The organism is Micromonospora sp. DT63, assembly GCF_049841615.1.
GTDB lineage: Bacteria > Actinomycetota > Actinomycetes > Mycobacteriales > Micromonosporaceae > Micromonospora.
The window spans coordinates 355,427-438,262 of sequence record NZ_JBNCKQ010000002.1 but is presented as its reverse complement, the minus strand read 5'-3'; the positions used below and the strand labels follow the sequence as shown (position 1 = coordinate 438,262).

The following is an 82,836-nucleotide window of genomic DNA, read 5'->3' as shown; positions in this document are numbered from 1 at the left end:
GGACCGGCACCTCCGGCACCGGCGTAAGCTGGCCCGTCGTGAGTCTCACCATCGGCATCGTCGGCCTGCCCAACGTCGGCAAGAGCACGCTTTTCAACGCGTTGACCAAGAACGACGTGCTGGCGGCGAACTACCCGTTCGCCACCATCGAGCCCAACGTCGGCGTGGTCGGGCTCCCCGACGAGCGGCTGGGCAAGCTGGCCGAGATTTTCTCCTCGCAGAAGGTCCTGCCGGCCCCGGTGTCGTTCGTCGACATCGCCGGCCTGGTCCGTGGGGCGTCGAAGGGGCAGGGCCGGGGCAACGCCTTCCTGGCCAACATCCGGGACGCCTCGGCGATCTGCCAGGTCGTCCGGGCCTTCTCCGACCCGAACGTGGTGCACGTCGACGGCAAGGTCTCCCCGGCCGACGACATCGAGACGATCAACACCGAGCTGATCCTCGCCGACCTGCAGACCCTGGACAAGGCGCTGCCCCGGTTGGAGAAGGAGGCCAAGCTCCGCAAGGACCGCCTCGCCGCGGTCGCCGCCGCGAAGGCCGCGATCGAGGTGCTCGACGGCGGCACCACGCTCTACTCCGGGGCCGCCGCGGCCAAGATCGAGCTGGAGCACCTGCGCGAGCTGCACCTGCTCACCACCAAGCCCTTCCTGTACGTCTTCAACGTCGACGAGGCCGAGCTGGCCAACGAGACGTTCCTCGACGAACTGCGCGCCCTGGTCGCGCCCGCCGAGGCCGTCTTCATGGACGCCAAGATCGAATCTGAGCTGGTGGACCTGCCCGAGGAGGAGGCCCGCGAGCTGCTGGAGTCGATCGGGCAGAACGAGCCCGGCCTCAACCAGCTCGTCCGCGTCGGCTTCCGTACGCTCGGGCTCCAGACGTACCTCACGGCCGGCCCCAAGGAAGCGCGCGCCTGGACCGTCCCGGTCGGCGCCACCGCGCCGGAGGCCGCGGGTGTCATCCACTCGGACTTCCAGCGCGGCTTCATCAAGGCCGAGGTGGTCTCCTACAACGACCTGGTCGAGCACGGATCGATGGCGGCGGCCAAGGCGGCGGGCAAGGTCCGCATCGAGGGCAAGGAGTACGTCATGCAGGACGGCGACGTGGTGGAGTTCCGCTTCAACGTGTGATTCCGATCCAACGTCTCCGGCATGAGACTTACTCGTCCGCGTCGAAGTCGGGTAGGGGTGCGTACTGACGGACCCCTCCGTCACGGATCATCCATAACCGGAACGCACCTTGCTCCTGGTCCTGGACGAGGAGCTGGACGAGTTGGGGAACGCGCCAGCCGGTAGCACCGAACCGGCGGACGACAGACGCGACGTCGGCCTTGTTCAACACGCCGGCCCACAGCATCGCCTCGGGATACTTCACGCCGCCCCATGCCTCCGGGTTGTCGTGCAGGGGGCGAAGAGAACCGACGCCCTTGACCTCGGGTTGCCCTTGCCGTGAAGCCAGGGTCTGGAGCCATCGATCGAACTCGTCCACCAGTGCGCTGTCCTCGGTGATGTCTACCGACAGCAGGATGTTCGTGACCCAGCTCATGAGGCCATCCTTCACCAAGCGCGCGAGAGCTCGGCCCCGCCGTTTGTCGGGCCGTTGTCCACAGCGGGCCTGATCGACTCGGATTCCTGGAAACCGGGGTATCCGGACGGCCGGGACACCCCGACATCCTGAAATTGGGGGAGGATGTGGGTCCGGCGTGGACAGGCAGAGGGACGGTGTTCGGTGGGAGAGCGGACGTTGCTCAGTTCGTCGTTCGGGTCGGCGGCGTCCGCGTACGCCGAGCACCGCCCGGATTACGCGCAGGCCGCGGTGCGGTGGGCGCTTGAGTTCGCGCCCGGCCCGCGAGTGCTCGACCTCGGCGCCGGCACCGGCAAGCTGGCCCACACGCTGGTGGCCGTTGGCGCGGACGTCGTCGCTGTCGAACCCGACCCGGCGATGCTCGCCGAGCTGCGCCGTGTGATGCCTGCCGCTCGTGCCCTGCCGGGTAGCGCCGAGGCGATCCCGTTGCCGGACGCGTCGGTCGACGCCGTGCTGGCCGGCAACGCCCTGCACTGGTTCGACATGGCCGTCGCGGGGCCGGAGATCGCCCGGGTCCTCGCACCCGGAGGCGTGCTGGCGGGCCTGTGGAACATCATGGACGACCGGATCGACTGGGTCGCCGAGCTCGAAGGGGTCAGCGGGAGTGCGGCGATCGGCCCGCGCGACACGCTCACCAGTTGGCGCGCGGCGACCGCTGCCATGCTCGTTCCGAGCACCGGCCTGGCCTCCCGGTTCGATTCGTCGGAGCAGGCCGAGTTTCCGCACGGGCAGCGCCGTACCGCCGATTCCCTCGTCGCGACACTCGGGACCCGGGCCGGAATGCTGGTCATGCCGGAACCGGACCGGGAGGCCACGCTCGGCCGGATCCGCGACTTCCTCGGGAGCAGGCCGGAGACCGCCGAGGGCGAGTTCGACCTGCCGATGCTGACCGGCGTGCTGCGCGCCCGCCGGCGCTGACGGGCTCAGTCGGCCACCGAGACTCCGCCGTCGCCGGCCCCGAGCCGCCCGGCGCGCTACTGCTCGGCCCAGACGCCCAACTCGTTGCCGCTGGGGTCGGTGAAGTGGAACCGGCGGCCTCCGGGGAACTCGTACGGTCCGTTGACCACCTGACCCCCGGCCTCCTTCACCGCCTGCACGGACCGGTCCAGGTCACCTGAGTAGAGCAGCACCAGCGGGCCGCCCGTCCGCACCTCCTCGTCCAGGCGGAGGCCACCCACCTCCGGTGCGGAGTCACCGTGCGGGCTGCGGATGCCCGCGTACCCCGGCCCGTAGTCGGTGAACTGCCAGCCGAACGCGTCGGCGTAGAACCGCTTGGCCTCGGCGAGGTCGGTCACGGTGAACTCGATGTAGTCGATGGTGTGGTGCCGCTGCGGCGCTGACTCAGACATGCACCGCATTGTGTGCCTCGGGTACGACGGGATCGTGAGGCGCAACAAAAGGTTGCACGACGGTGGGCGGTCGTCGTATGGTGACGCAACCAAAGGTTGCAGGTAGTTGAGGCGAAGGAGTCTGAAGTGGTGGACATTCTGCATCAGGTCGGCGTGGTCGCCCCGCTCGGCGACGTCTACCAAGCGGTGGCGACTCCCGAGGGCGTCGCGGGCTGGTGGTCGATCGACACGACCGGAAAGGACGAGGTCGGCGGGCAGTTGGCCGTCCGGTTCGGTGCCGACGGCGGGTTCGATCTGGAGATCATCGAGCTGGACCCGGCCGGACGGGTGCGGTGGCGGGTCACCGGTGGCCCCGACGAGTGGATCGGCACCGAGGTGAACTGGCGCTTCAACCAGCGTGGGAGGTACACGATCGTTGATTTCACGCACACGGGTTGGCGCGAGCCGACCGAACTCATGCACGAGTGCAGTACCAAGTGGGCGATCTTCCTGATGAGTCTCAAGGAGCTGGTGGAGACGGGGCGCGGCCGGCCGGCGCCGGACGACGTCCAGATCGGCGACGGGCACTGACCTCAGTGGCGCCCGAACCCGTCCCATCCCGCCGTGCCAGGCTGAACCCGGCAGCCACCAGGCCGAGGACGACGATCGCCACGGCGCAGAGCAGCAGCGTCGGACGTGCGCCGACGGCGCCGACCAGCGGGCCGCCGAGCATCGTGCCGAGCGGCACCGCGAGCACGAGGACGGCGCCGTTCGCGGCGAGCACCGCGGGCAGCTGCTCGGTGGACGCGCTGCGCTGGAACAACGCCATCGACGTGGACATGTACGGCGCCCAGATCAGGCCCGCCAGGGCGAACGCCGGCAGGGACAGGCCGATGGGCATGCCCAGGCCGAGGGGCAGCATGGCGACGCCGAACCCGATGACGATGCCGATGGTGGTGGCCCGTAGCGGCCAGTGGCGAAGGTGCCCGGCCACCACGCCGCCGACGAGGCCACCGGCGCCGAAGGCGGTGTAGTACGCACCGAGCAGCGTCGCGGACGCGTGCAGGTCGTCGGTGACGTGCAGCGGCATGGCGACGTACACCGGGCCGAAGAGGAAGAAGAACGCGACGCTCAGCACCAGCAGGCCCAGCAGCGCCGGCTGACGGCGGATGACCGCGAGGCCGGCGGTACGTGAGGCGCCGCGCTCGTACGAATGGATCGTCCCGGTGGCGGGAAGGGCGAGGCGATAGGTGAGCGCCAGCACGGCGAACGTCGCGGCGTCGACGGCGATGACCCACACCGGGCCCGCCCAGCCGATCAGGATGCCCGCCAGCGGAGGACCGACGATGGTGGCGAACCCGGAGATGGTGGTGAGCACCGCGTTGGCGGGCAGGTGGTGGCGCTGGGGCAGCAGCTCGGCGATCAGCGTGAACCGTCCGGCGGAGCCCCACGAGTGCAGTAGCGCGGACGCGGCGAGCAGGACGACGTACAGCCCGATGGTGAGCATGCCGGCGAGGTGGGCGATCGGGATCGCCGCGAGCGCGGCGGCCCGCAGGATCGCGTCCCAACCGGCGAGCTGAGCGCCGCTGCGCCCGCGCAGCAACCGACCGAAGATGACCGTCCCGGCCGCGCTGGGCAGGGTGTACGCGGCCACCGCGACCGCGATCCACGGGCCGTGCTGGCCCTGCGGCGCGAGCTGGATGGCAAGCCAGGTCACCGCGACCAGCGCCATGCCGTCGCCGAGAGCGGACACGGCCAGGCCGGGCAGGATCCGTCTGAGCAGTGGGTGACTCACCACCGGCCGGTAGGGCGAGGCGCGCAGGAGGCGGGCGGGCTGTGGTGGCATGGTGCCAGCTGACCCTGTGGTGGCCGCGCAGACCAGAGGGGACTGCTGCCAGCAGAATCCGCTTGAAGCGGAACGTGGCCGGATCTCAGCCAGACTTCCGGTCTGGGCTGTCGCCGTCGCGGGAGGCCCGGAAGGACGAGCCGACGGCCGCCACGATCGAACCCACCGAGGCGAGCGACACCGCCCAGGCGCCGGCGGTGTCGGCGCCGCCGTCCCCGGTCACCTTCAGGATGATGCCGGTGGCCATCAGGACGACCGACAGGGCCAGGACTGCCTGGATGGCCCGTCTGCTCATGGCGGCGTCTCCCTTTCCGCGGGCGGAGATCGACTCCGGCTCCTTGACGTCGGGGGATCAAGGGCCTCGATGCCCTGGATTCCCGGAACCGGAGTCGACCAACCGCCGTTACTCCGTCCGGTAGACGGAGATGTGTGACGGGCTGTCGGCCTGGAACGGCCGCCGGTGCCAGTCGGCGTACCGCTCGGTGAGCCGGAGCCCGGCCTGCCGCGCCATCTCGTCGATCTGGTGCGGCCAGGCGTAGCGCATGGCGAACGGCCTCAGGTGCACACCGTCACCGTCGAAGGTGATCGTCTGCCGGATGAACCGCTGCGCCGGCCGGTCGTACCGGTGCAGTCGGATCGTCGCGGAGTCCTCGGTCACCTCGCGGACCTGCACCTGCTCGTCGGCGTCGAAGCTGCGCGGGTCGGGTACGAACGTCTCGATGACGAACGCGCCGCCCGGCGACAGCACCCGGGCGACGTTGCGGAAACAGTCCGCCTGCCGCTCGGCGTCCACCAGGTTGAACAGGGTGTTGAAGACCAGGTACGCAAGGCGGAACGGGCCCTGCACTGCCACGTCGGCCATGTCGCCGACGACCGCGGGGATCTGGTCGCCGCCGGGCTTGGCCCGCATCTGCGCCAGCATCTCCGCGGACCCCTCGATGCCGTGCACGGTGAGGCCACGCTCGGCCAGTGGCAGCGCGACGCGGCCGGTGCCGATCGCCAGTTCGAGGACCGGTCCGCCATCGGCCAGCTCGGCCAGGAAGTCCACAGCCGGCATCGGGTCGGGGTTACCGGGGCCGTCGTAGTCGGCGGCCCACAGCCGGCCGAAGAGGCCGGGATCGTCGAAGACCGACATCAGCGGCCTCCGGGGTCGGTGTCAGTGGCGCGCGACGGCGCCGAGGTCAGGGGAGCAGTTCTGCTCACGAAGTCTCGATTCCTCGGATCGGATGAGGTCGGGTCGGAGGGACTTCGTCGAGTGGGGCATGTCGGCTGCTCCTTTCGCGCGGCGGTGGACCGAGGACACCAGAGACGCCACGGGCCCGGCAAGGCAATTACGCCGGCCGGGCCCGTGGCGGGACTTCGGGTCAGGAGATGTGGTGCAGGATCACGTTGTGTACGTGGTGGCTCTTCTGCGCACCACGGAACTCGACCTCGTAGGTGTGCGTGCCGACGTGGATGGCGATCGCTCCGGTGGAGAAGAACGAGCCGCCCCAGGACTTGTTGCTGACCACACTCACGCTGGTGATCTTCGAGTACGGGATGCTGGTGATCGCGAACCGCTTCCCGACGAAGGAACGGTCCTGGATGATCACCCGGCGGTCGGTCAGCCCGATGAACCCGGTGCCGGTGCCGACGGCGTCGTAGACGGCGATGATCTGCTCGCCGTCGAGGAGGCCGCTCTCGATCTGCTGGACCTGCTCTTTGCGGTCGTACGCGATGTTCGCCATGCGTTCCAGGCTAGAAAACCGGTGCCAACCCGCCGGCCCGGGCGATGACCACGAACTCACCGTCGCCGTGGCCGACGGGCTCGTAGACAGCGACCAGGCGGGGATGCTGGAACTCGCCGTGCCTCACGACGCGTTCGCGTCGGTAGCGGCGCGCACGAACTCGCGTACCCGGGTGGTGGTGTTGCTGGGCAGCCAGACCGGCCCGCGTTCGATCGGTGGCGCGTCGTGGATGGGCACGTACGCCACGTCGGGGCGTGGGTAGTAGCGCAGCGTGTGCTCACCCACCGGCAGTACGCCCCGGCCCAGCGCTACCAACGACAGCATCTCCGAGAAAGTGTTCCCGATCGGGCCCTTCGGAACCGGGCGGCCGGTCGGGGTGCGCTCCGGGGTGCGGTCCCGCTTGAACTCCGCCGAGGTCACCGCCGGGTACTGCACCACCGGGTGATCGGCGAGCACCTCCAGCGACACCGAGCCCTCCCGGCTGAGCGGGTGACCCGCCGCCACCGCCAGCGCCCGGCCCTCGGAGAGCAGCGCCGGGCCGGTGGCCATCCCGTCGAACGGGAACGAGGCGATCAACACGTCGGTCGAGCCGTCGAGCAGCCCGGACCGGGTGTTGGACAGTTGCGCCTCGTGCATCTCCACCCGGCAGTCGGGATGCCGTTCGCCGAACAGGGCCACGGCCCGTAGCAGCACGGGAGCGGTCCACTCGCCGAGGAACGCCACCCGGAGTGTCCCGGTGACGCCCTGGCCGGCGTCGACAGCCCGCCGGACGGCCTCGTCCATGCCGGCGACCAGGGGGGCCAGTTCGTCGGCGAGTTGCCGGCCGATCGGAGTGAGTCGGACGACCCGACTGGTGCGGGCGAACAGCGGCGCACCGATCCGACGCTCCAGCTTCTTGATCACGTGGCTCACCCGCCCGGTGCTGACCGTCAGCCGCTCGGCGGTCCGGCCGAAGTGCAGTTCCTCGGCGAGCGTCAGGAACGTCTCGACCTCGTACCGCTCCAGCACGTCGCTCCCACCGTTGACCTGTGGGCAACGATCGTAGCGGCATCGGGTCTTGGTCGGCGTCCGCCGTGCGGGGATCGTGAACGCGGCAGGGAACACCTGACAGAAGGGCTGCGACATGAGCATCGAGGACTACCTGGCCGGCCTGGCCGACCCACTGCGCGAGACAGGGGAGAAACTGACGCCGATCATCACGGCGGCCCTGCCCGGTGCGACAGGCGGGATCTGGCACGGCCACCCGGTCTGGGGGTTGGGCGCCCGGGTCGGCCAGCGGCCGGTCTGCCTGCTCAAGGCGTACGGGTCGTACGTCGCGTTCGGGCTGTGGCGCGGGCAGGAGATCGCCGACCCGGCTGGGCGGCTGGTTCCCGGTGCGGGGACGATGGCGGCGGTGAAACTGCGCGCTGTGGCCGACATCGACCCGGCCCTGTTCACCGACTGGCTGCGCGCGGCAGCCGAGCTGGAAAAGAGGTGAGCGCGGTGCGGGTGACCGGCTTCGACCACCTGGTGCTGACCGTCGCCGACGTGGAACGGGCACTGGGCTTCTACTGCGGTCAACTCGGCCTGGCGCCGGTACGGGTCGACGAGTGGCGCGTGGGCACCGCGCCGTTCCCGTCCGTGCGGGTCAGCCGCGACAGCATCATCGACCTCGTCCAGGGCGGCCGGCACGGCACCAACGTCGACCACTTCTGCCTGGTGGTGGCACCGCTGGACTGGGCTCGGGTGGTCGAATCGGGTGCCTTCACGGTGCTGACCGGGCCGGTCGACCGGTTCGGTGCACGCGGCTCGGCGACCTCGATCTACGTCAGCGACCCGGACGGCAACGTGGTGGAGTTGCGCTGGTATCCGCAGGACGTGGAGGTGGCCGCCCAGTCGGGCGTCAGGACTCGGTGACCGCCCGGTAGGCGTCCTCGATGCGGGCGGCCAGCAGGACCTCGCCCTCGGTCAGCGGCTCGTCGTTGCCGTGCCCGACCCGGATCTGGGTGCTGTCGGACCGGCGGCTGATCTCGGGACGCAGGTGCAGAGCGTCGGCGACGACCTTGACCCGTTCAGTCAGCGCCGCGTGTTGGGTATCGTCGATCACGAGCGTCCGCCGGATCTGTTCACCCTCCCGCGTCCAACCGGTTAGCAAGGTCAACGCGTCGGACAGGTAGTCGTGCTTGGCTCGGCTGTTGAACAGCACGCGCATCACCGCACCCCCCAAGCGCCGTTGCCGGCTTGTGGCCAAATCGTCGCCATCCCGTGTCTTGTCGGTGCCTTCTAGTCTGTCGTCGCTCGGTAAAGGTGTCCACGCCCACACTTCCGTGTTCTATTGGCCTAGCGGACGGCGTCGGTACCCAAACCGCCGATTGATCTGGCACCCTGGACGCCCGTGCAGACCGAACGGGCTAATGGCGGCGGGCAGGCCGAACGACGGGACCCGAAGGTGATCGTGGGAGCGGCGATCATCCGGGACGGACGGGTGCTCGCCTGTGCGCGTTCCGCCCCACCAGAGGTGGCCGGAATGTGGGAGTTCCCCGGCGGGAAGGTCGAGCCCGGCGAGGCCGAGACCGACGCGTTGATCCGGGAATGCGCCGAGGAGCTGGCCGTACGCGTGGAGATCGGCGACCGGGTCGGCCGCGACGTCCGGATGGCCCACGGCCGCTCGGTGCTCAAGGTGTACGCGGCCAGCCTCCTGCACGACGACGAGCCGCAGGCGCTGGAGCACCAGGCGCTGCGCTGGCTGGCCGCCGACGAGCTGGACGAGGTCACCTGGCTCCCCGCCGACGCACCGATAGTCGCCGCCCTGCGCCCCCGCCTCCTCACTCGTTGATCATGAAGTTATTGCGGCGACACGCCGGTCGCCCAGGGCAATAACTTCATGATCAACGGGGTCAGCCGGGGTGGGGGAATGGGACGGGGGCCCCGGCAATTGCCGGGGCCCCCGTTCGGGTGGTCTTGCTCAGTGCTTGTCGTCCTGATCCGGGTGCGCGAAGTTGAGGTGCTCCGGAGGCAGCGGGAAGCTCACGTCGTCGCCGAACGGCGACGGCGCGGCGGCCCGGTCGAAGGTGAGCTCGGTCAGCGGCAGCCGACCCCGGTCGTCGACCGCCGGAGCGGTCGGGTGGGGCACCTCCCGGTCCCAGTTGACGCCGGCCTGCGCCTGCGCCTCGGCCCGCTGGTCGTGCGAGCCACCCGCGTGCGAGTGCAACCCGCCCCGGGTCGCACCCGACGACGTCGCCGAGCCCTGACGGGCGGTGGTCACGCTGGTCTGGGGCGTCTCGCCCCGACGGAAGATCTTGCTACCAAGCCACACAAGGGGATCGTACCTGCGGTCGACGACGCGTTCCTTCATGGGGATGATCCCGTTGTCGGTGATCTTGATGTGCTCGGGGCAGACCTCGGTGCAGCACTTGGTGATGTTGCAGAAACCGAGGCCCTGTTCGGCCTGCGCGTACTCCTTGCGGTCGGTCCGGGCGTCCAGCGGGTGCATGTCCAGCTCGGCCGCCCGGATGAAGTACCGCGGGCCGGAGAACGCCTGCTTGTTCTCCTCGTGGTCGCGGATCACGTGGCAGACGTTCTGGCACAGGAAGCACTCGATGCACTTGCGGAACTCCTGCGAGCGCTCGACGTCGACCTGCTGCATCCGGTAGTCGCCCGGGGCGACGTCCGCCGGAGGGGCGAACGCCGGGGTCTCCCGCGCCTTCTCGTAGTTGAACGAGACGTCGGTGACCAGGTCCCGGATGACGGGGAAGGTCCGCAGCGGCGTGACCGTGACGGTCTCCTCGTCGCCGAAGGTCGACATCCGGGTCATGCAGCCCAGTCGCGGCTTGCCGTTGATCTCCATCGAGCAGGAGCCGCACTTGCCGGCCTTGCAGTTCCACCGGCAGGCCAAATCGGGCGCGTCGGTGGCCTGCAGGCGGTGGATGACGTCGAGGACGACCTCGCCCTCGTTCACCTCGACCATGTAATCCTGCAGGTCGCCGCCGGTCTCGTCGCCCCGCCAGATCCGGAACTGACGCTTCGCGCTCATCGGTTGTCCGCCTCTCCAGCGTCGGCGACGGAAGCGTCGAAGTCGGCGAGCTCCTCGTCGGTGAGGTACTTGGCCAGCTCGGCCCGGTCGAAGAGGCCGATCAGCTCCGCCCGCATCTTCGGCAGCGGCTTGCGGGTCAGCCGTACGCTGTCGCCGTCCAGCGAGCAGACCAGGTTGACCTGCCGCCACTTCGGCTCCATCGCCGGATAGTCCTCCCGGGTATGCCCGCCGCGCGACTCCTGCCGCTCCAGCGCCGCCTTCGCGGTGCACTCCGAGACCACCAGCATGTTGCGCAGGTCCAGGGCCAGGTGCCACCCCGGGTTGTAGCGCCGGCCGCCGGCGGCGCTCACCTTGGCGACCCGCTCGCGCAGCTCGGCCAGTCGCACCAGCGCGTCGGCCAGCTCGCCCTCGCGCCGGATGATGCCGACCAGATCCCCCATGACCGCCTGGAGGTCCTGCTGGAGGGTGTACGGGCTCTCGCCGGTGTCCCGTTGCAGCGGCGCCAGGGCGGTCTCCACGGCCGCCTCGACCGCGTCCACGGCCACCTTCGGCCGGGCGGACAGCCCGTCGGCGTAGCTGGCCGCGTGCCCGCCCGCCCGCTTGCCGAACACCAGCAGGTCGGACAGGGAGTTGCCGCCGAGGCGGTTGGAGCCGTGCATGCCGCCGGAGACCTCACCGGCGGCGAACAGACCGCGTACGTGGCCGAAGGCGGCACCCGAGTCCGGGTCCACCTCCACGCCACCCATCACGTAGTGGCAGGTCGGCCCAACCTCCATCGGCTCGGCCGTGATGTCGACGTCGGCCAGCTCCTTGAACTGGTGGTACATCGAGGGCAGCCGGCGGCGGATCTCGTCGGCCGAGCGCCGGCTCGCGATGTCCAGGAAGACACCGCCCGCGGGGGAGCCCCGGCCGGCCTTGACCTCGCTGTTGATCGCGCGGGCCACCTCGTCGCGGGGCAGCAGCTCCGGCGGGCGGCGGTTGTTGTCCGGGTCGGTGTACCAGCGGTCCGCCTCCTCCTCGGTCTCCGCGTACTGCTTGCGGAAGACGTCGGGGACGTAGTCGAACATGAACCGCTTGCCCTCGGAGTTCTTCAGGACCCCACCGTCACCACGCACCGACTCGGTGACCAGGATGCCCTTCACCGAGGGCGGCCAGACCATGCCGGTCGGGTGGAACTGGAGGAACTCCATGTTGATCAGGGTCGCCCCGGCGCGCAGCGCCAACGCGTGCCCGTCCCCGGTGTACTCCCACGAGTTCGAGGTGACCTTGTAGGAGCGTCCGACACCGCCGGTGGCCAGCACCACGGCCGGCGCCTCGAAGAGGATGAACTCGCCGGACTCGCGGTAGTAGCCGAAGGCGCCCGCGACCCGGTCGCCGTCGAGCAGCAGCTCGGTGATTGTCGTCTCGGAGAACACCCGGATCCGGGCGTCGTACGAGCCGAACTCGCGCTTGTCCTCCTGCTGGAGCGAGACGATCTTCTGCTGGAGGGTGCGGATCAGCTCCAGGCCCGTCCGGTCACCCACGTGCGCCAGTCGGGGGTACTCGTGCCCGCCGAAGTTGCGCTGGGAGATCTTGCCGTCCTTGGTGCGGTCGAAGAGCGCGCCGTACGTCTCCAGCTCCCAGATCCGCTGCGGCGACTCCTTCGCGTGCAGCTCGGCCATCCGGAAGTTGTTGAGGAACTTGCCGCCGCGCATGGTGTCGCGGAAGTGCACCTGCCAGCTGTCCCGGCTGTTCACGTTGCCCATCGCGGCGGCGGCGCCGCCCTCGGCCATCACCGTGTGCGCCTTGCCGAACAGCGACTTCGAGATGATCGCTGTCTTCTTGCCGGCGAGCCGGGCCTCGATGGCCGCGCGCAGACCGGCGCCGCCGGCCCCGATGACGACGACGTCGTAGTGGTGTCGTTCGATGCGAGTGGTAGTGGTCATGTCAGGGGCCCTTTAGTTGATGAACCGCAGGTCGTTGAACCAGCCGGCCGCGAGCGCCATCACGTAGAAGTCGGTAAGCGCGAGGGTGCCGAGGGTGATCCAGGCGAGCTGCATGTGCCGGACGTTCAACGCCGAGACGAAGGTCCAGGCCCGGTAGCGCACCGGGTGCTTGGAGAAGTGCTTGAGCCGCCCGCCGATGATGTGCCGGCAGGAGTGGCAGGAGATGGTGTACGCCCAGAGCATCACCACGTTGAGCAGCAGGACGAGGTTGCCCAGGCCGAAGCCGAAACCCTTCGGCGAATGGAAGGCGAGGATCGCGTCCCACGTGTTGATCAGCGAGATGATCGCGGCGGCGTAGAAGAAGTAGCGGTGCAGGTTCTGGCCGAGCAGCGGGAAGCGGGTCTCACCGCCGTACTCCTTGTGCCCGTCCGGGACGGCGCAGGCCGGCGGCGACAGCCAGAACGACCGGTAGTACGCCTTGCGATAGTAGTAGCAGGTGAGCCGGAACAGCAGCAGGAACGGCAGGGTCAGCGCCGCGTCCGGGATGATCCACCAGCCGGGCAGGAACCGGCCGAAGTGCGAGGCTTGCTCGACGCACCGGTCCGTCACGCACGGGGAGTAGAACGGGGTCAGGTAGTGGAACTGGTCCACCCAGTACCACTTGTGCATGAAGACCCGGACCGTCGCGTACGCCACCCAGGCGCTGAGACCGATCACGGTGATCAGCGGGGCGAACCACCAGCGGTCGGTACGCAACGTCTTCGCCGCGATGGCGGCGCGCGCCCGCGCTCCCCGCGGCCTCGTTGCCGTTGAAGTCATTCGAGTCGTCTCCTCGACGGGCCCGTACGGGCGGGCTGGTCTCTCTCCGGTCGGCACGCGGACCGGCGAACCCGCACCCGCTGCCACGTCATGCGCACACCAACGACCACGCCGGATCGACCGACGCAGCTAAGTGACACACGTTACGCCGATCTCTGCGGGCCGTCCGCGCAAGGGAGTGTCCCGTGTGTCTGGCCTGCGGAAAAGCCCTCAGTGCGCGGGTTGTGCGGCGCGTCGTCGGGAACGTCAGCCGGAGGCGCCGCCGGTGAAGTGCCAGGACGCGAGCCGCACCGACGGCGCCGCCCACCAGGCGCCGTCCACCCGGTCCGGTTGACGCACCGCCCGCGAGCCCAGCCCGAGCACCGCGCCCGGCCCCAGCGCCCGGGGGTACGACTCGGTGAACCGCAGGTCGCGGACCGCCCGGACGACAGTGCCGTCCTCGATCAGCCAGACCCCGTTGCGGGTCAACCCGGTGACGACGAGGCTCTTCGGGTCGAGCACCCGCGTGTACCACAGATCGGTGACCAGCAGCCCGCGTCGCACCCCGGCGACCAGGGCCGCGGTGTCCGTGTCCACCACCGCGCCGGCCGCCGCGCCAGTGGTGCTCCGGCCCACCGCGCTGGCCGGGCCCGCCGCCACGGGAGAGAGCCGCAGGTTGCGGGCCATCGGACCCCAGGTGGCGCCGCCGGCGATCGCGTGCCCGGTGGACTGCGCGCCCGCCTCGGCGGCGGTCCTGCGGTCGTGCGCGACCGCCCGCGTGGTGCCCGCCTCGACCAGGGTCACCGCCCGCCGGCCGGTGCCCTCGGCATCGAACGGCAGACCCGACGCGCCGAGCGGGTCGTCCACCAGGGTCACCTGCCGGTCGAACTGGGCCGCGCCCGGCTCGGCGAAGGACTGCCGCTCCGCGTACCGCTTGCCGTTGAAGCCGAACCAGGAGAGGTTCTGCAGCAGGTCCGCCACGGCGGCCGGCTCGAACACCACCTCGTAGCGCCCCGGCGGCAGCTCGACCGGATCGGCCGCCGCCTGCGCCTTCGCGGCGGCGTGCGCGCCCAGCTCCGCACCGTCGAGGTCGGACAGCCGGTCGACGCAGCGTCGGGCCACCCCGTCCGCGCCGTCGCGCCGGGCAATGCCGTCCATCGCCGCCTCCGCCGAGCGACCGTACGCGGTGTGCCCTTCCGAGTTGGCGTACGCCGACGAGCGGTGCGCGGTGCGGCAGTAGCCCGCCGTGGTGAGGCCACCGGCGGCGGCCACGAACGCGCCGACCCGGTCGGCCCGCTGGTCCGGCTCGGCGTGGGCGGTGGCCTCGTCGACGGGCGGGGCGTCCGGCGCGGGCGTCGGCGGGGTCAGCCCCGGCCAGCCCGGGTCGGGCGGGCAGAGCCGCGCCGCCGCCAGGGTGCGCTCCACCAGCGCACCCAACCCGTCGGTGGTGACCACGCTGCCGCTGCCGGCGGCGGTGCGCCCGTCGACGTGCACCCGCAGCCGGACCCCGACGGTGGACTCGGCGACGTTCTGATGGATGGCCGAGTTGGCGAACCGGGTCAGCGCCAGATCCGCCCGGGTCACCACGGCCTCGGCCTGTGCGGCCGGCCCGCCGAGGCGCCGAACCAGCTCGATGACCTGCCCGGCCAGCTCCAGCTCACTCCTCGCGCTCACGCTGAACCGCCTTCTGTTCGCGACTGCGGGGCTCGCAAAACCGGCTCACTCCTCGCGCTCACGCTGACACCCCCACGCGGACGTTGCGGAAGCGGGCCGGCGCGGCCGGATGGCCGGTGTGGCCGATCTGGCCCGGTTGGCCCTTGCCGCAGTTGGGCGTCCCCCACGGCACCGTCTCGCCGGAGAGCATGTCCATCGAGCGCCAGAACAGCGGGCCGATCCCGGTGTACGTGGGATTGCGCAGCATCCGCCCTCGGCGACCCTTCTTGATCTCCCAGCCGACCTCGCAGCCGAACTGGAAGTTGAGTCGCTTGTCGTCGATCGACCAGGACCGGTTGAGGTCCATCAGCACGCCGTCGTCGGTCGCCGCGATGATCTCCTCCAGGGTGTGCGGGCCCGGTTCCAGGCCGACGTTGGTCATCCGCACCATCGGCAGTCGGGCCCACCCGTCGGCGCGGACGCTGCCGCCGTAGTCGAGGCCGGCCACTGCGGCCGAGTCCCGGCCGGCGAGCACTCCCACCCAGCGACCGTCGCGCACCGCGTCCCGCTTGACCGCGGGGGAACCCTCGTCGTCGAAGCCGAAACTGCCCAGCGCGCCGGGGATCGTCGGGTCGATGGTGATGTTCATCAGCTCGGAGCCGTAGCGCAGCGAGCCGAGCTGGGCCAGGTCCAGCCAGGACGTGCCGGCGAACGCGGCCTCCCAGCCGAGGATCCGGTCCAGTTCGATGGCGTGCCCGACCGACTCGTGGATCTGCAGGGCCAACTGCTCGCCGCCGAGGATCAGATCCGTCTCGCCGGCCGGGCACTGCGGCGCGGTGAGCAGCGCCCGGGACTCCTCGGCGATCTGCGCGGCGTGCGCGGCCAGGTCGAGCGACTCGACCAGCTCCCAGCCTGTGGTGCCGTACTGCCCCCGGTAGCTGGGCCAGGAGCGCCGCTGCGTCTCGCCGTCACCGATCGAGGTGGCCGAGATGCCGCCGCCGCACTCACGGATCCGTTGGTCGATCCGGTGGCCCTCGCTGGAGACGAACCACTTCGCGGTGTCCCAGATCTGGTAGAGCCCCTCGGCCAGGTCGGCTCCGTGCTCGGCCATCGTGCGGGTCGCGGCGACCAGCAGGTCGCCCTTGTCCGACAGGGGCACCCCGAGCGGGTCGATCCGGCAGTCCGAGGCCCAGCTCGCCGCGACCGCCTCGACCGCGACCAGGTCGACCGGCGGGCCCGGCACCCGCGCGCTCGCCATCGCGGTCCGGGCCGCGCGCCGGCCGGCGTCGCGGGCGGCGGCGTCCGACAGATCGGGTACGGCGTGAAAGCCCCAGCTCGCGCCGACCAACGCCCGGACGCCCAGCCCGATGCTCTCGTCCTGGGTCAGTTCCTCCACGTCGCCGTTGCGCGCGGTCATCGACTCGTAGCGGCGGTGCATCACCCGCGCGTCGGCGTACCGCGCTCCCGCGTCGAGGGCGGCCTGGACGGCGGCGGTGGCCGCGTCGAACTCGGTCATGGACCGACCCTAGGCCAGTCGACCGACACCCGTCAGGGGAGCAGATCCTCCGGCCGGATGGTGGCCTTCACCGGCTCGGTGAGCATCAACAGGTCGCCCGGTCGGGTTACGGACTGCTCGGTGTAGTGACCGCCCCGCCGCCGGTACAGGTGCATGGTGCCGCTGTCCTGCTCGACCAGCAGATACCACTCGATGCCGGCGGCTGCGTAGTAGTGCATCTTGAGCACCTTGTCAGTCGACGCGTTGCTCGGCGAGATGATCTCGCAGACCAGCCGCACGTCCCCCGCCTCGACATTGAGTTCGTCGAAGTCGATCGGGCCGGTGATGACAAGATCGGGGATCGGAATCCGGCCAGGCCGGAGGCGGACGTTCACAGCTTCCAGGACGTGCAGGCCGGCTTCGCGAACCGGGACTCGTAGCACCGCGCGTAGCTCGCCGGAGATGTTCTGGTGTCGGGGGGTGGGGGCTGGGGTCACGTGGAGGCTCCCGTCGAAGAGTTCGACGCGTTGCTGCGTCTCGCCGAGGGCGAGGTATTCCTCTTCGCTCCACGGGCCTTCGTGGTTGAACACCGCCGCGGTCATCGTCACCTCCACCTCGTGTCACGGGCATCCTCTACCGAAAGCTCGGCCAATGATCGCACCTGACGTGCGCTGAAAACCATGAATGCCCGAGGTGAGGGCTGTTCAGGGCCGATGCGGACTCGTTACGCTCGGGCCCGCTGACACGTGCCGACTTTGTAGCTTATTTTCACCCTCGGGACTTTGTTGTAAGTTCTCTTCGTCACTGAGGGAGGTGGCCGTGGACAGCTCGGAACCGTCGCCGTCCGGGGACCCGGACGACCGTCCCGCCGTGCCGGCGCAGCGCTCCGACCAGGACGCCTACCTGCGGGTGAGTGACCTGCGGGTCCGGTTCGACACCTCCGACGGCGTGGTGCGCGCGGTCGACGGGGTGTCGTTCGCCGTCGAGCGGGGCCGCACTCTCGGCATCGTCGGCGAGTCCGGCTCCGGCAAGAGCGTCACGTCGCTGGCCATCCTCGGCCTGCACGACCCCAAGCGGGCCACGATCACCGGCGAGATCTCCGTCGGCGGCCGGCAGCTGGTCGGCCTGTCCGACGAGGAGGTACGCCGGCTGCGCGGCCGGGACATGGCGATGATCTTCCAGGATCCGCTGTCCGCGCTGCACCCGTACTACAGCGTCGGCCGGCAGATCGCCGAGGCGTACCGGGTGCACCACCCGAAGGCCAACCGCCGCGAGGCCCGCCAGCGCGCGGTGGACATGCTGGACCGGGTCGGCATCCCGCAGGCGGCCCGCCGCTTCGAGGCGTACCCGCACGAGTTCTCCGGCGGGATGCGCCAACGGGCGATGATCGCGATGTCCCTGGTCAACGACCCCGCGCTGCTGATCGCCGACGAGCCGACCACCGCGCTGGACGTCACCGTGCAGGCGCAGATCCTGGACCTGCTCGCCGACCTCCAGGCCGAGTTCCACTCCGCGATCATCCTGATCACCCACGACCTCGGCGTCGTCGGCCAGGTCGCCGACGAGGTGCTGGTGATGTACGGCGGACGCGCCGTCGAGCACGGCAGCGTCGAGCAGGTGCTCCGCTCGCCGCAGCATCCGTACACCTGGGGGTTGCTCTCCAGCGTGCCGTCGCTGCACGGCGACGCGGACGCGGACCTGGTGCCCATTCCCGGCAACCCGCCCAGCCTGATCAACCTGCCGACCGGCTGCGCCTTCCACCCGCGCTGCCGCTACGACGACCGCGCCGGCGACCGGTCCCGCACCCAGGTGCCCGAGCTGCGCGCGGCCGGGGCGGACGGCCACCTGGTGGCCTGCCACCTGAGCGCCGAGGAACGGGCCGCGATCTACGCCGAGAACGTGGCATCAGTGGGGGTGGCCCGATGACCGACGAACCACTGCTGCGCGTGCGCGGGCTGACCAAGCACTTCCCGGTCCGTCAGGGGCTGCGCGGCACCGGCCTGGTGCGTGCGGTCGACGGTCTCGACTTCGACGTGCGCCCCGGCGAGACGCTCGGCCTGGTGGGGGAGTCCGGCTGCGGCAAGACGACCACCGGCCGGATGCTGGTGCGGCTGCTGGAGCCGACCGCCGGCAGCATCGAGTTCGAGGGGCGGGACATCACCCACGCCGGGCGACGGGAGCTGCGCCCGCTGCGCCAGGAACTCCAGATCATCTTCCAGGACCCGTACGCGTCGCTGAACCCCCGCCACACCGTGGGCCGGATCGTGGCGATGCCGTTGCAGGTCAACGGGATCAAGCCGCCGGGCGGGATCAAGGCGCGGGTGCAGGAGCTGCTGGATCTGGTCGGGCTGAACCCGGAGCACTACAACAGGTATCCGCACGAGTTCTCCGGCGGCCAGCGCCAGCGCATCGGCATCGCCCGCGCGCTGGCCCTGCGGCCCAAGCTGATCGTCGCCGACGAGCCGGTGTCCGCCCTGGACGTCTCGATCCAGGCGCAGGTCGTCAACCTGCTGCGCGACCTGCAACGGGAGCTGGGCCTGGCGTTCGTGTTCATCGCGCACGACCTCGCCGTGGTCCGGCACTTCTGCCAGCGGGTGGCGGTCATGTACCTGGGGCGGATCGTCGAGCTCGGCGACCGGGCGGACATCTACGAGCGCCCGCAGCATCCGTACACCCGGGCTCTGCTCTCGGCCATCCCGGACGTCACGCAGCTCGGCCCGGCGGGCCGGATCCGGCTGACCGGCGACGTGCCCACCCCGCTGGACCCGCCGTCGGGCTGCCGGTTCCGCACCCGGTGCTGGAAGGCGCAGGACATCTGCGCCACCGAGGCGCCGGCGCTGGTGCCGCGCGACGGCGGCCGGCAGGCCACCGCGTGTCACTTCCCCGAAGGGGAAGCGGCCAGCCCGAGCCCGGAAGGGGACGTGGCCAGCCCGAGCCCGGAGGGTGCGGCGGCCGGAGGGGCGACTGACGCGATCATCGAGGAGGTGTCGTCGTGAGCCTTTCCCCGGTGGAGGGTGTGGCGCTGGCCGAGATCGAGTCCAGCGCGGACGCGGGCGGGCCCGGGATCAAGGGTGTTGTCGGGCGTTCACCCGGTCAGCTCGCCTGGCTGCGGCTACGCCGCGACCGGACGGCGGTGGTCAGCGGCGTACTCCTGGTGTTCTTCATGGTGTTGGGGTTGGCTGCCCCGCTGGTCGAGATGGTGTACGGGATCGGGCCGCGCGAGCAGTTCCAGAACCTGCTGGACGGCTTCGGCATGCCGCTGGGTTACGTCGGCGGTGTCACCGGGGACCACTGGTTCGGGCTGGAGCCCGGGTTGGGCCGGGACATCTTCATCCGGTTGATCTACGGGCTGCGGACGTCGCTGTTCATCGCGTTCGCCGCGGCGCTGATCACCGCCACGATCGGCATCGTGCTCGGTGCGCTCGCGGGTTACCTGGGCGGCTGGCTCGACGCGGTGATCAACTGGATCACCGACCTGACCCTCGCCATGCCGTTCCTGATCATCGCGCTGGCGCTCACCCCCACCATCACGCTGCGCTTCTACGGCGAGCGGGGGCAGGTGTCGTCCGCCTTCGGGGTGGGTGTGCTGATCGCCGTGTTCGCCATCTTCGGCTGGACCAGCACGGCCCGGCTGGTACGCGGGCAGGTGATCGCGCTGCGCGAGCGGGAGTTCGTGGAGGCGGCCAAGGCCAGCGGCGCCGGGTTGGGGCACATCATCTTCCGGCAGCTCCTGCCGAACATCTGGGCGCCGATCCTGGTCTCGTTCTCCCTCGCGGTGCCGCAGTTCATCACCAGTGAGGCCGCGCTGTCGTTCATCGGCGTCGGGCTCAGCGACGAGACGCCGAGCTTCGGCCGGATGATCTACGACAGTCTGGACTTCCTCCAGACCGACCCGGCGTACGTGTTCTTCCCGGGCATCACGATCTTCGCGCTGGTGTTCGCCTTCAACCTCTTCGGCGACGCGTTGAGGGACGCGCTCGACCCGAAGTCGTCCCGGTAGGGGTGGACTCATGTCACGGTTTCTGATCAAGCGGCTGCTCTCCGCGACGCTGACTCTGTTCGCGGTGAGCGTGCTGACCTTCCTGATGTTCTTCGCCCTGCCGCGTGACCCCGTGACCGGCATGTGCCCGAAGAACTGCAACCCGGAGCGGCTCGAGCGCGTCCGCGACGACCTGGGCCTCAACGACCCGCTGATCAGCCAGTACGCCGGTTACATGAAGGGCATCGTCACCGGTCGTGACCTGGGCAGCGCCCAGGGCGGCCGGTGCGACGCCCCCTGCCTGGGCTGGTCGTACGTCTCCAACGAGGCGGTCTCGGACACCATCGCCCGGGTGCTGCCGGTGACGCTGAGCATCGTGATCCCCGCGGCGATCCTCTGGCTGCTGCTCGGGGTGGGGCTGGGCATGATCTCGGCGCTGCGCCGGGGCACCTGGCTGGACCGCCTGGCCATCGGCTTCTCACTGACCGGCGCGTCGTTGCAGCTCTACTTCGTGGGCGCGGTGCTGCTGCTGGTGTTCGTCTACAACCTGCGGCTGCTGCCGGTGCCCAGCTACACCTCCCTGTTCGACAATCCGGCGAAGTGGGCCAGTGGGCTGGTGCTCGCCTGGGTGGCGCTGGCCTTCCTCTTCTCGGCCATCTACGCCCGGTTGTCGCGGGCGCAGATGCTGGAGACGCTGTCGGAGGACTTCGTCCGGACCGCACGGGCCAAGGGCCTGGCCAAACCCACCGTGTACGGGCGGCACGCGCTGCGCGCGGCGATCACCCCGGTGGTGACCATCGCCGGCCTGGACGTGGGCGGGGCGCTGGGCGGCACGGTGATCACCGAGACGACGTTCGGCATCCAGGGGCTGGGGCGTACGGCAGTGGACGCGGTGCGCTCCGGCGACCTGCCCACCATCATGGCCACCGTGCTGATCGCGGCCGTCTTCGTGGTGCTGGCGAACGTCCTGGTGGACCTGCTCTACGCGGCCATCGACCCCCGGGTCCGGCTGCGCTGACGTGTTGGACGGTCACCGCACGGCTGGTGGCGAAATTTATCGACAACTGTTACACAACTCGTAGGTTTTCTTCCTTACGATCCTCGGGACGTCGGCGGTTCTCGCCCCGGCGAAACCGCACGGCACATGGGTGAAGGGGGTACTTCATGAGACCACGCGTGGTGGCTGCCGCAGGCGGCGCGATCGCTCTGGTGGTGGCATTGGGTGCGTGCTCGAAGAACACGGGCGAGGGCACCACCGTGGACACCGAACGGCAGCAGACCGGGGTCATCGCGACCGACCCGAAGGACTCGCAGGGCCCGGCTGCGGAGGTGAGCGGCGCCGCGAAGGGCGGCACCTTCACCATCATCCGGGAGTCGCCGATCTCCCACCTGGACCCGCAGCGGACGTACTCGTTCGCCGGTCTGATGACCAACCCGCTCTTCGCCCGCTACCTGACCACCTGGAAGGACGACGGCAAGGGCGGCCTCGTCCTCGTCGGTGACCTGGCCGAGACGCCGGGCAAGAACGTCAACAACGACTGCAAGGTCTGGGAATTCACCGTCAAGGACGGGGTGAAGTTCGAGGACGGCCGGCCGATCACCGCCAAGGAGATCGCGTACGGCATCGCCCGCTCCTTCGACCCGGACCTGTCCGGCGGCCCCACCTACATCCAGGAGTGGCTGGCCGACACCCCGCAGTTCGACACCAAGTGGGACTTCAAGAAGAACAAGACGTCGCTGCCGCCGGGCCTGAGCACGCCGGACGCCAAGACTCTGCGCTTCGAGTTCTCCAAGCCCCGCTGTGACCTGCCGTTCGCGGTCTCGCTGCCGACCACCGCGCCGCTGCCGGCGGACAAGGACACCGGCGTCGACCTGGACAAGCAGCCGTTCTCGTCCGGCCCGTACAAGGTCGCCAAGAACCAGGTCGGCGTGCAGATCACCCTCGACCGCAACCCCAACTGGGACCCGAAGACCGACCCGGTCCGGCACCAGTACCCGGACCAGTTCGTGTGGACCTTCGGCCCGACCGCGGACGCCGCCAACAACCGGGTGATCGCCGACAACGGCGCCGACCAGAGCGCGCTCGCCTTCAACACCGTGCCCGCCTCGCTGGTCGCCAAGGTGGCCGGGGACGCCGCGCTCAAGTCGCGCACCATCCTCTCCCCGACGCCGAGCGCCAACCAGCTCGTCATCAACAACCAGCGGGTCACCGACCTGACGGTGCGTCAGGCGCTCAACTACGCCATCGACCGCGAGGGCCTCATCAAGGCCATGGGCGGGCAGACCGTCGCCGCGCCGATGACCACGCTGATGCCGTCGGCCACCATCGGCTACAAGGCGTACGACGCGTACCCGGCGGGCGCCAACGGCAACGTCGACAAGGCCAAGGAACTGCTCGGCGGCAAGACGCCCGAGCTGGTCCTCGGTGTCGCCGACAACTCGACCGAGCAGCAGCAGGGCGCGCAGCTCAAGGCCAACCTGGAGCGCGCCGGCTTCAAGATCACGCTGCGGAACATCTCGGACGACGCCAAGCTCGACGAGATCAAGAAGAAGGACAACCCCTGGGACCTGTACATCGGTAACTGGGCGGCGGACTGGCCCAGCGGGGCGTCGATCCTGCCGGTGCTCTACGACGGCCGCACCATCAAGGCCGAGGGCAACAGCAACCAGTCCTACTTCAACGACCCGGCGGTCAACGCCGAGATGGACCGCATCTCGGCCATGCCGGCCGCCGAGCAGGGCCCGGAGTGGGCCAAGCTGGACGAGCGGATCATGAAGGAGCACGCGCCGGTGGTGCCGCTCTTCGTCGACGTGGCCTACAACGTGCACGGGTCCAAAACCGGCGGGGTCTTCATCTCCAGCGTCTTCGGCTACCCGTCGTTCGTCAACGCGTACGTCAAGCCGTAGGCATCTCGCAGGCAGGCAGGGCCCCCTTCCGACAGCGTCGTCGGGAGGGGGTCCTCGCCGTTTCGCCGGCAGGTGGTCTTTGCCGCGCGATGATGGCCATGTGAAGCCCAGCTACCCCGATGACGGCGATGTCGATCGGAACGCCGTACCCGGCCTGCGGCCGGTACCTACGGACGACGCGACGTCGGTCACGGTTGACGTCGACGGGGAGACGTTCGTTCTCCGCCCGAACGAGTGCGACGGCACCGACTACACGTGGCTCAGCGGGCCGAGGCCCGGCTACGGATTCGGTGTCGGTCCGACTCGCGGCCTGTCGCTCGACGAGCACCGGAAAAACATCCGTGACTACCTGGCCATGGTCGATCCTACGACCGGGCGCGTCGAGGACGACTGAGATGAAGCCCTAGCCGCAGATCTTGGACAGTTTCCGTTACGTCCTAACGGAAACTGTCCAAGATTGCGAGTCTCGATTAGCGAGAAGCGGCCGCCAGGGCGGGTGACGACCGAATGGCCTGTCGCCTGCCGGACGAGGCCGCCGAGCTGGGCGACGGGCACGACCACTATCGGACGGCGTTCGGGCCGGCGGCTGTCGAGGTGGCGCGGTCGCCGCCGCGGTGGAGTTGGGCGACGGGCCGGAAGCGGCCACTCGGCACGAGAAGGCGATCGCGAGGGATGGGTGGCGTTGGCTGCCGGTCGAGCACCGCGGCGCGCACCTGATCGACGCGGCGCGCGCGTACCTCCAAATGGACGACCCAGCCCACGCGGCCCGGGTCCTGGTAGGGGCCGAGCGCATCGCCCCCCGCCGAGATCAGCTACCGGCCAGCCGTCCGGCACGTGGTCGCCCAGGTAGCCCGCGATCCGGCGCCGACAGTGGCGGATCGGTGCGGCGGGCCGGCAGTTCCACGAAGATGGGCACATGGCGGAGAGCTACCCAGATGACGGCATCGGCGACCGGGACACCCCCGCGCAGGCCGTTCCCGGCCTGCGTCCCGAGACCGAAGGCACCGCCGACGCCGCATCGCGCACGCTCGACGTCGATGGCGAGACGTTCGCTCTTCGCCCGAACGACTGCGATGGCACCGACTACACGTGGCTCAGCGGGCCGAACCCCGGCTACGGCTTCGGCATGAGTCCCACCGCCGGCCTGTCGGTCGAGGAGCACCGGGAGAACATTCGCGACTTCCTGGCCATGGTCGACCCCACGACCGGCCGCGTCGAGGACGACTGACACGACCGCGACGCCGCCGGCTGCCGGCTCGCGCTGCGTCCGAGGGTCACGGGGATCGCCGAGGCGCTCTCCCGACGGAAGCGGGTGATGATGACTCCAACGCTGTTTCTGACGGTGGGCCTGCCGTGCACCGGGAAGACCACAGCTGCCCGGCGTATGGAGGTCGAGTGCAGGGCCCTTCGCCTGACGAAGGACGAGTGGGTGAAGGCGCTCTACGGTCCCGAGAATCCGCCAGCGGCTCAGGACGTGATCGAGGGACGGCTCATCGAGATCGGGCTGCGCGCTCTCGAACTCGGCAACAATGTGGTGATCGACTACGGTCTGTGGAGTCGCGACGAGCGCTCCGCCCTACGGCAGGCCGCTGCGGACCTGGGCGCGACGGTGCAGATGCGCTACTTCGAACTCGCCCCTGCCGAGCAGCGCAGACGAATCGATGAGCGCCAGGCTGAAGCGCCACACACGACATGGCCCATGTCCGACGAGGAACTCGCCGAGTGGACTGCCAGCATCGACATCCCCACGCCAGGTGAGCTGGACGGCAGCGAACCCATTGACGACCCGCCGGCTGGATTCGCGACCTGGAACGAGTGGCGCACACATCGCTGGCCACCGTCGGTCTCCCTGCGGGCCTGATACCGCAGCGACCACACCGCCGCCTACGAAGCCACCGCGACCCACTCGGTACCGGCCCGGTGGGTAGCCTGACACCACCGCGCCCCTGTCCCGGTCGGTCTCGCAAAGAACACTGGGGTTCCGTGGCCAAGGGCTACTGGGTCAGTGCCTACCGCACCATTCCCGACCCGGAGAAGCTGGCTGCCTACAACAAGCTGGCCGCTTCAGCGGTCGCGGCCGGGGGCGGGCGGACCCTTGCCCGCGGTGGTCGGGTCGTCGCACATGACGCCGGAATCGCCGAGCGCACCATCCTGGTCGAGTTCGACAGCTTCGAACAGGCCGTCGCGGCACACGAGAGTGAGGCCTACCAGGAGGCGCTGGCCGCCCTCTCCGACGGCGTGGAGCGCGACTTCCGCATCATCGAAGGCATCGACTGACCGGGTCGACCGCGCCGATTCCTGCGCCGCGAAGAGCGGCGACCGGCCGGCGGCACGAGCCGTAGGTGCGGATCAGCCAGTGGCCGCCTCCGGGCCGACGGAGCGCGGCAGCACCACCGCCTGGGCGGCGATGACGCGTTCGCCGTCGAAGGTCAGCGCCGGCGAGCCGTGCAGCCGATAGCCCTGATCGAGGAGCGCGCTGACGCGGGCGCAGAATTCGGCGTCATCTCGTCCGGTGATGAGGCGGTAGCCGAGTGGCTTCGTGAGGTCCGACATCGTCGCATTGTCCCTGCCCGGCGGCCGAAGCCGCGCCTCGGCTGGTTTTGTGGGCGCTGCGGCTACTGCGCCTCGGCCGCTCGGCCGTTGACCCCGTCACATCGATCTGTTTGGCTGCCTTCGCGATGACCTTGAAAGCCCCTCGCAAACGGGAGATAGTCATGTCATTCGGTGCCGCCATCAAATCGGTCTTCAGTCAGTACGTCGGTTTCACGGGTCGGGCCCGCCGGTCTGAGTACTGGTGGTTCGCTCTGTTCTCCATCCTCGTCGGTATTGTCGCGGCCATTCTGGACAGCGCTCTCGGATTGACCTTCGTGGACGGTTCGACGAGCGGTGTCATCGGTCTTATCGCCTCCCTGGTGCTGCTGCTGCCGACGCTCGCTGTCGCGGTGCGGCGCCTGCACGACACCGACCGGACGGGGTGGTGGGTGCTGATCGGCCTGGTGCCGCTCGTGGGCGCCATCGTCCTGATCGTGTTCTTCGTGCAGGACGGCACGCCCGGAGCCAACCGTTTCGGCCCCAGCCCCAAGGGCTGACCGCTTTCCGCGCCACACCGCGCGCGGATCCGAGACCGGGCAGGAAGGTCCCCTTCCGACAGGGCTGTCGGAAGGGGACCTTCGTCGTCGAGGTGCCCGCGGCGCACGCCGATGAGGACGACGCCTGCGCCCAGAAGCCGCAGACGGTCAGCCGACCGGGTTGCCGATCTTGTCGCGTTCGAGGGCGGTCCGCAGCATCCGCAGCGCGTCCGCCGCGGCGTCGAACTGTGCGGGTCCGAGTGCTGCCTGGATGAGTTCGGTGATGGTCGCGAAGGTGCTCTCCGCGTCGTCGACGAGGGCGCGGCCGGCGTCGGTAAGTTCCAGCAGCGAGGAGCGTCGGTCCGCGGGGTTGGGGATGCGCCTGACCCACCCCCGTCCCTCCAGGCGGTCGACACCTTTGCTTGTCGCGCCGACGCCGATGGCGAAGAACTCGGCGAGGTCGGCGACGCGTGCGCCCGGGTGCGCGCGTAGATGGCGCAGGAACTCGAACTGCGATGCCGCGATCCCGTGTCGGCTCCGCTGCAGGTCGTTCAGCATGTTGTAGAGGCGGGTCTCGCACCGGACCAGATCACTGAAGAACGTCGCAGTTGCCGCCGTCGCAGGGTCATTGCATGCCGTGGCAGGTAAATTATCTTCCACGGCATGTAGATTACGGCAGGGCCTCGAAGGAGTACCACCATGAGCAAGGCACAGCGCGCAACCATCGACGCCATGCTGCGGCGCGGCTCGCAGGGCTTCACCCCACTCCCGATCGAGCAGATGCGCCGCGACTTCGCGGAGCTGATGGCGATGTTCCCGGTACCGAAGGTGCGCACGTCCGACACGACGCTCGGCGAACGGGCCGCGGTGCTCGTGGAACCGGAGGGCGAGACACGTCCGGGCACCATCCTGTACTTCCACGGCGGCTCGTTCTCCGTCGGCTCTCCGCGGACGGCGATGGGGCTGACCGCCAGCCTGGTCCTCCGGACCGGATTCCGCGCGCTGTCACTGGACTACCGGCTCGCGCCGGAACACCCGTTCCCCGCCGCGATCGAGGACTGCCTCGACGCGTACCAGGCGCTGCTGGACGCCGGGGTGAACCCACAGTCCATCGCCTTCGCCGGCGACTCGGCAGGTGGTGGCCTGTCCGTGACGACCACGCTCGCCGCGAGAAGGGCCGGACTGCCGATGCCCGGCGCCATCGTCGCGTTCTCACCCGGTCTCGACCACACCCGCACGGGCGCGAGCATGACGACCAAGGCCGGTGTCGACCCCCTCTTCACCAGCGAGAGCATGGCTCACACGGGCGCGCTGTACCTCGGCGGGCAGGATCCGAACCAGGAACTGCTCGCCCCGGCGGTCCTGGCCGATCTGACCGGCTTCCCGCCGCTGCTGCTGCAGGTGGGAACCAACGAACTGCTGCTCGACGATTCGGTACGGCTCGCCGAACGCGCCCGTGACGCCGAGGTCGACGTCATCCTCGACATCACGGCCGGGGTACCGCACGTGTTCCAGTCCTTCGTCGGTCAACTCGACGAGGCGGACCATGCGCTCGACCGCGCCGCCCTGTTCCTCAGCCAGCAGCTGAGCGCCTGAGGCGACGACCTCGTTGCGGCGGACCCGACCTCACAGGTGGGTGCGGAGGAAGTCGAGCTCCAGCGGCAGCAGCCGCTCGGCGGTGCCGTTCGCGGCCATGTGGGTGGCGCCGGTCAGCGGCAGCACGGCGTGCGGGCGGCCGGTGCTCAGCAGGGCCGCGGAGAGCCGGAGCGTGTGCGCGGCCACCACGTTGTCGTCGGCCAGGCCGTGCACCAGCAGCAACGGGCGGGCCTGGTCCGGCCCGGTGACCGGCTCCGCCGCCAACTCGATCAGCGAGTGGTGCGCGTACACGTCCGTGCCGTCCTCCGGCAGGCCGAGATAACGCTCGGTGTACGCGGTGTCGTACAGCGCCCAGTCGGTCACCGGTGCGCCCGCGATCCCGCACTTGAACAGCTCCGGGTGGCGCAACACCGCCAACCCGGCCAGCCACCCGCCGAACGACCAGCCGCGCACCCCCACCCGGCCCAGGTCCAGGTCCGGATGCTTGCCGGCGAGCGCGGTCAGCGCGTCGATCTGGTCGGTCAGGATCACGTCGGCGACCCGCCGGTGGATCGCCTTCTCGAACGACGGCGCCACGCCCGGCGTACCCCGGTTGTCGATCGTGACCACCGCGAACCCGGCGTCGGCCCACCACTGCCGCTCCAGCCACGCGGCCCGGGCCGCCACCACCTCCTGGTGTCCCGGACCGCCGTAGATGTCCAGCAGCACCGGCAGCCGCCGGCCCGTCACATGGTTGTCGGGGTAGAGCACCGCCGCCGGCAGCCGCCGGTCGGTCACCCGCTCCAGCAGGGGCAGCGGAGAGTACGGCGGGTTGGCGGCCAGTGATCGCAGCTCGGCCAGCTCCTGCCCGCCGCGCGACACCGTCCACCGCACCCCGGCATGGTCCAGCGAGGCGGTCCCCACCACCAGGACGTCCCCGCCGACGGCAGCGGTGTGCCAGCCCGAGTCGGTGGTGAGCCGCCGGGCGTCCACCCCGCCCCCGATTGTCGTACGGACCCGGAACAGGTGCCGCTCGCTCGGCTCGCCGTCACTCGCCTCGACCAGCAGGTCGGCGGGACCGCTGACGGCCGGCAGCCGGCCCACCACCCGCCGCACGTACAGCGACGGGGGAGTGAGCAGGGTGCCGTCGGCGAACAGACAGCGGGCGTCGTACCCGTCGTGGGCCAGTTCGCCGCCGACCAGCACCCGGCCGTCGGGCAGGTGGGCAGGTGTGCCGGCGATCGGCTCCACCCAGCGCGGATCGGCCAGCTCGGCGTGCACCTGCGTCTCACCGGTGCGCGGGTCCACCGCGAGCACCAGGCCGTGCTGCTGCGAGCGGCGCAGCACGGTGATCAGCGGGCTGCCCTCGCCCCAGCTCACCCCGGTCAGGTACGGGTAGGTCTCGCGGTCCCAGTGCACGTCGACCCAGCCGTCGTCCAGGTCCAGCAGGTGCAGGCTGACCTCGGCGTTCGGGCCGCCGGCCCGGGGATACGCGACGGCCGTCGGCGGGCTGGCCGGCTCGGCCGGGTCGTGCAGGTGCCAGCGGTCCAGCCGGGACTCGTCCACCCGGGCGGCGAGCACCATCCGCCCGTCCGGGGCCCACCAGTAGCCCCGGTACCTGCCGAACTCCTCAGCCGCGATGTGCTCGGCCAGACCCCAGCTGACTCCGGCGTCCTCGCCGGCCAGCAGGGTGTCCGTGCCATCGGCCTCGATGACGCGCAGCTCACCCCGGCGCACGCCACCGGCCGCGTCGGTCACGTACGCCAGGCGTTCCCCGGTCGGATCCGGTCGAGGATCCAGCACCGGACCGACGGCGGCCACCTCCACCACGTCACCGTGCACCAGATCGGCCCGGAACAGCCGACCGGCCAGCGCGAACACCGCGATCCGGCCGGCGGCGTCCAACGCGTACGAGCCGATGCCGGCGGCGGTGAGCCGCAGCCGTTCCCGCAGCGCCCGCTCACCCGGGGAGAGCGCCCGCACGTCACCCTCGGCGCCCAGCAGGGTCGCCGGGTCGGCCACCAGGCGTTCCTCGCCGGTCGCCACGTCCAGCAGCCAGAGCGCGTCCGCCGGATCCTCCGGGCCGGCGGAGCGCAGGAAGATCACCCGGGAGCCGTCTTCGGCCACGGAGACGGCGCGCGGCGCACCGTGGCTGAACCGGCGGGTGCGGGCGGCCAGCTCCGGAAAGTCCACAGGCCAAATCGTAGAGCCGCGCCGGGCGTGATGTGGCCGACCTGGGCGGACGCGTCGACGACCCGGGGAGAGAACCGCCAGTTAGAGTGACCGTCGTGACGACGTTGCCCGACCGCCGCCTGCTGCTGGTCCACGCGCACCCCGACGACGAGTCGATCGGCACCGGCTCGACCATGGCCCACTACGCCGCCGCCGGCGCACACGTCACGCTGGTGACCTGCACCCTCGGCGAGGAGGGCGAGATCCACGTACCGGCCCTCGCGCAGCTCGCCGCCGCGGAGGCCGACCAGCTCGGCGGGTACCGGATCGCCGAGCTGGCCGCCGCCTGCGCCGCGCTCGGCGTCAGCGACCACCGTTTCCTCGGTGGCGCCGGCCGTTACCGCGACTCGGGGATGATGGGCCTCGCGACGAACGACCACCCCCGCGCCTTCTGGCAGGCCGACCTCGACGAGGCCGCCGGGCACCTGGTGGAGGTCATGCGGGAGGTACGCCCCCAGGTGCTCATCACGTACGACCCGAACGGCTTCTACGGCCACCCCGACCACATCCAGGCGCACCGGGTGGCGATGCGCGCCGTCGAGCTGGCCGCCGTCGAGGGCTGCGCCCCGGCGAAGGTCTACTGGACGGCGATGCCGCTCAGCGTGCTGGAGGCCGGCATGGCGCACTTCGCCGAATCCTCGGACAACCCGTTCGCCGGCATCCGAGACCTGGCCGAGCTGCCCTTCGGCACCCCGGACGACCAGATCGCCGCCCGGATCGACGGCACCGACCAGCACGCGGCCAAGGAGGCGGCGATGCGGGCGCACGCCACCCAGATCCCGGCCACCTCCTGGCTCTACTCGATCGCCGGCAACTTCGGGGGCGAGTTCATGGGCGTGGAGTTCTTCACCCTCGCGGTCGGCGCGAAGGGCCCGGGCGTCGGCCCGTACGGCTGGGAGGACGACCTCTTCGCCGGGCTGCCCTCGGAGGTTCCCGTGGACCGGTCCCCGGTCGCGGCGGCCGGTCTCCGGTGACGCTCCCCGCCGCGCCGATGTCGGTAGTGAACGACCAGGACACCCCGCCCGAGGCGGGGCCACCGCCGCGACTGCTGGACCTGGGTCTGCGGCTGGCCGGCGCGGTCGTCGTGATGGTGGCGGGGGTCGTGACCGGTGTGCTGGAGCTGCTGCTCGCCACCCTCCGGGTCGGTGGGCAGCTCATCGGGGTCTCGGCACTGCTCGCCGTCGGCGCCAACATCGTGCTGAGCTGGTTCGCGCACGAGGCGGTCGGCCGTCGCTGGGCGGTGGCGCTGCCGGCGGTGCCGTGGTTCGCCCTGATGGCGGTGGCCGCCATCCGCACCACCGAGGGCGATCTGCTGCTGGCCGGTGACAACTGGGTCGGCCTGGCGATGATCGTGGCCGGCGCGATGACGTTCGCCGTGATGGGTTTCCGGCAGATCCTCGCCCCGCCGCCCACGCTCGGTCGTTGGTGACGCCACACAGCTACGGGTGGTAGATATTCCTGCCAGGGATGTGGCCCCGCAGACGGGGCGTACGGCAGGAGGTCGTGCGATGGACAGACGGTGGCGGACCATCGGGGTGCTCGCGGGAGGGCTGTTCGCGGTCAACCTGGTCGCCCGGCTGGTCACCCGGTTCGCTTTCGACGGTGACGACGCCGCGGCCGACCGGGTGTCGCTGGCGATGTTCGTGGTGATCGGATTGACCATGGCCGCGATCGCCTTCCGCTGGGGACGCGCGCGGCCGCTGGCCGTGTGGGCGGGCGACGTGGCGGTCGTGGTGCTGGTGGCCATGGCCCTGACCGTGCTGGTCGGCCCGCTGGTTGTCGGTCACAACCCGTTCGCCGACGGCGCGGGCACGTTCTTCGCCCAGATCTGGCTCTACCTGCTCGCCACCGGCCTCGGGACCATGATCGGATACCTGGTCGCGACCACCCTCGGTCTCGACCACCGCTCTCAGCAGCTCAAGCGGTACGCCGAGGTCAAGGCGGCCAAGCCCCGCCGCGTGGTCCGCCGCTGACGCCCCCCGCCGATCTTGCACTTTCGGTCGTCGATACGGGCGGAATGCCCCAGTGCGCCGCGGCAGAAAGTGCAAGATCGGCGAACGGGGAGGGTGCGGGTCGGTCAGGCTGGGGCTACCCGGGTCAGGTAGGTGTGGTGGGTGGTGAAGCCGAGCGTCCGGTAGAGCGCCACCGCAGCGGCGTTGTGCTGCTCCACCTGGAGAAACGCGTGTGTCGCGCCGGCAGCGGCGCCCCAGGCGGCCAGCTCGCCGATCACGCGGCGGGCCAGCCCCTGCCGACGTAGCGCCGGCAGCACCTCGATCAGGCTGAGGCCCAACCAGCGGCCCTCGCCGGTCACCGTGCCCCGGCCGATCGCCACCAGCGTGCCGTCGACGTACCCGTGGGCGAACCGGACCTGGTCCACCGCGGTGAGCACGTGCCGGGCGGCGTCCGGCAGACCACCCTTGCGGCCGGCGGCGACCGCGAGCCAGTCCGCGCTCGGCGCGGTCACCACCTCGACCACCGCACCGCCCGGCTCGCCGACCGCGATGCCCGGCCGGCCGAGCTCGGAACGCTGCGCACCGACGCCAACGCGCGGCCCGCCGACGGTCCCGCCCGGCTCGGCCGTCGACACGCCCGGGGTACGGGCGGCGGGCGTCGCCAGGGGGAGCGGCGCGGTCTGCACGAGTGTCGGTGGGCGGCTGTCCCAGCCGCGTTCGTCCAGCTCGGCGCCGACCGGCGCGGCGAGCGGCAACGGCGTGTTGATCATCGCCGGCCGGCCCCGGTCGGCGTACCAGCGCTCGACCGCGTCCACCGCCGCCGGCAGCGGTCGGTCCGGATCGCCGATCGGCAGTGCCGAGTTGGCCCGGCCGGTCCAGCCCTCGGCCGAGCGCAGCAGCCAGTCGCCGAGCCGGCCGCGCGTCGGCGCCGGCCAAGCCTCGTCGGCGGCCCGTTCGAGCGCCACCACCGCGGCGGCGGTCGGCCGGCGGGTCGGCGGCACCCGCTTGGCCCGGTGCACCTGCGCCACCGGAACCCGCAGCGGGCCCTGCGCCGTGGCGAGGGTGAGATGAGTCTCGCTCAACTCCACCAGCTCGCCGAGGGCGTCAGAAAACAGCGGGCGGCCTTCGCGAATCCCCACAATCCGGCGGACCACGATCCGGTGTCCCACATCCTGCTGTCGGAGCACGATCGACCCCCTCCCCGGCGAGATACTAGGCTCTTACCGTCGCGGGAGATCGCGGCGCGTCTTGCGGAGGAGAAGACCGGTGACCTACATCATCGCCGAGCCGTGCGTGGATGTGCTCGACAAGGCATGCATCGAGGAGTGCCCGGTCGACTGCATTTACGAGGGCAATCGGATGCTCTACATCCACCCCGACGAGTGCGTCGACTGTGGTGCCTGTGAGCCGGTCTGCCCGGTGGAGGCGATCTTCTACGAGGACGACGTCCCCGAGCAGTGGAAGGACTACACCGGCGCGAACTACGAGTTCTTCGAGGAGCTCGGCTCGCCCGGCGGCGCCTCGAAGATCGGCAAGGTGGAGAAGGACGCCACCTTCGTCGCCGCGCAGCCGCCGCGCGGCGAGGGCCACTGAACCGGCCCGCGCCGGTTTCGGCACGGCTGCCCGAGTTCACCTGGGACACCCTGGACGCCGCGGCCACGCTGGCCGCGGCGCATCCGGAGGGCCTGATCAACCTCTCCATGGGCACGCCTGTCGACCCGGTTCCGGCGGTGATCCGGCAGGCGTTGGCGGACGCGTCCAACGCCCCGGGTTACCCGCTGACCGCCGGCACCCCGGCGCTGCGCGACGCGATAGCGGCGTGGGTCGCCCGGGCCTGTGGTGCTGGCGTCGACGGTCTCGGCGTCCTGCCGACCATCGGCTCCAAGGAGCTGGTCGCCTGGCTGCCGACCCTGCTCGGCATCGGTCCCGGCGACGTGGTGGTCGTGCCGTCGATCGCCTACCCGACGTACGAGGACGGGGCCCGGCTGGCCGGCGCGACAGTGGTCCGCGCCGACTCGCTCACCGCTGTCGGGCCGACCTCGCGCGTCCGGCTGGTCTGGGTCAACTCGCCAGGTAACCCGACCGGGCGGGTGCTGCCCGCGGCGCATCTGCGCAAGGTCGTCGACTGGGCCCGGGAGCGCGGCGCGGTGGTCGCCAGCGACGAGTGCTACCTGCCGCTGGGCTGGTCGGCCGAGCCGGTGTCGGTGCTGTCGCCGCAGGTCTGCGGCGGCGACCACACCGGAGTGCTCGCCGTGCACTCGCTGTCCAAGCGGTCCAACCTCGCCGGCTACCGGGCCGGGTTCGTGGCAGGTGACCCGGCGCTCGTCGCCGAGCTGTTGAAGGTGCGCAAGCACGCCGGCATGATCGTGCCCGCGCCGGTGCAGGCCGCGATGGTGGCCGCCCTCCAGGACGAGGAGCACGCCGTCGAGCAGCGGGAGCGCTACCGCGCCCGGCGCGAGGTGCTGTCCGCCGCCTTCACCGGCGCCGGCTTCACGATCGAGCACTCGGAGGCGGGCCTCTACCTCTGGCTCACCCGCGACGAGGACTGCTGGGAGACTGTCGACTGGCTGGCTCGGCGCGGCATCCTGGTCGCTGCCGGTGTCTTCTACGGCCCCTCCGCGCAGCGGTACGTCCGGGTGGCGCTGACCGAGTCCGACGAGCACGTCGCGGCGGTCGCCGGCCGGCTGCGGGCCTGACCCCGGGCGGCCGGCCATGACCGACGGCGGCACCGGAGGGTACGCCAACGTGCGGGCGGCGGTGCTCGGCACCGGCCTGATCGGTGGCTCGCTGCTGCTGCGTCTCGCCGACGCCGGCCTGGACGTCGCCGGGTGGGATCCGGACCCGGTGACGCGGGAACGGGCCCGGGAGCGCGGTGTGACGGCTCCGGCCACCATCGAGCAGGCCGTCGCCGGCCGGGACGTGGTCTTCCTCTGCGGTCCGCTGCCCACCCTGCCCCGGACGCTGGCCCAAGTGGCCGACCTGACCGCGCCGGGATGTGTGCTCACCGACGTCGGCAGCACCAAGGGCGAGGTGGCCGCGGCCGCCTACCGGCTGGGGCTCACCGACCGTTTCGTACCCGGGCACCCGATGGCGGGCGCGGAGTCCGCAGGCCTGACGGCGGCCTCCCCGGCGCTGCTCACCGGTGCGGCCTGGGTGCTCTGCCCGGCGACGGGTGCCGCGACGCTCGCCTTCCGCTGGCTGACTGGCCTGCTGGTCGAGCTGTTCGAGGCCCGGGTGGTGCCGATGTCCGCGCCGGCGCACGACTCGGTGGCCGCGCTCGCGTCGCACGTGCCGCACCTGTTGGCCGGCGCGCTGGCCGGGGCGGTGCAGCGGTCGCCGCTGCGCGACGCCGTGCTGGCGCTGGCCGCGGGCAGCTTCTCCGACGGCACCCGGGTCGCCGGCACACCTGCCGAGCGGACGGCGAACATGCTGCTCGGCAACCGCGAACGGGTCCTGCGCGAGCTGGCCGAGGTCCGGGTGCTGCTGGACGAGTTGGCCGGCGCGCTGAGTGCCGGCGACGCGCCCGCGCTCACCGCCGGGTACGCGCAGGCCGGCGCGGCGCGGTCGGCGTTGCGGGGCCGCCGGTTCGCCCCGGCGGACCGCGAGTTCCCGGCCGGCGGCGACCATGCCGTCGAGGTGGCCTGGCTGCGCGGGTTGGGCGACGCCGGCGGCCACCTGACGGGCTGCCGGATCGGCTCGGACGTCGTCTCCTACCCGGCGTGGCTGCCGGTGCCTGACTAGGCTGGCAGGCATGGCGACGGACGGCCCGGTTGTGCAGGTGCGTGGCGAGGCGACCCGGGAGGTGCCGCCCGAGTTGGCGCGGTTCGCGGTCACCGTGACGGCCCGCGCCCGGGATCGGGAGGCGACGCTGACGCAGCTCGCCGAGCGGGCGGCCGCCGTCCGGGTGCTGCTGGACGCCTCGGAGCCGGCGGTGGCCCGGCGGGAGGCCGGCGACCTGTGGGTCCGGCCGCAGACCAAGCGCTCGGGTGAGCGTGTCGTGGGCTGGCTCGGCAGCGTCACCACGACGGTCACCGTCACCGACTTCACCGCTCTGGGCGAGCTGATGCTCCGGCTGGCCGACCAGGACCAGGTCGAGGTGGCCGGCCCCTGGTGGGAGCTGCGTCCGGACAGCCCGGCGTACCGCGAGGCGCGGCACGCCGCGATCAACGATGCGCTGCTGCGCGCCCGGGAGTACGCCGAGGCGCTCGGCGCCCGCGTCACCGCGTTGATCGAGCTGGCCGACTCCGGTCCGGGGGACCGGCCGATGTTCGCCCGCGCGGCCTTCGACGTCGGGGGCGCCGGCGGCGGGGCACCCGAGCTGGAGCTGGATCCGCGGCCGCAGACCGTGCAGGCGGCGGTGCAGGCCCGGTTCACGATCAGCGATCCGGTGCTGGGCTGATGCCGCCGGCCCGGGTGCTGGCCGTCGAGGAGCTGGTGGCGCGGGCGCGGTCACTTGCCGACGCCGGCCCGCGGCAGCTGCTCGGCATCACCGGGGCGCCCGGGGCCGGCAAGTCCACCCTGGCCGAGCGGATCGTCGCCGAGGTCGGGCCGAGCGCCCGGCTGGTGCCGATGGACGGCTTCCACCTGGCCCAGTCGGAGCTGGTCCGGTTGGGCCGCGCCGACCGCAAGGGCGCGGTCGACACCTTCGACGCCAACGGGTACGTGTCACTGCTGCGCCGGTTGCGCCGGCTGGAGCCGACCTCGGTGTACGCGCCGGAGTTCCGCCGCGAGATCGAGGAGCCGGTGGCCGGGGCGATCGAGGTGCCGCCGTCGGTGCGCCTGGTGGTGACCGAGGGCAACTACCTGCTGGTGCCGGACTTTCCGTGGCAGGAGGTCCGGACGCTGCTGCACGAGGCGTGGTTCCTCGACCTGGACGTCGAGCTGCGCCAGCGCCGGTTGACCGCTCGGCACGAGGCGTACGGGCGGTCACCGGAGCAGGCGCGGGCCTGGGCGTTGGGCAGCGACGAGGCCAACGCGACCCACGTCATCCCCACTGCCGACCGGGCCGACCTGGTGGTCCGCCTGCCCGACCCGCCGGTGACCTGAACGGCAGTCGTCACTGCTCGCCGCGGTCGTCGCGGGTCATGTCCCCGGTGGTGGGCGTTCCCTCATCGAGCCGGTACCGCAGGAGCACCGCGCCCTTGGCGGAGGTGGCGGGCGGCTCGACGAGGGTCAGGTTGGCCGGTACGGCCCCGCCGTCGAACACCTTCTTGCCGACGCCCAGCACGATCGGGAAGATCCACAGGTTGAGCCGGTCGAAGAGGCGTTCGCGCAGGAGCGTCTGGACCAGGTTCAGGCTCCCGATCACGTGGATCTTCTCGTGCCTGTCCCGCAGCTCGCGTACGGCGCTGCCCAGGTCGGGGCCCAGCTGGGTCGAGCCGGCCCAGCCCAGATCCGGGTTGCCCCGCGAGGCGACGTACTTCGGGATGCGGTTGAACAGGGTGGCGATGTCGCCGTCGACCCCGTCGCCCTGCTTCGGCCAGTAGCCGGCGAAGATGTCGTACGTCCGGCGGCCCAGCAGCAGCGCGTCCATGCCCTGCATGCCCTCCATGACCTGCTGGCCGCCCGTCTCGTCGAACAGCGGCGCCTGCCAGCCTCCGTACGGGAAGCCCTCCGGGTCCTCGTCGGGACCACCCGGCGCCTGACCGACCAGGTCGAGTGTCGCGAACAGGTCGATGTGGATCGTTCCCATGCTGGTCTCCTAGTCGAGGTCGCGGACCGGTCGGGCCGGGTTGCCGACCGCGACCACGTTGGCGGGCAGGTCGCGGGTCACCACCGCTCCGGCGCCGACGACGGTGTTCGCGCCGATCGTCACTCCCGCGAGCACTATCGCGCCGCCGCCGAGCCACACATTGTCGCCGATGGTGATCGGTTTGGCGGCCTCCCACTTGTCGCGGCGCGGGTCGGGTTCCACCGGGTGGGTCGGGGTGAGGAGCTGCACGTTCGGTCCGACCTGGACGTCCGCGCCGAGGGTGATCGCCGCGACGTCGAGGAAGACCGCGTTGTAGTTGACGAAGCTGCGGGGGCCGATCCGGATCTGCCGGCCGTAGTCGCAGTAGAACGGTGGACGGACCCAGGTGCCCTCACCGAGCTCGCCGAGCAGGTCGCGCAGGGCCGCGAGCCGCTGCGCCGGATCCGCCGCGGGGCTGGTGTTGAAGCGTTCCATCAACCGGGCGGCCCGGTCCAGGTCGGCGATGAGCTCGGGATCGTCGGCGAGGTAGGGCTCACCCGCGAGCATCTTGTCCTTCATGGAGGTCACCCGGTCGATGATGCCCGCTGACCTGCCATCCGTTGGCAGGTCCGTCATATTCTGGCCCTCTTTTATGCATACTCGGTATGTAATACTGTCGGTGGTCAATGCGTCTCTTCTGGTTACAACGCTCCACCAAGGAGGATCCGTTGCATCGACGCAGCAGAATGACCGCAGCCATCGCCGCCGCAGCCCTCGTGCTGGGCACTCCGGTGATCGCCGCGGCTCAACCACCCGCCAGCGCCACCAAGCCCACCAACGCCGCCACGGGCGCCGCGCCGCGCGCCGCGTCCACGACCACAGTCACCCTGCTCACCGGAGACCGGGTCACCGTCACCGACTCCGGGTCCGCCTCCGTACGCCCCGGTCCGGGGCGTACGCACCAGCGGTTCCTCACCACCCGTGACCGTGGCCACCTCACGGTGCTGCCGCAGGACGCCCTGCCCCTGGTTCGCGCCGGCCGGGTCGACAGGCGGTTGTTCGACGTGACCGGGCTGATCGACGCCGGCTACGACGACGCCCGCCGCACCGGTCTGCCGGTGCTGGTGACCGGCAACGCGGGTGCCCGGAAACGCTCCGCGGCACCGGCCGGGCTGACCGTCACGGCGGAGTTGCCGGCCATCGGCGGGTTCGCCGCGACCGCCGACAAGCAGCAGGCCACCACGGTCTGGGCGGCGCTGACCGGCGCCGGTGCCCGGGTCGGCACGGCGGGGGGCGCCGACCGGATCTGGCTCGACGGCCGTCGTCAGGTCACCCTCGACCACAGCGTGCCGCAGATCGGCGCCCCGGCCGCGTACGAGGCCGGCTTCACCGGTCGGGGCGTCCGCGTGGCGGTGCTGGACACCGGGATCGACGCCAGCCACCCCGACCTGAGCGGTCGGATCGCCGAGGCGCGGAACTTCACCGAGGCCACCGACACCGACGACACCGTCGGCCACGGCACGCACGTCGCCTCGATCATCGCGGGTAGTGGCGCCGCCTCCGGTGGCAAGTACCACGGTGTCGCTCCGGACGCCACGCTGCTCAACGGCAAGGTCTGCGAGGAGGGCGGCTGCATGGAGTCGGCGATCCTGGCCGGCATGCAGTGGGCGGCCGCCGACCAGCACGCCGATGTGATCAACATGAGCCTGGGCGGCACCGACACACCGGACGTCGACCCGTTGGAGGCGGCCGTCGAGTCGCTGACCGCGCAGACCGGCACGCTCTTCGTCCTCTCCGCCGGCAACGACGGCACGGACGGCTCGATCGGCTCGCCGGGCAGCGCCGACGCGGCGCTCACCGTCGGCGCGGTGGACCGCGACGACGCCCTCGCGGACTTCTCCAGCCGTGGCCCAAGGGTGGGCGACGGCGGGCTGAAGCCGGACCTGACCGCCCCCGGGGTCGACATCGTCGCCGCCCGTGCCAAGGGCGCGCAGATCGGCGAGCCGGTGGGGGAGGGATACCTCGCGCTCTCCGGCACCTCGATGGCCGCGCCGCACGTCACCGGCGCGGTGGCGCTGCTCGCCCAGCAGCACACGGGTTGGGCGGCGGCCCAGCTCAAGGCGACCCTGATGGCCTCGGCCAAGCCGCACCCGGAGCAGACCGCCTTCCAGCAGGGCGCCGGCCGGGTCGACGTGGCCCATGCGATCACCGAGCGGGTGACCAGCACCCCGGTCAGCGTCTCGTTCGGTCAGCCGGCCTGGCCGCACGACGACGACACCCCGGTCGCCCGGCAGGTCGACTGGCACAACGACGGTCCGGCCCCCCTCACCCTCGACCTGACCCTGGAGGTGATCGGCCCGGACGGCCAACCGGCTCCGGCCGGCATGTTCTCCCTCGGGGCGGGCCAGGTCACCGTGCCCGCCGGCGGCACGGCGGGCACCACTGTCACAGTGGACACCCGCATCGGGACGGACGGCTACTGGACCGGCCGCATCGTGGCCCGATCCGGCACCGCCGTGGCGGTCACCCCGATAGCGGTGAACCGGGAGGTGGAGAGCTACCAGCTCACCGTCCGGCACCTCGATGCCAGCGGTGCGGCAGCCAGCGACCACGTCACCACGCTGATCGACCTGGACACCCTCGGCAGTCGCAACCTGTACGACCCGGACGGCACCGTCGAGGTCCGCGTGCCGAAGGGTCGCTACGCGCTGGCCAGCATCGTCTTCGGAGACGACGTCGCTGCCCAACTGGTCCAGCCGGAGCTGGTGCTCGACGGGGACACCACAGTCACCGTCGACGCCCGCACGGCACGGCCGGTGCGGACGACCATCCCGGAGCGGACGGCAGTCCCGGATCTGGTGGACATCGGCGCGAACTTCATCGGCGCGGACGACAGCTCCTACGGCTTCGGTCTGCTCGGGTTGGACTTCACCGGGCTGGCCACCGGGCACCTCGGCCGGGTGGTCTCCGGCGCACGGTTCTTCGGCACGGTGAGCAGCCAGTGGCGCAAGCCGGAGGTGGCCAGCAGCCCCTACCTGTACGCGCTCAGCGAGAAGATCCCCGGGAGGATGCCGACTGGTTTCGACAAGACCTACCGCGCTCGGGACCTGGCCACGGTCACCCACGAGTTCCGGGGTGGCTACCCCGGCCTGCTCTCCGAGCGGGTGGTCTTCCCGCACCTCGAACCGGACCTGGGTGGCTGGGCTACGGTCCTGCCCACCGCCGTGCCCGGGCAACGCGTCGAGCACTACAACACCAACGGTCTGCGCTGGTCCTCCGAGCTGACGTTCGGCGTACCCACCGACGAGGGGTGGCTCGACACCAAGGCGGTGCTGGAGGCCGAACCGAAGGCGTACCGGGCCGGCCGGCACGTCCGGGAGACCTGGAACAGCGCGCCGTACGGGCCGTCCTTCCCCGCGCCGCGCTGGCCGGGCCAGGGCGTCACCCGCCTCGGTGACGAGATCCTGGTGAGCCTTCCGCTGCACAGCGACGCCGACGGCCACGCCGGCGGGTCGATCACGGACGCCGGCCGGACCGCCCTCTACCGCGACGGCGTCCTGGTCGACGAGCTGACCGAGCCGGGTTACGGCCAGTTCACGGTGCCGCCCGGCGTAGCGAACTATCGGCTGGAGGTGTCGGCGAAGCGCAGCTTCACCGACCTGAGCACCGAGGTCGGGGCGACGTGGACGTTCCGGTCCGGGCACGTGCCCGGCGACGACTACCGGCCACTGCAGGTGTCGGCGATCCGGTTCGCGCCTCCGCTGGACGGGAACAACGCCGCAGCGGCCGGTCGGAGTCTGGTCATCCCGGTGCAGGTGCAGCCGCAGCCCGGTGTCCCCGGATCGCGCGTGACCGGGCTGCGGGTGGACGTCTCCTACGACGGCGGGCGTACCTGGCAACCCGCCCGGGTCCGGCACGGCGGCCACGGTTGGACGGCCACCGTCCGGCATCGGGCGGCACCCGGCCACGTGTCCCTGCGGGCCACCGCCCGGGACGCCGCCGGCAACACGGTGACCGAACGGATCATCCAGGCGTACCGGTTGCGCTGAGGCGTACCCCCGCCGGGTCCGCGGCCGAGTGCCGCGGACCCGGCGGGGTCGTCAGTCGTTGGCGTGCAGGGCGGCGTTCAGTTCGATGCCCCGGCCGGTGCGCGGGCGGGCCTCCAGCGCGCCGGTCACCGAGTTGCGCCAGAACAGCAGGCCGTCGACGCCGGACAGGTCGCGGGCCTTGACCACGCGACCGTCCGGGAGGGTGATCTTCGACGCGGCGGTGATGTAGCAGCCGGCCTCGACCACGCAGTCGTCGCCGAGCGAGATGCCGACACCGGCGTTCGCGCCGATCAGGCTCCGCTCGCCGATGCTCACCTTCTCGGTGCCGCCACCGGAGAGCGTGCCCATGATCGAGGCGCCGCCGCCGATGTCGGAGCCGTCGCCGACCAGCACGCCCTGCACGATCCGCCCCTCGACCATCGAGGTGCCGACGGTGCCGGCGTTGTAGTTGACGAAGCCCTCGTGCATCACTGTGGTGCCGGCGGCCAGGTGCGCGCCCAGGCGGACCCGGTCGGCGTCGGCGATCCGCACGCCGGAGGGCACCACGTAGTCGGTCATCCGGGGGAACTTGTCCACCCCGTACACCGCCAGGTGCCGGCCGGCGGCCCGCTCGATCACCCGCAGCTCGTCCACCCGCTCCGGCGGGCACGGCCCGGCGGACGTCCAGGCCACGTTGGCCAGCTTGCCGAAGATGCCGTCGAGGTTGAGCTGGTTGGGCCGCACCAGGCGGTGCGACAGCAGGTGCAACCGGAGGTACGCGTCGGACGCGTCCTTGATCGGGTCGTCCAGCGAGCCGATCACGGTGACCACCTGCTCGGTACGCAGACCGGGCAGCGCCCGGTCGCCCAGCGCGCCCGGCGGCAGGTCCAGCACGTCCGACTCGCCCTCGCCGGCGACCAGCGGCAGCTCACCCAGGCCCAGCTTCCCGGTCGGATACCAGGTGTCGAGCACCTGCCCGTCGGCGGTGACGGTGGCCAGGCCGATGCCCCAGGCGGAATCTGCGGACGTCACTGTTACACCTCTCGGTCGCGGCCAGGCCGGCCTCGGCTCGCTCCTCGCGCTGACAGACCTGAAGGTACCGTGCGAACCATGGAGAACCCGCTGACCCCCGAGGTCCTCGCCGATCCGGTGCAGCTGACCCGCGTACTGGTCGACATAGAGTCCGTGTCCCTCAACGAGAAGGCCATCGCCGACTTCGTCGAGGAGGTGCTGCGGGGCGTACCGCACCTGTCCACGCACCGGCACGGCAACACCGTGATGGCGCGCACCGACCTCGGCCGGTCGCAGCGCGTCGTGCTCGCCGGTCACCTGGACACGGTGCCGTTGAACAACAACTTCCCGTCGACAATGCGCGGCGACCTGATGTACGGCTGCGGAACCTCCGACATGAAGTCCGGCGTCGCGTACGCCCTGCACCTGGCCGTGACGCTGCCCAACCCGCGCTACGACGTGACGTACTTCTTCTACGAGGCCGAGGAGATCGAGTCGCGCTACAACGGGCTCAACCTCGTCGCGCAGGCGTTCCCGGAGTGGCTGGAAGCGGACTTCGCGGTGCTGCTGGAGCCGACGTACGGCATCGTCGAGGCGGGCTGCCAGGGCACCATGCGGTCGGTGGTCACCACGACCGGCGTACGCGCCCACTCGGCGCGCTCCTGGCACGGCGTGAACGCGATCCACGCGGCCGGGGAGGTGCTGCGTCGTCTCCAGACGTACGAGGCACGCCGGGTCACCATCGACGGCTGCGACTACCGCGAGGGCATGAACGCGGTACGGATCAACGGTGGTGTGGCCGGCAACGTGGTCCCGGACCACTGCGAGATCGAGGTCAACTACCGGTTCGCCCCGGACCGCACCCCCGCTGAGGCGGAGGCGCACCTGCGTGAGGTGTTCGACGGCTTCGAGGTGCGGGTGACCGACACCGCGGCGGGTGCCGCCCCGGGGCTGGAGGCGGCCCCGGCGAAGGAGTTCCTGGCGGCGGTCGGCGCCGCGCCGATCGGCAAGCTGGGCTGGACGGATGTGGCCCGGTTCGCGGCGATGGGGATCCCCGCGCTGAACTTCGGCCCGGGCGACCCGAACCTCGCCCACCACCCCGACGAGCACGTCGAGATCAGCAAGATCCGGGACGGCGCGGCGACGCTGCACCGCTGGCTCGCCCCGGCCTGACCTGGTCGGGCCCGTTGCGGGCCGGCCGGTCGGCAGTGTTTCCGGCGATCAAGAGGTTCGCGTCAGCCGGGCCCGTTGTCGGCGGCGCGAACCTCTTGATCGGCTCCGGATCCGGTGGCGGCGGGCGACAGGGCGGGGTCGAGGTCACGGGCGCGGCGGCGCTCGGCCACCACGTCGTGGATCCGTCGCTGCATCTGTCGACGGATCCGGATCATCTCGCTGTTGCTGATCACGCTGTCTCCTCCCCCGAAGGCGCGCGCCCGGGCATACCCGGTATGTGAATAGTAAGACGTACGGGGAAGCCAAATAGTTGCCCATGATCGCGAACTATTTCTCGGCGTCCCCGCCCCGCACACCCGGCGTGTGCGGCTCCACTACGGTTGCCTCATGAGCCAGAACAACGGGCGGGAGGCCGGCCGCGGCCCGGGGCAGGAGCGGCACCGGGGCGCCGTCACGCTGCGCCGGGGGGCGATCCCGAGCAGCACCGCCGACCAGCGGCTGCTCGACTCGCGTGGGCGCGGGGACTGGAAGACCAGGGACGCCTGGCGGGCGCTGCGCATCCTCTCCGAGTTCGTCGAGGGCTTCGACACCCTCGCCGACCTGCCGCCGGCGGTCAGCGTCTTCGGCTCGGCCCGCAGCGGCCCGGACACGGCCGAGTGCCGGCTCGCCGAGGAGATGGGTGGCGCGCTCGCGCGGGCCGGTTACGCGGTCATCACCGGGGGTGGCCCGGGAGTGATGGAGGCCGCCAACCGGGGCGCCACCGAGGCCGGCGGGCTCTCCGTCGGGCTCGGCATCGAGCTGCCGTTCGAGCAGGGCATCAACGACTGGGTCGACCTGGCCATCGACTTCCGCTACTTCTTCGCCCGCAAGACCATGTTCGTCAAGTACGCGCAGGCGTTCGTGGTGCTGCCCGGTGGCTTCGGCACCATGGACGAGCTGTTCGAGGCGCTCACCCTCGTGCAGACCGGCAAGGTCACCCGGTTCCCGGTCGTGCTGATGGGCGTCGCCTACTGGCAGGGACTGCTGGACTGGCTGCGCGACACCATGGCCGCCAGCGGCAAGATCGGCCCGGTCGACCTGGACCTGATCTGCCTCACCGACGACGTCAACGCGGCCGTCCGCCACATCGTCGAGGCCGAGGCGGCGCTCTCCGTCGAGCAGGAGGCGGTCCGCGACGAGGCAGTGGCGCGTACCGGCGCCGACCAGCAGGCCGCCGCCGAGCAGGCCCCCGACCGGCCCCGGGAGAGCTGATGGCGGCCGTCTGCGTCTTCTGCGCCTCGTCCCGCACCCTCGACCAACGCTGGCTCGACCTCGCCACCGAGACCGGCGCGGAGCTGGCGCGACGCGGTCACACGCTGGTCAGCGGCGGCGGTTGCGTCGGCATGATGGGCGCGGTGGTCGACGGCGCGCGGGCCGCCGGCGGGCGCACCGTGGGCGTCATCCCGCAGGCGCTCGTCGATCTGGAGGTCGCCGACCTGGCCTCGGACGAGCTGCTGGTCACCGACTCGATGGCCAGCCGCAAGACCCTGATGATCGACAGGTCGGACGCGTTCCTCGCCCTGCCGGGCGGGCTGGGCACGCTGGACGAGCTGTTCGAGGTCTGGACCACCGCCACCCTCGCCCTGCACACCAAGCCGATGGTGCTGATCGACGCGGACGGCTTCTACCGGCCGCTGCTGGACTGGCTGGCCACCATCACCGACCAGAATTTCCTCAAACCCGCCGGGCGCAATCTGCTGACCGTGGTCGCCACGGTCCCCGAAGCGGTCAAAGCTCTGGAGTCCCACCTACCCTGACTCCGGGTCCCACCCGGTCGGTCATGAGAGGTGGCGGCAGGGCCGTCGGCGTGTCGTGCCGCCACCTCCCATGACCAGCGCGGCTGGGGTGGGTTGGTGTCGTAGGGGGGTGATGGGATTTGGTGATGCAGGCGTACCGGTTGGTGCGGCGGTCCGAGGGGCCGGCGCGAGGGGACGGGGCCGCGCCGGACGGCGGCGTCGCCGTGCCGAGTGGTGACGGTGCCGTCGCCGGTGCGGTCGAGGCCGCCGGCACACCTGGGCCGGCGAGCCTCCGCTGGCGTGTCGATCCCGTCCAGCAGGAGGTCGTCGCGCACACCGACGGGCCGATGCTGGTGCTCGGGGGTCCCGGCACCGGCAAGACCAGCACCCTCGTCGAGGCGGTCGCCGCCCGGGTCGCCGAGGGGGTCGATCCCGAACGGATCCTCGTGCTGACCTTCGGTCGCCGCGGCGCCACCGCGCTGCGCCAACGCATCGAGGCCCGGGTCGCGCAGGACGGCTACCGGGTGCTGCGCGAGCCGCTGGTGCGCACCTTCCCGGCGTACGCCTTCGGGCTGTTGCGCCGGGCCGCCGCCGAACGCGGCGAGCCGTCGCCCCGGCTGCTCACCGGCCCCGAGCAGGATCTGATCATCCGCGAGCTGCTGGACGTGGTCGGCGAGGAGCCCGAGGACGACCCGGTCGGCTGGCCGGACGACCTGCGCCCGGCACTGCGGACCCGGGCCTTCGCCGGCCAGTTGCGCGACCTGCTCATGCGCGCCGCCGAGCGCGGGGTCGGCCCGGCCGACCTGGCCCGGCTGGGCGAGAAGCTCGGCCGCGCCGACTGGCCGGCCGCCGCCCGCTTCCTGCGGGAGTACGTCTCGGTGCTCGCCCTGCGCGACGTCAGCAACCGGGGCTCGATCGCGTATGACCCGGCCGAGCTGGTCCGGGCCGCCACCGGTCTGCTGCGCGACGACGAGGAGCTGCTGGCCGCCGAGCGCCGCCGCCTCGCCCACGTGTACGTCGACGAACTGGCCGACACCGATCCCGCCCAGCTCGAACTGCTCTCGGTCATCGCCGGCGGGGGCAAGTCGCTCGTCGCGTTCGCCGACCCCGACTCCTCCACGTACGCCTTCCGTGGTGCGGACCCGGCCGGGGTGACCACGTTCGGGCACCGTTTCCGGACGGCCTCCGGCGCACCGGCCGCACAGGTGCTGCTGAGCACGTCGTACCGGGCCGGCCCGGTCCTGCTTTCCGCGATGGCCCAGCTGGGTCGCCGGCTGCGCGGTCCGATGGCGCACCGCCGGCTGCGCCCACTGCCGGACGCCCCGGCCGGTGTGGTCGAGGTGCACACGTTCCGGTCGGCGACCAGCGAGGCCGCCTGGCTGGCCCACGCGCTGCGCGCCGCGCACCTGCTCGACGGCGTCCCGTGGTCGCGGATGGCGGTCCTGGTGCGGTCCACGGCGTTGCAGTTGCCCACCCTGCAACGCGCGCTGCACGGCGCCGGCGTGCCGACCGTGGTGCACGGCGAGGACCTGCCCCTGCACCTGCAACCAGCGGTGGCCCCGCTGCTGCTCCTGCTGCGCTGCGCACTGGAACCGGCCCGGCTCGACGAGGAGGCGGCCGTCGCGCTGCTGCACTCGCCGCTGGGCGGAGCGGATCCGCTCGCCGAACGGCGACTGCGTCAGGGCCTGCGCGCCCTGGCGCTGGCCGGGGGTGACCGCCGCCCGTCCGGGGAGCTGATCGTCGAGGCGCTGCGCGACCCGACGGACCTGGCCGGCATCGACCGGCGGTGGGCGGAGCCGGCGCAGGCGGTGGCCGGGCTGCTCGCCACCGCCCGGGACGCCGCGGCCCAACCCGGCGCGACCGCCGAGACCGTGCTGTGGGAGGTCTGGGACGCCAGTGGGCTGGCGGAACGCTGGGCCGGCGCGATCGCCCAGGGACGGCCGGCGGCCGGGGAGGGCGACCTGGCCCGACGCCGGCGAGCCGAGGCCGCCGACCGGGACCTGGACGCCGTGCTGGTGCTCTTCGACGCGGCGGCCCGCTTCACCGACCGGCTGCCCGGCGCGCGTACCGAGGTCTTCCTCGACCACGTGCTCGCCCAGGACCTGCCGGCGGACACCATAGCGCCGACCGCCGACCGGGGCGCTGCCGTACGACTGCTCACCGCGCACGCCGCGAAGGGCCTGGAGTGGGACCTGGTCGCGATCGCCGGGGTGCAGGAGGGCATCTGGCCGGACCTGCGCCTGCGTGGCAGCCTGCTCGGGTCCGAACGGCTGGTAGACGTGCTCGCCGGCCGGTCCGTCGGCGGAGCCCGGGCGGCGAACGTGGTGGGCCAGACCTCGGCTCTGCTGGACGAGGAGCGCCGGCTCTTCCACGTCGCCATCAGCCGTGCCCGCCACCGCCTGCTGGTCAGCGCCGTGGCGTCGGCGGCGGTCGGCGGCGACGACCACGAGGAGCAGCCCAGCCGCTTCCTGCACGAACTGGGCCCGAGTACGCCGCCCGGCCCGCCGAGCACGCCGCCGGGCACACCCGGCCCGCGCACCGGCCCGCCGAGCGGTGGCCCGATCGCCGGCGCACCTGACGACACCCCGTCCGCCGACACCCCGTCCGCCGGCGGCGCGACCGGTGGCGGCGCGACCGGCGGCGGCACTGGTGGCGGCGCGACCGGTGGCGGCACTGGTGACGGCGCGACAGGTGGCGGCGTGGTCGGTAACGGCGGACCGGCTCGGGTGGCAGCGCCGGCGGCCGGCAACGACGCCGCCGATGGCGCGGACGACGACGAGCCGGACCAGCCCGGCGCGCTGCCGGTCACCCGGCCGCCGCGGGCGCTCACTCTGCCGGCGCTGGTCGCCGAACTGCGTACCGCCATCACCGACCCGGCCGCACCGGCGGCCCGGCGGCGCGCGGCGGCGGCCGAGCTGGCGCGGCTCGCCGCCGCAGGGGTTCCCGGCGCGCACCCCGACGACTGGTGGGGGTTGCGCGGCCTCTCCGACGACCGGCCGCTGGTCGACGAGGGGGCGCCGGTGCGGGTCACGCCGTCGGCGATGGAGAGCGCGCTGCGGTGCAGCCTGCGCTGGCTGCTGGAACGGCACGGGGGCAGCGGCCCGACCAGCACCGCGCAGGGCGTGGGCAACCTGGTGCACGCCGCCGCGATGCTCGCCGAGGACGCCAGCGCCGACCGGGGCGCGCTGCTCGACTACGTGGCCGCCCGGTTCGACGCGATCGAGCTGGCGGCCCGGTGGATGGCCGGCCCGGAGCGGGAGCGCGCCGAGGCGATGGTCGACAAGCTGCTGCGCTGGCTGGCCACCAACCCGCGCCGGCTGCTCGCCATCGAACACGAGTTCGCGGTCCGCCTGGACGATCCGCAGCGACCGGTGGACCTGACCGGGCGGGTCGACCGGCTGGAGGTCGACGACGCCGGCCGGCTGGTGGTGATCGACCTCAAGACCGGCAAGTCGACGGCGGTGACCGGCTCCGAACTGGCCGAGCATCCGCAACTCGGCGCGTACCAGGCGGCGGTGGAGGCGGGCGCGTTCGCCGAGTTCGGCGACGAGTCCGGCGGCGCGGCGCTGGTGCAGCTCGGCACGTCCGCGAAGGACGCCCGGGAGCAGAATCAGCCGGCGGCCGGCGAAGGGCCCGCGGCCGGCTGGGCGACCGCGCTGGTCCGGCGGACCGCCGATACGATGGCAGCCGCCACGTTCGCCGCGGTGGCCAACTCGAAGTGCCGGGTCTGCCCGGTGCGCACCAGCTGCCCGGTCTCCGGGCAGGGGCGCCAGGTGGTCGAGCCGCCGACCGTCCGACGTCCGGAGAATCCATGACCCAGCCCACCCTGTTCGGCGCGGGCCCCGCGCCGGCGCCCCGGCTGGCGGACTCCGGGCCCCGGTACACCCCGGTGGAGCTGGCCAAGCTGCTGCGGCTGCCGGCGCCCACCCGGGAGCAGGCCGCGATCATCGCCGCTCCGGTGGAGCCGCTGCTGGTGGTGGCGGGGGCCGGGTCCGGCAAGACCGAGACGATGGCCGCGCGGGTGGTCTGGTTGGTGGCCAACTCGTACGTGCGCCCCGAGCAGATCCTCGGGCTGACCTTCACCCGCAAGGCGGCCGGCGAACTGGCCCACCGGGTCCGCACCCGGCTCGACCAGCTGATCCGCCGGCTCGGCCGGCAGGGCCGCGACCCGCTGGACGACCCGCTCGCGGGTGAGCCCACCGTCTCCACCTACCACTCGTACGCCGGGCGGATCGTCACCGAGCACGGTCTGCGGGCCGGCTACGAGCCGTCCACCCGGCTGCTCACCGAGGCGTCCCGGTGGCAGTTGGTGGACCTGCTGGTGCGCAACTACGACGGCGACATGTCCGAGGTGGACCGGATGCCGAGCACCATCACCGACGCGGTGCTGGCGCTCGCCGGTGAGCTGGACGAGCACCTGGTCGCGCCGGACCAGCTGGCCGCCTGGACCGGCCGGTTCTTCGCCGAGGTGCAGTCGCGGCCGGGCCGGGTGTACGCCGACGTGCGCAAGGCGCTCGCCCTGCAACAGACCCGGCTGCGCCTGCTGCCGCTGGTGCGGGCGTACGCGCGGCGCAAGGAGGACTTCGAGGCGATGGACTTCGCCGACCAGCTCGCCCGGGCGGCGCGGGTGGCCCGGGATCACCCGGGGGTCGGCGAGATCGAGCGGGACCGCTTCCGAGTGGTGCTGCTCGACGAGTACCAGGACACGAGCCACGCGCAGGTGGTGCTGCTCAACGCGCTGTTCGGTGGCGGGCACCCGGTGACGGCGGTGGGTGACCCGTGCCAGTCCATCTACGGCTGGCGGGGCGCCAGCGCGGGCACCCTGGACCGGTTCCCCACCGAGTTCGCCCGCGCTGACGGTGAGCCGGCCCCGGCGCTCGGGCTCACCACCAGCTGGCGTAACCGGCCGGAGATCCTCCGGGTGGCGAACGCCCTGTCCACGCCGTTGCGCGCGGCCGGTGCCCGGGTGCCGGAGCTGCGCTCGGCGCTGACCGTCCGCGACCCGATCCCGCACCGAAGCCCCGGCGGCGCGGCCGGTGGCACTGTGCACTGCGCGCTGCTGCCCACGTACGCCGACGAGGCGGCGTGGATCGCCGACAGTGTGCTCGCCGCCTGGCGCGGCGCGGCCCGGATGCCCGGCGCGGCGCCGGAGCACATCCCGGTGGCGCAGCGCCCGACGACAGCGGTGCTGGTCCGGGTCCGCAGCCAGATCCCGGCGATCGAGTCGGCGTTGCGCGAGCGCGGCCTGCCGGTGGAGGTGGTGGGCCTCGGCGGTCTGCTGGACACTCCCGAGGTCCGCGACGTGGTGTGCACGCTGCGCGTGCTGGCCGACCCGACCGACGGGGCCGCGCTGCTGCGGCTGCTCACCGGCGCCCGCTGGCGGATCGGGCCGCGTGACCTGGTGGCGCTGCACCGGCGGGCCCGGGCCATCGCCAACGCGCGACGGCAGGTGGCCGCCGACGACACCTCGGACATCACCCCCGACCTGCTGGACGAGGCGACCCTGGTGGAGGCGTTGGCCGACCTCGGCCCGGCGCAGGCGTACTCGGCGGAGGGGTTCGCGCGGCTGCGGGCGTACGGCATGGAGTTGGCGCTGTTGCGCTACCGCCTGGACCAGGCCCTGCCGGATCTGATCGCGGACATCGAGCGGACCATCGGCCTGGACGTGGAGGTCGCGGTGCGTGCCGGCCGCGACGGCGCTGGCGACGCCGGCCTGGCCCGGGGGCACCTGGACGCCCTCGGCGATGTGGCGGCCCGTTTCAGCGGAGAGACGCCCGGCGCGACGCTTTCCGGCTTCCTGTCCTACCTGGCCGCCGCCGAGGACGAGGAGCGCGGTCTCGCCCCGGGCGAGGTCGAGGTCGTGGAGGGCGCGGTGCAGGTGGTCACCGCGCACGCCGCCAAGGGTCTGGAGTGGGACGTGGTGGCGGTGGCCGGGCTGTGCCGTGGGTCGTGGCCCGGGCCGGTGCGCAACTCCGACCACTGGCTGGGCGGGCTCGGCGTGCTGCCGTTCCCGCTGCGCGGCGACGCCGACGGGTTGCCGGAGCTGGCGCTCGACGACGCCGCCGACCAGCGGGCCGTGGCCCGGGCGGTGGCCGACTTCACCGACGCCTGGCGGGCCCACGACGAGCGGGAGGAGCGCCGGCTGACGTACGTGGCGGTCACTCGCCCGCGCCGGCTGTTGCTGTGCTCCGGCTACTGGTGGGGGGAGGGCACGAAGCGGCCGCGGGGTCCGTCGGTCTTCCTTCGCGAGGTGTACGACGCCTGCCTGGACGGCGGCCCGGGGCACCTGGTCGACGCGTGGGCGCCGGAGCCCACCCCGGACGCCACGAACCCGACGGCCGAGGTGGTGCTGCGCGCGGAGTGGCCGGCCGACCCGCTGGGTGGTCGCCGGCCGGCGTTGGCCGAGGCGGCCGGGCTGGTGCGCCGCCTGATGACGGACGGTCCGGCGTCGGTGGCTGTCGGGCCGGTGGGACCGGTGGTCGCCACGCCGACCGGGCCGGCGGCCGAGCCGGAGCCCGATCCGGAGGTGGCGCGCTGGCGGCGTGAGGCGGATCTGCTGCTGGCCGAGCGGGCCGAGCTGACCAGGCTGTCCGGCGCGGTCGAGGTGGCCCTGCCCGGGCAGTTGAGCGTCACCCAGCTGGTGGCGTTGCGGCGTGACCCGGCCGGGCTGGCCCGTACGCTGCGCCGTCCGGTGCCGACCGAGCCGAATCCGTACGCCCGTCGCGGCACCGCGTTCCATGCCTGGCTGGAGCAGCGCTTCGGTGCCGACCGTCTGCTCGACCTGGACGAGCTGCCCGGTGCGGCCGACGCGGACTCCGCGCCGGACGAGGCGCTTGTCGAGTTGCAGGAGCGGTTCCTGGCCAGCGAGTGGGCCGACCGGTCACCGGTGGAGGTGGAGGTGCCGTTCGCCACGGTCATCGCCGGAGTGGTGGTGCGGGGGCGGATGGACGCGGTCTTCGCCCGGCCGGGTGGGCGGTTCGACGTGGTCGACTGGAAGACCGGCGCGCAGCCGACCGGGCCGGCGGCGGAGGTGGCCGCCGTGCAGTTGGCCGTGTACCGGTTGGCCTGGGCGGAGCTGGCTGGCGTGCCGGTCGACCGGGTGGGCGCGGCCTTCCACTACGTCCGCCACGGCACGACCGTTCGGCCCGCCGACCTGCTGGATGTGACCGGGCTCACGGCCATGATCAGCCAGTTGCCCGAAGATTCCGCCCAAGATTGACCGCTCGCGGGAAAACCATGATACGTTGACCGGGTTGCAGTTTTGGTTACCAGAGACTCTGTGTGCGCCTGGCGGGATTGTGGCCCCAGGCGCTCTTTGTTGTGTCCGGAGTTCTCCGGGCGGGGCGACCAGAAGCGACAGGCGATTCGCGCATCCCCGCGCGGAGCGCTCCTCTTCGGGCACGCAACAAGTGCGAGTCCGACGTTCCGTCAAGGAGACGAAACACATGGCTATTGGCACCGTGAAGTGGTTCAACGCTGACAAGGGCTTCGGCTTCATCACCCCGGACGGCGGCGGCGCTGACGTCTTCGCCCACTTCTCGGCGATCCAGTCCTCCGGCTACCGGAGCCTGGACGAGAACCAGCGGGTCGAGTTCGAGGTGACCCAGGGCCAGAAGGGCCCGCAGGCGGAGAACATCCGCCCGCTCTGATCTTCGGATCGGTCAGCATTACCTGTCGCGCCCTCCGGGTGTGACGGTGACGGGACCGGCCCGCCTCGCCGTCGCCTGCCTCCGCAGGCGGCGGCCCGGCGGCGGGCCGGCCCGTACTCCAATCGGTTCGTGCTTGTGAGTCCTGGCTGCCCTGCGCCGCCGGTTGACAGCGCCGACTTCGGCGCCCTCCCTCGACACGTGCCGCGTCGAGGAAGGCTTCTGCGTGACCACAGTTATTCCGTCTTTCGCCCATACCGGTCTGGCGCCGGCGCTGCTGAGCGCGCTGACCGCACAGGGCATCACCGAGCCGTTCCCGATCCAGTCGGCCACTCTTCCGGACTCGCTCGCGGGCCGGGACGTGCTCGGCCGGGGTCGTACCGGCTCGGGTAAGACGCTCGCCTTCGGGCTTCCCCTGCTCTCGCGCACCGCCGGCCGCAAGGCCCGGCCGGGTCGCCCGCTGGCCCTGGTGCTGGTGCCGACCCGCGAGCTGGCGCAGCAGGTGACCGCCGCACTGGCTCCGTACGCCCGCGCCGTCGGCCTGCGCTGCGCCACAGTCGTCGGCGGGTTGTCGTTGCAGCGCCAGGCGGACGCGCTGCGCGCCGGCGCCGAGGTGGTCGTGGCGACTCCCGGCCGGCTGCACGACCTGATCAACCGTGGCGACGCCCGGCTCGACCAGGTCGAGATCACCGTGCTGGACGAGGCCGACCAGATGGCCGACATGGGCTTCCTGCCGCAGGTGACCAAGCTGCTGGAGCAGGTCGCCCCGCAGGGTCAGCGGATGCTCTTCTCCGCCACCCTGGACGGCGGCGTGGACCGGCTGGTCCGCCGCTTCCTCAGTAGCCCGGTCACCCACTCGGTCGACCCGGGCACCGCCACGGTCACCGCGATGACCCACCACGTACTGCACGTCGACGCGCTCGACAAGCCCGACGCGCTGACCCGGATCGCCGCCCGTGAGGGTCGCACCATCCTCTTCATGGGCACCAAGCACCGCGCGGACCGGCTCGCGCGCCAGTTGCTCTCCAAGGGTGTACGCGCCGCCGCGCTGCACGGTGGCAAGTCGCAGCCGCAGCGCACCCGCATCCTGGAGCAGTTCCGCAACGGCCAGGTGACCGCCCTGGTCGCCACGGACGTGGCGGCCCGGGGCATCCACGTCGACGGCCTCGACATGGTCGTCAACGTGGACCCGCCGACCGAGGCGAAGGACTACCTGCACCGGGGCGGTCGGACGGCCCGCGCCGGCGAGTCCGGCTCCGTGGTCACCCTCGTCCTGCCCGAGCAGCGCCGGGACGTGTCCCGGCTGATGGCCACCGCCGGCATCCGGCCGCAGTCGGTCCAGGTGCGCCCGGGTGACGAGGCGCTGGTCCGGGTCACCGGGGCGCGTGAGCCGTCCGGTGTGCCGGTGACGATCGCCGCCCCGCCGGTGGCTGTCAGTCGGGGACGCGCATCCGGTGGCTCGGCCACCGACGGCGGCGCCCGCCCGGCGCACCGCGCGTCGGGTCGGTCCCGTCGCCCGCGCCGCCCGCGTACCGTCTGACGCTCCACGCACGTCACCGACCCGCCCCGCTTCGGCTGGGCGGGTCGGTTTGTGTGCGGGGTGGTCCGGGTCGCGCCCCGGATCGGCCTCCTCGACTGTCGTGGCGGTCGATGAACCGCACCGCCCGGCCGCCGGACGAGTCGAATATCAGCCGCGGCTTGGTCGGCTGGCCGACTGTGCCCCGGCCCGGTGTGGTCGAAGCTGGCCACCGGGGGAAGCCGGGCGGGGGGCCCGGTGTGGGAGGGGTGACCATGGCGGGCGAAGCCGGCTCGGGGGCGCTGCGCGAACTGATCCTGGTGGCCGCGGTCGGGCTCGCCGGGTTGCTGCTCGCGATGGTCGCGGCGTTCGCGCCCTGGCATGCCACCGCGGGGGGCAATGCTCCCGCCGGTCTGGTGGAGCTGCACAGTCCCGACGACCCGGGCTCCGGCCCGACGGTCGAGCACCGGGGCTGAGCAGCGACCGGCCGACCGGTGCCGGCCCAGGGGCAGGCCCGGTCAGGATCGGTACGAGGTGTGGTCGGGTCGGCGGGGCACCGACCCGACCACACCGCCCACGAGCCACGCCGCCACGACCGCGCCGATCTTGCATTTCCTGTCGTTGATTCGTTGCGATACATCCCCTTTGTCGCGACAAAAAGTGCAAGATCGCGGGGTCGGGGTCGGGGCCCGGGGTGCGGGGCCTGGGTGGTTAGGGGGTGGGGGTCTGGTTGTGGGTTAGCAGGTTTGCCAGGGTGGTGCTGTCGACGACTGTGGCGATCGCCCCGTGCACGGCCAGCCAGACGTCGGTGAGCCCGGCGGCCACCCCGTGGTAGCCGGCGCGTTCGGCCGGCAGCCCGCGTACCGTGGTCAGCGAGCCACCTACCGCGCGCAGCACATCGCCGACGGTGATCTCCTCGGCTGGCCGGGTCAGCGTGTATCCGCCCTCGGCGCCGCGGTGGCTGTGCAGCAGGCCGGCCCGGCGCAGGTCGAGCAGGATGCCCTGCAGGAAGCTGAGCGGGATCTCCTGCGCCTCGGCGAGGCTGCCCGCCTTCACCAACTCGCCAGCGCCACCACCGCCCGCGCCACCACCGCCCGCGCCACCACCGGCAGCACCACCACCGGCCGCGTCGCCGCCGCGTACGGCGGCAGCGACGGCCAGCATCGCCCGGAGGGCGTAGTCGCTGCGCGCGGAGACGTACACGTCACTGACCAGCCTGGTCCAGTACGCCCCAGCGACGGCGGATCGCCTTGTCGGCCGCGCCGAAGGCCGCGTCCACGACGAGGCCCAGCACCAGGATGACGATCATTGTGGAGAGCAGCCACGGCGCGTCGGACAGCTCCCGCGAGTAGGTGAGCTGGGCGCCCAGCGACGTCTGCGAGATGCCGACGACGATCAGCTCGCCGGCCATCAGACTCCGCCAGGAGAACGCCCAACCCTGCTTGAGGCCCGCGACGATCGCCGGCAGGGCGGCCGGTGCGATCACGTACCGGTAGAGGTTGAGCCCCCGCGCGCCCAGGTTGCGTCCGGCGCGCAGCAGCAGCGGCGGTACGTAGTCCACACCGGAGATCACGCCGTTGGCGATGGACGGCGCGGCGCCGAGCACCACCACGAAGAAGATCGCCTTCTCGCTCAGCTCGAACAGCAGGATGGCCAGCGGGAACCAGGCGATCGACGGCATGGTCTGCAACGCGGTGATCATCGAGCCGATGGCGGCGCGCAGCACCCGGGAGCGGGCCACCGCGAGGCCCAGCAGCAGGCCGACAGCTACCGAGAAGACGTACCCGACGGCCGCGCGGCGCAGCGTGGTGGCCAGGCCCTCCCAGAGCTGCGGACCCTGGGCCTGGGTCGCCAACTCGCGACCCACGACCAGCGGGCCCGGCAGGGAGTACGGCGGTTTCCAGCCCGACCAGACCACCACCTGCCAGGCCAGGAGCACGATGGCCAGCGCGGCGAGCTTGGGCCAGGTGGCCGCCCAGAGCCGGGTGCCGCGGGATACCTCCTTCTCCCGTCCGGCGATCTCCAGCGCGTCCAGGCCGGAGATCTCCGCGTCGCTGCGTGCCGTGCTGGTGAGGGTGTCACTGGCCATGGCGGCCTACCTCCGTGCGGAGCCGTTCGGTGACCTCGGCGGCGATCGCGGCGACCTCGGGCGAGTCGATCCGCCGTGGCCGTGGGATGTCCACTTCGGTGGAGTAGATGATCCGGCCGGGCCGGCTGGAGAGCAGGATGATCCGGTCGGCCAGGCGGGCGGCCTCGCGGACGTTGTGCGTGACGAAGAGCACCGAGAGCCGGCGCTCGGACCAGATCCGTTCCAGTTCGTCGTGCAGGATGTCGCGGGTCATGGCGTCCAGCGCGCCGAACGGCTCGTCCATCAGCAGCACCGGCGTGTCCAGGGCCAGCGTGCGGGCCAGCGCGACCCGCTGCCGCATTCCGCCGGACAGCTCGTGTGGACGCTTGCGGCCGAACTCGGCGAGGTGCACCGTGCGCAGCAGCTCGGCGACCCGCTCGCGGCGCTCGGCGCGGGGCAGCCCGCGCAGCTTCAGCGGCACCTCGACGTTGGCCTCGACGGTCAGCCAGGGGAAGAGCGCCGGCTCCTGGAACATCAGCCCCGGATTGGCGTCGCCGGCGATGCCGATCTGCCCGCCGCTGGGCCGGTCCAGGCCGGCGACCAGGTTGAGCAGGGTGCTCTTGCCGCAGCCGGACGCGCCGACGAGGCACACGAACTCACCCGGCGCCACGTCCAGGGAGACCCCGTCCAGGGCCAGCACCGCGCTCGGCCCGCGTCCGTACACCTTGGTCACACCGGAGAGCGCGACAGCGGTGGTCGCGCTCTCCGGTGTCGTCGTGGTCGACGTCATGGCTGGGTGACCTCGGGCTTGCCGGCCGCCTTGAGCGACTTGTTGAGGTACGTCAGGTCGTACAGGCCCTTGAGGTCCACCGGCTCGGTCAGCTTGACCTCGACGGCGTGGTCGAGACCGGCCTTGAGGGAGGTGGGGATCGGGTCGTTGGTGAACTCCAACGTCGGCCACGCCTGCTTGATCAGCTTGAGGTCCAGCGGCTTGCCGGTGATCTTGCCGATGGCGTCGGAGATGGCCTGCTGGGCCTCGTCCGGCTTGGTGTTGACGAACTCGTTCGCGGCCACCTGGCCGTCGACCAGCTTCTGCACCACGTCCGGGTGTGCCTTGAGGAACTTCGTGCTGACCAGCAGGTTGGTGATGACGAACTTCTTGTCCGGCCACAGGTCGCGCTCGTCGACGAGCACCTTGCCGCCGGCGTTGACCAGCCGGGAGACGAACGGCTCGGGCACCCAGGCGGCGTCGATCGCGCCGCTGGAGAAGGTCTCCACCGTCTGGGCGTTCTCCTGCGGCACGATCTTGACGTCGCCACCGCCCTCCTTGGTGGTGGTCAGCCCCTGCTGCTTGAGCCAGTAGCGGACCGCCACGTCTTGGGTGTTGCCGAGCTGCGGGGTGGCGACCTTCTTGCCCTTGAGGTCCTGCGGGCCGTTGATGCCGGGCTTGACGACAAGCGCCACGCCTCCGGAGGCGGCGCCGGAGATGACCCGGACGGCCTCGCCCTTGGACTTGGAGAACGCGTTCACTGTGGGGTTCGGGCCGATGTACGTCGCGTCCAGCGCGCCGGAGAAGACGGCCTCGATGGCGGCCGGGCCGGCGTTGAAGGTCTTCGGGTCCAGCTTGACGTCTGCGCCGAGCTTCTCGGCGAAGATGCCCTTCTCCACGCCGACGACGGCCGGCGCGTGAGTGATGTTGGGGAAGTAGCCGAGCCGCAGGGTCACCGGGCCGGAACCGCCCCCCGCGCCCTCGCTGTCGTCGCCGCACGCGGCGGTGCTGCCCAGGGTCGCCGCGCCGAGGGCGGCGAGGGTGGCCAGGGTGACCAACCGGCGCAGGGGGAGCCGTCTCATCGTCCATCCAATCCGCAGTATTCCTACTTACTTGGTAGGAAGACTGGGCCAGGCCGCGTGCAGCGTCAAGACCCATCCACATGGCGGGATGGTGCGTCTCAGATATGTCGGCATTTCCTACCTGCTTGCTAGGCCAAGCAGGTCGCGCGCGTCAGGCGCGGACGCTTGCGGCAGCCACGTCGAGGTGGTGGACGCATCGACGAGTACGCGCCGACGTCGTCCGTGTGCCGACCCCTGTCATCCCTCGGAGGAGGGTCGGTTGCGGACCACCAGCTCGTCGATCTCCAGCCGACCGACGCGCAGCTCCCGCACCACCGCCCGGCGGATCGCCAGCCGCCCGATTGTCAGCGCCCCGACGGCCACGGCCCCGACGGCCAGCGCGCCCACGGCGAGGGCGCCGAGCGCAACCGCGCCGGTGGCCGCCGCGCCTGTCGCCCGCGCGCCGGTGGTCGCCGCGCCCGTCGCCGCTGCGCCGTTCGCGCGCGCCCCGGTCAACCGCATCAGGCGTACGTCTCGCTTCATCCCCCCATTGTCGCCGTACCGCAGGCCGTCCGCTCCCCACCGGCCCGGGACGCGGCCGTCACGGCCGAGCCGGTCGCAGTCCCGTACGCGGCGCACGCCCTCTCCCGGTCTCTGTGGCCGCGGCTCCGGTAGGTCGCCGGTGGCGGGGATGCCGACGCGCTAGGGTCGATCCCGTGGCGGCGCGGAGATCCAGAATTCCAGCGACGAAGTACCCGGTCGAGCGGTTCACCCTCGACAACGGCCTGCGGGTGGTCCTGACCCCCGATCGCAGTGCCCCGGTGATCGGGGTGGCGGTGGTCTACGACGTCGGCATCCGCTCCGAGCCCCAGGGGCGCACCGGCTTCGCCCACCTCTTCGAGCACCTGATGTTCCAGGGCTCGGAGAACCTGGAGAAACTGGCCCACTTCCGGCACGTGCAGGGTGCCGGCGGCACGTTCAACGGCTCCACCCACCTGGACTACACCGACTACTTCGAGACGCTGCCGAGCAACGCGCTGGAGCGCGCGCTGTTCCTGGAGGCGGACCGGATGCGCGGGCCCCGACTGACCGAGGAGACCCTGCGCAACCAGGTCGACGTGGTCAAGGAGGAGATCCGGGTCAACGTCCTCAACCGGCCGTACGGCGGCTTTCCCTGGCTGACCCTGCCGCCGGTCATGTTCGACACGTTTCCGAACGCGCACGACGGCTACGGCTCGTTCGACGACCTGGAGTCGGCCACCGTCGCGGACGCCGCCGACTTCTTCCGCCGCTACTACGCCAGCGGCAACGCGGTGCTGGCCGTCAGCGGCGACATCGACGTGGCCGAGGCGACCGAGCTGGTCACCCGGCACTTCGGCGACGTCCCGTCCCGTCCCGCACCGCGCCGGCCGGACTTCACCGAGCCCGACCTGACCGCCGAGCGGCGCAGCTCGTACACCGATGCCCTGGCGCCGCTGCCGGCGGTGGCCGGCGCCTGGCGGGTGCCCGACCCGGTCGGCGACTTCGCCGGCTACCTGCCGTACGTGGTGCTGGCCGAGGTGCTCACCGACGGCGACGCGTCCCGGCTGGTCGAACGACTGGTCCAGCGCGACCGCACGGTGACCAGCCTCGGCGGCTACCTCGGCTTCATGGGCGACCCGTTCGACGTCCGCGACCCCACCGCGCTGCTGCTCCAGGCGCACCTGCCGCCCGGCGGCGACGTGGACAAGGTGCTGCGCACCATCGACGAGGAGCTGGACCGGCTGGCCACCGACGGGCTGACCGACGGCGAGCTGGCCCGCACCCAGGCCCGGATGGCCACCCACCTGCTGCGCGACACCGACGCGGTGCTCGGCCGGGCGCTACGGATGGCCGTTCTGGAACAGCAACGCGGCGAGCCGGGCCTGCTCAACGACCTGCCCCGACTGGTCGGCGACGTCACCGAGGAGCAGGTCCGGGCCGCCGCGGCCACCCTGCGCCCGGAGCGCCGCGCCGCCGTCGAGGTCATCCCCGGAGGCGCCCGGTGAGCGCGAGGAGTGAGCCGGTTCTGCGAGCCCCGCAGTCGCGAACGAAGGTGACACAGTGACCACCACCGCCAGCACCGCCCCGCGTACGCTGCCCCCGCTCGGCCCCACCCGCAAACTCAAGGTGCCCAAGCAGGCCGAACGCACGCTGCGCAACGGGCTCACCGTGATCGCCGTACGCCGGCCGGCGGTGCCCCTGGTCGAGCTGCGGCTCTGGGTGCCGTTCGGCCGCGCCCACCTCGCGCGCGGCGCGATGCTCTCACAGACCATGCTCTCCGGCACCGAGTCGATGACCAGCGTGCAGTTGGCCGCCGAGCTGCAGAAGGTGGGCGGCGGACTGTCCGCGGGCGTCGACCCGGACCGGCTGATGCTCTCCGGCGCCGGCCTGGTCACCGGCCTGGACCGGATGCTGGAGCTGCTGGCCGAGGTGCTGACCGGCGCCAGTTACCCCAGCGACGAGGTCGCCGCCGAGCGGGACCGGCTGATCGATCGGATCCAGGTCGCTCAGAGCCAGCCGGCGCACCTGGCCCGGGAGGCGCTGCTGAAGCGGATCTACGGGCGACACCCGTACGCGACGCAGACCCCCGAGCCGGACCAGATCCGTGCCGTCCGGCCGGCGGCCCTGCGCAGCCTGCACGCCGAGCGGGTGCACCCCGCCGGGGCGCAGCTGGTGGTGGTCGGCGACGTACAGCCGGAGAAGGCGCTGGACGCGGCCGAGCGGGCGCTCGGTGGGTGGGCCGGCGCCGGGCGTACGGCCACCCTGCCGGCCACCCCGCCGCTGGAGCCGGGGCCGCTGCTGCTTGTCGACCGGCCCGGCTCGGTGCAGTCCTCGCTGCGGGTCGCGCTGCCCGCCGTGCCGCGCACCGACCCGGACCACGCGCCGCTACAACTCGCCAACCTGATCTTCGGGGGCTACTTCTCGTCCCGCTGGGTGGAGAACATCCGCGAGGACAAGGGCTACACGTACGGCCCGCACTCGGTGATCGAGCACTCGGTGGCCGGGTCGGTTCTGGTCGCCGGCGCCGAGGTGGCCACCGAGGTCACCGGCCCGGCGCTGCTGGAGACGACGTACGAGCTGGGCCGGCTGGCGTCGTTGCCGCCGAAGCCGGAGGAGCTGGAGCAGGCCCGCCAGTACGCCCTGGGCACCCTCCAGCTCGGCATGTCCACCCAGGCCGGTCTGGCCGCGCTGACCAGCGCGTACGCCGGGAACGGCCTGCGGCTGGAGTTCCTCGCGGAGTACGCGGCCCGCCTGGCGAAGGCGACGGTCGACGACGTGGCGCGGGCTGCCGCCCACTATCTGGCGCCGGCTCGTGCGGCGGTGGTCGTGCTCGGCGACGCCGAGCGGATCACCCCGGGGCTGGCCGCGCTGACGCCGGTCCACACCGAACCGGTGCAGCCGTGAGGCACCGCCACGGCCCGCCGGTCCGGGTGTCTGCCTGCGGCGGAGCGCTGACGTGAGCGGGGAGACGGCGCCGCCGCTGGCGCGGTCCACGCTGGATCGCGCCGCCCACCGGCGGGGCGACGCGCAGTGGCTGACCGAGGCGTGGCTGCGCGGCCGGATCCTGCTGCTCGACTCGACCGACGGCGGGCGGACGCTCGCCCGTACCGACGTGTCGCCTCCCGCGCTGGTGCTGTTCGGCGCGGCCGACGTGCCGACCGGCGCCGAGTCGACGGCGATGTTCCTCGGTGTCGAGCCGGATGGGGTGCCGGTCTTCGCGCTCGATGCGCCGCTGCCGACGGTGCCGGGCACCCGGCCGGTCAACCTGCGCGAGGTGGGCCACCTGCTCGGCGACCGGGAGGCGGGCATCTTCACCACGGCGCTCGCGCTGCTCAACTGGCACACCCGGCACGGCTACTCGACGGCGACCGGAGCGCCGACAGTGATGGACGAGGCCGGCTGGTCCCGGGTGGATCGTGACGGCGGGCGGATCTGGCCGCGTACCGACCCGGCGATGATCGTGCTGGTGCACGACGGCGTCGACGGCCCCGAGGGCCGCTGCCTGCTCGGCAACAACGCCGGCTGGCCGGGCACCCCGGGTGGTCGGCGCTACTCCTGCCTGGCCGGGTACGTCGAGCCGGGGGAGTCCGCCGAGGCCGCCGTGCTGCGCGAGGTCCGTGAGGAGGTGGGCATCTCCGTCGAGCGGATCAGGTACGTCGGCAGCCAGGCCTGGCCGTTCCCGGGCTCACTGATGCTGGGCTTCCTGGCCAGCGCGGACCCGGCGGATCCGGTGCAGGTCGACCCGTCCGAGATCGCGTACGCCAGGTGGTTCAGCCGCGAGGAGATCGGGGCCGCGGGTGCGGGGAGGACCGTGGACGTGGGGGACGGGGCGCGGCTGATCCTGCCGCCACCGTCGTCGATCGCGTTGTTCCTCATCCACCGCTGGCTGGATGGCTGGGTGGACGCCGACCATTGAGCACGGTCCCGGCCCGTGGCCACCGTTGCCGCGGCGGTCACGGGCCGGGAACACGGGCCGTCGTGGTCGGCGGGAGCGATTGACGCGGCGGGGGAGCCGAGCCGACCACGACGGACGTCCGGGGTCAGGTGCCGGTGCGCCCGGGTCTGCGCCGGAAGGCGGGCCGCGGCTCGCCGAGTGGCAGGACCTTGACCCGTTGCTTGCCGGCGCGCACCGCGCCGACCGTCGACAGGGCTCGGGCCAGCAGCAACGCGGCGTCCCGGTCCTCGGCGTGCACGGTCTGCCGGCGCGGTTCCGGCGTGGTCGTCTCGTCGCGGAGGCGATGGCCGTCCGCCCAGGCGGCGGCGATGTCCCCGTCGGCGACGGTGCGGATGTCGGTGCGAACGATCAGGAACCGCATAAGGGTCTCCGGATGAACCGCGACGAATGAGCCAGTGTGGAAGTTCCACGTTCCCGTGGGCCATGTTACGCCCCGTGTTCATCCCAGCAAGTGAAACGCGCCTATTGGTTTCGAGCCTCGTCCGATCGGCGGATGCCTGGTCAGCGGGGTTGCCACCGAAAGGGCGACGGGGCCGCCGGCATCATGCCAACGGCCCCGCCCCGGTCGGGAGGATCAGTTCAGATCGAACTGGCCCGTCTTTGCTCCGCCGATGAAACCGAGCCACCCGGCCCGGTTGAAGAGCAGCACCGGACCGCCCCGGTCCTTGCTGTCGCGCAGCGCGACAGCCGACGGGCCGGTGCCCAGAGGGGCGACCTCCACGCAGTTGGAGGTCTGGCTGCGGGTGCTTTTACGCCACGGGGCGTCCGCCAACGAGCTGGCGGAGACGGACGGCGTGTTGTGGATGTCGTTCATGGCTCTGCTCCTGATGTGAACCGATCCGATGGGACGAGTGGTGCCGCACGCCCCGACGGAGGGTCCCCCGTGGATCACCGATCCGTCAGTCGCCCCGAGGCCCGGCGGCGTTGGGTCGGCGCCGTTGCCGGCCCGAACGCCACTGTGGATGGGGGCGTCGCCCCGGTCAGCCGTCCCGTCGCCTCGATCAGCCAGGAGAGGGTGTCCGAGGCGTCTAGTGCCGCCGTGCATAGCCACTCGAACACCACTTTATAGCGATTTAGCGTGATTGCCTCGGTCGACATGACGTCGGTGAACCCCCCTTCGATGGCCAATGTCTCCGGATCGAGCGGATCGGCGAACCGATAGAGGGAGAAGGCGGTCGGCGGAAGGTACCAATCGCCGATCTGGGTGTCCCGCGGAAGCAGATGCAGCGTCACGTTGGGCAGCAGGGCAAGGTCGCACAGCTGGTGCAGCTGCTCGTGCAGCACCTCGGGTGGGCCGGCCCGGCGGCCGAGGGCCGCCTCCTCCAGCACTGCGGTGTAGCTCGGCGCGTGCGGTTCGCGGGTCAGCAGCGTCTGGCGGGCCAACCGGGCCTGCACCTCGGTCTCCGGCTCGTCGGCCGGCTCCGGTTCGCCGGCGCCCGCGCTCACCTGGCGGGCCGAGACGATCCGGACCTTCGCGTACCCGGCGGTCTGCAGGAGACCCGGCACCAGGACCGGGTTGTACTCGGAGATCTCCGCGCAGCCCGCCTCCAGTTCGGCCCAACTGCGCTGCTGCTGCGTCATCACCGGAAAGTTCTTCAACCAACCGCGCATGTCACCGGCCTCGCCGGCGATCCCGAGCAACTCCTCGCGCGACGCGGTGTCGGCCCCGTAGAGGTCGAGCAGAACGCCGACATCCTGCGGGTCCGGTCGGCTGCGGCCGTTCTCCAGGCGGGACAGTTTGGACGCGGACGCCCAACCGATCCGTTCGATAACCTGGTCACCGGTGAGGCCCGCGGCTTCGCGCAGGCTGCGCAGTTCGATGCCCAACCGTCGGCGACGCATGATCGGGCTGGGTGCGGCAGGAGGCACAGTGTCCTCTTTCCCGTCGACCGCCGCAGACGCGACGGTAACTGTATGAAATTCGCCCCCCACGGTCAGTATGGACGGCGCGACCGGCGTCGGAGGTTCCGGCGGGGGCGTGTCTTGTCGAAAAATGGACCACGGATACGCCGGACGACGACGGACCCCTGGTCCCAGCCCCGTCGAACGCGCCCAGCCGGGCACGCCACCCCGCCGGAGGGACCCCATGCGCACCGTCCTGCGCCGACCCGACTTCCGCCTGCTGTTCGGCGGCCTGCTGGCCAGCATGACCGCCGAGTCGATCCTGCTGCTCGCACTCGCCATCTGGGTCAAGGACCTGACCGGCTCCAACGGGCTCGCCGGCGGCATCATCTTCGCCGTCATCGCCCCGATGACGTTGGCGCCGCTGGTCGGTTGGTTCGTCGACAGGTACCCGCGGCGGCCCTTCTTCGTGACCGCGAACGTGGTCACCGCGCTGCTGCTGGTCCCGTTGTTCACCGTCCGCGACGCGGGCGACGTCTGGCTCGTCTACCTGGTGGCGGCCCTCTACGGGCTGTCGTCCATCACGCTCGGCGCGGCGCTCAGCGGGTTGATCCGGCAGTTGGTGCCGGTGGAGCTGCTCGCCGAGGCGAACGGCGTGCTGCAGACCGTACGCCAGGGGCTGCGGCTGGTCGGCCCGCTGGTCGGCGCGGCGCTCTACGCGGCGCTCGGCGGGTGGGCGCTGGCCGGGATCGGCATGGTCGGCTTCGTGATCGCGGCCCTGGTGGTGACCGCGGTGCCGAGCCCGGCGCTGACGCCGCCGAGCGCGCGGCTGCGGTGGCCCGCCGAGCTGGGCGCCGGCCTGCGGCACCTGACCGGCGAGCCGGCGCTGCGCCGGGCCCTGCTCGGCTACGGGCTCGGGTCGCTGGTGATGGGTTTCAGTGAGTCGCTGATCTTCGCCTATGTCGACCAGGGTCTGGATCGGGACGCCGCGTTCGTGGGCGTGCTGGTCATGGTGCAGGGCGTCGGCGGGCTGTTCGGTGGGATCTGCTCACCGGCGCTGGTCCGCCGACTCGGTGAGATCGGCACGCTGGCCGCCGGGGTGGCCTTCTTCTCCCCGGCCGCGCTCGCGCTCGCGTACCCCGATCTGCGGCTGGGGGTCGTGGCGGTGCTGCTGGCCGGTGTCTCGCTGCCGTTGACGATGGTGGGCCTGCAGACGCTGATCCAGCGACGTACGCCCGCCGGGCTGGTCGGACGGGTCGCGGCGGCCACCCAGGCGCTGGTCAGCGGCCCGCAGGCGCTCTCCATCGGCGCCGGCGCCCTGCTGGTCGGCGTCCTCGACTACCGGGCCCTGTTCCTGCTGGTCGGGGTGGCCACGCTTGCCGCTGGCGTCTACCTCTGGCGGGGCCGGCACCTGAGCGCGCCGGCCGACGGTCATGGGCCCACACCGCCTACCCGTCCGACCCTCCCAGCGCCGCGCCGCCCGGTCGACGCCGACATCGACGCGCCGGTGGCCACCGGGCCCCGGCGACCGCCCCGACGGTGACGGATGCCGGACACGACGAACGGCCGCCCGGAGGTGGGCGGCCGTTCGTGGCGAGGTGACCCGGGCCGGGTCAGGCGCTGAGGGTCGCCAGGTGCTGCTTGACCTGGGTGATCGAGGGGTTGGTCAGGGCGCTGCCGTCGGTGAAGCGCAGCGTCGGCACCGTCTGGTTGCCGCCGTTGACGCTCATCACGAACTCCGCGGCCTCCGGATCCCGCTCGATGTCGACCACCTCGTACCCGATGCCCTCCCGGTCGAGCTGCGACTTCAACCGGTGGCAGTAGCCGCACCAGGGGGTGGAATACATCGTCAGCATGGTCGGATCCTCCAACTCCTCTGACCACCGGCTTGCGGATCAAGCCGAGGCTGTCCGCTACAACGTCCGGAGGAGCTGAGATGATTCCTGGTTGTGGTGGTTCACTCAGCGTCGGAAGGCGTCCTTGCCGGGCTGGACCCGGAGCAGCGCTCCGCGGTGACCGCACCCGCCGGCCCGGTCTGCATCCTCGCCGGCGCCGGCACCGGCAAGACCCGCGCGATCACCTCCCGGATCGCCCACCGGGCGCTGTCCGGGGAGATCTCCCCGCGGCATGTGCTCGCCGTCACCTTCACCGCCCGCGCAGCCGCCGAGATGCGACACCGGCTCACAGTCCTCGGGGCGCACGGTGTCCAGGCGCGGACGTTTCACTCCGCCGCGCTGCGCCAGGTGCGGTACTTCGCCCCCCGCCTGCTGGCTGGCCGGGCCATGCCCGAGCTGCTGGACAGCAAGGTGCGCCTGGTCACCCTCGCCGCCGCCCGGGTCGGCCTGCGTACCGACCGGGCCGCCGCACGGGACCTGGCCGGCGAGATCGAGTGGGCCAAGTCGTCGCTGGTGGAGCCGGGGGACTACGTCGTGTCGGCGGCCCGGGCGCTGCGGGACACGCCGCACGAGCCGGCGAAGGTCGCCGAGGTGTTCACCGCGTACGAGCAGCTCAAGCGCTCCAACGGGGTGATCGACTTCGAGGACATGCTGCGCGCCGCCGTGTGGGGCATCGAGGAGCACCGGGACGTCGGCGAGCAGGTCCGCAGTCAGTACCGGCACTTCGTGGTCGACGAGTACCAGGACGTCAACCCGCTCCAGCAGCGGTTGCTGGACGCCTGGCTGGGCGGCCGCGACGACCTGACAGTGGTCGGCGACGCCAGCCAGACGATCTACTCGTTCACCGGGGCGACCTCGTCGTACCTTGTCGACTTCCCGCGCCGGCACCGCAACGCCACCGTGGTCCGGCTGGTTCGCGACTACCGCTCCACCCCGCAGGTCGTCGGGCTGGCCAACGCGGTGATCTCCCAGGCCCGCGGCGTCGAGGCGCGGCTGCGGCTGGAGTTGAGCGGGCAGCGCCCCCCGGGACCGGAACCCGACCTGCGGATCTTCACCGACGAGCCGGCCGAGGCGAACGCGGTGGCCGCGCGCTGCCGGTCGCTGATCGACGCGGGAACCCCGGCGAAGGAGATCGCCGTGCTGTTCCGCGTCAACGCGCAGTCCGAGGCGTACGAGAAGGCGCTCACCGAGGCCGCCGTGCCGTACGTGGTGCAGGGCGCGGAGCGGTTCTTCGAGCGGACCGAGGTGCGTCAGGCGATGGTCGCCCTGCGGTCGGCCACCCGCTCGATCCCCGGGGAGACCCCGTTGCCGACGGCGGTGGTCGAGGCGCTCACCGCGGTGGGCTGGGCCCCGGACGCGCCCCCGGCCGGTGGTGCCGCCCGCGAGCGCTGGGAGGCTCTGTCCGCGCTCGTTCAGCTCGCCGAGGAGTACGCGGCCACCCCCGAGGTGGTGCCGATCGGCGAGGCGGCGTCGGTGGAGCGTCCGGTCACCCTCACCGACTTCACCGAGGAACTGGCCCGCCGGGCCGCCCAGCAGCACGTGCCGACGGTGGACGGGGTCACCCTGGCGTCGCTGCACTCGGCCAAGGGCCTGGAGTGGGACGCGGTCTTCCTGATCGGCCTCGCCGAGGGCACCCTGCCCACCACGTACGCCAAGACCGTCGAACAGGTCGAGGAGGAACGCCGGCTGCTCTACGTCGGCATCACCCGCGCGCGGCAGTGGCTGTGGCTGTCGTACGCCGCCGCACGCTCGCCGGGCGGGCGTGCCCGGCGGCCGTCGCGGTTCCTGCCCCAACTGGACCGCTCCGGCGGCACCGAGCGGGCCGGCGCCTCCACCGGTCCCGCGCGCCGTCCCGAACGGCGCCGGACGCAGATCGTGTCCTGCCGGATCTGCGGCGCCACCCTGCTCGCCGGCCCCGACCGCAAGCTGGGTCGGTGCCCCACCTGTCCGTCTGACATCGACGATGAGCTGCACGAACGCCTACGCGAGTGGCGGCAGCGGGTGGCCGGCGCGCAGAAGGTCCCGGCGTACGTGGTGTTCACCGACGCCACGTTGACCGCGCTGGCCGAGCGGCGTCCCGGCCGGCCGGAAGAGTTGATCGCCATCGCCGGCATCGGCCCCCGCAAACTGGGCCTCTACGGGGAGTCGGTGCTGGCGCTCGTGCAGGGCGCGGGGGTGGACGACGTCTGCCCGGAGAAAACTTTCGAAATCTCGTCGTAAATTCGTTTGCCCTCGCCCCCGGGCGAGGAATAGCCTCAGAACACACCACGCGAGCGGCGCCATTCCGGCTGCTCACGGGGGTTGGTCCGGTCGATTCGAGGAACGTGAGGGAGGTGGCCACCGTGGAGATCTTCACCTATGAGCGTCTGACGGCGATGCCGTCTGTCCACGCTCCGCTGTCGGCTGTCCGGGTGGCCCTTGCGGCCGCACGACCGTCGGTTCCGCAGGTGCACCAGGTTCAGGCCGAGCTGAACCTGACCGTTGCGCCGATCGCCGGAGTCGAGGGGACCAGTGGCTTCACGGGCATGGACATCGATGGCGCCAAGAAGCGCACGGATGTCCGCGGCGTTCCACCTCGAGGTAGACCGGTCTGATCTTCAGACACCGGCTCACCTCGAGGCCGCGGAACCCGCTACCGGGATCCGCGGCCTCAGTTTTTTGCCCCGCCGAAGTACGTCGGAATGCGATCCACGAGATCGAAGTGAGAGAGAGGTGACCGGGAGATGAGTCTGGCGTTGGCCCCCCTCGATGTGAGCGTCGAGCTGGAGGCGAACCTGCCCTGCCGGAAGTTCGACCCCGACCTGTGGTTCTCCGACTCGCCTGCCGAGCTCGAGCTGGCCAAGTCGCTCTGCGGGGACTGCCCGCTGCGCGTCGAGTGCCTGGCCGGGGCGGTGGAGCGAGCGGAGCCGTGGGGCGTCTGGGGCGGCGAGATCTTCGAGCGTGGCGCGGTCGTTCCGCGCAAGCGGCCCCGTGGCCGTCCGCGCAAGGAGGACGTCGCTCGTGACGCCGAGCTCCGGGTCGAGGCCGAGGCGCGCTTGGCGGCCAGTGGGCTGTCCGAGGTGCGTGGCGCGGTCCGGCTGGCAGCCTGACATGTTCCCGACCCGTACCAACTACGCCGGTGTCACACCGGCAGTGAGTGAGAAGACGATGTTGAACGTTCCGAGTGGAGCCTTCGAGATGCAACTACTCCACGAAGCGTTGACCAGGGCTCGAATGCGCCGGCCTCAGGCCGGTCGTACCACCACGAGCACTGAGGCAACCCGATCCGCCCGTACCGTCGCCATGAACAGCCGCAACCAGTCGGCGCGCGACCTGGGCGTTCTCTAGTACCACCCCACACAGAAGGGCGGGTGCCGACCGGCACCCGCCCTTCCGCACATCCTCAGGCGACCGGCGCGAAGCCCGGCAGCCAGCGTTCCAGGATGCTGCGGTACGGCGCCTTGGCCTCCAACTGGCAGAGCACCCCGATCGAGCCGAGCGTCACCCGGTGGATGAGCAGGTACGACGGGGGCAGGTTGAGCTGCCTGCTCAGCTGGTACGTGGGGGAGCGAGGGCTGGCCAGCCGGCCCGCCTCGGCCCGCAGCCACGCCCGGGTGAAGCGGAACCCGTCGGCCGCGATGGGTTCCAGCATCGGACGGAGGAAGTCGAGGACCCCCTCGGCGTCGATCTCGTCGGTGGGGCCGATGAAACCCTCGTCCCGCAGTCCCGCCACCACCCCGTCCGCGTCGCCGCGCAGGGCCCGCCCGGCGATGAGGCCGATCGGCTCCGGCGTGCCCTCGGGCATCCGGGCCACCGCACCGAAGTCGATTACCCCGAGTCGTCCGTCGGGCAGCAGCCGGAAGTTTCCCGGGTGCGGGTCGGCGTGCAGAAGACCGGCCCGCTGGGGCGCGGAGAGGTGCAATGTGGCCATCAGGCGGCCGGCCTCGTCCCGCTGTTCCTCGGTGCCCTCGCGGATGATGTCCGCCAGCGGGGTGCCCGTCACCCACTCGGTGACCAGCACCCGGGGTGAGGCGGAGACCACCTCCGGGATGAAGATCTCCGGATCGTCGGCGTACGCGGCGGCGAAGGTGCGCTGCGACTCGGCCTCGAGCTCGTAGTCCAACTCCTCGGTGATCCGCTCGCGCAGCTCGACCAGCAGCGGCTTGACGTCGAGGCCGGGCTGGATCGCCCGGAACATGCCGCCCAGCCGGGAGAGCTGCTTGAGGTCGGCGAGCAGCGCGTCGCCGGCACCCGGATACTGGATCTTGACTGCCACGTCGCGGCTGTTCGGCTCGCCGGACGGGCCGTAACCCGGCTCACGCCACCGGGCCCGGTGCACCTGACCGATGCTCGCCGCAGCAGCCGGGGTGTCGTTGAACTCGACGAACCTGTCGCGCCAGTCGGGGCCGAGCTGCTCGGCCAGCACCTTGTGCACGCTCGCGGCCGGCAGCGGCGGCGCGGCCTCCTGAAGTTTGGTCAGGGCCTGCCGGTACGGCGCAGCGATCTCCTCCGGAAGGGCCGCCTCGAAGACCGACAACGCCTGGCCGAACTTCATCGCCCCGCCCTTGAGCTGGCCCAACACGCTGAACAACTGCTCGGCGGTGCGCTGCTGGATCTCCGCGGAGATCACGTCGGAGGCGAGCCCGGTGACGCGCTTACCCATGCCGAGGACGGTCCGGCCGGCGAAGCCGAGCGGCAGAGCGGCGAGCTTGGCGGTCCGGGACACGGCCCGGCGCGGGATGTCGGTCACTTCGCCATTGTTACCGACCGGAGGGGTCCGCTGCTGCTGTGCGGCCGGGCTGGTGCGTACACCCGGCTCGACGAACACCCGCACGCCGGATGCGGCGGCCATCCCCGGCGGCGGAATCGGCCCGCCCCGGTGATCTCCATGGCGCCACCCAGTGTCTCGGGGTGGCCGCCGTCGAGGTGCGCCAGGACCTCCGCGACCGCGTACCCGATGGCGGCGAGCAGGGTGCCGGTCGCGCCGGCGGCCACCGGCTCAGCGGCGGCGAGCTGGGCGGCGAGCCCGGGCCAGGCCGGGTCGCGGTCGGCGCGATGCAGCTCGACGCAGCGCAGACAGGGTCCGGCGGGTGGTCGGACCAACGGCCCGATGACGGGTATGCCCTCGCGCAGGGTCACCAGCAGGTGCGGTTGACGGCGCTGGGCGAGACCGGCGGCGAGCAGCGCGGGCGGACGGTCCGTGCCGAGCTGGATCACCAGATCCACCCGGGCGGCCCGGACCGGATGGGTGCCGGTGCCCGGCGCGACACGGTCCACCGCCGCCCGGATGGCCGGAGTCAGTGGCCGGCCCAGCTCGGTGGCGGGGATGCCCGTCCCGACCAGGTCGATCGGCCGCACCGGGCCGGTGAGGTGCGGGATCACCTGCCCGACGCCGGCCTGGGCCAGCGCCACCGCCAGCGGCCCGCCGAGCGCACCGGCACCGGTGAGCAGCACCCGGGCCGCCCGGCGGCGACGCAGAACCTGTGCGGGGGTGCCGGGCAGCCGGGCCGCGACCAGGGCCAGCGCTGCGGCCTCGGCGGCGAGTCGGGCCCGGACCGGCCCGGCCAGGTCGCGCGGGAGCAGGCTGTGCGCCGGCACCAACAGGCCCGCCGCGCGCAGGGCGTCCAGCAACGTACGCGCGTCGTCGGTCGCGACCTGGGCCGCAAGCGCCTGGGTCAGCACGTCCCGTTCGCTGCGCGTGCCGTCGAGCAGGTCGAGCAGGGCGGCGGTACGCGGGTTGGCCAGCTCCACCAGCACGGCGGGCCCCGGACCGACACCGATCTGGAGGGTGTGCCGATCCCGCCAGAGCCGGCTGAGGCCGGGAAGAAGCGTGGGGCGGGGCAGCGGGGTACGACTCATGGTGACGAATCGTGACCGCATCCCTGCGCTCGGTCGATCGTTGTCCACAGGCGGCCGGGGCGGTATCCAGCCTTGTCCACAGGATCTGGCGGGTTATCCACAGGCCACCGGGCGTGTTGTCCGCCACCCGACAGCCTGGCCGGCGTCCGCAGTGGCCCTTCTTCAGAACCGCAACGGGGGCGGGACGGCCACCACGGCCGTCCCGCCCCCGTCGATCCGTACGGTCAGACCTTCGCCTTGCCGAGAATCCGGTTCACTGTTGTGCCGCAAACCGGACACTTGCCCTTGGCCATGTTCATTCCGGTCTTCGAGACCTCCACGTGTCCCTCGAAGTCCCGCTTCTCCTTGCACTTCACGCAGTAACCGTTGTAGGTCTGGGCCTGGTCGGCCACGGTGCCCTCCTCGTCTCGTCCGCCGGTCAATACGGTCCCGGCGGGGTGCCCGGCGGCGGGCCACACGGGGCGCCGGCGCTGGGTCTCACTCCACGGCCACCTTCGTGACCGCTGGTCCGCGGACCCTACCCAGGTCTGGGCAGTTCCATGTCAGCTGTACATCGGCCTGTGAGCAAGTCGACGTCGAGAGTGTGCATGGCGAATTAGGTCGGATAAGTCAGTTTGGCGGGGACACGCCGACCAAACCCTCACAGCCACCCGTGCGAGTGCCCCCGAGGCAGCGCGGAGCACAGTGATCACCTACGGTGGAGGGGAGCCCGCGCGGTGCCGCGCCGACGACGTACACGGTGGGTGACGAGACGTCCCGGCGGCGTCCCGGCGACGACCGGCCCAAGAAATTTTCGGGACGCTGGGCGACCAAACACCATTTTTTGGGCGCGTGTCGTGCGGTTGACTCTTGCGGACCCCTGGTCAGTACGCATTAGCTTTCCTTCGTGACACGTAGCCGAGGCTGCGCGGGCCAGTGATGGCGGGGACGCGTAAGCCGGTCGTCGAGGTGCGGCGCAGCCAGCGTCGGCGACGCACGGTGTCTGCGTACCGTGACGGTGAGCGGGTGGTCGTCCTCATCCCGGACCAGTTCTCCCGGGCCGAGGAGAGCGAGTGGGTCGACCGCATGTTGGCGCGACTCGCCGCCCGTGAGGGCCGGCTCGCCCGCTCGGACGACGAGCTGGTCGCCCGGGCCAACCGGCTGATCGATCTCTACCTCGGCGGGTACGGCGCGAAGGCGGTGCCGGCCAGCGTCCGCTGGGTCACCAACCAGAACGGTCGCTGGGGCTCCTGCACCCCCGCCGACCGCAGCATCCGCATCTCGCACCGCGTCCAGGACATGCCCGACTGGGTGATCGACTACGTGCTGCTGCACGAGTTGACGCACCTCATCGTGCCCAGCCACAACGCCCGCTTCTGGGCGCTGGTCGGCCGCTACCCCAAGTCGGAGCGCGCCCGCGGCTACCTCGAGGGCGTCGCCGCCGCCTCCTGCGCCCCCGTCCCCACCTGATCGACAGACGCCCCCGAGCACCCCGCCTGCGTACGCCCTGGTCGCGCGCTCTGGCTGCGCGCCGCTCTGCGCGTGCGTCGGGCCGTTTGTGCGGCGGGCCGTGCGGGCGCAGCCGTGCGCGCTGCAGCGCGCCGTGATTGGCAATCTTGGACAGTTTCCGTCAGCTTCGAACGGAAACTGTCCAAGATTCGGCCCGGGCGGGGGCTGGCCGACGTTGATCGACTCGGGTTTCGGGAAATCGGGGCATCCGGGCCACCGGGACACCCCGACTTCCGGGGGGACCCGATCAGGTGGTCGTGCGGCGGGATCGAGTCGGCCGAGGCGGGGCGCTAGGGTCGGGTCATGGCGCGGCGGGTGGTGGTGGTGATGCTCGGGCGGGTGCACTGGTCGCCCCCCGGCATCGACCGGGCGGAGTGGCGGGCGGCGCTCGCCGAGGACGTCATTGACCTGGTCGCCACCCTCAACGAGGTGGACGTCGCCGTCGCGGTGACCCCGGCCGACCGTCCGCTGGCGGACGCGCTGGTCTGGCCCGGCACCGCTGTCCACGAGGTGGCCGAGCCGACGCCGAACGCCGTGTTCGCCGCGTTGGACGGCTACGACCAGGCTGCCGTGCTCTCCGCTGACGTGCCCGACCTGCCCGCGCTGACCGTCGGCAAGCTGCTGCGCCCGCTCACCACCCGGTCGGTCGCCGTGGCGCCGGTGGAGGGCGGCGGCCCCGGTCTGCTCGGAGTGGCCGTACGACTGCCCGTGCCGGTGTGGTTGCCTCCGCTGGACCTGGACACGTCGATGCCGGCGGACGCCCGGGCCGGTGCTTCCGCGCCCGGGGAGGTCGCAGTCACGGCCGGTTGGCGGCGGCAGCGCGGTCCGGCCGACCTCGCCAGCCTGGACCCGGCCTTCGAGGGCTGGGAGGCCACCCGCGCGTTGCTGTCCGGCTCGGGCCGTCCGGCCTGACCAGGCAACCGGGCACCCCGCCCGATCAGCCGCCTTGCGGACCGGGCAACCTGGCGCGGACATGGGCCGGGTGCCCGCCACCGCGTGGCGTGGGCACCCGGGCTCGCGCGTCAGGCCTTGCTGTCGCCGTCGGTGCTGCTGTCGCCGTCGGTGTTGGTGTCGCCCTCGGTGTCGTCGGGCTGGCCCGGCGCCTTCTCCTTTGCGCCACCGGGCGCGGTGAAGTCGAAGCTGTCCAGCTCGCTCAGGTCCATGTCGTTCATCGCGAAGGCCACCGGGTCGGCGAAGTCGTCGTCCGACGGGAGCAGGTCCGGGTGACCCCAGACGGCGTCCCGGCCTTCGATGCCGCGGTGCTGGGTGAGCGCCGCCCACAGGGCAGCCGCCTCGCGCAGCCGGCGGGGGCGCAGCTCCAGGCCGACGAGCGCGGCGAAGGTCTGCTCGGCGGGGCCGCCGGCGGCCCGGCGGCGACGGAACGCCTCGCCCAACCGGACGACGTTGGGCAGACGGTCACTGGCCGCGCTGTCCACCACGTGGCACACCCAGCCCTCGACCAGGGCCAACGCGGTCTCCAACCGGGCCAGAGAGGCCTTCTGCGCCGGGCTGTCCTCCGGGGTGAAGATGCCTTCCAGGGCGATCGCCTGCATCGACTCCGGGTCGGTCGGGTCGACGCGGCCCATCGCCTCCTCGATCGCCTCGCGGTTGACCCGGATGCCCGAGGCGTACATCTCCACGGCGCTGAGAACGTGCCCGCGCAACCACGGGACGTGCTGGAACAGCCGCTGGTGGGCGGCCTCGCGCAGCGCCACGTAGAGACGGACCTCGTCCTCGGGCAGCTCCAGGCCCTCGCCGTACGCGCGGATGTTGGCCGGGATCAGCGCGGCCGTGCCGGCCGGGCCGAGCGGCAGCCCGATGTCACCGGCGGAGAGCACCTCCGCGGCGAGCGAGCCGAGGGCCTGCCCCAGCTGACCGCCGAAGAGCGCGCCACCGAGGGTGGCCACCATCGACTGCATCGGGCCGAGCTGGGCGCGCGCCTCCGGCGGCACCAGGTCGCCCATCGCGCCGACCATGCGGCTGGCCACCGGGTCGCAGAGCTTGCGCCACACGTCGAGCGTCTTGAAGATCCACTCATTGCGGTTCCAGGCGACCGGGGACTGGATGCCCGACGGCCAGGACGAGGCCGGCTCCAACCACAGGTCGGCCAGGCGCAACGCCTCCTCCACCGCGTTGCGCTCGTACGGCGACACCGCCGGGTCGCCAGCGGCGGCGAGCTGGCTGGCCGCCACCTGCCGGGCCAGGTCCCAGTTGACCGGCCCGCTGCCCGGCGCGGAGAGCAGGTGCTGCAACTGCGACATGAACTGCTGCATCTGCGCGGGATCGTTGGGGTCTGGTGGTTGCCCACCCGGGAGCGCGAAACCGAACGGAATATCAGGCACGACGTCTACGGTACGCGGGCCGCGCCCCAGGTAGCCGCCGCTGGCGTTGCGCTGAGGGCGAAGTCGCGCGGCGCATCCGTCGGGTGGGCCCGGCGCAATCGGTACGCTCTGGCGCATGAGACGTCGCGGCCTGACGGTCCTGCTCGGTGCCCTGTTCACCGCCCTGCTCAGCATCGGGGTGCTCCGGGTGCCGATCCCGTACGTGGTGCTCGGCCCGGGCCCGACGGTCAACACCCTCGGCACGGCCGACGGTAAGGAGGTCATCCAGGTCACCGGCCGGGAGACCTCCACCTCCGCCGGCCAGCTCCGGCTGACGACGGTGGGCGTGCAGCCGACGGTGCGGCTCCGCTCGGCGATCGCCGGCTGGTTCTCCGACGACGAGGCCGTGGTGCCGCGCGAGCTGGTCTACCCGCCGGGGGAGTCGACGGAGCAGGTCGAGCAGCGCAACGCCGAGGACTTCAAGGTGTCGCAGACCAGCGCCGAGACCGCCGCGCTGCGCGAGCTGGGCTTCCCCGTGCAGGTGGTGATCAAGACGGTCGCCGCGGACGGCCCGTCCGCCGGGGTGCTCAAGGTCGGCGACGTGGTCACCTCGGTCGACGGTAAGCCGGTGCCGGTGGCCGCCAAGGTCACCGAGCTGATCCGCGCCAAGCCGGCCGGTACGGCCCTGAGCATCGGTTACACGCGCGACGGCGCGGCGGCCACCGCGACGGTGACGAGCCGTGAGCAGGACGGTCGGCCGCGGATCGGCGTCGAGATCGACCAGCAGCAGCCGCACCCGTTCACGCTCGGCATCGACCTGGGGGACATCGGCGGCCCGAGCGCCGGCCTGATGTTCGCCCTGGGCATCGTGGACAAGCTGACCCCGGCCGACCTCACCGGCGGAAAGGTCATCGCGGGCACCGGCACCATCGACGACGAGGGCACTGTCGGCCCGATCGGCGGGATCGCCCAGAAGCTGGTCGGCGCGAAGCAGGCGGGGGCCAAGGTCTTCCTGGTGCCGGCGGACAACTGCGCCGAGGCGGTCCGCAACCCGCAGCCCGACCTGCCGTTGCTGAAGGTGGGCTCGCTGGACGAGGCGCTTACCGCTCTGGAGACGTTGCGCGCCGGTGGTCAGCCGACCCGCTGCTGACCGGTGTGACCGTGCCCCGACACGCTCAGGAACACCCCGTACTCTGGGTGCCTGATCGGAGCCGATCACATCGAGCGTGCGGAGCCAACAGTGGTAATGCGTAGCAGCAGCCCCCTGCCGAGGATGAGCCGGCGCGGCCGCGTCACCATCGCTGTCCTGGTCGGGGTGTTCGTGCTCTTCACCCTGCTCGGCTGGGGTGTCCAGGCCTGGACGGACTGGCTCTGGTTCGACGAGGTCCGCTACACCGAGGTCTTCACCGGTGTGCTGCTCACCCGGCTGACGCTGTTCCTCGTCATCGGGCTCGCCATGGCGGTGATCGTCGGCGGCAACCTGTGGCTGGCGCACCGGCTGCGTCCGCGGCTGCGGCCGCACTCGGTGGAGCAGGCCACCCTGGAGCGTTACCGGATGGCGCTCAGCCCGCGCCTCGGCACCTGGATCGCGCTCACCGCCGCCGTGGTCGGGCTCTTCGCCGGCCTGTCCGCGCAGAGCCGGTGGAACCAGTGGCTGCTCTTCCGCAACGGCGGTGACTTCGGGGTCAAGGACCCGGAGTTCGGAGTCGACATCGGCTTCTACGTCTTCCAGCTGCCGTTCTGGCGCTACCTGCTCGGTGTCGGCTTCACCGCCGTGGTGCTGGCCCTGATCGGCGCGCTGGCGGTGCACTACCTCTTCGGCGGGGTCCGCCTCCAGGGCATCGGCGACCGGATGAGCAACGCGGCCCGCGCTCACCTGAGCACCCTCGTCGCGGTGTTCGTGCTGCTCAAGGCCCTGGCGTACGTGCTGGACCGCCGGGCGATGCTGCTGGAGTACAACGAGGGCGCCAAGCTGTACGGCGCCGGCTACGCCGACGTCAACGCGCTGCTGCCGGCGAAGGAGATCCTGGCGTACATCTCGATCGTCGTGGCGATCGCGATCATCGTGTTCTCCAACGCCTGGATGCGGAACCTGGTGTGGCCGGGCATCTCGCTCGCTCTGCTCGGCGTCTCCGCCGTGGCGATCGGCGGCATCTACCCCTGGGCGGTGCAGACCTTCGAGGTGAAGCCGAGCGCCAAGGACAAGGAGGCGCCGTACATCCAGCGCAGCATCGACGCGACGCGTGCGGCGTTCGGGTTGGGCGCCACCGAGACCACCCCGTACGCGGCGAGCAACCTCACCCCACCGGCGAACCTGGCCACCGACACGTCAGTCGTGTCGAACGTGCGGCTGCTCGACCCGCAGCTGGTCAGCGAGACGTACACCCAGCTCCAGCAGGTGCGCGGCTTCTACGACTTCGGCCCCAAGCTGGACATCGACAGGTACGGGGTGAACGGCAAGACCTCCGACTACGTCGTCGGCGTCCGGGAGATCAACTACGGCGAGCTGACCGACCAGCAGAACACCTGGATCAACCGGCACACCGTCTACACCCACGGGTACGGCCTGGTGGCCGCCCCGGCGAACCAGGTGGTGTGCGGCGGGCAGCCGTTCTTCGTCTCGGGTTTCCTCGGCGAGCGGACCCAGGAGGCGTGCTCCTCGCAGACCGAGCAGATCCCGGCCAAGCAGCCCCGCATCTACTACGGCGAGCGGATGGCGCCCGACGACTACGCGATCGTCGGCCAGTCCGACCCGAACAAGAAGGCCGAGTTCGACAGGCCGGTCGGCGAGGGTGGCGGCGAGTCCTACACCTACACCGGCGAGGGCGGCGTCAAGATCGGCTCCTTCACCCGGCGACTGCTGTACGCCATCAAGGAGCAGGAGTCGAACTTCCTGCTCTCCGAGGCAGTCAACAAGGACTCCAAGCTGCTGTACGTGCGTAACCCGCGGGACCGGGTGGAGAAGGTCGCGCCGTTCCTCACCCTGGACGGCGACCCGTACCCGGCGGTGGTCGACGGCCGGGTGCAGTGGATCGTCGACGGCTACACGACGGCGGCGACCTACCCGTACGCCGAGCGGGTCAACCTCCAGGTCGAGACGACCGACGAGCTGACCAACCGGGGCACCTTCCAGCTGGCCCGGGAGAACGTCAACTACATGCGCAACTCGGTGAAGGCCACCGTCGACGCGTACGACGGCACCGTGACGCTCTACGAGTACGACGACACCGACCCGGTGCTCAAGGCATGGAACAAGGCGTTCGGCGGGGACCTGATCAAGCCGAAGGCGGACATCCCGGTCGAGCTGACCGAGCACCTGCGCTACCCGGCCGACATGTTCAAGGTGCAGCGCAACCTGCTCACCAAGTTCCACGTGACCAACCCGGGTGACTTCTACTCGGCGCAGGACTTCTGGCAGGTGCCGAATGTGCCGGACGCGCCGGACAGCGGCCAGAAGCAGCCGCCGTACTACCTGTTCACCCAGTTCCCGGGCCAGGAGGGCCCACGATTCCAGTTGACTTCGGCGGTCACCCCGAACGGCCGGCAGAACCTGGCCGCGCTGATCTCCGGGTCGTACGTCGACGGGAAGCCGCGGCTGGAGGTGCTGGAGCTGCCGGACCAGACCCGGATCTCCGGTCCGGTGCAGGTGCACCAGCAGATGACCAACAACGCGAACATCCGCCAGCAGCTCAACCTGCTCTCCAGCAACCAGGCGCAGGTGCAGTACGGCAACCTGCTCTCGCTGCCGTTCGCCGACGGCATGCTCTACGTCGAGCCGGTCTACGTGAAGAGCAACCAGCAGGACGCGTACCCGCTGCTGCAGAAGGTGCTGCTCTCCTACGGTGACGGCGGCTCGTTCGTGGCGCTCGCCGACAACATCAACGACGGCATCAAGCAGTTGGTGGAGCAGGGCAAGCGCGCCGGGCAGGGCACGTCGCCGCCGCCGACCACGGGCGGCAACCCGACCAGCCCGTCGCCGACCGCGACCCCGACGCCGGGTGGCACCAACCCGCCGCCGACCGGCGAGCTGGCCACCGCCGCGGACCGGGTGCAGGCCGCCATTACCGAGGTCCGCGCCGCGCAGGCGTCCGGCGACTTCGAGCGGTACGGGCGCGCGCTCAAGGCGCTGGACGAGGCGCTCACCGCGTTCCAGCAGGCGCAGCAGGCGAACAACCCGAGCGGCGGTGCGCCGTCGGCGCCGAGCGCCACCCCGAGCGCCGGCACGGGCGGCTGACCAGCGCCCGAGGAGCACCACGGAGCCCTCGTCGTCGGACCTGACCGGTCCTGGCGTCGGGGGCTCCGTCGCGTCCGTACGTTATGCCGGCCTGTCGCCTCTCCGACATGCTTTGTCCGGCTGAACCGCAACCCGCGACCGCCTCCCGCCGTCAGTGATGCAACGGGGCGCGGACAAGGGGGCAGGCGTGAGGGACGCAGAGAGCTTCGACGAGTTCTACCGCAGCACCGCCCGGCGGATGATGCGCTACGGCTACGCGGTGACCGGTGACCACACCGAGGCGCAGGACCTCGTTCAGGAGGCGTTCGCGCGGGCCTGGCGGCAGTGGGGGCGACTGTCGGAGCATCCGGCGCCCGAGGCGTGGCTGCGGTTGGTGGTGTCCCGGCTGGCGAACGACCGCTGGCGGCGCCTGCACCGCTCGCGGGCGATGGTGAGCCGCAGCGGGCCGCCACCGACCGCGCCCCCACCGAGCGAAGACGGGGTGCTGCTCGTGCACGCGCTTCGCCAACTGCCGGCGGCGCAGCGACAGGCGCTGGCCCTGCACTACCTCTTCGACCTGCCGGTCGAGGAGATCGCCCGGGAGGCCGGCGTACCCCTCGGCACCGTCAAGTCCTGGTTGGCCCGCGGCCGGTCCCGGCTGGCCGTGCTGCTGCCCGACGTCCACATCGAGGAGCTGGAGGCGAACGATGTCAGCTGAACTCTCCGACCTGTACCGGTCGCTCACCGTCGTGGCCGACGGGGTGGAGGTGGCCCACCCCGAGCTGGTCCGGCGGCACGCCGACCGGCGGGCGCGGGTCCGGGTGGCCGCAAGTGCGCTGGCGGTGGCGGTGCTGCTCGGCGGGGTGGCCGTCGGGGGGCGGCTGGCGTTCTCCGCCGACGGGCCCGCGCCGCTGCCACCACCGGCCGCCACGCCGGTCTCCCCACTGCCGACGGGGTCGGCTCGTGCGCCCTCACCGTCCCCGTCCGCCTCGCCCTCGTCCCCGACGCCGTCGCGCGCGACCCCGAGCGGTACGCGGTCGGCCGAGCCCACCGGCGGGGCGACCGCCCACCCACCGACCTCGATCCCGGACCGCGCCTTCTTCGTCCTGGCGGCCGCCAACCGGACCGGCCAGGAGTCGACCGCGCCGGGCCCGGTCCTGCCGCCGCTGTGCGGGACCCGCTATCGGAGCGAATCGGCAGTGGTGCAGCGCCGCGCCCGGTCGATCGCCTACAAGCGACCGGACACCCCGCAGGGGAACGTGCCGGACGGCAGTTACCGGCACAGCATCGCGATCTACCGTCCCGGTCGCGCCGACGACGCGCTGCGCGAGCTGCGGCAGGCCGTCCGCGCCTGCCCGCAGCAGACGATGCCCGACGACACCAGGATCTGGCGGCAGCGACTGCTGGACCCGGGGGCGTACGGCGACGAGTCGGTGCTGTTCGAGCTGCGAGCCCCGTACCCGCAGGGCATGGGCGACCCGGGCGCGTACGAGGTGCGACTGGTCCGTGCGGTCCGGGTCGACGACGTGGTGACGGTGCTCTGGGAGCAGGGTTGGGAGTACACCGCCGCCGAGCGCGCGCAGGTCGACGCGGACAGCCGGCGGGCGGTGGCGGCGATCGAGAAATGGCTGGGCTGACGGCGGTATCGGAGTCGTTTTGCGGTGCCCCGGGTCGGTGCGCTACGGTTAACGAGCCGACGCGGGGTGGAGCAGCTCGGTAGCTCGCTGGGCTCATAACCCAGAGGTCGCAGGTTCAAATCCTGTCCCCGCTACGACTGAAAGCCCGTCTCCGGAGATCCGGGGGCGGGCTTTCGCCATGTCCGGAGCCCGTGTCCGGGCCGCCGAGGCCCCCGCTGATCATCGTCGGGGCGGATGGGTTAGGGTTAACCAGTCGACGCGGGGTGGAGCAGCTCGGTAGCTCGCTGGGCTCATAACCCAGAGGTCGCAGGTTCAAATCCTGTCCCCGCTAC

The 82,836-nt window shown here is 71.8% G+C and carries 82 protein-coding genes and 2 tRNA genes; 49 read left to right on the top strand and 35 right to left on the bottom strand.

Features of this window, described 5'->3' with window-relative positions:
- Positions 1-38: 38 nt before the first annotated feature.
- Positions 39-1,124 carry a redox-regulated ATPase YchF gene (ychF, locus tag ACLQ27_RS08795; protein WP_234583858.1) on the top strand — a complete coding sequence of 362 codons (1,086 nt, stop codon included), beginning with the start codon at positions 39-41 and terminating at the stop codon, positions 1,122-1,124.
- Positions 1,125-1,152: 28 nt separating this feature from the next.
- Here the strand turns inward: ychF and ACLQ27_RS08790 are convergent, their stop codons facing one another.
- Complete coding sequence (locus ACLQ27_RS08790) at positions 1,153-1,539, bottom strand: squamosa promoter-binding protein 15 (RefSeq protein ID WP_425866274.1); 387 nt, start codon at positions 1,537-1,539, stop codon at positions 1,153-1,155.
- 183 nt (positions 1,540-1,722) lie between these two features.
- Between ACLQ27_RS08790 and ACLQ27_RS08785 the strand changes: the two genes are divergently transcribed.
- Entirely contained in the window at positions 1,723-2,496 is a 774-nt protein-coding gene (locus tag ACLQ27_RS08785) for a class I SAM-dependent methyltransferase (protein ID WP_425866272.1), read from the top strand.
- 56 nt (positions 2,497-2,552) lie between these two features.
- On the opposite strand, the gene ACLQ27_RS08780 is transcribed toward ACLQ27_RS08785, so the two are convergent.
- On the bottom strand, positions 2,553-2,927 hold the full coding sequence (locus tag ACLQ27_RS08780) for a VOC family protein (RefSeq protein ID WP_357574633.1): 375 nt from the start codon (positions 2,925-2,927) through the stop codon (positions 2,553-2,555).
- A gap of 129 nt (positions 2,928-3,056) precedes the next feature.
- Here ACLQ27_RS08780 and ACLQ27_RS08775 point away from each other — a divergent pair, with 129 nt between their 5' ends.
- A complete protein-coding gene (locus tag ACLQ27_RS08775) occupies positions 3,057-3,497 on the top strand; it encodes an SRPBCC family protein (protein ID WP_425866269.1) in 441 nt (146 codons plus the stop codon).
- Here ACLQ27_RS08775 and ACLQ27_RS08770 read toward each other — a convergent pair.
- From ACLQ27_RS08770 to ACLQ27_RS08750, 5 genes are all read right to left on the bottom strand, one after another.
- Positions 3,427-4,752, bottom strand: a complete 1,326-nt coding sequence (locus ACLQ27_RS08770) for an MFS transporter (RefSeq protein WP_425866267.1) — start codon at positions 4,750-4,752, stop codon at positions 3,427-3,429. The genes ACLQ27_RS08775 and ACLQ27_RS08770 overlap by 71 nt on opposite strands.
- An 85-nt stretch (positions 4,753-4,837) precedes the next feature.
- Entirely contained in the window at positions 4,838-5,047 is a 210-nt protein-coding gene (locus ACLQ27_RS08765; RefSeq protein ID WP_357574636.1) for a hypothetical protein, read from the bottom strand.
- Positions 5,048-5,155: 108 nt separating this feature from the next.
- Positions 5,156-5,887, bottom strand: a complete 732-nt coding sequence (locus tag ACLQ27_RS08760) for a class I SAM-dependent methyltransferase (protein WP_425866265.1) — start codon at positions 5,885-5,887, stop codon at positions 5,156-5,158.
- Between the two features lie 229 nt (positions 5,888-6,116).
- A complete protein-coding gene (locus tag ACLQ27_RS08755) occupies positions 6,117-6,479 on the bottom strand; it encodes a PH domain-containing protein (RefSeq protein ID WP_203147864.1) in 363 nt (120 codons plus the stop codon).
- A 123-nt stretch (positions 6,480-6,602) separates the two neighbouring features.
- A complete protein-coding gene (locus tag ACLQ27_RS08750) occupies positions 6,603-7,487 on the bottom strand; it encodes a LysR family transcriptional regulator (protein WP_425866262.1) in 885 nt (294 codons plus the stop codon).
- A gap of 115 nt (positions 7,488-7,602) precedes the next feature.
- On the opposite strand from ACLQ27_RS08750, the gene ACLQ27_RS08745 reads away from it, so the two are divergent.
- The gene (locus ACLQ27_RS08745; protein ID WP_425866260.1) at positions 7,603-7,956 is read left to right on the top strand and encodes a DUF1801 domain-containing protein; all 354 of its coding nucleotides are present in this window, start codon (positions 7,603-7,605) and stop codon (positions 7,954-7,956) included.
- Positions 7,953-8,375, top strand: a complete 423-nt coding sequence (locus tag ACLQ27_RS08740; protein ID WP_425866259.1) for a VOC family protein — start codon at positions 7,953-7,955, stop codon at positions 8,373-8,375. The genes ACLQ27_RS08745 and ACLQ27_RS08740 overlap by 4 nt, the downstream gene beginning before the upstream one ends.
- Here the strand turns inward: ACLQ27_RS08740 and ACLQ27_RS08735 are convergent.
- Entirely contained in the window at positions 8,362-8,670 is a 309-nt protein-coding gene (locus tag ACLQ27_RS08735; RefSeq protein WP_007464924.1) for a 4a-hydroxytetrahydrobiopterin dehydratase, read from the bottom strand. The two genes, ACLQ27_RS08740 and ACLQ27_RS08735, sit on opposite strands and share 14 nt — an antisense overlap.
- 183 nt (positions 8,671-8,853) lie before the next feature.
- Here ACLQ27_RS08735 and ACLQ27_RS08730 point away from each other — a divergent pair, with 183 nt between their 5' ends.
- A complete protein-coding gene (locus ACLQ27_RS08730; protein ID WP_425866256.1) occupies positions 8,854-9,294 on the top strand; it encodes a (deoxy)nucleoside triphosphate pyrophosphohydrolase in 441 nt (146 codons plus the stop codon).
- Between the two features lie 129 nt (positions 9,295-9,423).
- Here ACLQ27_RS08730 and ACLQ27_RS08725 read toward each other — a convergent pair whose 3' ends face one another.
- From ACLQ27_RS08725 to ACLQ27_RS08700, 6 genes are all read right to left on the bottom strand, one after another.
- A complete protein-coding gene (locus ACLQ27_RS08725) occupies positions 9,424-10,491 on the bottom strand; it encodes a succinate dehydrogenase/fumarate reductase iron-sulfur subunit (RefSeq protein ID WP_425866254.1) in 1,068 nt (355 codons plus the stop codon).
- Entirely contained in the window at positions 10,488-12,416 is a 1,929-nt protein-coding gene (locus ACLQ27_RS08720) for a fumarate reductase/succinate dehydrogenase flavoprotein subunit (protein WP_234583843.1), read from the bottom strand. The genes ACLQ27_RS08725 and ACLQ27_RS08720 overlap by 4 nt, the downstream gene beginning before the upstream one ends.
- Before the next feature lie 12 nt (positions 12,417-12,428).
- Entirely contained in the window at positions 12,429-13,235 is an 807-nt protein-coding gene (locus ACLQ27_RS08715) for a hypothetical protein (protein ID WP_234583842.1), read from the bottom strand.
- Positions 13,236-13,481: 246 nt separating this feature from the next.
- Complete coding sequence (locus tag ACLQ27_RS08710) at positions 13,482-14,888, bottom strand: TldD/PmbA family protein (protein WP_425866252.1); 1,407 nt, start codon at positions 14,886-14,888, stop codon at positions 13,482-13,484.
- A 58-nt stretch (positions 14,889-14,946) separates the two neighbouring features.
- Positions 14,947-16,383, bottom strand: a complete 1,437-nt coding sequence (locus ACLQ27_RS08705) for a TldD/PmbA family protein (RefSeq protein ID WP_357494302.1) — start codon at positions 16,381-16,383, stop codon at positions 14,947-14,949.
- Between the two features lie 32 nt (positions 16,384-16,415).
- Positions 16,416-16,964 (bottom strand): Uma2 family endonuclease, encoded by a 549-nt coding sequence (locus tag ACLQ27_RS08700; RefSeq protein WP_357494300.1) that lies wholly within the window; start codon positions 16,962-16,964, stop codon positions 16,416-16,418.
- Between the two features lie 268 nt (positions 16,965-17,232).
- Between ACLQ27_RS08700 and ACLQ27_RS08695 the strand changes: the two genes are divergently transcribed.
- The 9 genes from ACLQ27_RS08695 (at position 17,233) to ACLQ27_RS08655 (ending at position 25,525) form a co-directional block, all read left to right on the top strand.
- A complete protein-coding gene (locus ACLQ27_RS08695; protein ID WP_234583907.1) occupies positions 17,233-18,288 on the top strand; it encodes an ABC transporter ATP-binding protein in 1,056 nt (351 codons plus the stop codon).
- On the top strand, positions 18,285-19,358 hold the full coding sequence (locus ACLQ27_RS08690) for an ABC transporter ATP-binding protein (RefSeq protein ID WP_425866249.1): 1,074 nt from the start codon (positions 18,285-18,287) through the stop codon (positions 19,356-19,358). The genes ACLQ27_RS08695 and ACLQ27_RS08690 overlap by 4 nt, the downstream gene beginning before the upstream one ends.
- Positions 19,355-20,362: an ABC transporter permease gene (locus ACLQ27_RS08685; protein ID WP_357494296.1), complete on the top strand. Its 1,008-nt coding sequence runs from the start codon at positions 19,355-19,357 to the stop codon at positions 20,360-20,362. Before ACLQ27_RS08690 ends, ACLQ27_RS08685 begins: the two co-directional genes overlap by 4 nt.
- Before the next feature lie 10 nt (positions 20,363-20,372).
- Positions 20,373-21,359 (top strand): ABC transporter permease, encoded by a 987-nt coding sequence (locus ACLQ27_RS08680; RefSeq protein ID WP_234583837.1) that lies wholly within the window; start codon positions 20,373-20,375, stop codon positions 21,357-21,359.
- 146 nt (positions 21,360-21,505) lie between these two features.
- Positions 21,506-23,248 carry an ABC transporter substrate-binding protein gene (locus ACLQ27_RS08675; protein WP_357494295.1) on the top strand — a complete coding sequence of 581 codons (1,743 nt, stop codon included), beginning with the start codon at positions 21,506-21,508 and terminating at the stop codon, positions 23,246-23,248.
- A 100-nt stretch (positions 23,249-23,348) separates the two neighbouring features.
- Positions 23,349-23,642 carry a hypothetical protein gene (locus ACLQ27_RS08670; RefSeq protein ID WP_357574639.1) on the top strand — a complete coding sequence of 98 codons (294 nt, stop codon included), beginning with the start codon at positions 23,349-23,351 and terminating at the stop codon, positions 23,640-23,642.
- A 522-nt stretch (positions 23,643-24,164) separates the two neighbouring features.
- Positions 24,165-24,476 carry a hypothetical protein gene (locus ACLQ27_RS08665; RefSeq protein WP_425866246.1) on the top strand — a complete coding sequence of 104 codons (312 nt, stop codon included), beginning with the start codon at positions 24,165-24,167 and terminating at the stop codon, positions 24,474-24,476.
- A gap of 87 nt (positions 24,477-24,563) precedes the next feature.
- On the top strand, positions 24,564-25,109 hold the full coding sequence (locus tag ACLQ27_RS08660) for an AAA family ATPase (RefSeq protein WP_425866244.1): 546 nt from the start codon (positions 24,564-24,566) through the stop codon (positions 25,107-25,109).
- Between the two features lie 122 nt (positions 25,110-25,231).
- The gene (locus ACLQ27_RS08655; RefSeq protein WP_357495731.1) at positions 25,232-25,525 is read left to right on the top strand and encodes a DUF1330 domain-containing protein; all 294 of its coding nucleotides are present in this window, start codon (positions 25,232-25,234) and stop codon (positions 25,523-25,525) included.
- 72 nt (positions 25,526-25,597) lie between these two features.
- Here ACLQ27_RS08655 and ACLQ27_RS08650 read toward each other — a convergent pair whose 3' ends face one another.
- On the bottom strand, positions 25,598-25,801 hold the full coding sequence (locus tag ACLQ27_RS08650; RefSeq protein ID WP_357495733.1) for a DUF1737 domain-containing protein: 204 nt from the start codon (positions 25,799-25,801) through the stop codon (positions 25,598-25,600).
- A gap of 161 nt (positions 25,802-25,962) precedes the next feature.
- On the opposite strand from ACLQ27_RS08650, the gene ACLQ27_RS08645 reads away from it, so the two are divergent.
- Positions 25,963-26,337, top strand: coding sequence for a DUF805 domain-containing protein (locus tag ACLQ27_RS08645; RefSeq protein ID WP_357495735.1), 375 nt, complete (start codon positions 25,963-25,965; stop codon positions 26,335-26,337).
- A 147-nt stretch (positions 26,338-26,484) separates the two neighbouring features.
- On the opposite strand, the gene ACLQ27_RS08640 is transcribed toward ACLQ27_RS08645, so the two are convergent.
- On the bottom strand, positions 26,485-26,874 hold the full coding sequence (locus ACLQ27_RS08640) for a MarR family winged helix-turn-helix transcriptional regulator (protein WP_357495737.1): 390 nt from the start codon (positions 26,872-26,874) through the stop codon (positions 26,485-26,487).
- Between the two features lie 141 nt (positions 26,875-27,015).
- On the opposite strand from ACLQ27_RS08640, the gene ACLQ27_RS08635 reads away from it, so the two are divergent.
- Positions 27,016-27,912: an alpha/beta hydrolase gene (locus ACLQ27_RS08635; protein ID WP_357574642.1), complete on the top strand. Its 897-nt coding sequence runs from the start codon at positions 27,016-27,018 to the stop codon at positions 27,910-27,912.
- Between the two features lie 30 nt (positions 27,913-27,942).
- Here ACLQ27_RS08635 and ACLQ27_RS08630 read toward each other — a convergent pair whose 3' ends face one another.
- Positions 27,943-30,084, bottom strand: a complete 2,142-nt coding sequence (locus ACLQ27_RS08630; protein WP_425866241.1) for a prolyl oligopeptidase family serine peptidase — start codon at positions 30,082-30,084, stop codon at positions 27,943-27,945.
- An 86-nt stretch (positions 30,085-30,170) separates the two neighbouring features.
- Between ACLQ27_RS08630 and mshB the strand changes: the two genes are divergently transcribed.
- The 3 genes from mshB (at position 30,171) to ACLQ27_RS08615 (ending at position 32,096) form a co-directional block, all read left to right on the top strand.
- Positions 30,171-31,097, top strand: a complete 927-nt coding sequence (gene mshB, locus ACLQ27_RS08625; RefSeq protein WP_357495743.1) for an N-acetyl-1-D-myo-inositol-2-amino-2-deoxy-alpha-D-glucopyranoside deacetylase — start codon at positions 30,171-30,173, stop codon at positions 31,095-31,097.
- A 17-nt stretch (positions 31,098-31,114) separates the two neighbouring features.
- A complete protein-coding gene (locus ACLQ27_RS08620; protein WP_234583822.1) occupies positions 31,115-31,552 on the top strand; it encodes a hypothetical protein in 438 nt (145 codons plus the stop codon).
- Between the two features lie 79 nt (positions 31,553-31,631).
- Positions 31,632-32,096, top strand: a complete 465-nt coding sequence (locus tag ACLQ27_RS08615) for a hypothetical protein (RefSeq protein WP_425866238.1) — start codon at positions 31,632-31,634, stop codon at positions 32,094-32,096.
- A gap of 104 nt (positions 32,097-32,200) precedes the next feature.
- Here ACLQ27_RS08615 and ACLQ27_RS08610 read toward each other — a convergent pair whose 3' ends face one another.
- Positions 32,201-33,262 carry a GNAT family N-acetyltransferase gene (locus ACLQ27_RS08610; protein ID WP_357495747.1) on the bottom strand — a complete coding sequence of 354 codons (1,062 nt, stop codon included), beginning with the start codon at positions 33,260-33,262 and terminating at the stop codon, positions 32,201-32,203.
- A gap of 79 nt (positions 33,263-33,341) precedes the next feature.
- Between ACLQ27_RS08610 and fdxA the strand changes: the two genes are divergently transcribed.
- Genes fdxA through ACLQ27_RS08585 form a run of 5 tightly spaced genes read left to right on the top strand, consistent with a single transcriptional unit; the run spans position 33,342 to position 37,121 of the window.
- Positions 33,342-33,668 (top strand): ferredoxin, encoded by a 327-nt coding sequence (fdxA, locus tag ACLQ27_RS08605; RefSeq protein ID WP_091422126.1) that lies wholly within the window; start codon positions 33,342-33,344, stop codon positions 33,666-33,668.
- A complete protein-coding gene (gene dapC, locus ACLQ27_RS08600) occupies positions 33,665-34,771 on the top strand; it encodes a succinyldiaminopimelate transaminase (RefSeq protein WP_425866813.1) in 1,107 nt (368 codons plus the stop codon). Before fdxA ends, dapC begins: the two co-directional genes overlap by 4 nt.
- Before the next feature lie 16 nt (positions 34,772-34,787).
- Entirely contained in the window at positions 34,788-35,816 is a 1,029-nt protein-coding gene (locus ACLQ27_RS08595; RefSeq protein WP_425866236.1) for a prephenate dehydrogenase, read from the top strand.
- Between the two features lie 10 nt (positions 35,817-35,826).
- On the top strand, positions 35,827-36,474 hold the full coding sequence (locus tag ACLQ27_RS08590) for an SIMPL domain-containing protein (RefSeq protein WP_234583818.1): 648 nt from the start codon (positions 35,827-35,829) through the stop codon (positions 36,472-36,474).
- On the top strand, positions 36,474-37,121 hold the full coding sequence (locus ACLQ27_RS08585) for a nucleoside/nucleotide kinase family protein (protein WP_425866234.1): 648 nt from the start codon (positions 36,474-36,476) through the stop codon (positions 37,119-37,121). Before ACLQ27_RS08590 ends, ACLQ27_RS08585 begins: the two co-directional genes overlap by 1 nt.
- Before the next feature lie 10 nt (positions 37,122-37,131).
- Here the strand turns inward: ACLQ27_RS08585 and ACLQ27_RS08580 are convergent, their stop codons facing one another.
- Both ACLQ27_RS08580 and ACLQ27_RS08575 read right to left on the bottom strand, forming a co-directional pair.
- Positions 37,132-37,767, bottom strand: coding sequence for a dihydrofolate reductase family protein (locus ACLQ27_RS08580; protein ID WP_425866232.1), 636 nt, complete (start codon positions 37,765-37,767; stop codon positions 37,132-37,134).
- A gap of 9 nt (positions 37,768-37,776) precedes the next feature.
- Positions 37,777-38,334 carry a sugar O-acetyltransferase gene (locus tag ACLQ27_RS08575; protein ID WP_357495757.1) on the bottom strand — a complete coding sequence of 186 codons (558 nt, stop codon included), beginning with the start codon at positions 38,332-38,334 and terminating at the stop codon, positions 37,777-37,779.
- Between the two features lie 158 nt (positions 38,335-38,492).
- Between ACLQ27_RS08575 and ACLQ27_RS08570 the strand changes: the two genes are divergently transcribed.
- Positions 38,493-41,795, top strand: coding sequence for a S8 family serine peptidase (locus ACLQ27_RS08570; RefSeq protein WP_425866230.1), 3,303 nt, complete (start codon positions 38,493-38,495; stop codon positions 41,793-41,795).
- Positions 41,796-41,846: 51 nt separating this feature from the next.
- Here the strand turns inward: ACLQ27_RS08570 and dapD are convergent, their stop codons facing one another.
- On the bottom strand, positions 41,847-42,806 hold the full coding sequence (gene dapD / locus ACLQ27_RS08565; protein ID WP_357495761.1) for a 2,3,4,5-tetrahydropyridine-2,6-dicarboxylate N-succinyltransferase: 960 nt from the start codon (positions 42,804-42,806) through the stop codon (positions 41,847-41,849).
- A 78-nt stretch (positions 42,807-42,884) separates the two neighbouring features.
- Here dapD and dapE point away from each other — a divergent pair, with 78 nt between their 5' ends.
- Complete coding sequence (gene dapE / locus ACLQ27_RS08560; protein ID WP_234583811.1) at positions 42,885-43,958, top strand: succinyl-diaminopimelate desuccinylase; 1,074 nt, start codon at positions 42,885-42,887, stop codon at positions 43,956-43,958.
- A gap of 62 nt (positions 43,959-44,020) precedes the next feature.
- Here dapE and ACLQ27_RS08555 read toward each other — a convergent pair whose 3' ends face one another.
- Entirely contained in the window at positions 44,021-44,191 is a 171-nt protein-coding gene (locus ACLQ27_RS08555; protein WP_234583810.1) for a hypothetical protein, read from the bottom strand.
- Positions 44,192-44,345: 154 nt separating this feature from the next.
- Here ACLQ27_RS08555 and ACLQ27_RS08550 point away from each other — a divergent pair, with 154 nt between their 5' ends.
- From ACLQ27_RS08550 to ACLQ27_RS08520, 7 genes are all read left to right on the top strand, one after another.
- A complete protein-coding gene (locus ACLQ27_RS08550; protein ID WP_357495765.1) occupies positions 44,346-45,209 on the top strand; it encodes a TIGR00730 family Rossman fold protein in 864 nt (287 codons plus the stop codon).
- Positions 45,209-45,754: a TIGR00730 family Rossman fold protein gene (locus ACLQ27_RS08545; protein ID WP_234583807.1), complete on the top strand. Its 546-nt coding sequence runs from the start codon at positions 45,209-45,211 to the stop codon at positions 45,752-45,754. The genes ACLQ27_RS08550 and ACLQ27_RS08545 overlap by 1 nt, the downstream gene beginning before the upstream one ends.
- 125 nt (positions 45,755-45,879) lie before the next feature.
- On the top strand, positions 45,880-49,548 hold the full coding sequence (locus ACLQ27_RS08540) for an ATP-dependent helicase (RefSeq protein WP_425866227.1): 3,669 nt from the start codon (positions 45,880-45,882) through the stop codon (positions 49,546-49,548).
- Complete coding sequence (locus ACLQ27_RS08535) at positions 49,545-52,952, top strand: ATP-dependent helicase (protein ID WP_425866225.1); 3,408 nt, start codon at positions 49,545-49,547, stop codon at positions 52,950-52,952. The genes ACLQ27_RS08540 and ACLQ27_RS08535 overlap by 4 nt, the downstream gene beginning before the upstream one ends.
- Before the next feature lie 226 nt (positions 52,953-53,178).
- Positions 53,179-53,382, top strand: coding sequence for a transcription antiterminator/RNA stability regulator CspE (cspE, locus tag ACLQ27_RS08530; RefSeq protein WP_007464836.1), 204 nt, complete (start codon positions 53,179-53,181; stop codon positions 53,380-53,382).
- Positions 53,383-53,605: 223 nt separating this feature from the next.
- Positions 53,606-54,919: a DEAD/DEAH box helicase gene (locus ACLQ27_RS08525; protein ID WP_425866223.1), complete on the top strand. Its 1,314-nt coding sequence runs from the start codon at positions 53,606-53,608 to the stop codon at positions 54,917-54,919.
- Between the two features lie 251 nt (positions 54,920-55,170).
- The gene (locus ACLQ27_RS08520) at positions 55,171-55,371 is read left to right on the top strand and encodes a hypothetical protein (RefSeq protein WP_234587687.1); all 201 of its coding nucleotides are present in this window, start codon (positions 55,171-55,173) and stop codon (positions 55,369-55,371) included.
- A 235-nt stretch (positions 55,372-55,606) separates the two neighbouring features.
- Here the strand turns inward: ACLQ27_RS08520 and ACLQ27_RS08515 are convergent, their stop codons facing one another.
- The 5 genes from ACLQ27_RS08515 to ACLQ27_RS08495 all read right to left on the bottom strand — a co-directional run bounded on the left by ACLQ27_RS08515 (position 55,607) and on the right by ACLQ27_RS08495 (position 59,336).
- Entirely contained in the window at positions 55,607-56,098 is a 492-nt protein-coding gene (locus ACLQ27_RS08515; RefSeq protein WP_234587685.1) for an RrF2 family transcriptional regulator, read from the bottom strand.
- A 1-nt stretch (position 56,099) separates the two neighbouring features.
- A complete protein-coding gene (locus ACLQ27_RS08510; protein WP_234587683.1) occupies positions 56,100-56,984 on the bottom strand; it encodes an ABC transporter permease in 885 nt (294 codons plus the stop codon).
- Positions 56,974-57,753 carry an ABC transporter ATP-binding protein gene (locus ACLQ27_RS08505; protein ID WP_357495778.1) on the bottom strand — a complete coding sequence of 260 codons (780 nt, stop codon included), beginning with the start codon at positions 57,751-57,753 and terminating at the stop codon, positions 56,974-56,976. The genes ACLQ27_RS08510 and ACLQ27_RS08505 overlap by 11 nt, the downstream gene beginning before the upstream one ends.
- Positions 57,750-58,814, bottom strand: a complete 1,065-nt coding sequence (locus ACLQ27_RS08500) for an ABC transporter substrate-binding protein (protein ID WP_357495780.1) — start codon at positions 58,812-58,814, stop codon at positions 57,750-57,752. Before ACLQ27_RS08500 ends, ACLQ27_RS08505 begins: the two co-directional genes overlap by 4 nt.
- Positions 58,815-59,051: 237 nt before the next feature.
- Positions 59,052-59,336 (bottom strand): hypothetical protein, encoded by a 285-nt coding sequence (locus tag ACLQ27_RS08495; RefSeq protein WP_357495782.1) that lies wholly within the window; start codon positions 59,334-59,336, stop codon positions 59,052-59,054.
- A 173-nt stretch (positions 59,337-59,509) separates the two neighbouring features.
- Here ACLQ27_RS08495 and ACLQ27_RS08490 point away from each other — a divergent pair, with 173 nt between their 5' ends.
- From ACLQ27_RS08490 to nudC, 3 genes are read left to right on the top strand one after another with little or no spacing between them, the layout of a single operon-like run.
- Complete coding sequence (locus ACLQ27_RS08490) at positions 59,510-60,820, top strand: M16 family metallopeptidase (RefSeq protein ID WP_357495784.1); 1,311 nt, start codon at positions 59,510-59,512, stop codon at positions 60,818-60,820.
- A gap of 55 nt (positions 60,821-60,875) precedes the next feature.
- Positions 60,876-62,219 (top strand): M16 family metallopeptidase, encoded by a 1,344-nt coding sequence (locus tag ACLQ27_RS08485; RefSeq protein ID WP_425866219.1) that lies wholly within the window; start codon positions 60,876-60,878, stop codon positions 62,217-62,219.
- Positions 62,220-62,271: 52 nt separating this feature from the next.
- Positions 62,272-63,231: an NAD(+) diphosphatase gene (gene nudC / locus ACLQ27_RS08480; protein WP_425866217.1), complete on the top strand. Its 960-nt coding sequence runs from the start codon at positions 62,272-62,274 to the stop codon at positions 63,229-63,231.
- Between the two features lie 124 nt (positions 63,232-63,355).
- On the opposite strand, the gene ACLQ27_RS08475 is transcribed toward nudC, so the two are convergent.
- From ACLQ27_RS08475 to ACLQ27_RS08465, 3 genes are all read right to left on the bottom strand, one after another.
- Positions 63,356-63,631: a hypothetical protein gene (locus ACLQ27_RS08475; protein ID WP_234587668.1), complete on the bottom strand. Its 276-nt coding sequence runs from the start codon at positions 63,629-63,631 to the stop codon at positions 63,356-63,358.
- 213 nt (positions 63,632-63,844) lie between these two features.
- Positions 63,845-64,084: a DUF397 domain-containing protein gene (locus tag ACLQ27_RS08470; RefSeq protein ID WP_234587666.1), complete on the bottom strand. Its 240-nt coding sequence runs from the start codon at positions 64,082-64,084 to the stop codon at positions 63,845-63,847.
- A gap of 74 nt (positions 64,085-64,158) precedes the next feature.
- Entirely contained in the window at positions 64,159-65,139 is a 981-nt protein-coding gene (locus tag ACLQ27_RS08465) for a helix-turn-helix domain-containing protein (RefSeq protein WP_425866215.1), read from the bottom strand.
- Positions 65,140-65,356: 217 nt separating this feature from the next.
- Here ACLQ27_RS08465 and ACLQ27_RS08460 point away from each other — a divergent pair, with 217 nt between their 5' ends.
- Entirely contained in the window at positions 65,357-66,655 is a 1,299-nt protein-coding gene (locus ACLQ27_RS08460; RefSeq protein WP_357495791.1) for an MFS transporter, read from the top strand.
- A 70-nt stretch (positions 66,656-66,725) separates the two neighbouring features.
- Here ACLQ27_RS08460 and ACLQ27_RS08455 read toward each other — a convergent pair whose 3' ends face one another.
- Positions 66,726-66,968, bottom strand: coding sequence for a mycoredoxin (locus tag ACLQ27_RS08455; protein WP_234587660.1), 243 nt, complete (start codon positions 66,966-66,968; stop codon positions 66,726-66,728).
- Between the two features lie 93 nt (positions 66,969-67,061).
- Here ACLQ27_RS08455 and ACLQ27_RS08450 point away from each other — a divergent pair, with 93 nt between their 5' ends.
- From ACLQ27_RS08450 to ACLQ27_RS08440, 3 genes are all read left to right on the top strand, one after another.
- Positions 67,062-69,227, top strand: coding sequence for an ATP-dependent DNA helicase UvrD2 (locus ACLQ27_RS08450; RefSeq protein WP_357495793.1), 2,166 nt, complete (start codon positions 67,062-67,064; stop codon positions 69,225-69,227).
- Between the two features lie 122 nt (positions 69,228-69,349).
- Positions 69,350-69,601: a hypothetical protein gene (locus ACLQ27_RS08445; RefSeq protein WP_357495795.1), complete on the top strand. Its 252-nt coding sequence runs from the start codon at positions 69,350-69,352 to the stop codon at positions 69,599-69,601.
- Between the two features lie 129 nt (positions 69,602-69,730).
- A complete protein-coding gene (locus ACLQ27_RS08440) occupies positions 69,731-70,096 on the top strand; it encodes a WhiB family transcriptional regulator (RefSeq protein ID WP_007464802.1) in 366 nt (121 codons plus the stop codon).
- A 293-nt stretch (positions 70,097-70,389) separates the two neighbouring features.
- On the opposite strand, the gene ACLQ27_RS08435 is transcribed toward ACLQ27_RS08440, so the two are convergent.
- From ACLQ27_RS08435 to ACLQ27_RS08425, 3 genes are all read right to left on the bottom strand, one after another.
- A complete protein-coding gene (locus ACLQ27_RS08435) occupies positions 70,390-71,736 on the bottom strand; it encodes an ABC1 kinase family protein (protein ID WP_234587657.1) in 1,347 nt (448 codons plus the stop codon).
- The gene (locus ACLQ27_RS08430) at positions 71,733-72,845 is read right to left on the bottom strand and encodes a hypothetical protein (RefSeq protein WP_425866212.1); all 1,113 of its coding nucleotides are present in this window, start codon (positions 72,843-72,845) and stop codon (positions 71,733-71,735) included. The genes ACLQ27_RS08435 and ACLQ27_RS08430 overlap by 4 nt, the downstream gene beginning before the upstream one ends.
- 224 nt (positions 72,846-73,069) lie before the next feature.
- Positions 73,070-73,237, bottom strand: coding sequence for a DUF5679 domain-containing protein (locus ACLQ27_RS08425; RefSeq protein ID WP_007464795.1), 168 nt, complete (start codon positions 73,235-73,237; stop codon positions 73,070-73,072).
- 526 nt (positions 73,238-73,763) lie between these two features.
- On the opposite strand from ACLQ27_RS08425, the gene ACLQ27_RS08420 reads away from it, so the two are divergent.
- Together ACLQ27_RS08420 and ACLQ27_RS08415 are read left to right on the top strand one after the other, a co-directional pair.
- Positions 73,764-74,294, top strand: coding sequence for a M48 metallopeptidase family protein (locus tag ACLQ27_RS08420; RefSeq protein WP_234587656.1), 531 nt, complete (start codon positions 73,764-73,766; stop codon positions 74,292-74,294).
- A 342-nt stretch (positions 74,295-74,636) separates the two neighbouring features.
- Complete coding sequence (locus tag ACLQ27_RS08415; protein ID WP_425866210.1) at positions 74,637-75,245, top strand: hypothetical protein; 609 nt, start codon at positions 74,637-74,639, stop codon at positions 75,243-75,245.
- 110 nt (positions 75,246-75,355) lie between these two features.
- Here ACLQ27_RS08415 and ACLQ27_RS08410 read toward each other — a convergent pair whose 3' ends face one another.
- Positions 75,356-76,675: a zinc-dependent metalloprotease gene (locus ACLQ27_RS08410; protein ID WP_357574661.1), complete on the bottom strand. Its 1,320-nt coding sequence runs from the start codon at positions 76,673-76,675 to the stop codon at positions 75,356-75,358.
- 115 nt (positions 76,676-76,790) lie between these two features.
- Here ACLQ27_RS08410 and ACLQ27_RS08405 point away from each other — a divergent pair, with 115 nt between their 5' ends.
- From ACLQ27_RS08405 to ACLQ27_RS08380, 6 genes are all read left to right on the top strand, one after another.
- Positions 76,791-77,804 carry a YlbL family protein gene (locus ACLQ27_RS08405; protein ID WP_357495804.1) on the top strand — a complete coding sequence of 338 codons (1,014 nt, stop codon included), beginning with the start codon at positions 76,791-76,793 and terminating at the stop codon, positions 77,802-77,804.
- 96 nt (positions 77,805-77,900) lie between these two features.
- Entirely contained in the window at positions 77,901-80,888 is a 2,988-nt protein-coding gene (locus ACLQ27_RS08400; protein ID WP_357574663.1) for a UPF0182 family protein, read from the top strand.
- A gap of 187 nt (positions 80,889-81,075) precedes the next feature.
- The gene (locus ACLQ27_RS08395) at positions 81,076-81,585 is read left to right on the top strand and encodes an RNA polymerase sigma factor (RefSeq protein ID WP_357574664.1); all 510 of its coding nucleotides are present in this window, start codon (positions 81,076-81,078) and stop codon (positions 81,583-81,585) included.
- Positions 81,575-82,504, top strand: a complete 930-nt coding sequence (locus ACLQ27_RS08390; protein WP_425866206.1) for a hypothetical protein — start codon at positions 81,575-81,577, stop codon at positions 82,502-82,504. The genes ACLQ27_RS08395 and ACLQ27_RS08390 overlap by 11 nt, the downstream gene beginning before the upstream one ends.
- 60 nt (positions 82,505-82,564) lie before the next feature.
- Positions 82,565-82,638, top strand: a tRNA-Met gene (locus tag ACLQ27_RS08385).
- A gap of 123 nt (positions 82,639-82,761) precedes the next feature.
- Positions 82,762-82,835, top strand: a tRNA-Met gene (locus ACLQ27_RS08380).
- Position 82,836: the final 1 nt, after the last annotated feature.

What these genes read in the sequence shown, in the direction of transcription:
- ACLQ27_RS08520 (WP_234587687.1), top strand. Translation starts at nt 55,171, where the DNA reads ATGGCGGGCGAAGCCGGCTCGGGGGCGCTGCGCGAACTGATCCTGGTG.
- ACLQ27_RS08570 (WP_425866230.1), top strand. Translation starts at nt 38,493, where the DNA reads ATGACCGCAGCCATCGCCGCCGCAGCCCTCGTGCTGGGCACTCCGGTG.
- ACLQ27_RS08725 (WP_425866254.1), bottom strand. Translation starts at nt 10,491, where the DNA reads ATGAGCGCGAAGCGTCAGTTCCGGATCTGGCGGGGCGACGAGACCGGC.
- ACLQ27_RS08720 (WP_234583843.1), bottom strand. Translation starts at nt 12,416, where the DNA reads ATGACCACTACCACTCGCATCGAACGACACCACTACGACGTCGTCGTC.
- ACLQ27_RS08620 (WP_234583822.1), top strand. Translation starts at nt 31,115, where the DNA reads ATGTCGGTAGTGAACGACCAGGACACCCCGCCCGAGGCGGGGCCACCG.
- ACLQ27_RS08495 (WP_357495782.1), bottom strand. Translation starts at nt 59,336, where the DNA reads ATGAAGCGAGACGTACGCCTGATGCGGTTGACCGGGGCGCGCGCGAAC.
- ACLQ27_RS08505 (WP_357495778.1), bottom strand. Translation starts at nt 57,753, where the DNA reads ATGACGTCGACCACGACGACACCGGAGAGCGCGACCACCGCTGTCGCG.
- ACLQ27_RS08675 (WP_357494295.1), top strand. Translation starts at nt 21,506, where the DNA reads ATGAGACCACGCGTGGTGGCTGCCGCAGGCGGCGCGATCGCTCTGGTG.
- ACLQ27_RS08455 (WP_234587660.1), bottom strand. Translation starts at nt 66,968, where the DNA reads ATGCTGACGATGTATTCCACCCCCTGGTGCGGCTACTGCCACCGGTTG.
- ACLQ27_RS08460 (WP_357495791.1), top strand. Translation starts at nt 65,357, where the DNA reads ATGCGCACCGTCCTGCGCCGACCCGACTTCCGCCTGCTGTTCGGCGGC.
- ACLQ27_RS08680 (WP_234583837.1), top strand. Translation starts at nt 20,373, where the DNA reads ATGTCACGGTTTCTGATCAAGCGGCTGCTCTCCGCGACGCTGACTCTG.
- ACLQ27_RS08420 (WP_234587656.1), top strand. Translation starts at nt 73,764, where the DNA reads ATGGCGGGGACGCGTAAGCCGGTCGTCGAGGTGCGGCGCAGCCAGCGT.
- ACLQ27_RS08700 (WP_357494300.1), bottom strand. Translation starts at nt 16,964, where the DNA reads ATGACCGCGGCGGTGTTCAACCACGAAGGCCCGTGGAGCGAAGAGGAA.
- dapE (WP_234583811.1), top strand. Translation starts at nt 42,885, where the DNA reads ATGGAGAACCCGCTGACCCCCGAGGTCCTCGCCGATCCGGTGCAGCTG.
- cspE (WP_007464836.1), top strand. Translation starts at nt 53,179, where the DNA reads ATGGCTATTGGCACCGTGAAGTGGTTCAACGCTGACAAGGGCTTCGGC.
- ACLQ27_RS08760 (WP_425866265.1), bottom strand. Translation starts at nt 5,887, where the DNA reads ATGTCGGTCTTCGACGATCCCGGCCTCTTCGGCCGGCTGTGGGCCGCC.
- ACLQ27_RS08545 (WP_234583807.1), top strand. Translation starts at nt 45,209, where the DNA reads ATGGCGGCCGTCTGCGTCTTCTGCGCCTCGTCCCGCACCCTCGACCAA.
- ACLQ27_RS08690 (WP_425866249.1), top strand. Translation starts at nt 18,285, where the DNA reads ATGACCGACGAACCACTGCTGCGCGTGCGCGGGCTGACCAAGCACTTC.
- ACLQ27_RS08790 (WP_425866274.1), bottom strand. Translation starts at nt 1,539, where the DNA reads ATGAGCTGGGTCACGAACATCCTGCTGTCGGTAGACATCACCGAGGAC.
- ACLQ27_RS08705 (WP_357494302.1), bottom strand. Translation starts at nt 16,383, where the DNA reads ATGACCGAGTTCGACGCGGCCACCGCCGCCGTCCAGGCCGCCCTCGAC.
- ACLQ27_RS08415 (WP_425866210.1), top strand. Translation starts at nt 74,637, where the DNA reads ATGGCGCGGCGGGTGGTGGTGGTGATGCTCGGGCGGGTGCACTGGTCG.
- ACLQ27_RS08635 (WP_357574642.1), top strand. Translation starts at nt 27,016, where the DNA reads ATGAGCAAGGCACAGCGCGCAACCATCGACGCCATGCTGCGGCGCGGC.
- ACLQ27_RS08735 (WP_007464924.1), bottom strand. Translation starts at nt 8,670, where the DNA reads ATGCGCGTGCTGTTCAACAGCCGAGCCAAGCACGACTACCTGTCCGAC.
- ACLQ27_RS08755 (WP_203147864.1), bottom strand. Translation starts at nt 6,479, where the DNA reads ATGGCGAACATCGCGTACGACCGCAAAGAGCAGGTCCAGCAGATCGAG.
- ACLQ27_RS08475 (WP_234587668.1), bottom strand. Translation starts at nt 63,631, where the DNA reads ATGCGGTTCCTGATCGTTCGCACCGACATCCGCACCGTCGCCGACGGG.
- ACLQ27_RS08780 (WP_357574633.1), bottom strand. Translation starts at nt 2,927, where the DNA reads ATGTCTGAGTCAGCGCCGCAGCGGCACCACACCATCGACTACATCGAG.
- ACLQ27_RS08665 (WP_425866246.1), top strand. Translation starts at nt 24,165, where the DNA reads ATGGCGGAGAGCTACCCAGATGACGGCATCGGCGACCGGGACACCCCC.
- ACLQ27_RS08715 (WP_234583842.1), bottom strand. Translation starts at nt 13,235, where the DNA reads ATGACTTCAACGGCAACGAGGCCGCGGGGAGCGCGGGCGCGCGCCGCC.
- ACLQ27_RS08430 (WP_425866212.1), bottom strand. Translation starts at nt 72,845, where the DNA reads ATGAGTCGTACCCCGCTGCCCCGCCCCACGCTTCTTCCCGGCCTCAGC.
- ACLQ27_RS08550 (WP_357495765.1), top strand. Translation starts at nt 44,346, where the DNA reads ATGAGCCAGAACAACGGGCGGGAGGCCGGCCGCGGCCCGGGGCAGGAG.
- ACLQ27_RS08535 (WP_425866225.1), top strand. Translation starts at nt 49,545, where the DNA reads ATGACCCAGCCCACCCTGTTCGGCGCGGGCCCCGCGCCGGCGCCCCGG.
- ACLQ27_RS08660 (WP_425866244.1), top strand. Translation starts at nt 24,564, where the DNA reads ATGATGACTCCAACGCTGTTTCTGACGGTGGGCCTGCCGTGCACCGGG.
- ACLQ27_RS08405 (WP_357495804.1), top strand. Translation starts at nt 76,791, where the DNA reads ATGAGACGTCGCGGCCTGACGGTCCTGCTCGGTGCCCTGTTCACCGCC.
- ACLQ27_RS08615 (WP_425866238.1), top strand. Translation starts at nt 31,632, where the DNA reads ATGGACAGACGGTGGCGGACCATCGGGGTGCTCGCGGGAGGGCTGTTC.
- ACLQ27_RS08640 (WP_357495737.1), bottom strand. Translation starts at nt 26,874, where the DNA reads ATGCTGAACGACCTGCAGCGGAGCCGACACGGGATCGCGGCATCGCAG.
- ACLQ27_RS08390 (WP_425866206.1), top strand. Translation starts at nt 81,575, where the DNA reads ATGTCAGCTGAACTCTCCGACCTGTACCGGTCGCTCACCGTCGTGGCC.
- ACLQ27_RS08765 (WP_357574636.1), bottom strand. Translation starts at nt 5,047, where the DNA reads ATGAGCAGACGGGCCATCCAGGCAGTCCTGGCCCTGTCGGTCGTCCTG.
- ACLQ27_RS08500 (WP_357495780.1), bottom strand. Translation starts at nt 58,814, where the DNA reads ATGAGACGGCTCCCCCTGCGCCGGTTGGTCACCCTGGCCACCCTCGCC.
- ACLQ27_RS08595 (WP_425866236.1), top strand. Translation starts at nt 34,788, where the DNA reads ATGACCGACGGCGGCACCGGAGGGTACGCCAACGTGCGGGCGGCGGTG.
- ACLQ27_RS08770 (WP_425866267.1), bottom strand. Translation starts at nt 4,752, where the DNA reads ATGCCACCACAGCCCGCCCGCCTCCTGCGCGCCTCGCCCTACCGGCCG.
- ACLQ27_RS08590 (WP_234583818.1), top strand. Translation starts at nt 35,827, where the DNA reads ATGGCGACGGACGGCCCGGTTGTGCAGGTGCGTGGCGAGGCGACCCGG.
- ACLQ27_RS08745 (WP_425866260.1), top strand. Translation starts at nt 7,603, where the DNA reads ATGAGCATCGAGGACTACCTGGCCGGCCTGGCCGACCCACTGCGCGAG.
- ACLQ27_RS08400 (WP_357574663.1), top strand. Translation starts at nt 77,901, where the DNA reads ATGCGTAGCAGCAGCCCCCTGCCGAGGATGAGCCGGCGCGGCCGCGTC.
- ACLQ27_RS08470 (WP_234587666.1), bottom strand. Translation starts at nt 64,084, where the DNA reads ATGAACGACATCCACAACACGCCGTCCGTCTCCGCCAGCTCGTTGGCG.
- ACLQ27_RS08645 (WP_357495735.1), top strand. Translation starts at nt 25,963, where the DNA reads ATGTCATTCGGTGCCGCCATCAAATCGGTCTTCAGTCAGTACGTCGGT.
- ACLQ27_RS08510 (WP_234587683.1), bottom strand. Translation starts at nt 56,984, where the DNA reads ATGGCCAGTGACACCCTCACCAGCACGGCACGCAGCGACGCGGAGATC.
- ACLQ27_RS08585 (WP_425866234.1), top strand. Translation starts at nt 36,474, where the DNA reads ATGCCGCCGGCCCGGGTGCTGGCCGTCGAGGAGCTGGTGGCGCGGGCG.
- ACLQ27_RS08650 (WP_357495733.1), bottom strand. Translation starts at nt 25,801, where the DNA reads ATGTCGGACCTCACGAAGCCACTCGGCTACCGCCTCATCACCGGACGA.
- ACLQ27_RS08440 (WP_007464802.1), top strand. Translation starts at nt 69,731, where the DNA reads ATGAGTCTGGCGTTGGCCCCCCTCGATGTGAGCGTCGAGCTGGAGGCG.
- ACLQ27_RS08540 (WP_425866227.1), top strand. Translation starts at nt 45,880, where the DNA reads ATGCAGGCGTACCGGTTGGTGCGGCGGTCCGAGGGGCCGGCGCGAGGG.
- ACLQ27_RS08580 (WP_425866232.1), bottom strand. Translation starts at nt 37,767, where the DNA reads ATGGGAACGATCCACATCGACCTGTTCGCGACACTCGACCTGGTCGGT.